Consider the following 93,775-nt stretch of genomic DNA (forward strand, 5'->3'; position numbering starts at 1 on the left):
CCCGGCCTACTCCGGCAACAGCGCGGCGCGGGCCCTCGACGTCACCAGCTACGTCGGGATCCCCGTCTACAACAGCGACCAGACGCTCTTCGGCACGATCTGCGGCATCGACCCGGAGGCCCGACCCGAGTCCTTCACCGAGCTCACCCCGCTGCTGGAACTGCTCGGCCAGCTGCTGAGCGTGGTGCGCAACCTTGACGGCCGCACCGTCTCGCTGGCCCGGCGCCTGGAGCAGACCCTGCTGGAGTCGGAGACCGACCCGCTGACCGGGCTGCGCAACCGGCGCTCCTGGCACCGCGCGCTGTCGACCGAGGAGGCCCGCCACCACCGGCTCGGTGACCACGCGAGCATCGTGATGATCGACCTCGACGGCCTCAAGCAGGTCAACGACGGCCAGGGCCACGCAGCCGGCGACGCCATGCTGCGCCGGGCGGCCGGCGTGGTGCGCGGGTCGTCGCGACAGACCGATGTGGTGGCCAGGCTGGGTGGCGACGAGTTCGCCGTCCTGTGCCCACAGACCACCGCCTCCCAGGTCGCCGTCTACGCCGACCGGATCCGCACCGAGCTGGCTGCTGCCGGCCTCTCGGCGGGGGTCGGCGTCGCCACGCTCGACCGGACGGGCACGATCGCCGAGACCGAGGCCGCTGCCGACGCTGCGATGTACGTCGACAAGCGGCGACGCCGCGCCTGCTAGGCCACCCGCTCGGACTCGCCGACCCGCTGCTCACGGGCCGCCGGCACGACCAGCGCCGCGGGCATCAGGAGCACGGCGACCACGAGCAGGGCCTTGAGCGTGCCGACCTCGTCGCCGACGAAGCCGAGGAGCGGCGGGCCGGCGAGGAACGCCGCGTAGCCGATGGTCGACACGACGCTGACCCGCGACGCCGCCCGGACCGGGTCGTCGGCGGCGGCACTCATGCCGACGGGGAAGCCGAGCGAGGCGCCCACGCCCCAGAGCACGATGCCGACCACGACCAGCGCTGGCTGGTCGGCGAGGACGATCAGCAGGACGCCGGCGCCGGCGAGCACCATGGTGCCCCACAGCACGACCACGCGCCCGAACCTGTCGATCAGGCCGGTGCCGGCAAAGCGGCCCGCGGTCATCGCCAGCACGAAGACGGCGAACCCGGCCACCCCGACGGCGTGCGAGACGTCGTGCCCGTCGACCAGCGCGACGGCGAGCCAGTCGTTGGCCGTGCCCTCGGTCATCGCCAGGGCCAGCACCATCACGCCGATGAGCAGCGTGCGCGGCTCGAGCCACGCACGGGCCGCGGAGGAGGCGGTCTGCTCGTGCCGCTCCGCGACCGGCAGGAAGGACGGCGAGGAGCGCCAGACCAGCACGATGGCGAGCACCACCACGCCCACGAGGTGGACGACGGCGGGCACGTCGAGCTCGATCAGCAGCGCGCCACCCAGGGCGCCGACCACCGTGCCGCCGCTGAAGCCGGCGTGGAAGCGCGGCATGATCGTGCGCCGGAGGCCGCGCTCGACCTCGGCCCCCTCGACGTTCATCGCCACGTCCCACACGCCGATGCCCAGCCCGTAGACGAAGAGACCGGCGACGGTCAGCGGCAGCACGTGGCCCAGCCCGAGAGCGGCGGTGGCCATCCCGAGCGTGGCCGCGACCGTCCCCAGCCGCACGATGCGGACGGTGCCGAGGGCGTTGATGGCGGCGCCGGTGGTCGGCAGCGCCAGCACCGAACCCACCGCGATGGCGAGGAGGACGAGGCCGAGCTGACCGTTGGTGAGGTCGAAGCTGGAGCGCACCTCGGGGATGCGGGAGACCCAGCTGGCGAAGACCAGGCCGTTGAGGAAGAACGTCAGCCCCACGGCGTTGCGGGCGGCGGTCAGGGTCGGCACGGTGCTGCTCCTCGGTGCGGGCGGAACGACTCGAACGGGTGCGGGTGGGCGGCTCGACGGCCCGGCACCACGCCCGGCGGGCTAGCGCCTGTTCCAGTCGGTGCCGGGCGGGCCGGCCTCGAGCCAGGACTGGAAGCCGGTGAGGGACGCCTCGCTCATCGCGATCTCCAGCGGCTCGCCGTCGTAGTGGCACGAGGCCACGACGTGACCGTCGTAGAGCGACAGCTCCTCGGCCCCGGCCGGCGAGCGGCGCCCGGCGTAGTCGAGCAGGTCACGAGCCCACACCCGCTTGGGGCGCGGGGACAGGGAGAAGATGCGGAACCACTCCAGCGACTGCCCGGAGTAGCGCCCGATGCCGAGCAGCCAGCCGCGCCCGGGGTGCTCGGTGCGCACCCGGTAGCTGAGCTCGAAGGTGCCGCCGTGGCGCGCCAGCAGACGGCGCCGGACGATGAGGGCGACGCCGTAGAGCAGGGCGAGGAGCAGGCACAGCCCGACGATGTCGAGCGCCCATTCCCAGACCGGCATCCACACCCCTCGAACGCAGTGAGCGCACGAACCCTGCGGTTCGTGCGCTCACCCTAGCGGTCGGTCCGGAGCCCTCGTCAGGAGGCCCGCTCCACGGCCCGGATCCGGGCCTCGGCGCGTCGTACGGCCTCCTGGGCCGCGTCGTCGTTCTCGCCCGACGCCTTCGCCCGCTCGAGGTCCTGGCGTGCCTTCTCCAGGTCGATCTCGTGGGACATCTCGGCGCGCTCGGCGAGGATCGAGACGCGGTTGTCGGCGACCGAGAGGAACCCGGCGTCGACGGCCGCGATCCAGGTCTCGCCCTCTGCCGTCTGCACGTCCACGACGCCCTCGATGATCGAGGACAGCAGCGGCGCGTGGTTGGGCAGGATGCCGACGTCACCCTCGGTGGTGCGGGCGATGACCATGGTGGCCTGGCCCGACCAGACGAGCCGGTCGGCGGCGACCAGCTCGACCTGGAGGACCTTGTCGGACGACTCCGCCATCAGAGGCTCTTCTGGATCTCGGCCCACTTCTGCTCGACGTCGTCCAGACCGCCGCACATGAAGAAGGCCTGCTCGGCCACGTGGTCGTACTCGCCGTCAGCGATCTTGTTGAACGCCTCGATGGTGTCGGCCACCGGGACGGTCGAACCCTCGATGCCGGTGAACTGCTTGGCGACGTAGGTGTTCTGCGACAGGAAGCGCTGGATGCGGCGGGCCCGGGACACGATGATCTTGTCCTCCTCGGAGAGCTCGTCGACACCGAGGATCGCGATGATGTCCTGCAGCTCCTTGTTGCGCTGGAGGATCTGCTTGATCCGGACGGCGCAGCGGTAGTGGTCCTCACCGATGTACTGCGGGTCGAGGATCCGCGAGGTCGACGTCAGCGGGTCCACGGCCGGGTAGATGCCGAGCGAGGCGATCTCTCGCGACAGCTCGGTGGTCGCGTCGAGGTGCGCGAAGGTCGTGGCCGGAGCCGGGTCGGTGTAGTCGTCGGCGGGGACGTAGATCGCCTGCAGCGAGGTGATCGAGTGACCACGCGTCGAGGTGATGCGCTCCTGGAGCTGACCCATCTCGTCGGCCAGGTTGGGCTGGTAGCCCACCGCGGACGGCATGCGGCCGAGCAGCGTGGAGACCTCGGAACCGGCCTGGGTGAAGCGGAAGATGTTGTCGATGAAGAGCAGCACGTCCTGCTTCTGCACGTCGCGGAAGTACTCCGCCATCGTCAGGGCCGACAGGGCGACACGCAGGCGGGTGCCCGGCGGCTCGTCCATCTGACCGAAGACGAGGGCGGTCTGGCCGAGGACGCCGGCCTCCTCCATCTCGACGATGAGGTCGTTGCCCTCACGGGTGCGCTCACCGACACCGGCGAACACCGACACACCACCGTGGTCCTTGGCGACTCGCGCGATCATCTCCTGGATGAGCACGGTCTTGCCGACGCCGGCACCACCGAACAGGCCGATCTTGCCGCCCTGCACGTAGGGGGTCAGCAGGTCGATGACCTTGATGCCCGTCTCGAACATCTGGGTCTTGGACTCGAGCTGGTCGAAGGCCGGGGCCTTGCGGTGGATGCCCCAGCGCTCGGCGGGCTCGAAGGTCTCGCCCTCGGCGAGGTTGAGCACGTCGCCCGTGGTGTTGAACACCTTGCCGAGCGTCGCGTCGCCCACGGGGACCGTGATCGACGCGCCGGTGTCGGTGACCTGGCCACCGCGGACGAGGCCGTCGGTCGGCTTCATCGAGATCGCGCGGACCATGCCGTCACCGATGTGCTGGGCGACCTCGAGGATGATCGACTTGGTCTCGCCGCTCAGCTGGAAGTCGCAGGTCAGGGCGTTGTAGATGGGGGGCATCGAGTCGGTCGGGAACTCGATGTCCACGACGGGGCCGATGACCCGGGCGATGCGGCCGACAGCGCCGGCCCCGCCCTGGGTGGTCGTCTCTTCAACAGTGGCAGTCATGTTCACTCACTCCCGGCTTGTGCGTCGGCAAGGGCGTTGACGCCACCGACGATCTCGCTGATCTCTTGGGTAATGCCAGCCTGGCGGGCCTGGTTGGCGATGCGCTTGTACTTCTTGATGAGCTCGTCGGCGTTGTCCGTGGCGGACTTCATCGCCTTCTGGCGAGCGGCCAGCTCGGAGGCGGCCGCTTGCAGCAGGGCGAAGAAGATCCGGCTCTGGACGTAGCGCGGGAGCAGGGAGTCGAGCACCTCCGAGGGGGACGGCTCGAACTCGTAGAGCGGCAGCAGGTCAGCCTTGTCGGGCGCCTCGGTGCCCTCGACGACCTCCAGCGGCAGCAGGCGTACGGCCGTCGGCTCCTGGCTCAGCATCGAGCGGAACCGCGTGTAGACCACGTGGACCTCGTCGACCGCGTGGCCCTCGTCGCCGGTCTCGGCGAGGAACGCCTCGATCAGCGTCGCGCCGATCTCGGCAGCCACGTCGTAGGTCGGCTGGTCGGAGAAGCCCGTCCAGGCCTGGACCACCGCGCGCTGGCGGAACTTGAAGTAGGCCTCGCCCTTGCGACCGCTGGTGTAGAGGTCGACGTCCTTGCCCTCGCCCTTGAGCTTCTCGACGAGGCGCTCGGCCTCCTTGATCACGCTCGAGGAGTAGGCGCCGGCCAGACCGCGGTCGGAGGTGATGATGAGGACTGCGGCCTTCTTCGGGTCCTCCGGCTCCAGCGTCAGCGCGTGGTCGACGTTGGAGAACGTCGCCACGGCCGACACCGCGCGGGTGAGCTCGCGGGCGTACGGCGCTGCCGCCTGGGCCCGCTGCTGCGCCTTGATGATGCGGGACGCCGCGATGAGCTCCATGGCACGCGTGATCTTCTTCATCGACTCCGTCGACCTGATCCGCGCGCGGTACTCGCGTACCGAGAGAGCCATCGTCAGCCCCGCTTCTGCTTGACGATCTGCTCCTGCTCGACGTCCTCGTCCTCGAGGGCGACGTGCTCTTCCTTGCCGGCCTTGATGCTCTGGCCGTCGGAGGTCTCGAACTGGTCGAGGAAGGAGTCGTAGGCAGATGCCAGCTGGTCCTCGGTGGAGTCCTCGAACTTCAGGGACTCCCGGATGCCGGCGAGGATGCCCTCGTGGCTGCGGCGCAGGTAGTCGAGGAACTCGTTCTCGAAGCGCAGCACGTCGTCGGTCGGGACCTTGTCGAGGCGACCCGACGTGCCGGTCCACAGCGAGACGGTCATCTCCTCGACCGGGTACGGCGAGTACTGCGGCTGCTTGAGCAGGGCCATCAGGCGCTGACCGCGGTCGAGCTGCTGGCGCGAGGCCGCGTCGAGGTCGGAGGCGAACATCGCGAAGGCCTCCATGGCGCGGAACTGCGCCAGGTCGACCTTGAGCGAGCCGGTGACCGCCTTCATGGCCTTGGTCATCGCCGAGCCACCCACGCGCGAGACCGAGACACCCACGTCGATGGCGGGGCGCTGGTTGGCCGCGAACAGGTCGGACTGGAGGAAGATCTGACCGTCGGTGATCGAGATGACGTTGGTCGGGATGAAGGCCGAGACGTCGTTGGCCTTCGTCTCGATGATCGGCAGACCGGTCATCGAGCCCTTGCCCATGTCGTCGGACAGCTTCGCGCAACGCTCGAGGAGCCGGCTGTGCAGGTAGAACACGTCGCCGGGGTAGGCCTCGCGGCCCGGCGGGCGACGCAGCAGCAGCGACACCGCGCGGTAGGCCTCGGCCTGCTTGGTCAGGTCGTCGAAGACGATCAGGACGTGCTTGCCGTCGTACATCCAGTGCTGGCCGATGGCCGAGCCGGTGTAGGGCGCGAGGTACTTGAAGCCCGCGGAGTCCGACGCCGGCGAGGCGACGATGGTGGTGTACTCCAGCGCGCCCGCCTCCTCGAGGGCGCCACGCACGGAGGCGATGGTCGAGCCCTTCTGGCCGATGGCGACGTAGATGCAGCGCACCTGCTTGTCCGGGTCACCGGACTCCCAGTTGGCCTTCTGGTTGATGATCGTGTCGATCGCGATCGTGGTCTTGCCGGTCGCGCGGTCACCGATGATCAGCTGGCGCTGGCCACGGCCGATCGGCGTGAGGGAGTCGATGGCCTTGATGCCGGTGGCCAGGGGCTCGTGCACGGACTTGCGCACCATCACGCCGGGAGCCTGCAGCTCGAGGGCGCGGCGCTCGTCGGACGCGATCTCGCCGAGGCCGTCGATCGGGGTGCCGAGCGGGTCGACCACGCGGCCGAGGTAGCCCTCGCCCACGGGGACCGAGAGGATCTCGCCCGTGCGACGCACGGTCTGGCCCTCCTCGATCTTGTCGAAGTCACCCAGGACCACGACGCCGACCTCGCGGGTGTCGAGGTTGAGGGCGAGGCCGAGCGTGCCGTCCTCGAACTCGAGCAGCTCGTTGGCCATCACCGACGGCAGGCCGGAGACACGGGCGATGCCGTCCGCGGCCTCGGCCACGGTGCCGACCTCTTCCTTGGTCGCCGACTCGGGCTTGTAGTCCGACACGAAGCGCTGAAGAGCGTCGCGGATCTCGTCCGGACGGATGGACAGCTCCGTCATTTCATCTCACCTGTTCTCTGGTCTGCTCGAAAGTTTGTGGATGTCACTGGTCAGCCGGCGAGCCTGCGCCCGGCCTCGTCGAGGCGGGAGGAGACGGTGCCGTCGATGACGTCGTCGCCGATCTCGACGCGGATGCCACCGATGACCTCCGGGTCGACGATGACGTTGAGGTGCACCTCGCGACCATAGGTGCGCGCAAGGGCGGCGGCCAGCCGGTCACGCTCGGGCTGGCCGAGCGGCTGGGCCACGCGCACGGTCGCGACCCCCTGCCCGCGGACCTCCGCAGCCACCTTCTGGTAGCTGGCAAGGGCCACCGTCACGGTGCGGTGGCTCCCCGACAGCGACTGCCGCACGAGGGCCACGGTCGCGGGGAGGACCTTGTCGCCGAGCAGGCCGCTGATGAGGGCCGACTTGTCGTCGCGGCTGCGAGCCGGGTCGGACAGCGCGTCACGCAGGTCCGGGTTGGCCTGGACGAGCCGACCCACCGCGAAGATCTCGTCCTCGAGGCGGGCGACGTCGCCGCCGGTCGACCGGACGGCCGCCACGACCCCCAGCTCCTCGAGCGCGTCGGGCAGGTCGCGCCCCGCGCTCCAGCGCTGGGAGACCGCGGTGGTCACCACGTCGAGCGCCTCTGTCGAGACCTTGCCGGCCAGCACTCCGCGCAGGAGGTCGGCCTTGGCCGCGCCGGGGATCGACGCGTCGGTCGCGACGCGTCGCAGGCCCGGCTCGGAACGGACCAGGTCGGAGATCCCGAACAGGTCCTGAGCCACCTTGCCCAGGTCGCCGGAGGCCGGAAGGGCCTCGGCGGCTGCGGCGTAGGCGTCCGCGGACGCTCCTCGCATCATCAGTTGACGCTCCCCGAGGTGGTGCCGTTCTGCGTCTCGAGCTCGGAGAGGAAGCGGTCGACCACGCGGCTCTGGCGAGCCTCGTCGTCGAGGCTCTCTCCCACGATGCGACCGGCCAGGCCGGTCGCGAGCGCGCCGACCTCGGCGCGGAGCGAGGTGACCGCCTGCTGGCGCTCCGCCTCGATCTGCGTCTTGCCGTGCTCGACGATGCGGGTGGACTCGGCCTGGGCCTGCTCCCGCATCTCGGCGATGATCCCGGCGCCCTGCTCGCGTGCCTCCTCACGGATGCGCGCGGCCTCGTGCCGGGCGTCGGCGAGCTGCTTCTCGAGCTCGGCGAGCTTGGCGTCGGCCTCGGCCTGCTTGGACTCGGCCGCACTGAGTCCACCCTCGATCGCCTGCGTGCGCTCGGCGAACGTCTTCTCGAAGCTCGGCACGACGAACTTGCGCATGAGCACATAGAGGATCGCGAAGACGATCAGGGCGAGGATGACCTCTGACCAGACCGGCAGAACCGGACTGTGGGTCTCCCCCTCCGCCGCCGCCAGGACGATGTGGTCCATGAGTCGAACTCCTACGGTCTAGAGCTGGGTGCGGTGGTCGTCAGAGAGGCAGGACGAACGCGAGCGCGACGGTGATGATGAAGAGCGCCTCGGCGAGAACGAAGCCAAGGATGGCGATCGACTGCAGACGGCTCTGGGCCTCGGGCTGGCGCGCGACACCGGAGATGAACGCGGCGAAGATCAGGCCGATACCGACACCGGGACCGATGGCGGACAGGCCGAGACCGACCAGGTTGATGGAGCCTTCCACGGCTTTTCCTTTCGTCGGCGACGCGTCTCTCGCGCCGCTGTTTGGCGAAACTTGTGGGGTGGTGCGGATCAGTGCTCGTCGGCGAGGGCCTCGCCGATGTACATCGAGCTCAGGAGGGTGAAGACGTAGGCCTGGAGGAACATGACCAGCATCTCCAGGAAGCTGACGCCGATGCCGAGCCCGAAGGACAGCACGCCGACAGCGCCGTAGAGGATGTTGCCACTCGCGAGGAGGGCGGCACCGCCGGTGGCGAACAGGATCAGCAGCAGGTGGCCGGCGAACATGTTGCCGAACAGACGCAGCGTGAGCGTGAACGGGCGGATGATGATGTTGGAGAAGAACTCCAGCGGCACGAGCAGCAGCAGGATCGGGCCCTTGACGCCGCTGGGCATCGTGGCGTGCTTGAGGTAGCCGAGCGCTCCGTGCTTCCAGATGCCGGCGCCGATGTAGAGGAGCCAGCTCATCAGCGCGAGCGGCACGATGAAGCCGATGCGCGAGAAGCTCGGGAACTGCAGGAACGGGATCACGCCGTAGTAGTTGTTCACCAGGATGAAGGTGAACAGCGTGAAGAGGTAGGGCACGAACTTCATGTAGTGCTCGCTGCCGATGTTGTCGCGAGCCATGTTGTTGCGCACGAAGCCGTAGATCATCTCGCCGGCGAACTGCACGCGTCCCGGCACGAGCGAGGCGTTGCGCGTGGCGGCGTAGAAGAAGCCGAAGATCAGCACGGCCGACAGCGCGAGCAGCAGCATCGGCTTCGTGACGTCACCGAAGATCGGGGGCAGCTCGAAGCTCCCGGGGCCGGGGGCCTGGAATCCCGAACCGCCCTCTGCCGCGACAGGCTGGCTGATGCTCACTCCGACTCCTCGTTGCTCGTCTTGTTGCTCGTCGTGCTGCTCGTGGTGCTGACCTGCGCCTGCTCCGCGGCGGTCTGCCGCCGGAGCTGCACGATCATCATGTACGTGCCAAGTCCGCCGCCCAGCAGGACTCCCGCCGCCACCAGGAAGCGGGTGCCCAGCCACTGGTCCAGGAGCCAACCGACCGCTCCGTAGAACAGCACCCCGGCCACCAGGTAGCTGGGAACGCTGCTGCGTGGCGGCTGGGAGGTCGTGGCACCGGACTCGGCCATGGCGCTGCGGACTTTAGCAGTCGTGGCAGTCATGACTCACCCCCGGGCGGGAGGTCGAAGTAGGGGGCCCGCTCGCGAGCGGTCAGCACGAGGTGGGCGGCCGTCCACACCAGCGTGGCGAGCACCATCCCCGCGGCCAACCAGCCGCGCGCCTGGTCGCTGGAGAAGGCGTCGCCGCGCGTGATCGCGAGGAAGACCAGCAGCACGATCGCGAGCTGGGTCGCGTAGGTGACGAGTGCGACCAACAGGGACGCCGTGGGCATCGCGCTCGCGACGACGTGCAGCGACAGCGTGCCGAAGGACACTACGACGACCACCAGCGCGGCGCCGACCGCGGCTGCTCCGGCCGCCTCCGCGCCGTGCACGACGACGGCGAGGGCCACGAGGAGAGCGCCGGCGAGCGCCGTGAGGGCGGCTGCGCGGACGACGACCCGGACGCCCGGCACGAGGCTGCTGCGGCGGGTGATCGCGCGGCTCTCGGTCGTCATTTCGGCGGCCTGTCTGGTCTCGGCGGTCGGTGCGTGACTGCTCGTGAAAACTATCACAAGGTCGTCGGACCGCCGCAATTCAGGAGCCCGGGACGGCCTCGTCCGTGCGCTCCTCGGCACGCCCCTCGGGGCCGGCGTTCTCGGAGAGCCCGGTGTCCCCCAGCCCCGTCTTGCGCGGGCGGTGGACCTTGGGCAGCACGAAGGTAAGCGCCACGCTCAGCACGATCATCGAGCCGACGCTCCACCACACCAGGGGGTCGTCGAACAGGCTGACCAGGACGGCTCCGGTCGCGATCGTGAAGGCCCACGTCCACATGATCAGCACCGCACGTCGCTGGGAGTGGCCGATCTCGAGGAGGCGGTGGTGCAGGTGCTGCTTGTCGGCGCTCATCGGCGAGCGGCCCGCGCGGGTGCGTCGTACGACGGCCAGCACGAGGTCGACGATCGGCACCATCAGCAGCGAGATCGGCAGCAGCACCGGCAGCACGGTCACGAAGAGGCTGTTGCCCGTCGTCTCCGGCATGCCGACGAACTGACCGGTCAGGGTCAGCGCGCTCGCGGACAGCACCAGCCCGATCAGCATCGAGCCGGAGTCGCCCATGAAGAGACGGGCGGGATGGAAGTTGTGCGGGAGGAAGCCCGCGCACGCCCCCGCCAGGGCCGCGCTCAGCAGGGCGCCGGTCGTGGCGAGCGTCAGGTTGGTCTGCGCGGAGGCGAAGTAGCAGTAGAGGAAGAACGCCGCCGCACCGATGCCCACCACGCCCGCGGCGAGGCCGTCGAGCCCGTCGACGAAGTTGACGGCGTTCATCGTGCCGATCACCACGACCAGGGTCAGCACCGCACCCTGAACGTCGTCGAGGGAGAACTGCGTGCCGTCGGCGGCCGGGAAGTAGTAGAAGCGCACCCCCTGGGTGACCAGCAGGCCGGCGGCGAGGACCTGCCCGCCCAGCTTGGTCAGCGCGTCGAGGTCGAAGATGTCGTCGATCACCCCGACCGCGCACACCAGGGCCCCCGCCAGGAGCACGGCACCGGCGTCGGGGAGGACGAACTCCTCGCTCGTGGACAGGAACGGCAGGTGCCGGGCGACGAGGTAGGCGGCGTAGAGGCCGCCGAGCATGGCCAGGCCGCCGAGGTAGGGGATCGGCTCGGCGTGCACGTCGCGGTCGCGGACGGGGGCGACGGCACCCGTGCGCAGCGCGATCTCCCGCGCGACGACCGTGAGGAGGTAGGTCACCGAGAGGGCGACCAGGAAGACGAGGAGGTACTCCCGCATCCGGCCTAGCCCCGGTCTTCGAGCACGACCCCGTGCTCCTCGATCGCAGCGTTGAGCTGGTCGAGGGACAGCGCGCCCGTCCGCAGCACCCGTCCCTCGGGGACGGTGACGTCGATGATGGTCGAGGCCTCGCCGCCCGGGGACGCCCCGGCGTCGACGATGACCGCGACGGCGTCGCCGAGCATCTCCTCGGCCTGGTCGGCGTCGGTCGCGGCGGGTCGGCCCGTGAGGTTGGCCGAGCTGACGGCCAGCGGCCCCGTGCGCTCGAGGACGGCCAGCGCCACCTCGTCGTCGGGCATCCGCACCGCGACGGTGCCGCGGGTCTCGCCGAGGTCCCACATGAGCGAGCCCTGCTGCCGGCACACGAGCGTGAGCGGACCGGGCCAGAACTCCTCGACGAGGGTGCGCGCCCACGGCGGCACGCTCTCCGCGAGCGCGTCGAGGGTGGTCGCGGCCGAGACGAGCACCGGCGGCGGCATCTCGCGACCGCGACCCTTGGCCTGCAGGAGGCGTCGTACGGCGTCGTGGGAGAACGCGTCGGCGGCGATGCCGTAGACGGTGTCGGTGGGGATGACCACCAGGTCTCCCCGTCGTACGGCGCCGGCCGCGGCGCTCACCGCCGCCTCCCGCTCCTCCTCGGTCGAGGTCGCAAGCCTGTCCACGTCGCTCATCGTGCCAGTCGCGCGGTCAGGTAGCGCGGTCGACCCGCGAGGTCGGGGTGGTCGGCCACGTCGAGCCAGCGGCCCGACGCCGCGAAGACACCCGGAGCGGCCGCGCCCTGGACGTCGGCGTGCTCGGCGCCCACCACTCCCCCGGGTCGCAGCAGCAGGGCGGCGCGACGCTCGAGGACGCGCATCGCGTCGAGCCCGTCGTCGCCGGAGAAGAGCGCGAGGTGGGGGTCGTGGTCGCGCGCCTCGACGGCGACCGACTCCCACGCCTCGAGCGGGATGTAGGGCGGGTTGCACACGACGACGTCCACCGCGCCGGCCAGGTCGTCGAAGGCGGTGGCCATGTCGCCGGGTCGCAGGTCGACGCCGGTGCCGGCGAGGTTGCGCTCGGCCCAGGCGAACGCCTGCTCGTCGAGCTCGACCGCGTGGACGTCCGCGTCCGGGACCTCGTCGGCGACCGCCCGGGCGATCGCCCCCGAGCCCGTGCACAGGTCGACGACCACGGGCGCCCGCTCCCCCTCGACCAGCGCCGCGACGAGCTGCGCCTGCTCGATCGCCCACCCGGCCAGCAGCTCGGTCTCGGGGCGTGGCACGAACACGCCGGGGCCGACGGCGAGCTCGACGTGGCGGAAGGCGGCGGTGCCGACCAGGTGCTGGAGCGGCTCGCGGGCCGCGCGGCGGGCCACCAGGGCGTCGTACCGCTCGCGCTGGCCGGCGTCGACGTCGTCGACCAGCAGCAGCCGGCCGAGCCCGACGTCGAGGACGTGGGCGAGCAGGAGCTCGGCATCACGCTCGGGTGAGGCCACGCCGGCCTCGCGCAGCCGCGCCGCGGCGGAGCGGCGCAGGTCGCGGGCGCCGCTCACCGGGGTGGTCACGACTCGAGGGCCGCGAGCCGGGCGGCCATGTCGGTCTCCACGCACGAGTCGAGCACCGGCTGCAGGTCGCCGTCGAGCACCTGGTCGAGGTTGTAGGACTTGTAGCCGGTGCGGTGGTCGGAGATGCGGTTCTCCGGGTAGTTGTAGGTGCGGATGCGCTCGGAGCGGTCGACCGTGCGCACCTGCGAGCGCCGCGCGTCGCTCGCCTCCGCGTCGGCGGCGTCCTGGGCGGCCTGCAGCAGCCGCGAGCGCAGGATCCGCATCGCGGACTCCTTGTTCTGCAGCTGGCTCTTCTCGTTCTGGCAGCTCGCGACGATGCCGGTGGGCACGTGGGTGATCCGCACGGCCGAGTCGGTGGTGTTGACGCTCTGGCCACCGGGACCGCTGGAGCGGTAGACGTCGATGCGCAGGTCGTTGTCGTCGATGGTCACGTCGATCGGCTCCGCCTCGGGCGACACCAGGACACCCGCCGCCGACGTGTGCACGCGGCCCTGCGACTCGGTGACCGGCACCCGCTGGACGCGGTGCACGCCTCCCTCGAACTTCAGCAGGGCGTACGGCGCCTGGCCGGGCTCGACCGTCCCGCGGGCCTTCACGGCCGCGGTGACCGACTTGTAGCCGCCGAGGTCGGACTCGGTGGCGTCGAGGAGCTCGACGCTCCAGCCTCGCGTCTCGGCGTAGCGGGAGTACATCCGCAGCAGGTCGCCGGCGAAGAGCGCGGACTCCTCGCCGCCCTCCCCCGACTTGATCTCCAGGAGGGCATCCTTGCCGTCGGACGGGTCGCGCGGCACGAGCAGCCGCCGCAGCCGCTCCTCGGCGGTTCCCCGACGTACGGCGAGGTCGTCGGCCTCCTGCGCGAAGGCGGGGTCGTCGGAGGCGAGCTCGCGCGCCGCCTCGATGTCGTCGCCCAGCCGGAGCCACTCCTGCCAGGTCGTCACGACGGCCGTCAGCTCGGCGTAGCGCTGGTTGAGCCGCTTGGCCAGGCGCTGGTCGGCGTGGGTCTCGGGGAGCGCGAGGCGTCGCTCGAGGTCGGCGTGCTCCTCGCGCATGCCGTCGACGGCTTCGAACAACGGTGGCTCCTCGGGATCGGCTGGACAGACGACAAGGCGCCGGCCACCCGCGGTGAGCGGGCGACCGGCGCCTGGCGTGGACTACTTCGTGTCGGCCGTCTCGGCCTGGGCCGGGGCCTTCTTGGCGTAGCGGGCCTCGAAGCGGGCGACGCGGCCGCCGGTGTCGAGGATCTTCTGCTTGCCGGTGTAGAACGGGTGGCACTGCGAGCAGACGTCGGCGTGGATCGAGCCGGAGGTCGCGGTGCTGCGGGTCGTGAACTTCGCGCCGCAGGTGCAGGTCACCTGGGTCTCGACGTACTCGGGGTGGGTGTCCTTCTTCATGATGTCCTCTCGAATTGCTCCGGGTCGCCCGCGTGGATGCGTAGTGACGTGAACCGGAGCCGGCGCACAAGTGTGCCACCGGTGTGAACAACGGCGCCAATCCGTGGATTCCCGCTCGGGAACCCGCGGATCAGCGGGTGCCGACGACCTTCGTCACGGCCTGCGGGGAGTCGGCGGCGGCGAGCTGCTTGCGCAGGTCGCCGACGACCGCGCCCTCGGCCGGGGCGAGCAACTTCTCCTCGTGCCGGGTGCCCGAGGCCGCCACGTCGACCGCGGGCACGATGCCCTTGGCCGCGCGCTCCGCGCTGAGCACCAGCTCGAGGTTGGCGGCGCCCGCGAGCTCCTCGAGGAAGAACTCGTCGGTGGCCGAGCCGGTGCCGACCGCCACGGTCGCCAGGATCGTCAGCGAGCCGCCGTCCTCGACCGTGCGGGCCGCACCGAAGAACTCCTTCGTCGGGTGCACCGCCGAGGCGTCGACCAGGCCCGCCAGCACGCGGCCGTTGGCCGGGGCGGCCAGGTTGTACGCACGACCGAGCCGGGTGAGCGAGTCCAGCAGCACGACCACGTCGTGGCCGAGCTCGACCAGCCGCTTGGCCCGCTCGATGGCAAGCTCGGCGACCAGGGTGTGGTCGGCCGGCTGCCGGTCGAAGGTCGAGGCGACGACCTCGCCCTTGACGGCGCGCTGGTAGTCGGTGACCTCCTCGGGGCGGGTGTCGACCAGGACCACCATGACGTGGCACTCCGGGTTGTTCGACGTGACCGACTGGGCGATCGACTGCAGGAGCGTGGTGGCGCCGGTGCGCGGAGGCGCGAGGACCAGGCCGCGCTGGCCCTTGCCGACCGGGGCGGCGACGTCGACGACCCGCCCGATCAGGTCGGCGTCGGTGGACAGGCGCAGCCGCTGGTGCGGGTGGACCGGCACCGCATCGGCGAAGTGCGGGCGCTCCTTGGCGCCCTCGGCCTCGGTGCCGTTGACGCTGTCGATGCGGACCATCGGGTTGAACTTCTCCCGGCGCTCCCCCTCACGCGGCTGGCGCACCTGGCCGACCACCGCGTCGCCGCGACGGAGGTGGTACTTCCGCACCATCGACAGCGACAGGTAGACGTCCTCCGGGCCGGGCAGGTAGCCCGACGTGCGCACGAACGCGCAGTTGTCGAGCACGTCGAGGATGCCGGCGGCCGGCACCAGCACGTCGTCCTCGAGGATCGTGGTGTCGGGCTCGTTGCGGCTGCCACCCTGACGCGTCGTCGTCCGGTCGCGCCCGCGGCGGCGGCGGTTGCGGCGGCTGCCGCCCTCGCCGTCCTCGTCGTCGTCCGAGAGGTGCTGGTCCTGCCGGTTCTGGTCCTGGCGGTTCTGGTCCTGGCGCTCGCGGTCCTGCCGGTCCTGACGGTCCTGGCGGCCCTGGTCCTGGCGGTCGCGGTCCTGCCGGTCCTGACGGTCCTGGCGGCCCTGGTCCTGGCGGTCGCGGTCCTGACGGCCCTGGTCCCGGTCCTGCTTGCCCTGCTGGTTCTGCTGGTTCTGCTGGTTCTGCTGGTTCTGCTTGGACTGCTTCTGGCCCTGCTTCTGGTCCTGGTCCTTCTGGCCCTGCTGCTTGTCAGACTTCTTCTGGTCCTGCTGCTCGGACCGCTCCGGCTTCGGCTCGGCCTTCGACTCCGCCTTCGGCTCGGCCTTCTGGTCGGGCTTGCCCTCCCCCCGCTCGGCCTGCTGCTCGGCCTGGCGCTGCTTGCGCGTCCGGGTGCGCACGGTCGTCTGCGGGGCCGGCTCGGCCTGGGCCGCCTCGGCCGGGGCCGGCTCGGCCTGGGTCGGCTGGGCCTGGGCGGGCTGGGCCGGGGCGCCGCCCGACTGGTTCGCCCGGATGGCGTCGACGAGCTGGGCCTTCTTCATCGAGCCGGCACCGGCGATGCCGAGGCCTGCGGCCATCGACTTCAGGTCGGCGAGGAGCATGGAGCTGAGGCCACCCGACTTCTTGGCCGGCTTGGTGGCAGCGTTCTCCGCAGCAGCAGAGGGGGTCTCGGTCACGTGGATCCTTCGCACGTCGCGTCGCCTCCCGGACCGGGCGAACGGCCGGCGAGGCGGATGGTGGTCGACCGTCCACGCGGACCTCGCGACATCGCGAGGACGGGGACGGGCTGGTACGCCGAACGGCGCGCCGTCAGGTTAGCAGGGCAGCGGCCCGCTGCTGGTCATCGCCGGGAACGCGCGTCGCGCACGTGCGGCGTCAGAGGACGACGGCGCCCTCGACGTCGAGCGAGAGCTGGTGCGGGGCCCAGCCGTCCGGGCACCGGTCCAGCAGCCTGGAGGTGTCGGCCGAGCCGAAGGCCAGCACGGTCGGTCCGGCACCGGAGACGACTGCGGGCACGCCGTCCGCACGGAGTCGACGTACGAGCGCCAGCGTCTCGGGCATCGCGGGCTCGCGCTGGTCCTGGTGGAGCCAGTCGCGGGTCGCGGCGAGGAGGTGCTCGGGCTGACCGTTGAGGGCCGCCACCAGCAGGGCGGCGCGCCCGGAGTTGGCGGCGGCGTCGGCGTGCGGCACGGCGTCCGGCAGCAGGCCGCGGGCGACGGTCGTCTCCACCCCGGTCGGCGGGACGAACACCACGGCGGTGACCCGCGGGTCGACCCCGGCGCGGACGGCGTACCAGTGCCCGTCCTCGCGGCCGGAGATCACGAAACCGCCGTAGAACGCCGGGGCAACGTTGTCGGGATGGCCCTCGAGGTCGGCGGCGAGGTCGAAGAGCGTCTCGTCGGAGGCGAGCAGCTGACCGCCGGCCACCAGGGCCCGCGCCAGGACCACGCCCGCCACGATCGCGGCGGACGACGAGCCGAGTCCGCGCGCGTGCGGGATGACGTTGCGGCAGCCCAGCCGCAGGCCGGGCGGCTGCTCCCCCATCAGCTCGAAGGCCGCCCGCATCGACCGCACGACCAGGTGCGACTCGTCGCGCGGCACGCCGTCGGCGCCCGCGCCGTCGACCTCGACCACGAGGCCGTCGGGCAGCACCTCCGCCTCGAGCTCGTCGCGCAGCGACAGCGCCAGGCCGAGGGAGTCGAAGCCCGGGCCGAGGTTGGCCGACGTCGCCGGGACGGAGACCCGCACGGGGCCGTCGACGAACTGGGTCATCAGCCGAGGCCGGCTGCGGCGGCCGCCGCGTCGACATCGGCGTCGACGACCGTGTCGACGATGTCGCCGCAGGACTCCAGCGCGGTGGCGGTGTCCTTGAGGCCGTGGCCGGTGACCGTGATCGCCAGCGTGGCGCCGGTGAAGACCTGGCCGGACTCCAGCGCGGCGAGCAGCCCGGCGACACCTGCCGCCGACGCGGGCTCGACGAAGACGCCGTCGTTGCGGGCCAGCTCGAGCTGCGCGGCGAGGATCTGGGCGTCGGAGAGGGCTGCGAAACCGCCCTCGGACTCCTTGGCCGCCTGCTCGGCGAGGTGCCACGAGGCAGGGTTGCCGATCCGGATGGCGGTCGCCTTGGTCTCCGGGTCGGGGAACGGCTCGCCCGTCACCAGGGGCGCGGCACCCTCGGCCTGGAAGCCGAGCATCCGCGGCCGCTTCGTCGCGCGGCCGAGGTCGGCGTACTGCTGGTAGCCGAGCCAGTAGGCGGCGATGTTGCCGGCGTTGCCGACCGGCAGCAGGTGGACGTCGGGCGCGTCACCGAGGAAGTCGACGATCTCGAACGCCGCGGTCTTCTGCCCCTGCAGCCGGACCGGGTTGACCGAGTTGACCAGCTCGACGGGGTAGCCCTTGGACAACCCGATGGCCATCGCCAGGCAGTCGTCGAAGTTGCCGCGCACCATGATGACCTGGGCTCCGTGGACGACGGCCTGGGCCAACTTGCCGGCGGCGATCTTCCCCTCGGGGATGAGCACGAGGGGCTTGAGTCCGGCCTTCGCGGCGTACGCCGCCATCGACGCGGACGTGTTGCCCGTCGAGGCGCACACGACCGCCTCGGCGCCGAGGTGCTTGGCGTGGGAGATCGCGGCGGTCATGCCGCGGTCCTTGAAGGAGCCGGTCGGGTTGTCGCCCTCGACCTTGAGCCAGACGTCTCCCCCGGTGAGCCCGGAGAGCCACTCGGAGTGCACGAGCGGGGTGCCGCCCTCGCGGAGCGTCACGGCGGGCATGCCCTCGGGCAGGTCGAGGAGGTCGCGGTACTCCTCGATCACGCCGTGCCACTGGTGGGTCGCCGCACGGCTGGTCGTGGCACTCATTCGTCGCCTCCCTCGACCCGCATCACCGAGGTGACCTCGCGGACGATGTCCATGTTGCGCAGCTGCTCGACGGTCGCGCTGAGCGCGGCGTCGGGGGCGGCGTGGGAGACGACCACGAGCTGGGCGTCGGCACCGCGGCCCTCCTGGCGGACGGTCTGGATCGACACGTCGTGGTCGGCGAAGGCGTTGGCCACCGCCGCGAGGACGCCGGCGCGGTCGTCCACGTCGATCGCGACGTGGTAGCGGGTGCGGGTCTCCCCCATCGGCAGGACGGCGCGGTCGGCGTAGGCCGACTCGCCGGCGCCGCGGGTCTCGGCGAGGCGGTTGCGGGCGACCGTGACCAGGTCGCCGAGCACGGCGCTCGCCGTGGGCGCGCCACCCGCGCCGGGGCCGTAGAACATCAGCTGGCCGGCGGCCTCGGACTCGACGAAGACCGCGTTGTAGGCCTCGCGGACGCTGGCCAGCGGGTGGGAGCGCGGGATCATCGCCGGGTGGACGCGGGCGGCGACCTGCTCCTGGCCGTCGGGGCCCGGGCGGAGCTCGCAGATCGCGAGCAGCTTGACCACGGAGTCCATGTCGCGGGCGCTGGCGACGTCGGCCGCGGTGACCTCGGAGATGCCCTCGCGGTGGACGTCGGCCGCGGTGACCCGCGAGTGGAAGGCGAGGCTGGCGAGGATGGCGGCCTTGGCCGCGGCGTCGAAGCCCTCGACGTCGGCCGTCGGGTCGGCCTCGGCGTAGCCGAGCTCCTGGGCCTCCTCGAGCGCCTCGGAGAAGCCGGCGCCGGAGGTGTCCATCTTGTCGAGGATGAAGTTGGTGGTGCCGTTGACGATGCCCAGCACGCGGGTGACCCGGTCGCCGGCGAGCGACTCGCGCAGCGGGCGCAGGATCGGGATCGCCCCGGCGACGGCCGCCTCGTAGTAGAGGTCGCGCTCGGCCTTCGCCGCGGCCTCGAACAGGGTCGGGCCGTCCTCGGCGAGCAAGGCCTTGTTGGCCGTGACCACGCTGGCGCCGTTGTCGAGCGCGGACAGGATGAGCGTGCGCGCCGGCTCGATGCCGCCGATCACCTCGACGACGAGGTCGACGTCGTCGCGGGCGACCAGGCCGTGCGCGTCGGTCGTCAGCAGGCCCTCGGGCACGTCGACGTCGCGAGGCGCGTCGAGACGTCGTACGGCGACTCCCACCAGCTCGACGGGCACGCCCACCCGGGCGGCCAGGTCGTCGTGCTGCTCGCTCAGCAGCCGCACCACCTGGGACCCGACCGCGCCGCAGCCGAGCACCGCCACCTTCAAGGTGCGCTTGTCAGTCATGAGTTACCCACATCGGTCGCCAACAGGTCGGCCACAGTCTCTCGTCGCAGCACGGTGAAAGTCTTCCCGTCCCGAACTCCGATCACCGGAGGACGCAGGGCGTGGTTGTAGTTGGACGCCATGGATCTGCAGTAGGCGCCGGTGCCGGGCACCGCGACGAGGTCGCCGGGACGCACGTCACCGGGCAGGAACTCGTCCTTGACGACGATGTCGCCGGCCTCGCAGTGCTTGCCGACCACGCGGGACAGCGCGGGCGGGGCGCCCGAGGGGCGGGAGGCGATCGTCGCGGAGTAGTCGGCGTCGTAGAGGGCGGTGCGGATGTTGTCGCTCATCCCCCCGTCGACGGAGACGTAGGTGCGGCGCGCACCACCGTCCAGGGCGACCTCCTTGACCGTGCCGACCTCGTAGACGGTGCACATCGACGGACCGACGATCGCCCGGCCGGGCTCGATGGACAGGCGCGGGACGGCGATCCCGAGGCCGCGGCACTCGTGCTCGACGATCTTCGAGATCTCCGTCGCCAGCTGCGCGGGGTCGGACGGGTCGTCCTGGGTCGTGTACGCGATGCCGAAGCCGCCGCCGAGGTCCATCTCGGGCAACTCGACGCCCACCTCCTCGACGACACGCGCGTGCAGCGCGAGCACGCGGCGGGCCGCCACCTCGAAGCCGGAGGTGTCGAAGATCTGGCTGCCGATGTGGGAGTGCAGCCCCAGCAGGCGCAGCCCCGGGGCGTCGTGCACCCGGCGTACGGCATCCAGCGCGTCGCCGCTGGCGATCGAGAAGCCGAACTTCTGGTCCTCGTGGGCGGTGGCGATGTACTCGTGCGTGTGGGCCTCGACACCCGCGGTGACCCGCACCATGACGCCGATCGAGCGGCCGAGCTCGGCGGTGATCGCAGTCAGGCGCTCGATCTCGTGGAAGGAGTCCACGATGACCCGGCCCACGCCGAGCTCGACCGCGCGCTCGAGCTCGCCGAGGGTCTTGTTGTTGCCGTGGAAGCCGATGCGCTCCATCGGGAAGCCGGCGCGCTCGGCGACTGCCAGCTCGCCGCCCGAGCAGACGTCGAGCGAGAGCCCGTCCTCCGCGAGCCACCGGGCGACGGTGGTGCAGAGGAAGGCCTTGCCGGCGTAGTAGACCTCGTAGTCGGAGAAGGCGTCGCGGAAGGCGGCGGCCCGGCCGCGGAAGTCGGCCTCGTCGAGGACGTACGCCGGTGAGCCGTGCTCGCGCACCAGCTCGGGCAGCGGTACGCCGCCGACGCTCAGGACTCCGTCGGCCTTGGTCGCGGTCCGCGACCAGAGGAGCGGGACGAGGGCGTCGGGGTCGCTCGGCTCACGCAGCCAGTGCGGACCACGCAGCGCGCCGTCCGCGTGGGCCCAACCGGACGGGTGTGCGGTGGGCACGCCCGATCACATCCTCTCGGGGGCCGAGACGCCGAGCAGGTCGAGGCCGTTGGCGAGGACCACCCGGGTGGCGTCTACCAGCATCAGCCGCGCCCGGTGCAGGTCGGAGGTCTCCTCGTCGCCCCGCGGCAGCACGCGGCAGCTGTCGTAGAACCGGTGGTAAGTGCCGGCCAGCTCCTCGAGGTAGCGCGCCACGCGGTGCGGCTCGCGCAGCTCCGCAGCCGCCTTGACCACCCGGGGGAACTCGGCGAGCGCCCGCAGCAGCTCGCCCTCCTTCTCGTGCGTGAGCAGCTCGGGGTGCGACGCGGCGCTCACGCCGAGGTCGGCTGCGTTGCGCATCAGGCTCGACACGCGTGCGTGGGCGTACTGGACGGTGAAGACCGGGTTGTCGTTGGTGGCACGCGACCACAGGTCGAGGTCGATGTCGATGGGGCTGTCGCTGTGGTAGCGAGCCAGCGCGTAGCGACTGGCGTCGACACCGATCGCGTCGACGAGGTCGTCGATGGTGACGACCGTGCCGGCGCGCTTGGACATCCGCATCGGCTCGCCGTCCCGGAGCAGGTTGACCATCTGCCCGATGAGGATCTCGAGGTTCTTGCCCGGCTCGTCGCCGAAGGCGCTGCACATGGCGTTCATCCGGCCGACGTAACCGTGGTGGTCCGCGCCGAGCATGATGAAGCAGCGGTCGAACCCGCGCTCGCGCTTGTCGAGGTAGTAGCCCAGGTCGCCGGAGATGTAGGCCGGGGTGCCGTTCGACCGGATGATGACGCGGTCCTTGTCGTCGCCGTACTGCTCCGTGCGCAGCCACAACGCGCCGTCGGCCTCGTAGGTGTTGCCCATCTCGGTGAGCCGCTCGATGGCGCGCTCGACGGCTCCGGAGTCGTGCAGCGACTTCTCGTGGAAGTAGACGTCGAAGTCGACGCCGAAGTCGTGCAGCGACTTCTTGATCTCCTCGAACATCATGTCGACGCCGACCTCGCGGAAGACCTCCTGGGCCTGCGCGTCGTCGAGCTCCTTGACGTCCGGACGGCGCTCGACGACCGCCGCGGCGATGTCGTGGATGTACTGGCCGCCGTAGCCGTCCTCGGGCGCGGGCTCGCCCTTGGCGCTGGCCAGCAGCGAGGAGCTGAAGCGATCGATCTGGGCGCCGTGGTCGTTGAAGTAGTACTCGCGGGTGACGTCGGCGCCTGTCTTCTCGAAGATCCGGCCCAGCGCGTCACCCACCGCCGCCCAGCGCACCCCGCCGAGGTGGAGCGGCCCGGTCGGGTTGGCCGAGACGAACTCGAGGTTGATCTTCTCCCCGGCGAACGCGTCGGAGGAGCCGTACGCCTCCCCCGCAGCGACGACATCGGCGGCGACCTGGCCCTGCGCACCGGCCTCGACCGTGACGTTGAGGAAGCCCGGCCCGGCGACCTCCACCTCCGCGACGCCGTCGGCGGCGCGGAGCCGCTCGGCGACGAGGTCGGCGAAGGCGCGCGGGTTGGTCCCCTGCCCACCGATCTGCACACGCTTGGCGAGCTGGAGCGCGACGTTGGTGGCGTAGTCCCCGTGACCCTTCTGCCGGGGTCGCTCCACCGTGACCTGGGTCGGTACGCCGTCGGGCAGCGTGATCGCGCCGTCGGCCACGAGGGCCTGCAGCACGTCGACGATGGTCTCGGAGAGCTGATCGGGATTCACCGGGCAAGCCTATCGGCGCCGCGCAGCAGGGACCGAACCGGTTTCACGCCGTGGCCCACCGACCCGCAGCAGGTCCTGCCCTAGGGTTCGGGGCGTGACGACGCACCCCACCTACGACCAGCTGACCCAGCTCCCGGCCTATGTCGAGCAGCCCGTGCCGATGCCCTTCGAGGACATCAACGGCCACCTCAACGTCCGCCACTACATCGGCATCGCCAGCGAAGGCCTCGACGAGTCGCTCGTCGAGGTGGGCATCCCGCAGATGTGGCCGCTGACCCACGGGCACGCGTGCTTCACCGCCGAGCACCACGTCACCTACCTCAACGAGCTGCGCACCGGTGACACGATGTCGGCCCGGGTGCGCCTGCTGGGCCGCTCCGAGCGGGCCGCCCACGTGCTCATCTACCTGCTCGACGAGACCCACCAGCAGGTGGCGTGCGTGGTCGAGGAGATCTTCCTCCACATCGAGCTCGAGGACCGGCGCACCGCGCCCTGGCCCGAGGACGTCGCCGCCAAGCTCGACGCCCGGATCGCCGAGCACGAGGCCCTGCCCTTCCCGGCCGACACCTCGGGGTCGCTCGCCCTGCGCTGAGGCCGATTCACCACCGCGCCGCGCGACCGGTAGTCTTCACCGCGCACCAGATCCGGAGCGATCCGGGACGGTGCGGGCCTCCGTAGCTCAGGGGATAGAGCACTGGTTTCCGGTACCAGGTGCCGCAGGTTCGAATCCTGCCGGAGGCGCCCTTGTGATGTCGCACGACATCGGCGACGACGGACCTACGACAGACGTAGGTCCGTTGCTCATTTCCCGGCCGTTGTCCCGCCCGCGTCCCCCTCGCTCCCGGGACCAAAGACCCCTGTCACGGCGGAGGCGGAGCCGTAGCGTGGACCAGGTCCTGGATCTCACGCAGGGGGCACGATGAGTGGTGGTTTCGGTATCGACGTCGGGACCGCGAACACGGTGGTGTGCCACCGGACCCGCGGGGTGCTGCTGGACGAGCCGTCGGTGATGGTGGTCCGCACCTCCGAGGCGAGGACGCGGCGCGTCCGGCCCCTGCTGGTCGGACGGGAGGCCCGCGACCTGATGGGGCGCTGCCCGGTCGGGCTCTCCGCCGTGCGGCCGCTCCACGACGGGGTGATCGTCGACCTCGAGGCCGCACGGGCGTTCATGGCCGCACTGATGGGCAAGGTGGCGATTCCCGCGTGGCAGCGCATCGGCGCCCGCGCCGTCATCGGGGTGCCCGCCGGTGCCACCGCCCTCGAACGGCGCGCCCTGCTGGAGGTGGCCGACGAGGCCGGGATGCGGAAGTCCGCACTGATCCCCGAGCCGATCGCGGGGGCGGTCGGCTGCGGGCTCGACCCCCTCGAGCCCCGGGCGCACATGGTCCTCGACATCGGCGGGGGCACCTCGGAGATCACGGCGTTCTGCTACGGCGGCGTCCTGTCGCACCGGTCGTCGCGGATCGCGGGCGACGAGATGACGCTCACGCTCTACCGCTACCTGCGGGCCGAGCACCAGCTGCTCGTCGGCGAGCTCACCGCGGAGGCCCTGAAGTGCGCCGTGGACGCCGAGGAGGGCCTCTCCACGGTGGTGCAGGGCATCGACCTGGCCACCGGCCGGCCGCGCCTGAAGACCATGGAGTCCGCCGAGGTCCTCGAAGCGTTGCAGCCCACGGCCGACGCCATCATCACCGCGCTCGCAGGAGTGCTGGACGACCTGCCGCCGCAGGCGGCCGACGACATCCTCACCGAGGGGGTCGTGGTCTTCGGCGGCTCCAGCCTGCTGCGCGGCTTCGACAAGCTGGTCGAGTCGGCGCTGGGGTTCCCCGTCCGGATGGCCGAGCGGCCGCTCACCTGTGTGGCGGAGGGGGCGGCCCGCTGCCTGGCCGACCCCGACGTGGTCCGTGCCTACGAGGACGCGTTCCTCGAAGCCGGCTGACCACGGAGAGGCCGGCTGATCACGGTCGCCGGGCGGGAGGTCCCGTCCGCAGGATGTCCTCCTCGTGCGCGAAGAAGTACTTCAGCACCGGCAGCACGACGGCCCCGGACGTGCTGACCCCGTGGCCGCCGCCACGCACGAACGACGTCGCCACCACGCGCGGGCGGTCGAGCGGGGCGGCTGCGGTGAACCACGAGTCCGGCGCTCCGTTGGGCGCGGACGGGTCCTGTGCCGAGCCGGTCTTGGCGCCGGCCCGGACCGGCAGGGCCCGCAGGATGCTGGCGGTCCCCGACGTCGCGGCCAGCGCCATGCCCTCGCGGACCGGCCCCAGCCTGTCGGCGTACGGCAGCCGGCGCGGCCGCGGCCACCGGAGCGCCGACCGGTCCCGCCCCTCGCCGTACGCCAAGCCGAGGTGCGGCGTGACCACGGCGCCGGTTGCGATGCCCGCGGTCCACAGGGCGTCCTGCAGCGGCGTCACCGTGAGGTAGCCCTGCCCGATGCCGAGGATCACGGTGGAGCCGGGGAACCACGTCCCGCCGTCGCGGGCGACCGAGGCCGGGGTACCGAGATAGCCGCCGACCTCCCCGGGCAGGTCGATGCCGGTCGGCCGGCCGACGCCCAGGCTCCGCGCCGTGCTGATCATCGGCTCGGGGCCCATCGCCCACGCGAGCTGGTAGAAGTACACGTTGTTGGACCACGAGATCGCGTCGGGCAGGTCCTGCGCGGGCAGGGACATCCAGTTGCCGAAGGCGTGGTCGCCCAGCGTCCAGGAGGCGCCACCCGGCAGCACCCGGTCCGGCGGCACCGTCCCGTCCCTCATGCTGGCCGCAGCGACCACCAGCTTGAACGTCGACCCGGGTGGTGCTGCCACCTGCGTGACGTGGTCGAGCATCGGGCTCCCCGCCCGGCGCGCCTCCCGCGCCAGTGCGGCACCGTCGACGGGCGGGCCGAAGATCCGGTTGTCGTACGCCGGTCGGCTGGCCGTGGCGAGCACCTGCCCGTTGCGGGGATCGAGGAGCACCGCTCCGCCGAGGTCCCCGAGCGGTTGTCCGGGCCTGCTGCGCAGCACGGCCTCGAGGGACCGGGTGAGCTCGCGCTGCAGGCCGAGGTCGACGGTGAGCCGCAAGGCCTGCCCACGACGCGGTGGGGTGTAGGGGCCCATCGCCATGGGCGTGCCGGCCGGCGTCACGTACACGCACTGGCGCCCGTCGGTGCCGCGCAGGACGGGGTCGTAGACCTGCTCGAGGCCGGCGCGGCCCGCGATCGCCCCGAGGGCCAGGTCGGGCCAGCGCTCCATCTCCACGGGGGTGGCGACGCCCGTCCAGCCGAGCACCGGGCCGAGCACGTCCGCGGCGGGGTAGCGCCGACGGGCCTCCGGGACCACGAAGACACCGGGCAGCGCCGCGGCGCGGACGCGTCGACCGGCCGCCACCGGCAGGGACGCGACGGTGAGGTCGCGGCTCGCCCGGTTCCGGTGGAGCTGGCGACGCAGGCCGGTCTCGGGCCGTGCCGTGAGGGCGGCGAGCGTGGGCACGTCGGCGGGCCGCACCAGGGCCGGCACCACGCCCACCCGGTGTCGTCGTACGTCGAGCGCGAGTGGGGTCCCGTGCCGGTCGGTGATCTCCCCGCGTGCCGCGGGCACGCGGGTGCAGCGCAGCATCTGGTCGAGCGCTGCCTCGCGCAGCTGGGAGCCCTGCGCGCTCTGCAGCTGCCAGGCGAACCCCACCATCGCGACCAGGAGGCCCGTTGCTGCGACGGCGGCGGTGCGCAGCAGTCGTGGCCGCGTCGCGTCGGGGCGGCCGCGGAGCCAGAGGCGGTGGGTCTCCCCGTCGGCGCCCAGCGCGAGCACCAGCCCGAGCGCCGCGATGTGCACGGCGGCCGCCGTGCCGCCGTAGCTCAGCAGGGGGAACGGCACCCCGGCGGTCGGGACCAGGCCGAGGTTGCCCGCCACGGAGACCGCGACCTCGACCCCGACGAGCGCGGCGAAACCGGCCGCGGCCAGCCCCGCGGGACGGTTGCGGGTGCGGCGGCTGATGCCGACCACGCGCCAGACGAGGACGGCCGCGGCGAGCACGACCGACGCGCCGGCGAGGATCCCGAACTGCTCGACGAGGCTGGCGAAGGCGAGGTCGGTGTGCCGGTCCGGCAGGTAGAGCCCCACCAGCCGGTGCAGCGGGTGGTCGCCACCACCGGTCAGGCCACCCCAGGCCAGGGCGATGTGCATCTGCCGGATCGCCCACCCGGGCCCGTCTGCGTCCGTCGACCCGCTCAGGAAGACGTTCAGCCGCTCCTGCTGGTAGGGGTGGAGCAGCTGCACGGCGTACGGGAGGGCCAGTGCCGCGACCACGAGGCACGGCACGAGCACCTTGAACGGGACCCGGCCGAGCACCAGCATGGTGCCGGTGACGGCGCTCAGGAGCAGCGCGGTCGAGAGGTCGGGCTGGAGGAGGACCAGGCCGATGGGCAGCGCGGCGACGAGCAGCGCGGTCGTGAGGCGTCGCGGCCACGACCGCTCACTGCCCAGGACCAGGGCCAGCGCCAGGAGCAGGCCCAGCTTGGCGAGCTCGGACGGCTGCATGGACAACGGTCCCAGGGCGATCCACCGCTGGGCACCCCTGACCGACATGCCGCCGACGTCGACCGCCACCAGCAGCAGCACGCTGAGCGCGTAGCACCCCCACCCCAGCCAGCGCAGGCCGGCCGTACGCCACCGGCTCAGGACGACGAACAGCACCACCCCGCCCATGAGGACCGCCAACTGGTGCCGGACGGCCGCTTGGTCACCGAGCGCTGCGAGGTTGGCCAGCCCCAGCACGGCGAGCAGCGCGACGGCGCCGACGGCGAGCGGATCGAGGAGGTGTGCGACGGGGAGCCGCGCCGGCCGGACCGGCCCCGGGCGGGACCGGCGTCCGCCCAGCATTCCCCGTTCGACGCTGAGCATGGCCGGTCAGCAGCGCAGTGACGACTCGGTGGCCGGAACCGGCGGCGACTGGGCGCGAGCGGGTGCCGTCGTCGTGGCGACCAGCGCCACCGAGCGCCCCCGGGGTACCGGGACCGACGAGCTGGCGTAGACGCTGGTCCACCCGGGCTGCGCGGTCACGCTGACCGGGGCCGACCATGTCACGCTGCCGTTGCACGACGTCGCCGTGCCCACCCGCCAGGTCACGGCCTGCGCGGAAGGGGCCGGGCGGAAGCGGGTCGTCACGGTGACGGCGCAGAGCGCGCCCGGGGTGCAGGCACCTGCCCGCCGCAGCTCGACGCCGGTGACGACACCGGCCTGCCGTGGCGCGAGTGTCTCGACACGTGCACGAGGTCGCGACGACGCTCGCTGCGCGGACTCCGGCGTCGCGCCGGCGGACGCCTTCCCCGACGGGCCAGCGGTCGCGGGGCCGCCGCCCGAGCCGGCGCTCGCGTCGTCGGCGCGACGGGTCAGCACGTAACCGCTGCCCGCCACCGCCACGACCAGGAGCAGGACGGCGAGCACCGCCCGGCGGGCCGGTGCGCGGCGACGGCCCAGTGCCGGCCCTCGCGACCGTGGTCGGCGCCGGGAGAACCGCGCGGGCGTGGGTCGCCGCGGACCGGGCGAGTCCGGACCGCGGGGGTCCAGGCCGGGCAGGCCCAGAGCGGGTGACCCCAGACCGGGCTGCACCACACCCGCCCCGGCCGCGACTCGCGGCTGCGCCGTGGTGCTCGCCGCCACGTGGACGTACGCGTCGACGAGGTGGGCCAGCTGCAGACCCAGGCGCTCGGACGCGTCTGCGCCGAGGGTCTCGACCAGCGCCCGTCGAAGCCTGCCGGCCCGCGCGCCCGGTTCGGCTCCGGTCTCGGCGGCCGCCTCCTCGAGCCGGCGCAGCAGCACCAGCTGGCCCGCGGCCGGGTGGGCCGGCAGCCGACGCGCGCTGCGGACGAGCTGTCCGAGCAGCTCGGGGACGGCGGCCCCGGAACGCGGCCCGGCGGGCGTGGCCTCCACACCTCCGGAGGCGGTGATGGCCACCTCCCAACGGTCGTCCCAACCGTCGTCGTGGGGCAGTGCCCCGTCGACCGGGCGCGGCCGGTCAGTGGACTCCAGCAGACGACACGCCACGAAGGTGGCCTCAGCGGGGCTGAGCGTGGCCATGGTCAGCAACCGGTCGAGCGGCACGCGTCCGGCGCCGACGGCCGAGCCCGGTGGCCCGGCGGGGCGCTCCTCCACCACCTCCGACGCAGGTGGACCGGCGTCCGGGGCGCGGGGTGTCGAGACTTCCTGGACCATCGGATCCCCCGTTCTGCACACCGAGACGTGCGGTGCCTGGTGCGACCGCGCGCCGCGTGATGAGTCTCAGTATCGGGAGACGCAGGGGCCCGTCACAGGGTCCTTGGACCTGATCCGGGGTAGGTCCGGCCCGGGGCTTGTCACGGAGCTCTCCGCGGGCGCCCGTCCGCTCCCCCGGTGACGGCCGTCACCAATCCGCTTCCCCGTCGTTGAGCGGGCGAGGGAGCTACCGGGCGGTCACTCGGACGGTCGGGCGTCGCTCCCGCAGACCCTGGGAGGGGACATGCAGAAGACCCAGCGACGCCTCGTCGCCGCCGTCAGCCTCGGCCTGGGCGCCGCGCTCGCGCTGTCCACCGGTGCCGCACCGGCGCAGGCGGGGGCCGGTGCCCGCGTCGCGGAGGCGGACCAGATCACCGGCTTCGGCTACCGCGGCGACGTCTACGGCGTGAAGCTGGTGACCGACAGCGTCGAGGCGCTCGACCTCAAGGACGCCCACGCGCAGCAGCTGTGCACCCGGTCGGCCGGCAAGGTCGTCGAGCAGCAGAGCGCGGTGTCGGTCCCGGACAACCCGCTGATCCGCGTCTCGGCGAGCACCAGCCGCACCGAGACGTACGTCGACGGCGAGACCTACGGCGTCCGTGGCACCAACACCATCGGCGACATCAGCGTCGGCGGCACCGTCGGGCCGCTGACCACGCCCCGCCTGGTGATCAAGGGCCTGCGGACGACCGCCCACGCCTTCCACACGCCGCGGGGCTACGGCCACGACGAGGGGTTCACCTTCGCCAGCATCTCCCTCGAGCTGCTCGAGAACACCGTGGTCGAGCAGCTGCCGCCCGAGCTCCAGCAGCTCCTCGCTCCGCTGGACCAGGTCACCGAGACCGTGTTCACCGGTACGCAGCAGACCGCCCAGCAGGTCTTCCAGGTGCTCAGCGACGTGACCGGGCCGATCGTCATCCCCGGGCTCGGCACCATCGCGCTCGGCTACGAGAACGGTCGGGCCAACAGCCACAACGCCCAGTCCCAGGCCTCTGCCCTGCGGATCGAGGTCACGGCCGGCGAGCGCCGCCAGCTCGTCGAGCTCGGCACCGCGCGCGTCCGGATGGGCGGCCCGGCCCCCGTCGGCGTGTTCCGCTCCGGCGGCACCGCGATGGACTACCAGGCGCTGCAGGGCGCGCTGCGGTTCGGCAACGTCCAGCACAAGGCGCTCCCCTGCCAGGGCACCCGCGGACGGACGCAGACCTACCAGGTCCCCCACGCCACCCAGCTCGTCCCCGTGCCGGTGCAGCTCGACGGCGTGACCTACCAGGTCAACGGCGACCAGTTCCGCGCGAAGGCCGGCAAGAAGGCCGGCAAGAAGCGGGCCAAGGTCGCCAAGGGCTGGTCGCGCACGGCCATCCGCACGGTCACCATCCCCACGGCGCAGCTGGTGATCACTGACGTCAGCTCACGGGCGGCGATGCGCCAGAGGGCCGGCAAGCGGGTCGGCTCCACGGTGTCGACCGGCGTCGGCTCGATCACCGTCGCCGGGCGGCCGCTCGCGGTCCCGGCACCTGGTGAGGTCGTCGAGCTGCCGAACGGCATCGGTGAGATCCAGCGCCAGCTCGTCGACACCGGCTACCGCGGCTCCCAGGTCATCGGGCTGCGGATCAAGCTCTACTCCGACGCCGTCGTGATCGACCTGGCGCGCACCGCGGGACGGATCTACGGCTCCTGACCGTCAGCAGCCGCGCAGCGTGGCGTCCTGCCGGGCCTCGCGCCCCAGGCGCCGCGCCTGCGCCACGTCAGGGAAGACCACGCTGGCGGCACCCACGAACCCGATCCGCCCCCGCACGACGCACGTGGTGATCCTGCGCGGGTCGACCTGGGCGACGGCCTGGGCGATCTCGAAGAGCTCTCCCGGCGAGGCGTTGGTGTCGGTGTGCGCCATCACCGTCATGACGCCGCGCTCGATGAAGCCGGGCACGTCGGCCTGCGCCCGGATGCGGGCGTGGATGCCGCGCAGGGTGCGCTGCTGGTTGGCCGAGCGGTCGAAGTCCCCGCCCGGCAGGTTGTAGCGGATCCGCGAGAACGCCATCGCGTCGTAGCCGCCGAGACGGATGCGGCCGCGGGCGAAGCCCTCCTTCTTGAGGTTGGGGTCGGTGAAGCGGCGCGGGTTGGTGACGGTGATGCCGCCGATGTCGTCGACCATGTCCTCGAAGAACGGGAACCGGGTGACCACCACGTAGTCGGGCTCGATGCCGACCAGGTTGCGCATCGCGCCGGCCATCCCGCGGGGCCCGGCGAAGTAGAGCGCGGAGTTGATCTTCTCCCGCCCGTGGCCGGGGATGGCGACCCACGAGTCACGGGGCACCCCGATCGCGGTGGCCGCGCCGGTGCGGGTGTTGATGCCCACCAGCTGCAGGGCGTCACCCCGCGCCCGGGTCATGACCTGGCCCGGACGGGCGTCCGAGCCCACGCCGAGGATCCAGACGACGTCCTCGCCGCCGGTGGCGACGCCCTGGGCGTGCCGGATCCGCACCAGGCTGACCTCGGTCTGCTGGACCGCCGAGGTGGGTACGACGAACGCGGTGACGGCCAGCACCGCCACGAGGGCGACCGTCCGCGCGAGCCTCATGGTCCGTCCCATCACCGGGCTCCCTTCGCGACGTCGTACCCGAAGACGCGCCAAACGCCTCGCTTGCGGGTGAGGAAGAGCCGTCCCCGCACGGTGGTGGTGCCGGCCCTGCTGCCCGTGGTGTCGAACGTGAGGACGAACTGCGCGGTCACTGCTCGCGCCTGGCGGCCGGCGGCGAGGATGTCGAGGGTGACCGCGCGCTTGCGGGCGGTCACCGAGTCGATGCGCGGACCGGCGACCTGGTTGGTCAGCAGGGCCTTGTCCGCGCGCGCGCGATCCTCGGCGGCGTCGGTGAAGCCGGGGAACGCGGAGGGGAAGCTGCTGCGGGGATAGGAGCCGCCGAGGTAGGCCGCCTCCCACCACCGGTCGACGACGGCCCCGACCTGCGTACGCACGGCCTTGCGGCGCGCGACGGGGAGACGGCCGTGGACGCGGTGGATGCCGACCTTCGTCGACTCCGGGTGAAAGGCCAGGGACGCCCGCGAGTCGGACCGGCTCAGCCGCTCCGGCGCCGCCGACGGCTCGGAGGTGGACTGGCAGGCGGAGGCGAACGGGACGAGCAGGACGAGCGCGAGCCCCACGACGCGGCGAGCGCGGTGGGCGTGGTGGACGCGGCCTGGTGAGGGGCGGGGCATGGAGAGCTCCAGGCGGATCGAGCGGACGACGTGGGGGTGTGGTCGACACCATGCCTCACCAGCCGAACCCGGCCCTGCATTTGCGTGCGTGTGCGACTAGCCTTGTCGTCGACTTGGTCAATCCTCGCGCGATCACATCTGGAAGAGGCGAAACAAGCGTGGCGCAGTCCCCGAACGGGCAGTCCGGCAACCAGTCCTCGGTTGCACCATCATCTGACCTGGGAGCCAACGAGTGGCTCGTGGAGGAGATGAAGGAGCAGTACGACAAGGATCCCGCGAGCGTGGGGCCGGAGTGGGCGTCCTACTTCGGGAACGGCAGCGCCTCCCCCGCCCCGTCCTCCCAGAAGACCCAGACGCAGACCTCGGCGAAGACCTCGGCTCCGGCCACCTCGCAGGCTCCTGCCAAGGCACCCGCGAAGGCGCCGGCGAAGCCCGCCGAGCAGGCCAAGCCCGCGACCGCCACGCCGCGTCCCAAGGCTGCCGCCGACGAGCCGGCCAAGGGCTCCAGCTCCCCGGTCGCCAAGGACCCGAAGCCCGCGGCGCCGACGCCGGCGAGCGACGAGCCGACCTACACCGTGCTGCGCGGCGCGCCCGCGCGCACGGCTGCCAACATGGACGCGTCGCTGTCGGTCCCGACGGCCACCTCGGTGCGCTCGGTCCCGGTCAAGCTGCTGTGGGACAACCGCACGGTCATCAACAACCACCTCGCCCGCGCCCGCGGCGGCAAGGTGTCGTTCACCCACATCATCGGCTACGCCCTCGTGAAGGCGCTGCGCGCGATGCCCGAGATGAACGTCGGCTACGAGCTCCGTGACGGCAAGCCCAACCTGATCACGCCGGCCCACATCAACCTCGGCCTCGCGATCGACATGCAGAAGCCCGACGGCACTCGCCAGCTCCTCGTGCCCAACATCAAGGGCGCCGAGGCGATGGACTTCGCCGCCTTCTGGACCGCCTACGAGGAGATGGTGCGCAAGGCCCGCGACGGCAAGCTCACCGTCGCCGACTTCCAGGGCACCACGATGTCCCTGACCAACCCCGGAGGCATCGGCACCGTCCACTCGGTGCCGCGGCTGATGGCCGGGCAGGGCGCGATCATCGGTGTCGGCGCGATGGAGTACCCGCCGGAGTGGCAGGGCGCCTCCGACGAGGCGATCAACCGCAACGCCATCAGCAAGACGATGACGCTGACCTCGACCTACGACCACCGCGTCATCCAGGGTGCGCAGTCGGGTGAGTTCCTCAAGCGTGTGCACGGCCTGCTGCTCGGCGAGAACGGCTTCTTCGACGAGATCTTCCGCTCGCTGCGGATCCCCTACGAGCCGATCCGCTGGTCCCGCGACGTGGTCGCCACCCACGACGACGACATCGTCAAGCAGGCGCGGATCCTCGAGCTGATCCACGCCTACCGGGTCCGCGGCCACCTCATGGCCGACACCGACCCGCTGGAGTACCGCCAGCGCAGCCACCCCGACCTGGAGATCGAGTCGCACGGCCTCACGCTGTGGGACCTCGACCGCGAGTTCGCGACCGGGTCGTTCGGCGGCGAGGGCCGGCGCTTCATGAAGCTGCGCAACATCCTCGGCATCCTGCGCGACTCCTACTGCCGCACCACCGGCATCGAGTACATGCACATCATGGACCCCGAGCAGCGCAAGTGGATCCAGGAGCGCGTCGAGCAGCCGCACGTGAAGCCGCCCCGGGAGGAGCAGCTCCGGATCCTGCTCAAGCTCAACCAGGCCGAGGCCTTCGAGACGTTCCTGCAGACGAAGTTCGTGGGGCAGAAGCGCTTCAGCCTCGAGGGTGGCGAGACCACCATCCCGCTCGTCGACGAGATCTGCGAGGCCGCCGCCGAGACCGGCCTCGACGAGGTCACCATCGGCATGGCCCACCGCGGCCGGCTCAACATGCTCGCCAACATCGTGGGCAAGAAGTACAGCCAGATCTTCCGCGAGTTCGAGGGCAACATCGACCCGCGTACGGTCCAGGGCTCCGGCGACGTGAAGTACCACCTCGGCGCCGAGGGCGAGTTCCTCGCCGGCTCGGGCGACAAGATCAAGGTGTCCGTCGCCGCCAACCCCTCGCACCTCGAGGCGGTCAACCCGGTGCTCGAGGGCATCGCCCGCGCCAAGCAGGACCTCCTCGACCAGGGCGAGAAGTTCCCGGTCCTGCCGCTGCTGGTGCACGGCGACGCCGCCTTCGCCGGCCAGGGCGTCGTGGCCGAGACGCTCAACCTCTCGCAGCTGCGCGGCTACCGCACCGGCGGCACCGTGCACGTCGTGATCAACAACCAGGTCGGGTTCACCACCGCGCCTGGCTCCTCGCGCTCGTCCCTCTACGCCACCGACGTGGCGCGGATGGTGCAGGCGCCGATCTTCCACGTCAACGGCGACGACCCGGAGGCGTGCATCCGCGTCGCCCGGCTCGCCTTCGACTACCGCCAGGCGTTCAACAAGGACGTCGTCATCGACCTCGTGTGCTACCGCCGCCGCGGTCACAACGAGGGCGACGACCCGTCCTACACCCAGCCGCTGATGTACGACCTCATCGAGCAGAAGCGGTCGGTGCGCAAGCTCTACACCGAGTCGCTCATCGGTCGTGGCGACATCACCATCGACGAGGCCGAGCAGGTCCTCAAGGACTACCAGCAGCAGCTCGAGCGGGTCTTCACCGAGGTGCGCGAGGCGAGCTCGGAGGCGCCCACCGAGTGGAAGACGGTCCCGGACTACCCGGACAAGCCGGCCGGCGAGTTCTCCACGGCCGTCACGCCCGAGGTGCTCAAGCGGATCGCGGACAGCTACGTCACCCCGCCGGAGAACTTCACCGTCCACCCCAAGGTGATGCCGCAGCTGCAGCGCCGCTCCGCCGCGATCACCGACGGTCCGATCGACTGGGGCACCGGTGAGATCCTCGCCTTCGGCTCCCTGCTGATGGACGGCCGCCCGGTGCGCCTGGCCGGCCAGGACTCGCGCCGCGGCACGTTCGTCTCGCGGTTCGCCACGATCATCGACCGGGTCAACGCCGACGAGTGGACGCCGCTGACCAACCTCACCCAGGACCAGGCGAAGTTCCACGTCTACGACTCGCTGCTCTCGGAGTACGCCGCCCTCGGCTTCGAGTACGGCTACTCCGTCGCGCGACCCGAGGCGCTGGTGCTGTGGGAGGCGCAGTTCGGTGACTTCGTCAACGGCGCGCAGACCGTCATCGACGAGTTCATCTCCGCCGGTGAGACGAAGTGGCGCCAGCAGTCGGGCGTCGTCCTGCTGCTCCCCCACGGCTACGAGGGCCAGGGCCCCGACCACTCGTCGGCGCGCATCGAGCGCTTCCTGACGATGTGTGCCGAGGACGCCATGGTCGTCGCGCAGCCCTCGACGCCGGCGTCGTACTTCCACCTGCTCCGTCGCCACTCCCTGGGTGAGGAGCACCGCCCGCTCATCGTCTTCACCCCCAAGTCGATGCTCAAGCGCAAGGAGGCGGCCTCGCAGCCGACCGACTTCGTCGGCGACACCACCTTCCGGGCGTTCATCGGCGACGAGACCGCGGACCGCGACAAGGTGGAGACCCTCATCATGTGCTCGGGCCGGGTGACGTGGGACCTCATGGTCGAGCGGTCCAAGCGCGACAACGGCGACGCGTTCGCCATCGGCCGGATCGAGCGGCTCTACCCGAACCCGGTCGAGGAGATCAGGGCCGAGATCGCCAAGTACCCGAACCTCAAGGCGATCCGCTGGGTGCAGGACGAGCCGCGCAACATGGGCCCGTGGCCGCACTACCAGCTCAACGTGTGGCCGGAGCTCGACCTCACCGTCGAGCCGATCACGCGTCCTGCGTCGGCGTCGCCGTCGGTGGGCACGGTAAAGCGCCACGTCGAGGAGCAGAAGACGCTGCTCGACGCGGCCTTCGAGTCCCCGCGCGCCGCCGGCCACGACTACTGAGCCGGGGCCGGAGGAGCAGCGGTGTACTTCACCGATCGCGGGATCGAGGAGCTCGAGCGGCGCCGGGGTGACGAGGAGGTCACCCTGGCGTGGCTCGCCGAGCAGCTGCAGGCCTTCGTCGACGCGCACCCCGACTTCGAGGTGCCGATCGAGCGGCTGGCCACCTGGCTGGCCCGTCTCGACGACCCCGACGACTAGGCACGAGGGGGTCTGAGGTGCCGCACGACCTGGCCGCGGACCTCGGCTACACGCACGCCTCGGGCAACCCCGTGCACCGCGTGGTCCGCTGGGGCGCCGGCACCCGCGCGGGCGGCTGGGTGTTCTCCCACGTGCTGCGGCACCTCGACGACGTCGTGGGTCGCCTCACGAGGGGGCGCCGCAGCGCCCCGGGCCTGCTCGCCGGCCTCGAGGTCCTCGACGTCACGACGACCGGCCGCCGGTCCGGACAGCGCCGGGCGAGCCACCTGATCGCGACGCCGTACGCCGGCGGACTCGCGCTGCTCGGCACCAACTTCGGCCAGCCCACGACGCCGGCGTGGGCCCTCAACCTCGAGGCCGACCCGCGAGCGACCCTCACCTACCGCGGCGCCTCGCGGGAGGTGGTCGCGCGGCCCGCGACGCCCGCCGAGGCGGACGAGGTCTTCGGGCTCGCTGCCCGGTTCTACCCCGGCTACGCCCGCTACCGGCAGCGCGTGGGGCAGAGCCGGCGGATCCGGGTGTTCGTGCTCGAGCCGGTCTGACCGGTCGTGGGTCAGGTGCCCGGACGCGGGACGACGGGACGGACCGTCACGTCGGGGATGGTGGCGTCGGCGGGAAGGTCGATGACGTGCAGGATCGTGTCGACGACCGTATCCGGGCTGATCCAGCGTGAGGCGTCGTAGGTCCGGCCCTCCTGCTCGTGCACCTTCTCCTGCATCGGGGTCGCGGTGCGGCTGGGGTAGACCGTGCTGACCCGCACGCCGTGCTCGACCTCCTCGGCCCGCAGCGCGTCGGCGAAGGCACGCAGGCCGAACTTCGAGGCGGCGTACGCCGACCACTCGGCGCCGGCACTCAACCCGGCCGAGGAGTTGACGAAGACGACGGTGCCGAGGGCGCTGCGCACGTGGGGCAGGAGCTCGCGCGTCAGCACCGCGGGCGCGGTGAGGTTGACCGTGATCTGCTCCTCCCACTCCGCGAGCCGCAGCCGCTCCACCGGCGCCAGCTCCACGACGCCGGCCACGTGCACGACGGAGTCGATGGGACCGTCGACCTGCCGGCCGATGCCGTTGAGCGTGCCCGGGTCGGCGAGGTCGGCCACGAGGAGCTGCGCGTGCGGGAAGGTCTCGGCCAGCTCGGCCGCGCGCGCGTCGCTGCGGGCGATCAGGACCAGTCGGTCGCCGCGCTCGGTGAGGCGTTGCGCCAGGGCGAGCCCGATGCCCGAGCCGGCTCCGGTGAGGACGTGCGTGCGGCTCATCGGGTGAAGACGATCTTGCCGAAGACGTCGCCCTCCGCCATCGCGGCGAAGCCCTCGCGGGCATGCTCCATCGGGATGGCCCGGTCGACGAGCGGCCGGGCGCCGGTCGCGTCGAGGAACTTCACCAGCAGGTCGAGCTCCTTGCGGGTGCCCATCGTCGAGCCGATGATCGAGAGCTGCTTGAAGAAGACGTGGGTCAGGCCCGCGTCGTCCACACTGGGACCCGAGGTCGTGCCGCTGATGACGATGCGGCCGCCGGGCCGCAGCGAGCGGACCGAGTGGGTCCAGGTGGCGCGGCCGACGGTCTCCATCACCGCGTCGACCTTGACCGGCAGGCGCTCGCCCGACTGGAACACCTCGTGCGCCCCGAGCTCGCGGGCCCGCTGGCGCTTGGCCTCGTCGCGGCTGGTGGCGAGGATCGTCAGGCCCGCCGCGCGGCCGAGCGTGATGAGCGCGGTGGCGACGCCGCCACCGGCACCCTGCACCAGCACCGTCTCGCCCGGCGTGCAGCCGCCCTGCACGAAGAGCATCCGGTAGGCCGTCAGCCAGGCGGTGGGCAGGCAGGCCGCCTCTTCGAAGGAAAGCGAGGCGGGCTTGGGGACCAGGTTGCGACGCGGCACGACCACCTGGTCGGCGAAGGTGCCCTGGTGGCGCTCGGAGAGCAGCGACCGGCCCGGGTCGTCGGCCTCGTCACCGGTCCACCGGGGGTCGCTGATGACGCCGTGGACGACGACCTCGTTGCCGTCCTCGTCGACGCCCGCGGCGTCACAGCCGAGGATCATCGGCAGCGACTCCTCCCGCAGGCCCACGCCTCGCAGCGACCACAGGTCGTGGTGGTTGAGGCTGGCGGCCTTCACCGTCACCGTCGTCCACCCGTCCGGCGCCTCGGGGGCGGGCCGCTCCCCCACCACCAGGCCGCTGAGCGGGTCGTCGGAGGAGAAGGACTCGGCGTAGACGGCGAACATGCTCCGACCCTAGCGATCGGGACGAGTTATCCGGTTGCGGGTCCTGGTGACGACCGATTGGCTGGCTGCGTGAGCATCGACGTACGTCCCTCGGAGGACCCCGCGAAGTACCTGGCCACCGACCAGCTCGTCTGGTTCGGCGAGGTCACCGACGCCGACGCCGAGCACCTGCGGCTCGGGCTGCCGGCGGACCAGCGGTTCGTGGTCGACCTGCCCGACGGGCCCGACGACCTGCACAGCGGGATCTACGGCGTACGCCCGATGGAGATGTCGCTGCCCGGCGGCTCCGTCGTGCCGATCGCCGGCCTCACCTGGGTCGGCGTGCACCCCGACGCGCGGCGCCGCGGCGTCCTCGCCGCGATGATGTCCGACCACCTCGCCCGCACCCGCGACGCCGGGACCGCCCTCTCGGCGCTCCACGCGAGCGAGGCGGCCATCTACGGGCGCTTCGGCTACGGGACCGCGGTCCTCACTCACCAGGTCGCCCTCGGCCGCGGCACCACGTTCACCGCTCCCCACCTCGAGGCCGAGGCCGCCGCGACCACCACTCACCTGCTCGACATGGCCGCCCCCGGCGTGACCGAGCGGATGCGCGCCTGCCAGCTGGCCGCAGCGCCGGACTTCCCCGGCACGATCGTCGGCTCCCCGGACTTCTTCGCCCTCATGGCCCACGAGCCGCCGGAGCAGCTGCGCGACAAGGAGCGGCGCCGCATCCTCTTCGCCCGCCGCGACGGTCAGGACGTCGGGTTCACCGGCCTGCGGCGGGAGCACAAGTGGGAGAACGCGCGCCCGTCGGGCACCGTGGTCGTCGGCACCTTCTGCGGCGACCCCGCCGCGCGGCTCGCCCTCGCGCGCCGCGTCGTCGACCTCGACCTGATGGGCACGACCAAGCTGGAGAACGTCGGTCTCGACGACCCGCTCCTGGGCTGGATCGGCGGCCCGCGGGGCACCGGCAGCCTCCAGACCTGGGACAGCACCTGGGTCCGCCTCGTCGACGTCGAGGCCGCCTGGCCGCTGCGCTCCTACGAGGCCGACTGCGACGTCGTCGTCGAGGTGTCCGACCGCTACGCCCCCTGGAACGCCGGTCGCTGGCGGCTCACGGCCTCCTCCGGTGCCGGCTCGGCCACGCGCACCGACGCCGAGGCCGACCTCGCCCTCGACGTGTCCGTCCTCGGCGCCGGCTACCTCGGCCACCCGATCGGCGGGCTGCTCCGCGCCGGGCTCGTGCAGGAGCACCGCCCGGGGTCGTACGCCGACCTCGCGCGGGCGATGCGCACGACCGTCGCGCCGGAGCCGTCGATCGGGTTCTGAGCGCGTCGGTGTCGCGCGTCGGCCCGCCTCAGAGGCGAACGCGGATGCGAGCCGTCCACGAGGCGGCGTCCGGGTCGTCGACGTCGGTGACGGCGAGGAGGGTCACCAGCCCCGCCTCGGCCTCCAGCACCGTGAGCCCCTCGACCTTGAGCACGCTCCCCTGGTGGCGGGGCAGTCGCACCACCGCGGCGACCAGGTCGCCACGGAGCAGCGCCAGGGCCGTCGCCGTCACGGGGCCGTCGTCGCGGGCGTTCGGGCTGTCCTCCGCCGCTGCGCTGGCGACGAGGTCACCGTTCGGCAGGTGGACGACGTCAGTGATTGCCAGACCGACGCCGTCCGCGGACCCGAGGTCGTAGCGACGAGGACGCGAGACCCTCAGGTCGGCTGCGCCCACCTCGCCACGCGCGCCCGCCACGGCTGCCGCCAGGTCCAGGTCGACGCTTCCTGACGGCAGACCTGCTGACGGCAGTCCGCGGTGGAACCACCGCAGGCTGTCCCCGACGACGCACGCACCCTCGAGGTTCAGCTCGTCGGGCTCGACGTCCAACGTGGCTGCGACCACCGCGTACACCCCGGTCATGTCCGCGACCACGACGTCCGGCTCGCCGTCGTCCCCGAGCCGCACCAGGCACCACCGCATCCGTCGCGAGGACGACCCGGATCCCATCAGGAGCACCGCCTCCACGCCGTCCACCGACACCCGGCACGCCGCCTCGAGGTCCGGCTTGAGGTGCTTGGTGCCGGACTCCTCGTCGAACTCCTCGTGCCCGTCCACGGGCGCGAGGAGGCGGACCCGGGTGACGCCACCGTCCGGGCGGGACCACGCCGCGTAGGTCGCGTCGTCCGAGACCACGAGGTGTCCGTCACCGAAGGCCACGACCGCCGAGGCCGCCCGCACCGGGGTCCCGTCGTCGAAGCGCAGGCGGTCCGTCTCCGCCACCTCGATCTCCATGTCCCGATGCTGCCAGACACGACGCCCGGCCGGCGGGCCGGTCAGCGGCGGGCGACCCCGTCGCGCCGGGCGGCGTCCGCCACCGCGGAGCGCACGGCTCCCGGCACGCGCGGGTCGAAGGGCGACGGGATGACCAGGTCCTCGCTGAGGTCGTCGCCGACGAGCTCGGCGAGGGCGGTCGCAGCGGCGACCTTCATCCCCTCGGTGATGGCGGTGGCGTGGACGTCGAAGGCGCCGCGGAAGATGCCGGGGAACGCGAGCACGTTGTTGATCTGGTTGGGGAAGTCCGAGCGTCCGGTGGCGACGACCCGGGCGTACTTGTGCGCCAGGTCGGGGTGCACCTCGGGGGTCGGGTTGGCCAGGCCGAAGATGATCGCGTCGGCGGCCATCGAGGCCACGATCTCCTCGGGCACCTGTCCGCCCGAGACGCCGATGTAGACGTCGGCACCGGCCATCACGTCGGCCAGCGTGCCGCTGCGCCCGAAGTGGTCGGCCGTGTCGCGCGCGAGCGCGGCCTTCACGGGGGTCAGGTCGGACCGCGCCGAGTTGAGCACGCCCTGCCGGTCGAGGACCGCGATGTCCTTGATGCCGGCCTCGAGCAGGATGCGCGCCACCGCCACCCCGGCGGCACCGGCGCCCTGCACCACCACTCGGACGGTCGCGGCGTCGCGCCCGGTCAGGCGCAGCGCGTTGGTCAACGCGGCCAGCGCGACGACGGCCGTGCCGTGCTGGTCGTCGTGGAAGACCGGGATGTCGAGGCGCTCCTTGAGCCGGGCCTCGATCTCGAAGCACCGTGGCGCCGAGATGTCCTCGAGGTTGATCCCCCCGAAGCTCGGCGCGAGGCGCACGACGGTCTCGATGATCTCCTCGACGTCGGTGGTGTCGAGGCAGATCGGCACGGCGTCGACCCCGCCGAACTGCTTGAACAGCACGGCCTTGCCCTCCATCACCGGCATCGCGGCGGCGGGGCCGATGTCGCCCAGGCCGAGCACGGCGGTGCCGTCGGTGATGACGGCGACCGTGTTGGGCACCCACGTGTAGTACTGGGTCAGCGACGGGTCGGCCGCGATCGCCTCGCACACCCGCGCGACACCGGGGGTGTAGGCGAGGGACAGCTCGTCGGGCCCGGTCAGCGCGGCCGTCGAGTGGATCTCCATCTTGCCGCCGACGTGCAGGTCGAAGACGGGGTCGCCGGCGTGCGGGTGCGAAGCCATGCCCGGGATACTGGCACAGGTCAGGGCCGCGGGAGCCTGCGTCCCATGCGTGGGGAAGGCCACACCCGCAGGCGTACGACGGCCAGCACGTCGGCCTCGGGCACGGGTCCGCGGTGGCGCGAGTCGACGCCCTCGCCGGGGTTGTCGCTCAGCAGCCACCAGCCGGCTGCGCCGGAGCGCGTACGACGTCGTTCGACCGCGCGCTTGACCGCCACCGTGCCGTCGGCGAACCGGGCGACGACGAGGTCGCCGGACCGGGGCGAGGCGCCGTACCGGACGAGGAGCAGGTCGCCCTCGCGCAGCGTCGGGAGCATCGAACGACCCCGGACGGCGGCCGTCCCGAACGGGGGTCCGGAGCGTCCACCCCGAGGGGCGGGACCCCGCTGCCGACGCCTCTCCACGCGGAGTAGTGTCGCAGGAGAGCAATTCCCCGACGTTCGAGAGGTTGCACATGCTTCGCACTTTCTTCGCCCCGACCATCGAGGTCTCGGCCCACTGCGACCTGCCCTGCGGTGTCTACGACCCCGCCCAGGCGCGCATCGAGGCCGAGTCGATCAAGGGCATCATCGCCAAGGTCGCCGACAACGACGACCCCGACTTCCGCACCCGCGCGATCCTCATCAAGGAGCAGCGCTCGGAGCTCGTCAAGCACCACCTCTGGGTGCTGTGGACCGACTACTTCAAGCCCCCGCACTTCGAGAAGTACCCCCAGCTGCACACGCTGGTCAACGAGGCCACCAAGCTGGCCGGTGCCTCCGGCACCAAGGGCGAGCTCGACGCCGGCAAGGCCGACGAGCTGCTTGCCAAGATCGACGAGATCGCGGAGATCTTCTGGGAGACGAAGAAGGCCTGAACGAAGTGAAGGCCTGAGCGCACGCCGCACCGACCTCCGGGTCGGTGCGGCGTTCTGCATGTCCGCCCCCTCCTCGCTGGCTAGGCTCCGCCCAGCAGAGGGAGGGTCGATGATCGAGCAGGTCATGCTGCGTGACGGCACGGACGCATTCGTCGTGCCGCTGGAGCACACCGACCGGGCCGCGCTGATGGCCGAGTTCGAGACGCTCTCCCCCGAGTCGCAGCGCCGCCGGTTCCTCGCCCCGATCAGGCACCTCAGCGACGCCATGCTGGACCACCTCGTCGACGACGTCGACGGCGTCGACCACATCGCCCTCGTGCTGTGTGCGGAGACGAGTCCCGGCGTCTACGACCCCGTCGCACTGGCGCGGATGGTGCGCTACGCCGACGCCACCGACGCGGCCGACCTCGCCGTCACCGTCAAAGACGAGTGGCAGGGCCGCGGCGTCGCCACCACGCTCCTCGAGGTGCTCGTGCGCAGCCGTCCGGTGGGCGTGGACCGCATCGTCACCGAGGTCCTCCAGGACAACCCGGCGTCGCTGCAGATGCTCCGCCGGCTCGGTCCGGTGGAGCTGGAGGACGAGGGCAACGGGGTGTACGGCGTGGTGGTCGAGCTCGCGCCGCTGGCCTCGGTCGACGCTGCCGCGGGTACGCCGTCGCCGGTGCGGGTGGCACGGAGCGGGGGCAGACCGACCCCGCTGCTGCACGCGCCCCACCACCGGAACGAGCTCCGCACGCGCGACCAGGTGTGTCCGTGGTTCCACTGATCGTGACGGCTAGGGTGTGCGGAGCATCGGCCTCGAGGACGGGACATTGACGCAGATGGCAGACAACACGGGGGCATCTCGCGCCGACGTCGAGCTCCGGCTCCCCGCCGAGGGGGCCTTCGCGACGATCGTCCGGACCACGGCGGCGGGCCTCGCCGCCCGGCTCGACTTCACCATCGACGACATCGAGGACCTGCGCATCGCCATCGGCGAGGCGAGCGCGCTCGCCATCCCCGAGGCCGACCCCGGCACCGACCTCGTCGCGGCCTTCTGGATCGGTCCCGGTTCGATGACCGTCGAGCTGCAGGTCGAGGCGATCGACGACCCCCCGCTCGACACCGAGAGCTTCGCCTGGCAGGTGCTCGACACGATGGCGCAGGACGCGTCGGCAGGAGCCGAGAGGGGACGCTTCCGCGTCCGCTTCACGGTGACGTCGGCGGTCGCTGCGGGAATGACAGGTGCCGAGCTCTGACATGAGCCGAGACACGGGGGACACGGGGGACGACACGGCAGCCGAGGCTGCCCGGGACCACGAGGTCGACGACGACGTCGCGACCAGCGGTCTCGACCACGTACGCACGCGCAGCGCCGAGCTGTTCGGCGTGCTGCGCGACGACGGGGCGAGCAGCGCCGCGCGGGCGCTCGCGCGCGACGACCTGGTGCACCTGCACCTGTCGCTGGTGGAGCACTGCGCCCGCCGCTTCCGCAACCGCGGCGAGCCGTTCGAGGACCTCGTGCAGGTCGGCACCATCGGCCTGATCAAGGCCGTCGACCGCTTCGAGACCGACCGCGGCGTGGAGTTCTCGACCTACGCGACGCCGACGGTGATCGGCGAGATCAAGCGCCACTTCCGCGACAAGGGCTGGGCGATCCGGGTGCCGCGCCGCCTGCAGGAGCTGCGGATGCAGATCGGCGGCGCCACCGGCGAGCTGACCCAGAAGCTGGGCCGCTCCCCCACCCCACGCGAGCTGGCCGAGGTCATCGGCTGCACGGTGGAGGAGATCATGGAGGGCATCGAGTCCTCCCACGCCTACGCGACGCTGTCGCTCGACGCCTCGGACGACAGCGACGACGGGCCCCCGGCGATGCTCGCCACGCTCGGGGTCGAGGACGCCAACATCGAGCACGTCGAGGTTCGCGAGTCGATCAAGCCGCTGCTCGACGGCCTCGGCGAGCGCGAGAAGCGGATCCTGCTCCTGCGCTTCTTCAAGAACATGACGCAGTCCCAGATCGCCGAGGAGATCGGCGTCTCCCAGATGCACGTCTCCCGCCTGCTGACGCGCACGCTCGCCCAGCTGCGTACGTCGCTCGAGGCCGACTGACCCGACCGGTCGGCCGGCTACTCCTCGAGCCGGGCGTCCTGCTCCAGCACCTGCGTGGTCGCCGGGTGGAGCAGGCCCGCGATGACCACGAGCCCGCCGATCGCGAGCCCGACCGCCACGAGCGTGGTGGGGGCGTCGCGGAAGTTCCACGCCAGGCCGAGCTGGATCAGCTGGGCCATCACGACCGGGCCCCGGGCCCAGCGTCGTCCCCTCCACAGCGACCAGGCGCACCACGCCAGTCCCGCCGCAGCCACGAGGAAGAACGCCGTGGTGGTGAGCCCCATCGTGAGCCGGATCGAGCGGAGGTTCGCCACCTCGAGGACGGCGAGCACGAGGAGCAGGAGGGCCTCCACAGCGACCAGCGCAGCCGCTACCGCGAGCGGGGGCGGCACGGTAAGGTCTCGGCCACGGGGATCCACCGGAGGCGTAACGGTCACCGGCCAACAGTAGTTGTGACGGACACGACCAGCAGCGGGGGTTGTGTGAACGTTCAAATGTTGTCAGTCTGGTCGCTGCGCTGTCAGGCGCCCGGGCCCGGCTGAACGTCCGCAAACAGCAACCGACGTGATGTGAAAGAGGGATCCCCCACCCCATGGATTGGCGCAGCCGCTCTGCATGCCTCGACGAGGACCCCGAGCTGTTCTTCCCCATCGGCAACACCGGTCCCGCGATCCTCCAGATCGAGGAGGCCAAGCAGGTGTGCCGCCGCTGCGAGGTGCGCGAGCAGTGCCTCGCGTGGGCCCTCGAGGCCGGCCAGGACCACGGTGTGTGGGGTGGCCTCAGCGAGGACGAGCGGCGCGCGCTCAAGCGCCGCAACGCCCGGGCCCGCATCCGCACGGCCTGACCTCAGTCGACCGGCACGTCCGCCTGCACCCGCGTGCCCCGGCTGCCCGGACCGATCTCGAGCACGCCGCCGAGCTCCGACTCCACGAGCGTGCGGACGATCGACAGTCCCAGCTGGGTCGAGGAGTCGAGGTCGAAGTCGTCGGGGAGCCCCCGGCCGTCGTCCTCGACCACGACGTGCAGGCGGCCGACGATGCGTCGCGCGGTGACGACCACCCGGCCCGAGGTCTCGGCGGGGACGCCGGCGTAGCCGTGCTCGACGGCGTTCTGCAGCAGCTCGGTCAGCACCATCGCGAGCGGCGTGGCCGCCTCCGAGGGCAGCTTGCCGAAGGAACCCTCGCGGACGACCCGCACCGGCACCTCGACGCCGCTGACGTCGACGACCATCGATCCCAGCCGGTCGGCGATCTCGTCGAAGTCCACCGTCTCCTCCACCGCGTGGCTGAGCGTCTCGTGCACGATCGCGATCGACCCGACGCGGCGTACGGCCTCCTCGAGCGCCGCCTTGGCGTCCTCGGCGCGCGTCCGACGCGCCTGGAGCCGCAGCAGGGCAGCCACGGTCTGCAGGTTGTTCTTCACCCGGTGGTGGATCTCGCGGATCGTGACGTCCTTGGTCACCAGCTCGCGGTCGCGGCTGCGCAGCTCGGTGACGTCGCGCACCAGGAGCAGCGCGCCGCTGCGCTCGCCCTGCGGCCGGAGCGGGATGCTGCGCACGATGAGGGTGACCTCGTCGGTGCCCACCTCGGTCGCGCGGCCGTCACGCCCGCCCAGCACGGCGCTCAGGGTCTCCTCGTCGGGGCGCCACCGAGCCGGCACCAGCTCCCGGGTGAGGTCGGTGAGGACGAGGCCGGCGAGGTCTCCCTGCAGGCCGAGCCGCCGGTAGGCCGACAGGCCGTTGGGGCTGGCGTACACGACCCGACCGGCAGGATCGAGCCGGACGAAGCCGTCGCCGACGCGCGGTGAGTCGGCGTGGTCGCTGCGCTGACCGCTGAGCGGGAAGTAGCCCCCCGCGATCATCTGCGTGAGGTCGGCCGCGGTCTGGAGGTAGCTGAGCTCGAGACGGCTCGGCGTGCGCACGCCGAGCAGGTTCGTGTTGCGGGCGATCGTCGCGATCACCCGTCCGGCCCGCCGCACGGGGATCACCTCCACCCGCACCGGTACGTCGTCGCGCCACTCCGGGTCGCCCTCGCGCACCAGCCGACCGGTCGTGTAGGCCTCGTCGAGCATCCGGCGGCGCCCGGTCGGGATGAAGGTCCCCAGGACGTCGTCGACCAGCGCCGTCGGGCCGGTCGTGGGGCGCATCTGCCCGCCGGCCCAGTAGCCCCTGCCCTCGCGGTCGGGCAGCCAGAGCACGAGGTCGGCGAAGGACAGGTCGGCGAGGATCTGCCAGTCCGCCATCAGCAGCTGGAGCCAGGCGACGTCGTCCTCGACGAGGTCGGTGTGGGCTCGCACGAGCTCGTGGAGGGACGGCACCCGGTCAGCCTAGGGCCCGTGGCGGACCGGGCTGGGGCTGTGTCCGGGTCGGCTGGCAGGATGGGCGGCATGTCACTCGGGTACTGGGACCAGGTGCAGAGAGCCGGGTTCGAGGTCCCCTCGGACCGCCCGCTCGACGACCTCACCGCCGAGCTCACCACGATGCTCGGCTCGACCGAGCCCGAGGTGCGCGACGGCACTGCGTTCCCGGCCTTCGCGACCTGGATCGAGCGCGGCGTCTACGACGACCTGCTCTCCGGCCTCGGCGACGGGATGGCAGCGGGCCTGTCGGTGGGCATCGGCGAGGTCGGCACCGACACGGTCTTCCGGCGCAGCTTCAGCGCGCTGATCCTGGCGGTCTGCCTCGAGCGGGACAACGCCCAGCACCTGGTGCCGGGACGGAAGGTCATGGAGTGGGGCGACCGGCTGGCGACCTGGTTCCTCGGCGAGCGCGACACCCGGGGGTGGGTGCCCGGCAAGGGGTGGGCCCACGCGGTCGCCCACGGCGCGGACGCGATCGGTGCCCTCGGCGAGTCACCTCACCTGGCCGGGCCGGAGCACGCCCTGCTGCTCGACGTCCTCGCCGAGCGCCTCCTCACCCAGCCGGCCGACGAGCCACTCGTGGCGGGCGAGCCCGACCGGATCGCGGTCGCGGCCATGCAGATCCTGCGCCGCAACACCCTGGGCACCGACGAGCTCGAGCCGTGGGTGCACCGCATCGGCGCCGCCGGCAACCCGTTCGCCGCGCCGGTCGACCACGACCCCTACGCACCGGCCGCCGCCGCACAGGCGTTCCTGCGCGCGCTGTTCGTGCAGCTCTCGCTCGCCCCGGAGCCCCCGAGCGTCCGGTCCGACCTGCTCCTCGTCGTGATCGAGGCGCTCCGGATGACGAACGTTCCCTACCTGCGAGTAGCCACCGACTAACCTCAGGGCATGAGCGAGATCACTGGTCACAGCGGCGAGCTGGCCGTCCACGTCGCGCGCGCCCACGGCGTCGAGACCATGTTCACCCTGTCGGGTGCCCACGTCTTCCCCATGTACGACGGCGCGGTGAGGACGCAGCAGGACGGGCAGGGCCCGCCGGTGCGGCTGCTCGACGTACGCCACGAGCAGACCGCGGCGTTCGCCGCCGAGGCGACCGGCAAGCTCACCCGGGTCCCCGGCCTGGCCGTCCTCACCGCTGGGCCGGGCGTCACCAACGGCATCAGCGCGATCGCGCAGGCCCAGTTCGCGGGCTCGCCGATGGTCGTCGTCGGCGGCCGCGCTCCGCAGAACCGCTGGGGCACGGGCTCGCTGCAGGAGCTCGACCAGCCGCCGATCATCGCACCGGTCGCGAAGTCCGCCAGGACCCTCATGACGGCCGGCGAGGTGGCGGCCGGCATGGACGAGGCCTTCACCCTGGCCCGCTCGAGCCACCGGGGTCCGGTCTTCGTCGACGTGCCGATGGACGAGTTCTTCAACTCGGCCTCGGGCACCGTCGGCTCCGGCGAGGGCACCCGCATCGAGCCCGACGGCGACGCGATCCAGACGATCGCCGATCTCCTCGCCCGCGCCCAGCGGCCCGTGCTGATCCTCGGCACGGACGTCTGGGCCGACCACGCCGAGGCGGCCGCGCTGCGCTTCGTCGAGGACCTCGGCATCCCCACCCTGACCAACGGCATGGGTCGAGGCGTCATCCCGGGCGGGCACCGCTCCCTGGTCACCAAGGCCCGCGGCGCCGCCCTGTCCGGCGCCGACCTGGTGGTCGTCGTCGGCACCCCGCTCGACTTCCGCCTGGGCTACGGCGCCTTCGGCGGTCCCGACAAGAACCCGACGGGCGAGTTCGCCCGCGTCGTCCACATCGCCGACTCCCCCGGCCAGGTCTCCGGCCACGCCGAGCTCGCCGCGTCGGTCGCCGGCGACCTCACCACCGTCCTCGACGGCCTGCAGGCGGCCGTCGAGCGGGGTGACAAGCCGGACTGGAGCGCATGGTCCGACCAGCTCGCCGACCAGGTGAAGGTGGCCGCCGAGCGCGACGCCCAGCTCCTCACCGCCGAGGCCGACCCGATCCACCCCGCCCGGATCTACGGCGAGCTGGTCCCCCGGCTCGCGGACGACTCGGTCGTCATCGGCGACGGTGGTGACTTCGTCTCCTTCGCCGGCAAGTACGTCGAACCGAAGCGCCCCGGTGGCTGGCTCGACCCCGGCCCCTACGGTTGCCTCGGCGCCGGGCTCGGCGCGGCGATCGCGGCCCGCATCGCCCGTCCCTCGGCGCAGGTGACGCTCCTGCTCGGCGACGGCGCCGCCGGCTTCTCGCTGATGGACGTCGACACGCTGGTGCGCCACGACCTGCCCGTCGTGATGGTGATGGGCAACAACTCCGCCTGGGGCCTGGAGAAGGGCCCGATGCAGATGCTCTACGGCTACGACGTCGCCGCCGACCTCGCCCAGCGCACGCCGTACGACGAGGTGGTGAAGGCGCTCGGCGGTGCCGGCGAGACCGTCACCGACCCGAAGCAGATCGGTCCGGCCCTCGACCGGGCCTACGCCGCCGGCGTGCCCTACCTCGTCAACGTGATCACCGACGTGGAGGCGGCCTACCCGCGCAACACGTTCGGCATCTAGCGCCGTGGAGCTGCGCCGGATCCGCCCCGACGAGCACGAGGCCGCCGGCGACGTGTGCGTGGCGGCGTACGACCCGCTGCTCACGGGTGCCGAGGACGACTACCGCGAGCGGCTGCACGACGTCGCGACGCGCGATGCCCAGGCCGAGGTGTGGGTCGCCGTGGTCGAGGAGCGCGTCGTCGGCGTCGTCACCTACTGCCCGCCCGGCTCGCCGTGGCGCGAGATCGGTCGCCAGGACGAGGGCGAGTTCCGGATGCTCGCGGTCGACCCGGCGGCCCAGGGCACCGGTGCCGGGACCGCCCTGGCCCGCCTGTGCGAGGAGCGTGCGCGCGAGGACGGCGCAGCCGGGATGGCGTTGTCGTCGCTCGCGACGATGGCGACCGCCCACCGGGTCTACGTCCGGCTCGGCTACTCCCGCGAGCCCGCGCGCGACTGGTCCCCGGTGCCGGGCGTCGACCTGCTCGCGTTCAGCAAGACGTTCTGACCGGGGCTCAGCAGCGGCGGACGGTCGCGGGGTCCTCGGGGTCGTCGAAGCACACCGTGCCCGTCGGCAGGGCGGCCATCGTGGTGCGGGTTGCCATCTGCCACTGCCAGGTCTGCCACGAGTCGTCCTCGCCGGCCACCGCGGTGACCAGCGCCCCGTTCGCCGTCAGCCACGTCCTCACGCCGCCCTCGTTGCGCATGTCGATCTCCCCGACGGGCTCGAGCGGACGCAGCTGGTCCCCGTCCTGCGCCAGCACCTCGACGTACGACGGGTCGGAGGCGGACGTCACGAAGAGCGAGGCGCCGTCGACCCCCATGGGCTGCACCATGGAGACCCGAGGGTCGGCGACCACCAGCTCGCGGCTGATCGTCCGGCCGTCCTCGCCCTCGACGACGAGCACCGGAGGGTCGCCGTCCTCGATGCGTGCGGAGTAGCGGTAGCCCTGCTCAAACCTGGCCGACTCCCCCGGCCCGAAGGTCTCCTCGGCCACCGGAGTGACGTAGGGCAGCTCGTCCTGCGTCTCGTCACCGCAGGGCTGCGACGCCTCCAGGCCAACGCGCAGGCACCGCGCGTCGTCCGGGCGGAGCACGCCGTCCTCGTCCAGCGTCCACTGCCAGGCATCGACGACCATCGTCTCCGGCCGCACCAACGTCATGTTGCCCTCGGCGTAGGCGTTCACCGACCGGCTCGACCAGAGCGCGCCGTCCTCGAACCAGTAGTTGTGCACGTGCACCATCCGGTAGTGCTCGGTCGTGCTGCCCGGCACCGGCACCTGGCCTCGGACCAGGAGCTCGGGCCGGTCGGCGACCAGCTGGACGAGCAGCCCGTCTCGCAGGTCGACGACGAGCGGGTGTCCGCCGCCGCCGACCGCCTCCGCGTCGTCGTAGTAGAGCACCAGCTCCTGGTCGCCGTCGCCGTCGGCGTCGATCGGGTCGAGGACGTTGGTCGCGACCGTCGTCCCGACCTCGACGAGGCCGTACGCCTCCTCGCCGGTGCTGGTGAGCGTCGTCTCCAGGCGGAAGCGGCCGTCGAGCTCCTCGGTCGGCTCGCCGCGGAACGTGACCTCCTCCTTCTCCCCGTCACCGTCGAGGTCCAGCCGCGGCGCACGGTCGAGCTCGTTGGGCTCCCAGTCGCGTCCGACGTCCGGCGGCAGGGTCAGCTGCGGGTCGTCGGGCCTCGGCGCGACGTCGTCGGAGCGCGGTTCGCGGGCCAGGCCCTGGAACACGGCGCCCAGGACGAGCAGGACCACGGCAGCCGTCGCCAGCAGCACCCACGGCGACTGCCAGCGCGGGCGTGCCTCGACCACTGGGGTGAGCGGGGACAGGTGGTAGGGCTGCACCTGGTCGGCGCGCGCGGACAGCGCAGCGCGCAGGCGGTCCTCCATCTCACTCATCGCTCCTCCTTCCCCGAGCCCGCAGCCGACGTCATGACCTTCTCCAGCGCGACCAGCGCACGGCTGGCCGTCGACTTGACCGTCCCCTGGCTGATCGAGAGCGTCTGCGCGATCTCGGCCTCGGACAGGTTCGACCAGTAGCGCAGCACCAGGACCTCGCGCTGCCGGGGGGCGAGCTGCTGCAACGCCACGATGACCTCCCGGTGCTCCTCCGCCAGCACCGCGCTGTCCTCGGGCGAAGGAGGCGACAGGTCGTGGGGCGGTGAGTATGCCCGGGCCGTACGACGCCTGCGCAACGCCGAACGAGCCGTGTTGACCACCGACACGCGCAGGTAGGCCAACGCCTTCGACGGGTCCTTCACCGCGTCCGGCCGACGCGCCAGGGCCGCGAAGGCGTCCTGCACCACGTCCTCCGCCGAGGCGAAGTCGTCGACCAGCAGCACCGCGAGCCGCACCAGTGACAACCGGTGGGCAGCGTAGAGCTCGGTGATGTCCACCGACGGCTCCATCTCGATCCCCACCCCCGTGGCCCTCCCGCTCATGTCTGGTAGACGTGTGCCAGTCCCTCAGGTTGCCCCACCGACCCCCCGAATCCCGGAAGGCCTGCCCATGCCGCAGCTCGAGCCCGCCACGCTGACGTACGCCGTCACCGACGACGACACCGCCGCAGCCGTCGGCAGCGGGTCGCTCCCCGTCCTCGGTACGCCGCGCCTCCTCGCCTGGCTCGAGGCCGCCACCTGCGCCTGCCTCGAGCCCGTGCTGCCGGACGGGTCGACCAGCGTCGGCACGCGGATGCAGGTCGAGCACCTCGCAGCGAGCCCGGTCGGCGCCGAGGTCGAGGTGAGCGCGTCGAGCGCCTACGAGGACGGCCGTCTGCACCGCTTCACGGTCAGCGCGCGCGACACCACGAGCGGCAAGGTGCTCGCGGCCGGCGAGATCACCCGGGTCGTGGTGGACGCCGAGCGGTTCCTGTCCCGGCTGACCTGAGGCACCCGGAGCCACGAGGCAGCCGCGGAGGGTCACGGGTACTTGCTCGGCGGGCCGTGGCCCAGACCGCCGCCTCACGCTCGCGCCAGGAGTCAGCGAGTCACGTCGTCCTCTCGACCCTGCGCGTGTGACAGCAGGCCGAAGTCGAGAAGCACGGCGACCGCGACACCGTTCGCGTCGAACCCCACCCATGCCGGGTGCTGCTCCTTGCCACACAAGAACGCCGCCGCCAACGTCCGCCCATCGGTCTCCATCGAGACGATCGACTCTTCAAGCGCCCGATTGAAGATTCCCTGCATGTACAGGTCGTCCTCGAAGAGCGGCTGGAGGACGGCCGCGTCGGTGATCTCGTAGAACGCTCCGAGCGAGGAGTCGGAGTCGAGCTGGAACTGGCCATCGTCGGCGAGCGGCTGCCACGCGACCACTTCGGCGACCGCGCCGACGGTGGCGGCCACCGGTAACGCCTCGGCGGCGCCGGTCTCGACGCGGGTGCGCGTGATGACGATGACCGCCGTCGGGTAGTCATTCGCACCCATGCCGATTGCGGGGGCTGCAGGCGCGTCCTCTGGAAACCAGGGGTCCGCGATGGCGAGTGCTCCCCATTTCATGGACAGCGTGGGCCCGGCCTTCGAAGTCAGGGTCACGGTCTCCCCCTGGTAGCGGCGGTTCGTCGGGAAGACGTACCTGGCGCCGAGCTCCACGAGGTCTTGCGGCTCCACGATGATGCCGCCGCGCACGCCCGGCTGTTCGAGGCTCTCCTTCAACCGCTCCATCACCACGGCCCGCTCAGCACGCGGCAAGGCAAGGACCTCTTCGACGACCTCGTAGATCTTCCGGCGCACCCGTCGAACGCTAGCGGCGAGTGAAGGTGCTTACTCAGATATGCGTCTATCCGCAGCTTGTCGGTGTCTGACCCGGGTCACGCGAAGCGGCGAGGTGCCAACGGGGACTACGTGTAGCGATTCGCAAGCGGGCACGTCGCCGGTCGAAGTAGCGTCCCGTCATGACGCGCTACGAGTACGACGAGGAAGCCAGCCAGCGTTGGCACATGGACGTCGGTCACGAGATCGACGAGCGCCCCACGCCGGTGGCGCGTTGGGTCGACGCGATGCGTCGACTGAATTCGATCGACGATCCCCTGGCCCGACGGATCCTGACGCTCCACCGAGACTGCGGATCCGGTAGTGGATCCTGCGACAGCGGCTCCGAGGATGAGCCAATTGCTCGCCGAATCGGCTGGGGTTGCGAGACCAAGTCTGCGATCGCTCACCACTTCGGAGTCGACTACCCGGTTGCCCCGATCGCGTCCGACTAAGCACGTCAATCCGCCGCTGTCAGCGCCGAGGCGCGGTTCGGAGATTGAGGCTGGTTGCCAAGAGCTTCAGCGTTGAATCAGTATGAGGAACTGTTTGGGGTGCCGACGGTGAAAGGAGCCTCATCATCGTGACCAAACGCCTCGTCACTGGCTACGTACTGCTTGGATGCTCCATCGCGATGTTGCTTCAGGCGCCAGCGCATGCCACGTCGAAGCACGCCGGCTCACCTGACGACGTTCGGTCGGGCCGCCAGGTGGACGTTGCCCAGGCAACCGTCACGGTTGACGACTTCGTGTACAGAAGCGACAACTGCTACTCCGTTCCCGGCGCCATCGACGTCTCGAGCTCCTTGCCGATCGCGAGTTGGGAAGCAAGCATCGAAGTCACTGGTCCGCGCGGCGAGTGGGCCGACTCGGACTGGGTGTCATCGAATCTCGCCCACGAGGAGTTTGACCCACTTTTCGCCTGCTTCTACCTCAACGAATTCGGAAGGCACACCGTCCGCGCGGACGTCGAATTTTTCGACCCCGACTACAACGTTGTCGCAAACGTTGTCGCCACGGATACATTCGCGGTGCAGGCAGGGAGCAACTTGAAGAAAACCCGCGTTGATCGCCTTGGCGCCACCGCATGGGAGATCCGCGGCCGGGTACGCGCGACCGGCGGCATAACGCCGGACCGCAATCACAAGATTCGTCTTCAGCGGTTCAAGCAGGGTCGGTGGATGACAACTCGATCAGTCCTAGACGGTAAGGGTGGGCTTGTCGTCCTGCGCTACAGCGGCGCCCGAGCCGGGCGCTTCCGGCTCCATTGGTCTGGAGTGACCGACGTTGTGCAAGGCGATGTCAGTTCGACGTTCCGTCTTCCTTAGCCGACGTAAACGACCGAGGACCCGCCCAGCGTGCGGGCTCAATGATTGCCGTTGCAGAGGCCGTCGCCTCGACACGTGTACAGGCAGCCACTGAGCGGGTTACGTCGCCGACGTCGGCCAGGACACGGGCAGCGACAACGGGTCCGACACCGCGCAGGTCCATCAGGCGTGAACCGCGGGCAAGCACGATGGCCGTCAACTCGGCGGTGGACTTCTTGATCTCGGCCTCGACCGCGACCATCTCCGTCAGCTCCTCGGCAGCGATCCGACGGCGGGTCTTTCCGGCGATGTCACGCGGTCGGACGGACGCGAGCATTGCCCTGGCCTGACCGGTGGTGAGATCGCGTTTCGCCTGTCCTGGCAGGAGTTCTGCGAGCAGAGCGTGCAGTCGGTCAACGGTCTGGACCCGCCGTCGGGTCAATGCCTCGCGGCGGTCGGTGAGCATCCGCAACGCTTCAAGCTCGCCGTCGAGCTGCAGCACCCGCAGGTTCTTCGTGCGCACGGCAACAGCAGCGACCGCATGGGCGTCGTGCGCGTCGGTCTTGCGGTTGTGACCGGTGTCGAAGAGCCGGACCCGAGCAGCTGTTCGTGCTGGTCGACGACCTCGATCGTGGCCGACAGCTTGTGGGGATCGACCCCGATGATCACCGCGCTGTGTCTGGTTCATGTGCTGGTCCCGCCCGTGCTCGATCCGGTTAGGTCGCGAGGTGGGCATTGCTACTAGGAGCTGGGCAGTCCCTTCTTGAGCCACGCCTCGTCACGGTGACCGGCGGGCTGCAGACCGATAGTGAGCCACACAGATCGCGTTGGAGGGCAGCCGCATGGAGGACTTCCCCGCCGATCACCTGAACCGAGTCTGGCCAGACGTCGGTCCTAACAGAATCGTCCAGTAGCCGCTTGTGAAGCGCGCCCAAGTTCAAATTCCTCCACACCTTGGTCCATCCAGTGGCGCATCGAACATGTGTTCGATAGAATGAATCATGACCATCTCCCTCCCGCACCAGGCGCCGCAGGCGGCCGATGAGGTGTCGGTGAGGGAGCTGCTGGAGCTGGCTGCCGGGGCGCTCCGGTCGCGCCGCCTGGCGGAGGTGGAGGAGATCCGGCTCGCGATCCAGTGGGCCGTGACTCAGGGAGATCCGCGCGATGATCGCGATCCCATGGTGACGCCCGGCGGTGACGGCACTCCCCCGGTCCGCGACCACGCCATCCCCGAGCTGGCCATGGCGCGCGAGACGCACCCGGCGACGACGCGGGCGCTGATCGCCGACGGCCTCGACCTCGTGCACAGGCTGCCTCGGACGTGGGCGGTGGTCGAGGCGGGCGACTGCGAGCCGTGGGTGGCGCGCAAGGTGGCCGTCATCTCTCGCGCACTGCTGGATGACCAGGTGACTAAGGTCGACCGCGCCGTCGCGAAGGCGATCGGCGGCCACGCCCCCTCGACAGTCCTCGAGATCGCCCGGGCCAAAGTCATCGAGGCCGACCCCGAGACCCACCGCGCCGAACGCGAACGGTCACGCCACGAGCGCTACGTCCGCCTCTCCCGCACCGACGAGTTCGGCTACCGCCACATCATCGCCCGCGTCACCGCCGGCGACGCCGCCTGGCTCGACGCCATGGTCGACCGCGTCGCCGACATCCTCGCCGAGACGATGGGCCACGACCACAACCACGACGAGCTCCGCTCCCTCGCCATGGGCTGGCTCGCCCGACCCGTCGACCTCCTCAAGCTCCTCCTCGAGCACACCAACGACGATGCGGGCACGGACTCCGGTGCGCCCGGGGAGCCCGGTGAGTCCGGTGAGCCCGAGCAGCCCGCGTGGGCACCCGACCACATGGCCGACACCGTGGACCGGCTCTGTTCACTCCCCGCCCGCAAGCTGGCCAGGCTCCGCGGCCGCGGACGCCTCTTCGTCCACCTCACCGACGACGCCCTCCACACCGGGCGGGGAGTCGCCCGGGTCGAAGGCGTCGGCCCCATCGACGTACGACAGCTCCACGAGGTCCTCGGCGACGCCGACGTCACCCTCACCCCGGTCCTGGACCTCGCGCAGCGTCGTCGCGTCGACGCCTACGAGCACCCCGAGGTGGTCAAGGACCACGTCTGGGTCCAGACGGGCGGCGACCACTTCCCCTTCACCCCACGCACCGCCACCCGCGACGGCGTCGACTTCGACCACGCCGTCCCCTACGACGACACCGGCCCACCCGGCCAGACCGGCCCCCACAACTCCGGCCCCCTACGCCGACGCCACCACCGCACCAAGACCCACGGCGGGTTCACCACCCGCGTCGTCGGCCCCGGCCGCCACCTCTGGCGCACACCCCACGGCCAGGCGTTCCTCGTCGACCACACCGGCACGACCAGGCTGACCGAGCAACAGGGCAGAGCGATGGCCGAGGCGATCGTGGACGGCGTCGAGCTCTACTTCGCCTAGGTCTTGCGAGCGCGGCCCCGTCTCGGGGTCAGGGTCAGAGCTCGCGGAGCACCCGGGCCGGCGAGCCGACGGCGACGACCCCGGCCGGCAGGTCGCGGGTGACGACCGATCCGGCGCCCACGACCGTGTCCGCCCCGATGGTGACGCCCGGGCAGACGATGACGCCGCCGCCGAGCCAGACGTTGTCGCCGATCGTGATGGGCTCGGCCGCCTCCCACTTGTCGCGCCGCGGCTGCGGCTCGAGCGGGTGGGTGGCGGTCAGGAGCTGGACGTTCGGGCCGATCTGCACGTCGTCGCCGATCGTGATCGCGGCGACGTCGAGGAAGGTCACCCCCCAGTTGACGAAGGTGCGCGCCCCGATCGTGGTCTGGTAGCCGTAGTCGCAGTGCAGCGGCGGCCGGACCTCGCTGTGCTCGCCGAGTCCGCCGAGCAGCTCCTCGAGCAGCGCGCGGCGTCCGGCGGCGTCGTTGGGGTCCATCGTGTTGATCCGGTGGGCCAGGCCCTGGGCGCGCTGAGACTCCTCGGCCAGGACCGGGTCGTCCGCGATGTAGGGCTCCCCCGCCAGCATCCGCTCGCGCATGGTCTTCTCGCTCATCGGCTCAACGTACAAGCCCCGAGACATGCAAAAGTCCCCGCCGCGGCGGGGACTTCTACGAGATGACGGCGCGGGTGCGCGTCAGGCGTTGGGGCGCTTCCCGTGGTTCGCGCCCTTCTTCTTGCGAGCGCGGCGCTTGCGTCCGGTCTTGCCCATGGTGGTCCTCCTGGAATCGGTGCTCGGAGCAGTGTCTCAAATCCGCCCGGAGGCGGCCAATCGGGTCGAGCTCGACGTTCAGGCATTGCCCTCGGTGATCTGGACCCGCACCTCGCGCAGCTGCAGGCGGACGCGGTCGCGGAGCGACTCCGGGGCGGACTCCGAGCAGGAGCGGGCGACGAGCTGCTTCACGGCCTTCTGCAGGTCGTGGCGCTCGAGGCAGGGCCCGCACTCGCGCAGGTGCATCTCGACGACGGCGCAGTCGGCCTGGTCGAGCTCGTTGTCGATGAAGTAGACGATGCGCTCGATGTAGTCGACGCAGTCGTCGTTGCCGCTCTCCATGTCGTGCTCGTGGCTGCTCACGACTCGCTCCCCTCTCCCTGACCGGGCACGGTGGACGCCGGAAGCAGGTCGTTGGTCCGCACGTAGTCCGCCAGCATGTCGCGCAGCTGCCGCCGACCGCGGTGCAGCCGCGACATCACGGTGCCGATCGGGGTGTCCATGATCTCGGCGATCTCCTTGTAGGGGAACCCCTCGACGTCGGCGAGGTAGACCGCCAGACGGAACTCCTCGGGCAGGCGCTGCAGCGCGTCCTTCACCTCCGAGTCGGGCAGGTGCTCGAGCGCCTCCATCTCCGCCGACCGGAGGCCGGTCGAGGAGTGCGACTCCGCCCGGGCGAGCTGCCAGTCCTCGACGTCCTCCGACATCGACTGCTGCGGCTGCCGCTGCTTCTTGCGGTAGGAGTTGATGTAGGTGTTGGTGAGGATGCGGTAGAGCCAGGCCTTGAGGTTGGTGCCGGGCTTGAACTGGTGGAAGGCGCTGTAGGCCTTGGCGAACGTCTCCTGCACGAGGTCCTCGGCGTCGGCCGGGTTGCGGGTCATCCGCATCGCCGCGCCGTAGAGCTGGTCGAGGTAGGGCAGTGCGTCACGCTCGAAGCGCGCGGAGCGCTGGTCGGAGGTCTCGTCCTCGACGGCGACCTCTGCAGGTGGGGACATCTCGTCCCGGAGCGATTCAGTCATCGCCTCCCACAGTACCGCCGTGGGTCGATCGAGGGTCAGTGCAGTCACACTGACCTGAACACCTCACGCCCGTCGGGGATTCCCGACGACCTCACGCACGAGCCACTCGAGGGTCGACTCGACCACGATCCCCATCGCCTCGTCCTGGGTCACCTCGCCCCGGGCGGGCACCTTGAGCGCGTGGTCGCCACCGGGGATCACCACCAGGTCGAGCCCGTCGAGGTCGCCGGGGAACTCCTCGGGCCGCCCCATCGGGTCGCGCTCCCCCTGCACCACGAGTGTCGGCAGCCCGACGGCCTCCAGCTCGCCCAGCCGGGTCGGCTCGGTCCTCCCGGGCGCGTGGAGCGGGAAGGACAGGGCCAGGCAGCCCGAGGCGCCGAGCGCGCGCGCGGTGCGGGCCGCGGAGCGGGCGCCGGCCGACCGACCGCCCACGACGAGGGGCGTACGCACGCGCATCACGTCGGCGGCACACCTGAGCGCCGTGTCGAGGGTCGGCGGGGCGGTCGCGATCTTGCGGCCCGCCACCCGCCACGGCTGCTCGAACAGGACGACCGAGACGCCCTGGGCGGGCAGCGCGTCAGCCAGGGCCCACAGGTCGCGGGCGTCCACGCCGCCACCGGCACCGTGGCTGAGCAGCAGGGTCGCGATCGGGCTCGTCGCGCGCCGCGTGTGCAGGCGGCCCTCGCCGTGGGGTGTGTCCACCGAGCGGACGGACGCCTTCTTCACTCGACCTCCTCCAGGGGCAGCGGCTCCACGAGCTCGGGTCCGTTGTTGCGCACGTTGCTCACCAGTCTCGGCACGGGATAGGCCTCCAGCCGGCCGGGAGCGGCGGGCACGAGGAGGGAGGTGTCACCGGGCGTGGTCGGGTCGAGCCACTCGTGCCAGCGCTCGCGCTCGACCATCAGCGGCATCCGGTCGTGGATGTGGCCGAGGGAGTCCTCGGCCTCGGTCGTGAGCACCGTGCAGGTCCAGCGGAAGCGGTCGGGGTCGTCCTCGGACCTCGTCGGGTCACGCCAGATCTCGTAGAGCCCGGCCATCGCGAGCACCCCGCCGTCCTTGGGGCGGATGAAGAACGGCTGCTTGACCGGCTTGCCCTTCGCGTCGGTGCGCGCGGTGGGGTACCACTCGAAGTAGCCGTCGGCGGGCAGGAGCGCCCGCCGGGCGGCGAAGGCCTTGCGGTAGGCCGGCTTCTCCGCGACGGTCTCCATCCGGGCGTTGATCATCCGGTTGCCGATCGAGGGGTCCTTGGCCCACGACGGGACCAGCCCCCACGTGAGGACGCGGAGCTGGCGCTGGGCCGGCTCTGTCCTGTCCTGGCCGGACTCCCGCGACGGCGGTCGCTCGACGACGGCGTAGACCTCCTTGGTCGGCGCGACGTTGTAGTCGGCTGCCAGGGGCGCGGCGATCCGGGTCTCGACGACCTCGAACTCCTCCACGAGGTCGTCCGAGCTCCGGGACGAGGCGTAGCGGCCGCACATACCGCCACCCTAGGGGAGTCGGCCGACAGCGTCGCTCAGCCGCGGGCCAGCTCGTCGAGCAGCATGCCGGCGACCACGTCGGTGCCCGGGAGCCCCTCGATCCACACCCGCACCGGAGCGTCCGGCTCCGCGCCGTCGAGGAGCGTGCGCAGCACCCGGACCCGCCGCCCGAGGTGGCCGTCTCGCCGGGTCAGGATCGCGACGCGGTGGAGCCCGAGCCGGGCCACCGTCTCGTCCCGGGCGAACGCCGTGCGCGCGAGCTCGCCCGAGCGCGCCAGGCGCATGGCCCGGGTGAAGTGGTCGTCGGGCTCGTCGGACGGGTCGTCGCCGGACGGCATCTCGAACACGACCAGTGCGAAGCCCCCGATGCCGGCGTCGGTCCCGCCGCCGAGCCGGTAGAGCTCGGAGAGCCGGCTGCGCAGGTGCGCCTGGCTGGACAGCCCGGTGAGGGGGTCCTCGCAGGAGAGCTGGTTGAGGTAGCCCAGCGTCGTCTCGCTCCACGCGGTGAGCAGCGCGGTGACGACGTCGTACGACGGATCGGCGCCGGTGAGGCAGCGCCAGGTGTCGCGCAGCCCGGCGAGCGTCTCCTCCACCGATGCCCCGTCGCGGGCCAGCTCCTGACCCGCGACGGCGCAGACACCGATGACGTCCGATCCTGAGGTGAGCGCTTCGCCGACAGCCTCGAACCGGTGCGGCAACCCCGACCGCTCGACGGTGGGCTCCGGCTCGCTCACCCCAGGATCGGCGACCGTGAGGCGACGCCCACGCACAGCGAAGATCCTCACGGCACACCCCCTCCCGGGTTCCCTCAGTCATGCCCCAGCCATGCCTTGGGGCATGCTCTGGTGATGTGACGGGGCTCATGGCCGCCCATGACGCGGACTCGGGCGAAAATCCCGTTTCTTCACTTTCCCGGCCGCTCGGCCCCCGGCCGGGGATACAGTCGGAAGGCCCGGCGACCGCCGGGTGGTGTCCCCGGAAGCGTCCAACCATGAGCGTGCAGTCATGAGCGTGGCCATCAGCGTCGAGGCGCCCAGCGACGCTGAGCTGATCTCTGCCGTCCGCGGTGGCGACGTCGACGCCTACGGCCTCCTCTTCGAGCGCCACGTCGACGCGGCCCGCCGGCTCGCCCGCCAGCTCGTCCCCGCGGGCGACGCCGAGGACCTCGTGTCCGAGGCCTTCGTGAAGGTGCTCGGCGTGCTGCAGCGCGGCGGCGGGCCCGACCTCGCCTTCCGTGCCTACCTGCTGACCGCCGTACGCCGGCTCCAGGTCGACCGGTTCCGGGCCGGGTCCCGGCTGCACACCACCGACGACATGGAGGCCTTCGACCCGGGCGTGCCGTTCCGCGACACGGCCGTCGAGGGCTTCGAGAGCGCTGCGGCCGCCCGTGCCTTCGCCAGCCTCCCCGAGCGCTGGCAGCTCGTCCTGTGGCACACCGAGGTGGAGGGCGACAAGCCCGCCGACATCGCGCCGATGCTCGGGATGAGCGCCAACTCGGTCTCCGCGCTCGCCTACCGCGCCCGCGAGGGACTGCGCCAGGCGTTCCTCACCCAGCACGCGGCGGAGCTCGACGAGGACGCCTGTCGGTGGACCCACGCGCAGCTCGGCGCCTACGTCCGCGGCGCCTCGTCGCGCCGCGACGCCACCAAGGTGGAGGAGCACCTCGACGAGTGCCGCCCGTGCATGGCGATCTACCTCGAGCTGACCGAGGTCAACTCCAACCTCGGTGGCCTGCTCGCCCCGTTGCTCCTGGGCGGCGCCGCGACCGCCTACCTCGGCACGACCGTGCTCTCAGCCGCGGCCCCGGTGGGCGTCGGGGCGCTCCTCGGACGCGTCCGCGACCTCGTGACGGGCAACGCCGGCGTCGCTGCCGTCGCCGGCGTCGCAGTGAGCACCGTCGTCGTCGCCGGTGGGATCGCCCTGGGCATGCGTGGCTCCGACGCACCCACACCGGCACCGACGCGTGCTGCGACGTCGGAGGGCGCCGCCGGCTTCGACGGCTCGTCGGCCAGCCCGGACGGCGCCTCCGCCACGACCGGAGACCGGTCGCCGGGGAGCCCGCGACTGCGCTCCACCCCGCCCGCCCTCGTCCTGCCGCCCGGCGACGTGGACGTCACCCCGGGCTCCGTGCCCGGCTCGGACACGCCCCCGGGGTCCGACCCCGCCCAGGACACCGACCCGACGCAGGACACCGTCGACCCCACCCAGGCGCCGACGTCGAGCCAGACCCCGAGCCAGGGTCCGACGTCCGACCCGACCAGCAACCCCACCAGCAACCCCACCAACAACCCCACGTCCGACCCGACCAACAACCCGACCACCAACCCCACGTCGAACCCGACGCAGGACCCGACCCAGGACCCGACCCAGGACCCGACCCAGGACCCCACGCAGGACCCAACGCAGGACCCCACGCAGGACCCGACGCAGGACCCCACCCAGCCGACCCCCGAGCCGCCGGCCGCCGACGCCTCGGTCAGCGGGAGCGTGGGCGGGGCCCGGCCGACGTACGCCGTCGTGGTGCGGGTCGCCGGTCTCGGCGGGGCGACCGGGCAGCTGCGGATCGAGGCCGCCGGGGCGGAGGTGGTGCGCACCGCCGACGGCCGGTGCACCGCGACCAAGACCGTGGCGCTGTGCCAGGTCTCCGGCGACACCTCCGTCGCCGTCGAGGTGGTGGCGCCCCGGGGCGGCAGCGTGACCGCCACCCTGGCACCGTCCGGAAGCGACGCCGACGCCGGCAACAACACCTGGCGCGCGACCCTCGGCTGATCCGGCCGCCGAGCCCGACCACCCACCCCTCTGGCACCCCTGCGGACGGAGCGCCGTCCCCGCACATCGTGTAGACAAGGGCGCATGACGATCACCCGGTTGCTCGCGCGTCCCATGCTGGCCACGATCTTCGTCGCCGGCGGCATCAACGCCCTCCGCAACACCGAGGGCCACGCCGTGAAGGCGAAGAAGGTGACCGACAAGGTGCTCCCGGCCGCCCAGAAGGCGGCGCCCCAGGTGCCGATCCCGACCGACCCGGCCACCCTGGTCCGGATCAACGCCGGCGCCCAGATCCTCGCCGCCGCCGCGCTGGCCACCGGTCGTGCGCCACGGCTCAGCGCGAGCGTGCTGGCGGCCTCCCTCGTGCCGACCACGCTCGCCGGGCACGCCTTCTGGAACGAGACCGACCCGCAGGCCAAGAACGCGCAGCGCCTGCAGTTCTACAAGAACACCTCCGTCCTCGGCGGCCTCCTCCTCGCCGCGGTCGACACCGAGGGCAAGCCCGGACTGGCCTGGCGGGCCCGTCGCGCCGCCGCCGACGTGCGCCGCGAGACCAGGCACGTCGCCAAGCAGGCGCGCCGCGAGGCCAAACTGGCCAAGGCCCAGCTGACCTGACCTCGATAGGGTGCGCGGGTGAGTGACCTCTGGCCGGCCCCGCGCCCCACCGAACCCCTCGACCGGGTCGTCTCCCTCCCCGGCAGCAAGTCGCTCACCAACCGGGCGCTCGTCCTGGCCGCGATCGCCGACGGCCCCAGCGTCGTACGTCGTCCGCTGCGCTCGCGCGACACGCTGCTCATGGCCGCCGCGCTCACCTCGCTCGGCACCGGCATCGAGGACACCGGCGGCCCGGGGGCCGGCGACTGGCGGGTGACCCCTGCCGCCTGGGACCGCGACGCCGACGTCGACTGCGGACTCGCCGGCACGGTGATGCGCTTCGTGCCGCCCGTCGTCGGGCTGGCCGCCGGCACCGTGCGCTTCGACGGCGACCCCCACATGCGGCTGCGTCCCGTCGGCCAGATGCTCACGGCGCTGGGCGCCCTCGGCGTGCAGGTCGACGACGGGGGTCGGGGCGCTCTGCCGTTCGCGGTGCACGGGACGGGCTCCGTGCCCGGCGGCACCGTCACCATCGACGCGAGCGCGTCGTCACAGTTCGTCTCGGCGCTGCTGCTCGCGGGTGCCCGCTACGACCGCGGCGTCGACGTGCGCCACGTCGGCAAGCCGGTGCCCTCGCTCCCCCACATCGAGATGACCGTGCAGATGCTCCGGCAGCACGACGTCGAGGTGGACGACACCGACGCCAACCGCTGGGCGGTCGCCCCGGGCCCGGTGCGGGCGGTCGACCACGACATCGAGCCCGACCTCTCCAACGCGGCGCCCTTCCTCGCCCTCGCCGCCGCCACCGGCGGCCGGGTCACCGTCACCGGCTGGCCCGCCACCACCACGCAACCCGGTGACGAGCTCCGCGAGATCCTGACGCTGATGGGCTGCGAGGTCACGCTGGCCGACGGCGACCTCACCGTGGTCGGCCCCCCGCGCCTGACCGGGGTCGACCTCGACCTCCACGACGTGGGTGAGCTGACTCCGGCCGTCGCCGCCCTGTGCGCCCTGGCCGACTCGCCCTCGCACCTGCGTGGGGTCGCCCACATCCGCGGCCACGAGACCGACCGGATCACCGCCCTGGCCACCGAGCTCGCGCGACTGGGGTCCGACGTCACCGAGCGGGAGGACGGGCTCACCATCCGGCCCTCGACGCTGCACGGCGGCACGTTCCACACCTACGCCGACCACCGCATGGCCCACGCCGGCGTGATCCTCGGGCTGGCCGTGGACGACGTGCTCGTGGAGGACGTCGCGACGACGTCGAAGACGTTCCCCGACTTCGCCGGCGCGTGGAGCCGCGCGGTGCACGGCGGTCAGCCGTGACCGGGCGCTACTCCGAGCACGACCACGAGCACTACGAGCGGCCGCGCCGCCGCACCCGCCCGCGCACCAAGGACCGGCCGTCCTACGACGACGCCGTCGACGCCCGCGTCGTCACCGTCGACCGTGGCCGGTTCACCCTGCTGCTCGACGGTCACCGCGTGATGGCGATGAAGTCGCGGCCCCTCGGCCGCAAGGGCGTGGTGGTCGGTGACCACGTGCGGGTCGTCGGCGACACGAGCGGTGACGACGGGTCGCTGGCCCGGATCGTCGAGGTGGTCCCCCGCACCACCACGCTGCGCCGCACGGCCGACGACGACGACCCGGTCGAGCGGGTCATCGTCTCCAACGCCGACCAGCTCGTCGTCGTCACCGCGCTCGCCGACCCGGAGCCACGCCCGCGCCTGATCGACCGCGCCCTCGTGGCGGCGTACGACGCCGGGATGTCGCCGCTGCTGTGCCTCACCAAGGCCGACCTGGCCGACCCCGAGACGCTGCTCTCGACCTACCGCTCGCTCGGCGTGCCCTGGGTCGTGACCCAGCTCAAGGGCGAGGGTGCGGGCGACCTCACCGAGCTCCGCGACCGGCTGCGCGGACGCACCAGCGTCCTCGTCGGCCACAGCGGCGTGGGCAAGTCCACCCTGGTCAACGCGCTCATCCCCGACGCGCACCGCGAGGTGGGCATCGTCAACGCGGTGACCGGCCGCGGCAGGCACACCTCCACCAGCGCCTACCTGCTCGAGCTGCCCGGCGAGGACGGACGAGGCGAGGGCTGGATCATCGACACCCCCGGCATCCGGTCCTTCGGGCTCGCGCACGTGCAGCCGGAGAACCTCATCGAGGCGTTCCCCGACCTCGACGAGATGACGGAGACGTGCCCGCGCGGGTGCACCCACGGCGGCGAGGAGCCCGAGTGCGGGCTCGACGAGGCGGTCGAGGCCGGCGAGGCCGACCCGGACCGGGTCGAGTCCTTCCGCCGGCTGCTGGCAGCCCGGGAGGCGTCCAGCGACTGGTAGTGCGGGTCAGCCCCAGACGGCCTTGGCGCCCGAGTCCCCGGCCAGGTAGACCGTCACGAGCAGCGCGACCGCGCCGACCGCCAGCAGCACCGCGACCGGGACGCCGAAGCGCGTCTCCCGCGCGCCCCTGCCGGACGCCAGCGCCGAGACCCCGCCCAGTGCCCACGCTGCGAGCGCGGACACCGCGGCGTAGCCCAGCGCCACGTTGCGGAGCATCTCCCCCGCCTCCTCGTGGTCCTCCACGATCGGGGCGAGCTCGGGGCGTGCTGCCAGCAGGTCCTCACCGGCTGCGACGGCGACGAGAGCGGTGACGGCGGTGACCACGGCGAGCACGACGAGGGGCCACCGCAGCAGCCAGCGCCACCGCGGGACGGCCGCGTAGACCAGGCCGGTCAGCGCTGCGAGCGGCCCGAGGACGACGACTGCGTGCACGACGAGGGGGTGCAGCGGCACACCGTTGAGCTCCATGCGTGCAATGTAGGGCGCGATGCTGGGAATAGCCTGTGGACATGCCCATCACCGGCTCGGCCCGATCCGACGACCACACCGACGACCTGAGGCTGGCCCACGTCCTGGCCGACGACGCGGACTCGCTGACCCAGGCCCGCTTCAAGGCGCTCGACCTGCACGTCATGAGCAAGCCCGACCTCACGCCGGTGACCGACGCCGACAAGGCCGTCGAGGAGGGCATCCGCCGGACGCTGTCGCGGGTCCGCTCCCGCGACGCGGTCGTCGGTGAGGAGCAGGGCACGACCGGGCACAGCCAGCGCCGGTGGATCGTGGACCCGATCGACGGCACCAAGAACTACGTGCGCGGCGTGCCGGTCTGGGCGACCCTCATCGCGCTCGCCATCGACGACGAGGTGGTGCTCGGCGTGGTGTCAGCGCCGCAGCTGCAGCGCCGGTGGTGGGCCTCGACGGGCAACGGCGCGTGGACGGGCCGCTCCCTGCTGAAGGCCACCAGGTGCGAGGTGTCCGACGTACGACGTCTCGAGGACGCGTCGCTGAGCTATTCGTCGCTGTCCGGGTGGGACGAGCGCGACCGCCTCGACGACTTCGTGTCGCTGTCACGTCGCTGCTGGCGCACCCGCGCGTACGGCGATTTCTGGTCCTACATGCTGCTCGCCGAGGGCGCGGTCGACCTCGCCGCCGAGCCCGAGCTCGAGCTCTACGACATGGCGGCCCTCGATGTCATCGTCCGCGAGGCCGGCGGCCGGTTCACCTCCCTCGACGGCACCGACGGGCCCTGGGGCGGCAACGCGCTGGCCTCCAACGGCCACCTGCACGACGCCGCCCTGTCCTTCCTGGGCGCCACGCACGACGACGGCACCGACCCCGACGTGCCGCGGCGCGGGCCCGGATCGGTCAGCAGCCTGCGCGCGCGGCAGGCGCCGCCGGTGCTGGACTGAGACCGCTCACCGAGGCGAGCCGTTCGGGCCTGTCCCTCGCAGTCCGGCTTGGCTACGGTGGCTCTCACCAGTTCTGCGGGACGAGAGGGCGGACACCATGAAGATCCAGGACGTCATCAGGGGCAAGGCCAGCCAGGCGGTCGTGACCATCGACCCGGGGGCCACGGTGCGCGAGCTGGTCGCGCTCCTGGCCGAGCACAACGTCGGCGCGCTGGTGGTGAGCGAGGACGGCGAGCGGGTCGCCGGGATCGTCAGCGAGCGCGACGTCGTACGCCGCCTGCACGAGGACACCGCGGTCCTCGACAGCCCCGTCAGCTCGATCATGACCGTCGACGTGCGCACGTGCGCCGGCGACGACGGCCTCACCGACCTCATGCACACGATGACCGAGCACCGCATCCGGCACGTCCCGGTGGTGGCCGACGGACGACTGACCGGCATCATCTCCATCGGTGACGTGGTCAAGAACCGCATCGGCGAGCTCGAGTTCGAGCGCGACCAGCTCGACCACTACGTGCACCAGACCTGACCGGCAACAACCTGCAACCAGCAGCAACTGATCGGAGAACCACGTGAGCGAGAAGCCTGACGTCGACCCCCACATGGGCGACGTGCCCGCCGACCTCGAGGTCACCGACCTCGTCGAGGGAGACGGTGCCGAGGCCACGTCCGGCTCCACCGTCTCGGTCCACTACGTCGGCGTGGCCCACTCCTCGGGCGAGGAGTTCGACGCGTCCTACAACCGGGGCACGCCGCTGCAGTTCCGCCTCGGCATCGGCCAGGTCATCTCCGGCTGGGACACCGGCGTGCAGGGCATGAAGGTCGGCGGCCGTCGCCGGCTCGTCATCCCGCCCCACCTCGGCTACGGCGACCGTGGCGCGGGCGGTGTCATCAAGCCGGGCGAGACGCTGATCTTCGTGGTGGACCTGCTCGAGGTCCGCTGACCCCTGCTGACGATCACTGCGCCTGGGCGTCGTGGACCAGGATCGCGACCTGCACCCGGTTCTCGACGCCCAGCTTGGTGAACAGCCTCCCGACGTGCGTCTTCACCGTCGGGACGCCCATGTAGAGCTCGGCCGCGATGTCGGCGTTGCTCAGCCCGCGCGCGACCGCGTCGGCCACGTCGCGCTCGCGCTCGGTGAGGACGTCGAGGGCCGCGCGTGCCGACCGCGCCCGGTCCTGCCCGCCGGCGTCGCTGTCCGCGCGGGTGACGGCGGCGATCAGCTGGGCCGTGACGCTGGGTGACAGCATCGGCTGTCCGGCCGCCACCGTGCGGATCGCCTCGACGAGGCGGGCCGGCGGGGTGTCCTTCAGCAGGAAGCCCGCCGCACCGATGCGCAGCGCGCGCAGCACCATGTCGTCGGTGTCGAAGGTCGTCAGCACGATCACCTTGAGGCCGGGGTCGGCGGCCAGCAGCTCCTCCGTCGCGCTGAGCCCGTCGCGCACCGGCATCCGGATGTCCATGAGCACCACGTCGGCGTCGGACGCCGGCACCACGCGCAGGGCCTCCTCGCCGTCGGCGGCCTCGGCGACGACCCTCAGCCCGGAGTCACCGCCGAGCATCATCCGCAGCGCGGCGCGCACCATCGGGTCGTCGTCGACGACGGCGAGCCGGACCGTGCCCCCGTCGCTCGCACCCGTCACGTGGTCCACGGTATCCACGCCCGTACGGCGTAGCCGCCTCCCGGGTCGGTGCCGTGACTGATCCGGCCACCCGCCAGGGCCGCGCGCTCGGCCAGGCCCAGCAGGCCCAGGCCCGACGCCGGGAGGGACGGCGGTGCTGCCGGACCGACCGGGGCCGCGTTGCGCACCCCGATGACGAGTCCGTCGTCGGGCGACCCGGCCACGTCCACCGTCACCGCGGTGCCGGGCGCGTGCTTGCGCACGTTGGTGAGGGCCTCCTGCACGATCCGGTACGCCGTCCGGCCGGTGCCGGCGGGCACGTCGTCCTCGACGCGGTTGGACAGGCGTACGCGCATTCCGCCGGCCTGCTCCTCCGCCACCAGCGACGCCACGTCGTCGAGGCCGGGCTGGGGCCGCTCGGGGACGGCGCCGGTCGGCTGCGCCGGGTCCCGGAGCACGCCGAGCACCGCCCGCAGGTCGGAGAGGGCCCGGTGCGCGTTGTCCTCGATCGACTTCGCGGCACTCCCCCGCTCCTCCTCGCTCAGGTCGGTGCGGTAGCCGAGGGCGCCGGCGTGCATCGCCACCAGCGAGATGCGGTGGGCCAGCACGTCGTGCATCTCGCGGGCGATGCGCGTGCGTTCGGCCGCCTGCGCCTGGGCCACGCGGGCGCGCTGCTCGCGCTCGGCGGTCAGGGCGCGCTCGCGATAGGAGTCGACCAGGTCACGCTGGGATCCCATCGCGTAGCCGGTGGCGACCAGGATGCCCACGACCAGGCAGCCGAAGGCCGTGGACGCCCACAGGGGCAGGGCGTCCTCGGTGATGCCCACGCGCTCCTGCACGATCCCGGCGAGCACGTTGAGCGGCGCCACGACGGCCAGCAGCCGCCAGCGTCGGTGGGAGGCGACCGAGCCGATGATCCACGAGCCCGGGCCGGCGCTCGACGCAGAGACGAACGAGAACGCCCCCAGCAGGCCAGCGACGAGCGCGGGCCGGCGGTGCCGCCAGCGGATCAGCACGAACGACAGCAGGCCGAGCAGCGGGTCGCCCACCAGGAACCACATCACGACCGGCTCCGGCGGGCGCTCGGCGGCGCTCACCAGCGGGATGCCCCAGACGGTGAGGCTGATCAGGGCAGCCAGTCCGTAGCGCCAGGTCGCCGCGAGCCGGCCCGTCCCCCCCATGGCACCGACCCTAGGCGCACCGTCGACACGGCCGCGTCCGACCAAGGTGTCGTCCCGGGGCGGACGCCGATACCGAGGTCGGACCCCGCCGACCCCTCCGCCCGATGTCCCGGCACCGGCAGCGCGACGAGGCTGGAGCCATGATCACAGTCGAGAACCTCACCAAGCGCTACGGCGGGTTCACCGCCGTCGACGACATCTCCTTCGAGGTCCGCCCCGGCAGCGTCGTCGGCTTCCTCGGGCCCAACGGCGCCGGCAAGTCCACCGCGATGCGGATGATGACCGGCCTCACGCCGCCCACGTCCGGCCGCGCCACCATCCTCGGCCAGCCCTACCGCGACCTCCACAACCCCGGCCGCCAGGTCGGCGTGATGCTCGACGCCTCCGCGCAGCACCCCGGCCGCACCGGCCGCGAGGTGCTGCGCGTCGCCGCCGTCTCGATCGGCGTCACCAAGGCGCGCGTCGAGGAGGCGCTCGCGCTCGTCGGCCTGACCGACGAGGAGGCCGGACGCCGGGTCCGCAACTACTCCCTCGGCATGCGCCAGCGCCTCGGCATCGCCGCCGCGCTGCTCGGCGAGCCGCAGGTCCTCGTCCTCGACGAGCCCGCCAACGGCCTCGACCCGCAGGGCATCCACTGGATGCGCGGGCTGCTGCGGCGCTTCGCCGACGGCGGCGGCACCGTGCTGCTGTCGAGCCACCTGCTCCACGAGGTGCAGATCGTCGCCGACGACCTCGTGATGATCGGCCGCGGCCGGATCGTGGCGATGGGCTCCAAGGAGGAGCTCCTCAGCCGCGGCGGCACCGCGGTGTCCTCCACCGACGACGGGCGCCTCGCGCAGCTGCTGCAGGCCGCCGACGTACCCGTCACCCGGACCGGCTCCGGACTGGTCGTCGAGGCCGAGCCGCGCGTGGTCGGCGAGATCGCCGCCCGCGAGTCCGTCGTCCTCCTCGAGCTGCGCTCCGGCGGCTCGGAGGGCCTGGAGGAGATGTTCCTCGGCCTCACGGCCGCCACCTCTCGTGAAGGAGACGCAGCATGAGCTCGACCACCACCCCCAGCACCGCACCCGCCGTCGGCGGCACCACCGGCTCCGCCGGCACGCCCACCGCCCTCCCCGGTCGTCCGGGAGTGCCCTTCGCGCGCACCCTGCAGGCCGAGGTGCGCAAGATGGTGGACACCCGAGCCGGACGCTGGATGGTCATCGTGATGGCCGCGCTGACCGTCCTCATCCTGGCCGCGTTCGTCCTCTGGGGCCCCGCGGAGGACGCGTCGTTCGGCAACCTGCTGCAGGTCTCGACGTTGCCGCTGGCGATGCTGCTGCCCGTCATCGGCATCATGGCCGCCACGGCCGAGTGGACCCAGCGCACCGGGCTCGTCACCTTCACGCTCGAGCCGCGCCGCGGTCGGGTCGTGCTCGCCAAGGCGCTGGGCGCCCTGGCGCTCGGCCTCGTCGTGATGGCCGTCGCCTTCGCCGCCGCCGCGCTCGCCAACCTGGCCGGCAACGGCGCGTGGGACCTCGAGGTCGCTGCTGGTGCCGGGCTCGTCCTGGCGCTGCTGATCTACGTCCTGCAGGGCGTCGCGTTCGGCCTGCTGTTCCTCAACACGCCGGTCGCGATCGTCACCGTGCTGGTCCTGCCGACCGCCTGGACGATCGTCACGCAGGTCTTCAGCTCGCTCTCCGACGTCGGGCAGTGGCTCGACCTCGACTCCGTCACGCGTCCGCTGTTCGACGGCGAGATGGCGGGCCAGGACTGGGCCCAGCTCGGCACCGGCGTCGGCGTCTGGGTGCTGCTGCCCTTGGCGATCGGCACGTGGCGGGTGCTCACACGTGAGGTGAAGTAACCGGGGGGTCTTCACCTCATCCGGTCGCCCCACTCACCAGGGGACGTCGATCTCGATCTCCCCGGTGGCGACCCGGGCCGCCAGCCCGCCCAGCGTGACCACGTCACCAGGTGCGAGCTGGCGGCCTCGCCGCGTCTCGACCTCTCCGTTGACCTGCACCGCCCCGTCGGCGATGACGGGCTTGGCCTCCGCGCCGCTCTCGACGAGGTTGGCGAGCTTGAGGAACTGGCCCAGCCGGATGGACTCGTCGCGGATGGGGACGTCGACGGGCTCGCTGGTGGGTGACATGTCTCTAGGGTAGGTGTCCGTGAGCATCAGAAGCCTCCTCCTCGCCGCGGCGACGCTCTGCCTGGTGGCGCCCCTGCTGGCCGCCACCACGCCCACCGGTCCGGCGTACGCACGTCCGGCCGCGGCGGCCGTCAAGTCCGGCTGCCAGGCCCAGGCCGGGTTCGAGGCGTGCTTCACCTCCCCGCTCGCCGTCCCGCGCGACCCGACGGTGCTCGACCGGGCGAGCCACCTCTTCGACACCGCCGGCCCCGGCGACACGATCCGGGTCGCGATGTTCCGCTGGGACATCAAGGAGCCCACCGACGCCCTCCTCGCCGCCCAGCGCCGCGGCGCCACGGTGTTCCTCGTCGGCGATGACGACCTGCGCCTCAACCGGCACGGGCGCCGCCTCATCTCGACCCTCGAGGAGCAGGACCCCGCACGACGCAACGTGACGATCTGCCAGGGCGCCTGCCTGCCGTGGCGCGCGCCCGGTCCCTACCCGGACAGCCAGGACGTGCAGCACCTGAAGTTCTACGCCACCGAGATCGGCGGCGTGCAGTCGTTCATGACGTCCTCGGCCAACCTCGAGGACCGCCAGTACCGCCAGTACAACTCGTACATCAAGATCGACGACCCCGGGCTCTACGCCTTCGGCGTGGCCTACTTCTCCCGCCTGGAGGCCGAGAGCCTGAGGGTCGACGGCGAGCGCTGGGACGACCGGCGCAAGGTCTGGAAGAGCGGCTCGTTGACCGCGGCCGTCTATCCCAACCGCAGCGACCTGCTGCTCTCCACGCTCAAGGACATCTCCTGCACGCGCGGCGCCCGGGACGTCTCGGCGATGTTCGCGGTCATCCAGCGCGCCGACGTGCGCGCCCAGCTGGCCCGGCTCTCCGAGCGCGGCTGCCGGGTGCGGATCGTCACCTCGCGCGACACGGTCGAGAACTGGGTGCAGCGGTCGCTGCCCAGCGGCGACATCCCGGACCGTCAGGTCCGCACCGTCCTCACCCACGACAAGATGCTGGTGGTGCACGCGAAGTTCCGCGGCAAGGTGACCGACCTCGTCCTCACCGGCACGTCCAACACGACGTGCGGCGGCCTGCTCTACAACGACGAGGTCATGCTCCGCGTGGTGGGCAACCGCTGGCTGCACGACCAGTACCGCGCGCACTTCGACGACGCGTACGCCCGCGCGCACCAGAGCCGGTCGCGGATCATGCCCGTGATGAAGCCCTGCCGGCGCTGACCCGCCGGGCGGTCAGTGCACCAGCAGGCTGAAGGCGTGGATGAGCACGCCGACCAGGCCGCCGACGATCGTGCCGTTGATCCGGATGAACTGCAGGTCACGGCCGACGTGCAGCTCGATGCGACGCGCGGCCTCCTTGCCGTCCCAGCGCTCGATGGTGTGGGTGATCACGGTGGTGACCTCGGCGCCGTAGCGCTCGACCGCGAAGACGGTGAGGTCGGCGGCGACCCGGTCGAGGCGCTCGCGCAGGGCGGCGTCGTCGCGCAGCCGCTCGGCGAAGGTGCTGAGCTCGACCAGGAGGCGGTGCCGGACGGCACCCTCCGGGTCGCGGATCGAGCTGAGGAGCGCGGAGCGCATCGCCTTCCACAGCGAGATCGCGGTGGTCACGACCTGCGGGTGCTCGAGCAGCCGCTCCTTGAGCGCCTCGGTGCGGCGGACCGTCTCCTCGTCGTTGAGCAGGTCGTGGGCGAGCTGGCCCAGCATCGAGTCGAGCGCCTCGCGGGCGCGGTGGTGCGGGTCGTCGCGGATGTCCTCGAGCCACGCCAGGGCCTGCACGTGCAGCCGTGAGGTGACCGCGTCGTTGAGCTTGGGCGGCGCCCACCACGGCGCCCGCTCCTCGAGCACCCGGGTGAAGGTCTCCGGGTTGTCGCGCACCCAGCTGTGCAGCTCGTCGACGGCGAGGTCGACCAGCCCGTGGTGCAGGTCGTCGCGCAGCACCTCCATCAGCGTCGTGCCCAGCAGCGGCGAGATCGGCTCCTCGCGGAAGCGCGGCACCAGGGCGTGGCTGACCAGGTCGGCGATGTGGTCGTCGCGGACCTTGCCGAGCGCGATCACGGCCACCTCGGCCGCCTCGTCGACCACCCGGCGGGCATGGGCCGGCTCCTCCAGCCACGCGCCCACCCGCGCCGAGATCGTCGCCGCCGCCACGCGCTCGCGGATGATGTCCTCCTGGAGGAAGTTCTCCCCGACGAACTCCTCGAGCCCCTTGCCGAGCTCGTCCTTGCGCTTCGGCACGAGCGCGGTGTGCGGGATGGGCAGCCCGAGCGGGTGCTTGAAGAGCGCCGTCACGGCGAACCAGTCCGCGATCGCACCGACCATCGACGCCTCGGCGCCCGCGTTGACGAAGCCCCAGAAGCCGTCGCGGCCCAGCGTGGCGGCGTACACGCAGGCCGCGAGCAGCAGCAGTCCCACGGCGACCGTGCGCATCCGGCGCAGGCCGCGGCGACGGGCCTCGTCGGCGCCCGGGTCGGGCGTGATGAGGGAGATCGGGGGCGGGCTCGGTGGCGGGCTCGTCGAGGAGCGCTGAGGCGAGGTGGCGGAGGTGGCGGCCATGGCAGCATCCTCCCCCACCACCCGTGACGACCCGCGTGCCAGAATGCCGCGCATGCCTCGCACCGTGATCACCTTCGGCACGTTCGACGTCTTCCACGTCGGGCACCTGCGCGTCCTCGAGCGCGCCGCCGAGCTGGGTGACCGGCTCGTCGTCGGCGTCTCCGCCGACGCCCTCAACGAGCGCAAGAAGGGCCGCGCCCCCATCTTCAGCCAGCGCGAGCGGCTCGCGATCGTCGGCGCGCTCAAGGTCGTCGACGCCGTCTTCGTCGAGGAGAGCCTCGAGCAGAAGCGCGACTACGTCCTCGAGCACGGCGCCGACGTGCTCGTGATGGGCGACGACTGGGCCGGCAAGTTCGACGAGCTCGGCGACGTCTGCGACGTCGTCTACCTGGCCCGCACCCCGGCGATCTCCACCACCGCGATCATCGAGCACATCGCCGATCTGTGATCGTGGCCCGGCAGGGTCGCCGGGTTAGGGTCGTGCGGACATGACCTACACGAGGGGAACCATGCGCAGACTCGTCACCACCGCCGTGGCCATCGCACTGGTGGGCGGGGCGCTCGGCGCCCCGGCCGTCGCCGCCGCCAACGACCGCCCGGGCGCGCCCGGCTCCTTCCCGGGAGCGGCCGGGGTCCTCGACCCCGCCGACCTGCTCGAGCTCACGCCCGAGCCGGCGCTGCCGCTGCTCGAGGAGCAGGCCGAGCCGACGGCCACCGAGAGCCTGACGACGGCGCGCCGCGTCCTCGCCGGCGACGCCCTGCCGAGCGACCCGTCCGCGACGCTGGTGCTGCGCGACCTGTGGATGAAGCGGTCCCAGCTCCGCGGGGCCGAGCGGCGCCAGGCCGATGCCCTCCTCGCCCGCCCCACCGACGGCGTGACCGACGAGCAGGGGTTCGGCTACACCGTGGCCGAGGCGCCGCCGGTGTGCAACACGCGCCTGTGCGTGCACTACGTGCCGACCGGCACCGACGCCCCGCCGTCGCCGGACTGGCCGGCGACCAACCTCGCGGTCATGGACTCGGTGTGGACGACGATGGTCGACGCCATGGGCTACCGCGCGCCGGTGCGCGACGGCGCCCGCGGCGGCAGCCCGCTCTTCGACGTCTACCTCAAGGACCTCGGCGGCGACCTCTACGGCTTCTGCGCCGGTGAGGACAAGGCCAAGAAGCGCACCGCCTCCGGCTACTGCGTGCTCGACAACGACTTCGCAGCCGCGCAGTTCCCCAACGGCACCCCCAACGACAACCTCGTCGTGACCGCGGGGCACGAGTTCTTCCACGCCGTCCAGTACGCCTACGACTACGCCGAGGACCCGTGGATGATGGAGTCCACGGCCACCTGGATGGAGGAGCGGATCGCGACCACGGTCAACGACAACCGCCAGTACCTCCCGGTCAGCCAGATCTACGCCCCCAACATCCCGCTCGACGCCTTCAGCCGCACCAACGGCTTCCAGTACGGCAACTGGGTCTTCTGGGAGTACCTCACCTCGCGCTACGGCAACGGCCTGGTGCTGAAGACGTGGAAGCAGGCCGGCACCCTCAAGAAGGACGGCGGCAGGAGCAGCCTCCCCGCGCTGCAGAAGGTGCTCAAGCGCAAGGGTGGCTTCCACAAGAACTACGCCCAGTTCGCCGCCGGCAACCTCACCCCGGCCGCCAACTTCCCGGAGGGTGCGGAGTACCCCGGTCCCAAGGTCCGCGGCGCCAAGCTGCTGAGCAAGCGCAAGCGCGCCAAGCGCTTCGGCACGAAGGTCAACCACCTGGCCTCCGCCTCCTACGTCTACGGCCCCGGCAAGGGCCTCGGCGGCAAGAAGTGGAAGCTCAAGGTGATGGTCAAGGGCCCCGTCAAGCGCACCTCGCCGGCCGCGGTGGTGGTCGTCCACCGCCTCGACGGCAAGCGCAAGGTCAAGATGGTCAAGCTCAACCGCCGCGGCGACGGACACGTCAAGGTGCCCTTCAGCGGCCGCAAGGTCGGCGCCGTCTCGGTGACGCTGGTCAACGGCTCGACCCGCTACAAGTGCGGCCGCGACACGCTGCTCGCGTGCGGCGGCACGCCGCTCGACGACCGGATGCGGTTCGCCGTCAAGGGTCGCGTCGTCAAGCGGTGACGATCAGGAGCTGATCCGCAGCAGGGCGTGGAGCGCGGCGACGCACTCCGCGACCAGCTGTGACAACGTGACCGGGCGTTCACCGGGCGGTACTGCCGCCCAGGTGAGCGCCCGGTCCTCCGTGTACGCCCACCACGCGCGTACGACGTCGCGCCGGGCCTCCGGCACGTCGAGCGCCACCATCACGCGCTCCGTGCTGCCGTCGCGGACCGAGTCCATCACCTCGCTGACCCTCGGGTCGGCGACACCGTGGCCGTGGACGAGCGCGAGGTAGAAGCCGCGACGGCGCTCGATCTGCTCGATCATCAGCCGCGTGGTCATCTCGACCTGCTCCTCCCCCGGCGCGTCCTCGTCGGGCGCGGTGGTGCGCAGGATGCGCCGACCGGCCGCGGCGATGCAGGCGAGGTAGAAGTCGGTCTTGGTCGGGAAGTAGTGGAACAGCAGCCCGCGGGAGATGCCGGCCTCCGTGGCGATGTCGTCCATCGACAGGTCCTGGATCGGCGTCTCGACGATCTTGGCGAGACCGATGGCGACGAGCTGGCGTCGGCGCTCGTCCGCGCTCAGCCGGCGACGTACGCCCTCGGTGGGAGCGGTCGCGGCGGCGTCGGACATGCTGTTGAGCATTGCTCAACAGTGTGCGAAGGTCAACGTCATGGACTTCTCCCTCTCCCCGCGCGCCGCCGACCTCCGCGACCGCGTGCGCGCGTTCGTGGCCGACGAGATCGAGCCGATCGAGGCCGAGGCGCACCAGCGGATCACCCGCCTGCGCGAGTCCGGCGGCGACAGCTGGACGCCCCACCCCGTGATCGGCGAGCTGCAGGCGAAGGCGCGGGCGCAGGGCCTGTGGAACCTCTTCCTCCCCGCCGCGCACGCCGGGCGCTACGCCGCCGACTTCGGCACCGACGGCGGCGAGGGCCTCAGCAACGTCGACTACGCCCCGGTGGCCGAGGCGATGGGCCGCTCGTTCCTGGCGCCCCTGGTCTTCAACTCCAACGCCCCCGACACCGGCAACATGGAGGTGCTGCTGAAGTACGGCACCGACGAGCAGCGCGAGCAGTGGCTCGAACCGCTGCTCCGGGGCGAGATCCGCAGCGCCTTCTGCATGACCGAGCCGGCCGTCGCGTCCTCCGACGCGACCAACATGGCCGCCACGGCGGAGGTCGACGGCGACGAGATCGTGATCAACGGCCGCAAGTGGTGGTCGACCGGCGTCGGCAACCCCGACTGCAAGATCTTCGTCTTCATGGGCCTCTCCGACCCCGACGCCGACCGGCACTCGCGCCACACGATGGTGCTCGTGCCGCGCGACGCCGAGGGCCTGCGGGTCGAGCGGATGCTGACCACGATGGGCTACTACGACGAGCCGCTGGGCCACGGCGAGGTGTCCTTCGACAACGTACGGGTGCCGGCTGCCAACGTCCTGCTCGGCCCGGGGCGCGCGTTCGAGATCGCCCAGGGCCGCCTCGGTCCCGGCCGGGTCCACCACTGCATGCGGGCGATCGGGCTCGCCGAGCGCGCCCTCGAGCTGGCGTGCGCCCGCGCGGTGTCGCGCACCGCCTTCGGCAAGCCGATCGCCAACCTCGGCGGCAACCGCGAGCGCATCGCCGACGCGCGCATCGCGATCAACCGCTCCCGGCTGCTGGTCATGCACGCCGCGTGGCTGCTCGACCAGGGAATGAGCCGGGAGGCCTACTCCGCGGTGAGCGAGATCAAGGTGGAGGTGCCCACCATGGCCCTCGACGTGATCGACATGGCGATCCAGCTCCACGGTGGCGCCGGCATGTCCGACGACTTCCCCCTGGCCGCCGCCTGGGTGGGGGCGCGGACGCTGCGCCTGGCCGACGGCCCGGACGAGGTGCACCGCAACGTCATCGCCAAGATCGAGCTCGGGAAGCACACCGCATGAGGCGCGTCCTGGTCACCGGTGCTGCCTCCGGCCTCGGCGCGGCGCTGGTCGCGGCGTTCCGCGCACGCGGCGACGAGGTGCTCGCCACCGACCGCGTCGCCACCTCCTCCGTCGAGGGCGGCATCGACCTCGTCCTCGACATCACCTCCGACGACGACTGGGCCGCGGCCGTCGACGCCGTGCGCGATCGCTGGGGCGGCCTCGACGTGCTGGTCAACAACGCCGGCGTCGCCGGCGGTGGACGGGTGGACCGCTGCACGCTCGAGGAGTGGCAGTGGATCACCGAGATCAACCTCTTCGGCCTGGTCCGCGGCACCCAGGCGTTCGTCCCGATTCTCAAGGAGCAGGGCTCCGGGCACCTGGTCAACGTCGCCTCGCTCGCCGGCCTCGTCCACCCGGGCGGCATGGGCTCCTACAACGCCACGAAGGCCGCGGTGGTGGCGTTCACCGAGACGTGCGGCCACGAGCTGGCGTCGTACGGCATCCGGGCGAGCGTGGTCTGCCCCTCCTACTTCCGCACCAACCTGATGGACTCCATGCAGGGCAGCGACGAGGTCGTCGGGCGCGTGGTCGGCGGGCTGGTGGAGCGCTCGCAGGTCAGCGCCGCGGACATCGCCGCCGCCGTGCTGGCCGGCATCGACGCCGGTGAGGACGTCATCGTCCCCGACGAGGCGGCGCGACAGGCCTACTTCCTCAAGTGGGCCGACCGGCCGGCCTACGACGCGGTGATGCGCGACCAGGCGGCCAAGCTGCAGGCAGCGGACCCGGGAGCTGCCTCGTGACCGCCGTGCCGGGCGCACGGGAGGTGCGCGAGGAGGACGCCTTCGACGTCACGCGGGTGGCCGTCTGGCTCCGGGCCCACGCCTCCACCCCCGAGGGGCTCGACGGCGAGCCGGAGGTCCGGCAGTTCACCGGCGGCGCGTCCAACCTCACCTACCTGCTGCGCTACCCCTCGGGCCGCGACCTCATCGTGCGGCGCGCCCCGGCGGGCACCAAGGCCAGGGGCGCGCACGACATGCGCCGCGAGCACACCATCCAGTCGGCGCTCGCGCCGGTCTTCGACCACGTGGCGACGATGGTCGCGTTCTGCGACGACCCCGACGTCATCGGCGGCGACTTCTACGCGATGGACCGCATCCCCGGCGTGATCCCGCGCAGCGAGTGGCCCGCTGACGTGCCGCTCTCCCCCGAGCAGGCGCGCGAGCTGTGCCTCCACGCCGTCGACGTGCTCGCCGAGCTGCACGGCATCGACCCCGAGGCGGCCGGGCTGGCCGACCTCGGCAAGGGCGCGGGCTACGTCCACCGCCAGGTCGAGGGCTGGTCGACGCGCTACCGCAACGCCCGCACCGACGACGTACCCGACCTCGAGGCGGTGATGGCCTGGCTCGACGCCCACCAGCCCGACGACGTGGCGACCTGCGTGATCCACAACGACTTCAAGCTCGACAACCTCGTGCTCGACAGCGACGACGTGACGCGCGTCGTGGGCGTGCTCGACTGGGAGATGGCCACCCTGGGCGACCCGCTGATGGACCTCGCCGGGTCGATGGCCTACTGGGTGCAGGCCGACGACACCGAGGAGTTCCAGATGATGCGGCGGGTGCCCACACACCTGCCCGGGATGCTGACCCGCGACGAGTTCGTGGCCGCGTACGCCGAGCGCACCGGCCGGTCGGTGACGCTCGAGCAGTGGCGCTTCTACGAGGTGTTCGGGCTCTTCCGGATGGCGGTGATCGCCCAGCAGATCTACTACCGCTACTTCCACGGGCAGACGACCAACGAGATGTACGCCCTCTTCGGACCGGCTGTTCAGATCATCGGCCGCCGGCTCGACGGGCTCATCGCGTGAGCCGCATCCTGCTGGTGCGGCACGGCCAGGCCTCGTTCGGCGCCGCGGACTACGACGACCTCTCCCCGACCGGCCACGAGCAGTCGCGGGTGCTCGGCGCGGCCCTGGCCGCCCGCGGGGTGGTGCCCGACCTCGTCGTGGCGGGCGAGATGAAGCGCCATGCCCAGACCGCCGCCGGCGTGCTCGACGGCGCGCGGTGGTCGGCGTCCGTCGACGTCGACCCCGGCTGGAACGAGTTCGACCACCTGCAGGTGCTGGCCGTCCACGACCAGCCGACCACGGTGGAGGGCGAGTCGGAGAAGGCCGCGTTCCAGCGGTGGTTCGAGGAGGCGACGCAGCGCTGGACGTCGGGACGGCACGACGAGTCCTACGACGAGTCCTTCGCCGCCTTCACCGCCCGCGTCGGGGTCGCCCTGACCCGGCTCGCCGACGCGCTCCCCCGCAGCGGCACGGCCGTCGTGCTCACCAGCGGCGGACCCGTGGCGTGGGCGGCTGCGTCGTTGCTCGCCGACACCGACCCTGCACGCACCGACCTGTGGCTGCGGCTCAACCCGGTCTCGATCAACACCGGGACCTCGACCCTCGTGTGCGGCTCGCGCGGCACGACGCTCGTCACCTTCAACGCCGCCGACCACCTGTCCCCCGAGCTCATCACCTACCGCTAGCCCCACCCCAGGAGACTCCCCATGCCGACGACCCTCATCACCGGCGCCAGCAGCGGCCTCGGCGCCGAGATGGCCCGCCAGCTCGCCGCCCGCGGTCACGACCTGGCGCTGTGCGCACGTCGTACGGACCGCCTCGTCGAGCTCGCCACCGAGATCACCACCGCCCACCCCGACCGCCGCGTCGTGGTGAAGGCGCTCGACGTCACCGACCACGACGCCGTCTTCCGCGTCTTCGAGGAGTTCCGCGACGAGCTCGGCGGCCTCGACCGCGTCGTCGTCAACGCCGGCCTCGGCAAGGGCCAGCCGCTCGGCACCGGCCGCTTCGACGCCAACCGCGAGACCGCGGAGACGAACTTCATCGGCGCGCTCGCGCAGACCGAGGCCGCCGCCGCGATCTTCCGCGCGCAGGACGCGGGGCACCTCGTGATGGTCTCCTCCTTCTCCGCGCTGCGCGGGATGCCGAAGAACATCACGACGTACGCCGCCACCAAGGCCGCAGTCGCCCACCTCGCCGAGGGCTTCCGCGCCGACGTGCACGGCACGCCGATCAAGGTCACCGTGCTCTACCCGGGCTACATCGTCTCCGAGATGTCCGGCACCTCGGCGAGGACGCCGCTCATGGCCTCGACCGAGAAGGGCGTGCACGCCATGGTCGAGGCGATGGAGAAGGAGAAGAAGTCCGCCCTCGTGCCGGCGTGGCCGTGGGTGTCGCTGGGGTTCGTCATCAAGCGCGTGCCGGCGGGGTTGCTGCGCCGGATGAGCTGACCCTCGTCAGGACCCTCGAGCGTCGACGACCTCGCCGTTGCGCGGCAGGTGGCCGTCGAAGGTGATGGCCACCGCGGACGCCCGCGAGGGGTCCGGACCATCCATGGCCTGGAGGTGGACGTGGGGCTCGGTGCTGTTGCCGGAGTTGCCGCACCGCCCGAGCTCCTCCCCCACCTGCAGCCTCTGTCCGGGCCGCACACCGATGCTGCCGCGCAGCAGGTGGCAGACCGCGACCACGGTGCCGTCGCCGGTCTCGATCATCACGTGGTTGCCCGCCAGCGCCGCCCAGCCCGCTGCCAGCCGCCGGCGCTGGGTGAGGGCGTACCGGACCGACGGCAGCCCCCGGTACGCGCCGTGGTCGGGCTCCTCGTCGTGGACGGCGACGACCGCGCCCTCCACGGGTGCGAGGACGGGGCGCCCGAAGCCCGGGAACCGCTCGGGCGGCTCGGGACGCAGGAGCGAGCCGAGCGTGATCGGCGCCGTGCGCCCCGCCTCGTCCACCGGGACGAAGTCGATCGCGTACGCCGTGGCCAGCAGCGTCGTGCCGTGGCTGGGCACGCGACTGCCCGGACTGTTCTGCGTCAGCCAGCGGCCCTCGAACGGGTACGCCAGGTCCACCGTCGGCTGCACCGGACCGCCTCCTCTCCGCGCCATGACCACACCCTGCTGCTTCTCACGCGCCCGCGCCACCGCCTCCGCCACCGCGGCTGAGCGACACTGACGAGGTGACCTCCCCTGACCTCGCGCGCCGCCTGCACGACGCCGGGCTCGCCTGGTCGCCGAGCAACGGCGACCTGTTCTGGCTGCCCGAACGCGACCTCGACGAGGCGGTCTTCCTCGTCAGCGACATGGTGGTCGAGGTGCGTGACGTGGCCTCGGGCCGCGTCCTGGCCTTCAACGGCACGACCGAGTGGGCCCTCGACGGCGTGGAGGAGCACGAGGCGGTGTGGCTGCCACGCCTCGACCAGCTGCTCGAGGTGCTCGGCGGGCACTTCCTCAGCCTCACCGCGCGCTCGGGCGGACACGTCGTACGCGTGCAGGTGGGGCAGCGCGAGGAGGAGCACGTCGACGTCGGGCCCGCCGACGCGGCCGCGCGCGCCGTGCTCAGCCTCCTGCAGGGCGGTCAGCAGGGGTGACGGGGTCGCGCCGACGGTGGAGGAACGGATGTCGCGTGCGGCATCATCGACATGTGGTCGTTCTCGTGCCGCGACAGATCCGGATGACCGGGATGACAGGCAGCGTGCCCTACTACGGCGGCCGCTTCACCCCGGCGCAGGCGTACGCCGCCTCGCACCCGTCGCCGCGGCGGGCCCCGCCACCCGTCCCACCACCGGCCGAGCAGCCGCCGGCGCGGCCCGCGCAGGACCCGGTGGAGGCCCTGCAGCACCTGCTCGACACCGGCGTGCTCACACAGGATGAGTTCGACGAGCTGCGGGAGCGGGTCGAACGGTGAGCGGGCCGGTCCAGGTCCTGGTGATCGGGTTCGAGGCGCCGTCGTTCTCGGGCGAGGTGCTGGCCGAGCTCACCCGGCTTCGCGAGCGTGGCGTCGTACGGCTGGTCGACGTCCTGCTCGTCGAGCGCGGCGACGACGGCACCTTCGAGATCCTCGATCCGCCGCCCGGCAGCGACCCCGACCTCGGGAACATCGCGGCACAGGTCCTCGGCGGAGGCGGTGAGGCCGACGGCGACGTGCCGGCGGGCGAGACCTGGTCGCTGGCGGACGCCGTGCCGCCGGGTGGGGTCGCCGCCGTCGCGCTCCTCGAGCACCTCTGGGCCGAACCGCTCCTGGCTGCGATCGGGCGCGCCGGAGGCCGTCCGCTCGGTGAGCTGTGGCTCCCAGCAGGTGAGCCGCCCGGGTGACAGGATGCCGGGGTGCGTGCCGTGGTCATCGATGCAGTCCGGGGCCGTCCTGCGGTCCGCGAGGTCCCCGACCCGACGTGCCCCGACGGCGGCGTGGTCGTGCAGGTGATGGCCACCGGGATGTGTCGGAGCGACTGGCACGCGTGGGCGGGGCATGACGACATCGCGTTCCCGCACGTGCCGGGTCACGAGCTGGCCGGCGTGGTGGTGGAGGTCGGCGCCGGGGTCGGCCGGTGGACCGTCGGCGACCGGGTGACCGTGCCGTTCGTCTGCGGGTGCGGTCGCTGCGAGTGGTGCCGGTCCGGGAACGCCCAGGTGTGCCCCGACCAGCAGCAGCCGGGTTTCACCCACTGGGGATCGTTCGCCGAGCACGTCGCCCTGCACGCCGCGGACGCCAACCTGATCGCCCTCCCGGAGTCACTCGACTTCGCGACCGCCGCCAGCCTCGGGTGCCGATTCGCGACGGCGTACCGCGCCCTCGTCGCACGCGCGCGCGTCACCGAGGGCGAGTGGGTGACCGTCCTCGGCGCCGGCGGCGCGGGACTCAGCGCGGTGATGATCGCCCGCGCCCTGGGCTGCCAGGTCGTCGCGGTGGACCGCAACCCCGACGCACTCGCCCTGGCCGCCGACCTCGGTGCGGACCACGTGCTGCTCGCCGACGGCGCGGACGTCCCGGCCGCGGTCACCGACCTCACCGGAGGCGGCAGCCACGTCGCCGTGGACGCCGTGGGCAGCGAGCAGACCTGCGCCGACGCGATCCTCAGCCTCCGGCGCCGCGGTCGCCACGTGCAGATCGGGCTGCTGCCGCCGGTCGACGGTCACCCGCGCGTGCCGATGGACCGCGTGATCGGGTGGGAGCTCGACGTGCTGGGCAGCCACGGGATGGCCGCGGCCGACTACCCCGACATGCTCGACCTCGTCGCACAGGGCCGGCTCCGGCCCGACCGGCTGGTCCGGCGCACCATCGGGCTCGCCGAGGCTGCGGACCTCCTCCCGACCTTCGACCGGGCGACCGGTGCCGGGATCACGCTGATCGACCCCCGTCGCTGACCTCGACACTCCACCAGACCCGTCGCGCGCAGCTACGATGGCGGACGGAGGAGGCGGCGATGGTCGATCCGTGGAGCGACATCCTCGGGGACTGTCGGGCGTTCGCCGCGCAGCAGCGCGACCGGCTGCTCACCCGCGGCATCGACATCGGCCCGTACCCGCTCAGCCACCTCGCGTTCCGCGTGCCCGAGTGGGACCAGTACGTCCACGTGCGCACCCTGCTCGAGCGCCACGCGCTCGCCAACCGGGAGAACGTCTGGAACGGGCGCCCGATCTCCCTGATCGTCCCTGCCGAGCCGCTCGAGGTGCTCGACGGCAAGCTCGTGCCGCTCATCGAGCTCATCCCTCCGGTGCACCAGCGCGTCTACCGGATGGGGTTGGAGCACCTCGGCGTCGTGGTCGGCGACGCGTTCGACTCGTTCGTCGCGACCCACAAGCCCGTCCTCACCGGACAGCAGTTCCAGGGCCCGGACAGCACGCCGGACCCCGTCTACGTCCTGTTCGAGGACTTCACGCACGCGAAGTTCTACCGGCTCTCGTTGCGGGCCTCCGTCGAGCCCCACTCCGGCCCCTTCGACGACGGCTTCCACCACGTCGACGGCTGGTCGCCCCAACGGGTCGTGACCGCGACCGGGCCCAATCCCCTGCCGCGGTGACAGGGACCTCCGCTTCCCGCGTCGTCCCGGCGGCCGGTTGACGCTCACCCCTGGGCGAACCGGTCGAGCTCCTTGCGCCACATCCGGGCGATGACGCCGTTCATCGTGTGGTGCAGCACGAACAGCGCGACCTTGTCCCGCCGGCGTACGGGATGGGTGCCCCACTCGACGTGGAGCCGGCTGCCGCCCGCTCCGTGCGGGGCGATGCGGATGAAGCCCTCGCCGGGGTCGCCGTGGTTGGTCTCGAGCTCGGTCCACCGGATCAGGCGGGGGTCGGACCAGTCGTAGCGGACGACGACCCAGTACGGCGATCGCGGCGACCCTTCCTTCGCCACGGCCCAGGTGTCGCCCTGCTCCCTGACCTCGTAGACCTTCGGGTCCAGCGTCTTCTTCCAGATCTCGAGCCTGCGGTCGGTGAAGTCGGTCATCGCCTCGAGCACCTGCTCGGGGGACGCCAGCGTGACGAGGTCGAAGTTCATCGCACCCGCGCGCGCTCCATGAGTTCAGGCTAAGGACGCTGATCCGTGGTGCGCAACCACTCCTGCGTGACGGCGGGGCACGGTCACCCGATCACTGGGCGGGAGCCGAGACGCATCACGAGCGACAACCTGGGAACGGGATGACAGCCATCCACGACCGAGGGGACGAGCCCATGACCAGCCCGGACGACCAGACAGCCAAGCCCGCATCCGAGGAGAGGCGAGCGACGCCGAACTCGTCCGGTCCGGAGGGAGCGGCAGGCGGCATGGGGTCCAGCAGCGAACGCGTCGGCCCCACCGGAAGGGGCCAGGTAGGGACCGACGGTCTTCGGGACACGAGCCGCCTCGAGACCCCGGAGGAGGCACCTCCGGAGCAGAGCTCCGGCGGTGAGGAGCCGCGGCCGGACGGCGTCGACCCCAAGGCGGGGTACCCCCGGTTGGACCCGCGGCACGAGGACAAGCCCTACCAACCCTGACTCGACACGTCCGGCTCGACGGGAGTGCTCCTGCCGCTAGCGTGGCCGCGTGCTCCCGCTCCCGACGTCGCGACTTCGCTTCCGGGAGATGACGGAGGCCGACCTGTCGGACATCGCCACCCTGGACATCGGCGGCTCGCGCGGCCCGGAGAGGTGGATCGCCTGGAACCGGCGCAACTACGACCAGCACGGGTTCGGGTTGTGGGTCGTCGAGACCCACGCGGGGCGCTTCGTCGGTGACTGCGGTCTCACCATGCAGGAGGTGGAGGGCGAGTGGTTCGTCGAAGCGGGTTGGCACGTTCGTCACGACCTGCGACGTCAGGGCTACGCAACGGAGGCAGCTCTCGCGGTGCGGGAAGCCGCCCGGGCGGCCGGGATCGAGCACCTGATCGCGATCATCCGCCCGGACAACCTGCCGTCGCAGCGGGTGGCGACGAAGATCGGGCTCGTTCGTGGACGCGAGGTCCACAAGCTCGGTGGACCGGCCCTGGTCTTCGGGGCCGACCTGCAGGCCTGACCGGGCCGAGCGATCGGCACCTCTAACCGCCGCCGTCTCCGCCGTCACCGCCGTTGGCCTGCCCGCCGGTCCTGGTGGCCTTCACGGGCCCGCGTCGAGCGTTCTCGATGACCAGGGCGACGAGCAGCACGACGAGAACGACGACGAGGTACGTCATCTCGCTCGCCTCTGCGGTGGTGCGCCGCCGGGTGTCGCGTTGACTGTCATGAGTCCCCCAGATGTCGAGTGATTCGATTCTGCCACCGCTGCGGCCTTCAGCAACACCACCGGATCGCCGAGCCCAGTCAGGAGGTGGCGTCCTCTGACGGTCGAGGCTCGGGCAGATCGGGCAGCACCAGGTTGAAGCGGCGTCGCTGGGCACTGATGACCACGTCCTCGGACTCGGCCGCGCCCGTGCGCGGGTCGAGGGCGGTCAGCACGTACCGGCCCAGCGGCGGCAGTCCGATCTCGTAGTGCCCCTGCTCGTCGGTCCGGGTCGCGCCCGCGGACTCACCGGACGAGTCGGTCAGCACGACGAGCGCGTCGTCGATGGGCCATCCGTCGCGCGAGATGACCCCGGCGACCGTGAGTCGCTGGTCGAGGTGCAGCACGGGTACGGCGTCGGCCGAGAGATGGCGGAGCTCGGACCGCGCCGCCCAGCCCTCCGCGGAACAGACGACGAGGTACTCCCCCGCCCCGGGCAGCACGACCGACCAGCGACCGTCGTTGTCGGCGCGAGCCCAGTCCGCCTGGCGTCCCGTGCGGTCGAGCATCGAGACCACCGCCAGTCGCGCCGGCTTGCCGTCGCCACGCTGCACCCGACCTCGTACGACGACCTCCGCACCGACGTCCGCCCGGCGCACCGAGTCGCCCCGCACGGCGGTCGGAGGACCCCCGGGCAGGACGGGAGCGCCGGCGAGGACGGGCGCGATCCGTGCCGGGATCATGAACCCGACGGCGGCCGCGAGGAACGCAGCCCCCGCGGCGAGCCAGTTCATGGCGTGCAACGCGGCCTCGGAGGGGTACGGGCTCCCGGCGACGGTGCCGGCGGCGAGGACCGCCGCAACGGTCGCTGAGCAGGTGGAGGTTCCGATGGAGCGGACCACGGTGTTGAGCCCGTTGGCGGCTGCCGTCTCGCTGATCGGCACCGACTGCATGATGAGCACCGGCATGGCCGCGAAGCTCACCGCGATGCCGACCGACACGATGCAGACGGCCACCACGAGCTGGGCGAGGGTGGCGTCGAGCAGGACGCGCACGACGTAGCCGAAACCCGTGATGACGAGCCCCGCCACCAGCGTGATCCGAGCGCCGAAGCGCCGCGTGATCGACGCCGACACCGGCGCCATGAGGACCATCAGCACGCCGCCGGGCAGCATCGCCAGTCCGGCCTCGGTGACGTCCAGGCCGAACCCGACGCCGGTCTCGACCGGGATCTGGAGCTGCTGGGTCGCGACCAGCAGGTTGGCGAACATCGCGAACCCGGCGAGGAGGGAGGCGATGTTGGTGAGGAGCACCGGCCGCCGCGTCGACGTACGCAGGTCGACCAGTGGCTCGCCCGTCCGCAGCTCCCACGGTGCCCAGAGCGCGAAGAGGAGGAAGGAGAGCGTGAACGACAGCAGGGTCCACTGCGACGTCCACCCCCACGTGCCTCCCTTCGAGATGCCCAGGAGGAGTGACGTCAGCGCCAGGGACATCAGGATCGCGCCGGGCCAGTCGAAGCGACCGGGCGTCCTCACTCCGGACTCTGGGACCACGGCCAGGACGAGGACCAGCATCACGGCAGCCATGACGACGCTCCCCCAGAACACGGCCTGCCACCCGAAGGCGTCGTAGATGACGCCCGACAGCGGGAGCCCCACCGCTCCCCCGATGCCGAGCGTCGCGCTCATCAGCGCGACCGCTCCACCGATCCGTTCCGGCGGGAGCTCGTCGCGCATCATCGAGATGCCGATCGGGATCAGCGCGGGTGCGAAGCCCTGCAGGGCCCGTGCGGCGATCAGCCCGGCCAGCGAGTCGCTCACGGCGCCGAGGAGAGAGCCGGCGAGCAGCACGACCAGCGAGACCACGACCATCCGGCGCTTGCCGTGCATGTCAGCCAGGCGGGACAGGATGGGCGTCGCCACCGCGCTCGTCAGCAGCGTGACGGTGACCAGCCACGAGGCGTTGTCCGAGGTCGTGCCCAGCAGCTCCGGGAAGTCGGGCAGCAGCGGCACGACCAAGGTCTGCATGAGCGACACCGACGTGCCGCACAGGGCCAGGACCAGCACGATCAGGCCCGAGCGACTCGACCTCTCGCGCTCCAGCTGGTCCTTCGAGGCAGCCACGGTCACCGACAAGACCGCGCTCCATCGCTCATGGATCCGACCCTAGTCCCGTTCCTCGGCCCACCGAGGCGGTGGGCCACGGGCCCTCACAGCAAGCGGCAAAGGTTCGGCGACGACGTCCCACTTTTCCCGGACCGTTCGGGACTCCGGTCCCGTGTGCGGTGCGCGCGAGGCGCTCATCCTGAAGGGCATCGGACGCGGCCAAGGAGACGAGGACATGGACACACGACGAGACACGGATCTGCCGTCGAGCAACACGCTGCTGCACGCCATGGCTCCGCGTTCGTGGAGGTGGACGCCCAGAGGGAGCATGGCGCCTCGCCTGGCCCTCGCCGGCCTCGCGCTGGTCGCGCCACTTCTTCCCGCCGTCCCGGCAGGTGCCGTCGCGGGGACGTGCGAGGGCAGGCCTGCGACGCACCTCGGCACGCCGGGGGACGACGTACTGACGGGGACCGACGGCGACGACGTGATGGTCGGGCTGGGGGGCCACGACACGCTCTGGGGGTTGCTCGGCAACGACGTCATCTGCGGTGACGAGGGATCGGACACCCTCATCGGGCGCGCCGGCGACGACCGCATCCTGGGCGGGCTCGACAGCGATGCCGGCGGCGACATCATCTGGCCGGGAGTGGGCAACGACTTCATCGACGGCGGTCTCGATCCCCTGACGCGCGACGACTTCTCCGTCCCCGCGGACACCGTGCTCTACTCGGACCTCCTCGCCGCCGGCTTCCCGGGCGGGATCAGGGCCGACCTCACCCCGGTCGGCGGGCTGGGCTTCGTGGCAGAGCCGTCAGGCACCGACCAGATCGTCGTGACCGAGGCCCAGAGCATCGCGGGCACACGCACGGCGGACGTCCTGATCGGATCGCCGTACCTCGACGTGCTGGTGGGTCGCGGCGGCGCCGACCAGATCGACGGCGCCGGCGGCCCCGACACCCTCCTCTCGGACTTCACGGACGCGGTCGCCGACCCGGCCACCGACGGCCCCGACGACATCGACGGAGGCCCCGGCACCGACTGGATCGCCCTGGGGCAGGCGGGAGGTACGGCGCGCGGCGGGGAGGACATGGACCACCTCGAGGCCCACCCGGCGACCGGCCCGGCCGTCCTCCGCGGCCAGGACGGGGACGACCAGCTCTGGACCCAGTCCGTGGAGGACGTCGACGTCGACGGCGGTCGAGGCCATGACGACATCGACGTCCGGCTCACCCCCGCCTCCCGTGGCGTGTCGGTGGACGGGGGCAGCGCCAGGGACCTCGTGACCTTCGACGTGCGCAAGGCGGGCTTCGGCAAGGGCTCGACGATCACCGTGGACCTGGGCCGCGGAGTCCTCCGGACCAAGGCACGCGCCGGTCGGGTGCGTGGCCTCGAGGTGCTCTGGATCAAGGGCGAGGACGCACGCTGGCGGATCCGCGGCACGCACCGCAACGAGGACGTGATCATGCAGGGAGGACGCAGCCTGGAGGCCTGGATGCGCGGCGGGCGCGACTCCGTCGTCGCCACGCGGGGACGTGACGTCCTGGACCTCGGTCAGGGACGCGGCGACTTCGCGAACGGCCGCATGGGACGGGACACCTGCCTCGGCGCCGAGCGGGTCAGGAGCTGCGAGGTCCAGCGCTCCGGCCGGTCCGATCGAACCGCGCGTCAGGCACGTACGACGCAACGGGATGCGGTCGAGCGACTCGAACGCGGCGCGCACGTCGTGGCCCGGATGCCCATCGAGGTCTCTGCGCTCCACCGGTGACGGTGACCCCTGCTCGCGTATCGGCCGATCGGCCAGACATTCCCGTACCAGAGGCCAGGAAGACCCTGCCGCCGGGCCGATGGCACCGGGCCGCCCCTCGTCCATCGTGGCATCAACCACCCGACGAGAAGGACGACGAGACCATGAGCATCACGACCAGGACCACGTACGACACCACGGCCAAGCCGGCCCTCCACGATCCCCGCACGCCGGTCAGGGCGAAGCTCGCCGCAGCCTGGGCCAGCTTCATGTTCTTCTACATCTACGTCGACTACCTGCACCTCTACAAGCCGGGTGCCATCGACGACATCCTGGCCGGCGTCGTCTTCGAGTTCGACATCAGCCAGACCTTCGCCGTCAGCTCGCTCGCGCTGGTGGGCATCCCGAGCCTGATGATCCTGCTCTCCATGGCACTGCCCGCCCGTGTGAGTCGCACGCTCAACCTCGTCGTGGCCGCGCTCTACCTCCCCGTCTCGGCGTTCAACGTGCTCGGCGAGTCCTGGGTCTACTTCTACGGCCTCGGCGTGGTGGTCGAGCTGATCGTCCTGGCCTACGTCCTCCGCACCTCGTGGACCTGGCCTCGTACGGCGTCGTGAGCGGCGTGCCGGTACACCTCACAGCCCTCCGGCGTCAGGACACCTGCCGCGCGGTCGCGCGCGACTGCTCGCGAAGGCTCTGGCCCGGAGGAGCCCAGTGCCAAGCCCACGTCAGTGAGTCACCGTCCCAGCCTGCGTGGATCTCCATCGCAAAGCCAGCGGCGTCACCTACGAAGTGTCCGGCAGCCACTCTCCGGAAAGCGACAACATCCGAGAACTCGCTCGTTGCCACGTGCAAACCCGATGCCGACACGATGGTGTGCTCCACATGCTGCAGGCCAGCCACGCCGATGGCTTCGTAGTCGAGGCTCATCGCGTGCTTGGTCAGCCTTCGCACCTCGATGCGGCACTGACAGTCGCCGCTCTCCTCTCCGGTCACCATCCCGCGGTACAGCCCTGGAGGTAGCGCCATCACGTCGACCATGGCGCGATTGCACCACGACGGCGACGTACGCGTCATGAACGAACGGCGCAGGTGCCCGCCCGTGTGCCTGGCTCCCGTCCATGTGCCATCAGCGGCAGTCCGGATGTTCGCGTCACCTGGGGAGCGGCCTCCCAAACCAAGGCAGGCATGGGCCGAGACCGCTGACAGTGACGTGCTCACCGGTCCCCGAGGTACGCCACTCCTCGACCGTCAGCCGCATGTGAGCGAGTTCGACCAGACCCCGCTCTGAGCGGTTCAGACTGACGCCGTTGTCGCGATACCCAACATGCCGCGACACCCCGAGTGAAGCACCGTTGTCAGTACGGGCCGAGGTCACCGCAGCACGGGCTTCCAGATGGTCGAAAGCGAGCGCCAAGACCGCTGTGCGCATCGCGATGCCGACACCGCGCCCCCGTGCCGACCGGACCAGCCATGACCCGGAGTCGACCGTGCGGAGACTCAGAAAGTCGTCAGCCTCCAGCGATTGCACACCTACGAGGGTGCCGTCGTGCTCGACGGCGAAGTCGAGGCGCCACGACGACGGCGACCACGTTCCGACGGACCGCCAGTAACCCTGATAGACGAGACGCCGCCGATGCTGAACCAGGTCTTCGCCGGGGAAAGCCTCGGACGAGGGGTCGTGTTCGTAGTCCGACGGCTGCATCGTCGCCAGCCGGGGAAGGTCTCTCTCCTGTACCGGGCGAAGGCTGACGTTGCCGCAGCGAAGCCGAAGGCCGAACAGAGGCCAGTGCTCAACCAAGGAGACGTCGGAAGGCTCGGACACCGGAGCAGTGTCACACGCAACAGCGACAGGTCGACGACATCGCGCCCGCATGGGTAGACCCCGGGGAGGGACATCCGGACATCGACATTATGCACAGGGTCGGGGCGGTCGCTCATGATGCTTCGCCTTCCGTGAGGCCGGTGAGGAGCTGGTTGAAGAGGT

The 93,775-nt window shown here is 71.9% G+C and carries 101 protein-coding genes and 1 tRNA gene (1 of these 102 only partly in view); 46 read left to right on the top strand and 56 right to left on the bottom strand.

Going from position 1 to position 93,775, the window contains the following annotated elements; all coding sequences use genetic code 11:
* Positions 1–694, top strand: partial view of a GGDEF domain-containing protein gene (locus Q1B24_RS10885; protein ID WP_299927753.1) — the 3' portion only. Its footprint begins 281 nt before the window's first position; the window shows 694 of its 975 coding nt (coding positions 282–975); its start codon lies off the left edge, out of view; it ends in the stop codon at positions 692–694.
* Here Q1B24_RS10885 and Q1B24_RS10890 read toward each other — a convergent pair.
* The 23 genes from Q1B24_RS10890 to argS all read right to left on the bottom strand — a co-directional run bounded on the left by Q1B24_RS10890 (position 691) and on the right by argS (position 22,954).
* A complete protein-coding gene (locus tag Q1B24_RS10890) occupies positions 691–1,860 on the bottom strand; it encodes an MFS transporter (protein ID WP_299927755.1) in 1,170 nt (389 codons plus the stop codon). The genes Q1B24_RS10885 and Q1B24_RS10890 overlap by 4 nt on opposite strands.
* 81 nt (positions 1,861–1,941) lie before the next feature.
* Positions 1,942–2,385: a DUF2550 domain-containing protein gene (locus Q1B24_RS10895; protein ID WP_299927757.1), complete on the bottom strand. Its 444-nt coding sequence runs from the start codon at positions 2,383–2,385 to the stop codon at positions 1,942–1,944.
* Between the two features lie 77 nt (positions 2,386–2,462).
* A complete protein-coding gene (locus Q1B24_RS10900) occupies positions 2,463–2,867 on the bottom strand; it encodes a F0F1 ATP synthase subunit epsilon (RefSeq protein ID WP_299927761.1) in 405 nt (134 codons plus the stop codon).
* On the bottom strand, positions 2,867–4,324 hold the full coding sequence (gene atpD, locus Q1B24_RS10905) for a F0F1 ATP synthase subunit beta (protein WP_299927764.1): 1,458 nt from the start codon (positions 4,322–4,324) through the stop codon (positions 2,867–2,869). Before atpD ends, Q1B24_RS10900 begins: the two co-directional genes overlap by 1 nt.
* 2 nt (positions 4,325–4,326) lie before the next feature.
* Positions 4,327–5,244: a F0F1 ATP synthase subunit gamma gene (locus Q1B24_RS10910; RefSeq protein ID WP_299927767.1), complete on the bottom strand. Its 918-nt coding sequence runs from the start codon at positions 5,242–5,244 to the stop codon at positions 4,327–4,329.
* A 2-nt stretch (positions 5,245–5,246) separates the two neighbouring features.
* Positions 5,247–6,887, bottom strand: a complete 1,641-nt coding sequence (atpA, locus tag Q1B24_RS10915) for a F0F1 ATP synthase subunit alpha (protein WP_299927770.1) — start codon at positions 6,885–6,887, stop codon at positions 5,247–5,249.
* A gap of 50 nt (positions 6,888–6,937) precedes the next feature.
* A complete protein-coding gene (locus tag Q1B24_RS10920; RefSeq protein WP_299927773.1) occupies positions 6,938–7,732 on the bottom strand; it encodes a F0F1 ATP synthase subunit delta in 795 nt (264 codons plus the stop codon).
* Positions 7,732–8,292: a F0F1 ATP synthase subunit B gene (locus Q1B24_RS10925; RefSeq protein WP_299927776.1), complete on the bottom strand. Its 561-nt coding sequence runs from the start codon at positions 8,290–8,292 to the stop codon at positions 7,732–7,734. The genes Q1B24_RS10920 and Q1B24_RS10925 overlap by 1 nt, the downstream gene beginning before the upstream one ends.
* Positions 8,293–8,332: 40 nt before the next feature.
* Positions 8,333–8,542 (bottom strand): ATP synthase F0 subunit C, encoded by a 210-nt coding sequence (gene atpE / locus Q1B24_RS10930; RefSeq protein WP_030482691.1) that lies wholly within the window; start codon positions 8,540–8,542, stop codon positions 8,333–8,335.
* Positions 8,543–8,610: 68 nt separating this feature from the next.
* Entirely contained in the window at positions 8,611–9,399 is a 789-nt protein-coding gene (gene atpB, locus Q1B24_RS10935) for a F0F1 ATP synthase subunit A (protein WP_299927780.1), read from the bottom strand.
* Positions 9,396–9,704 (bottom strand): AtpZ/AtpI family protein, encoded by a 309-nt coding sequence (locus Q1B24_RS10940; RefSeq protein ID WP_299927783.1) that lies wholly within the window; start codon positions 9,702–9,704, stop codon positions 9,396–9,398. The genes atpB and Q1B24_RS10940 overlap by 4 nt, the downstream gene beginning before the upstream one ends.
* The gene (locus Q1B24_RS10945; RefSeq protein ID WP_299927786.1) at positions 9,701–10,159 is read right to left on the bottom strand and encodes a hypothetical protein; all 459 of its coding nucleotides are present in this window, start codon (positions 10,157–10,159) and stop codon (positions 9,701–9,703) included. The genes Q1B24_RS10940 and Q1B24_RS10945 overlap by 4 nt, the downstream gene beginning before the upstream one ends.
* 79 nt (positions 10,160–10,238) lie before the next feature.
* Positions 10,239–11,432: an MraY family glycosyltransferase gene (locus Q1B24_RS10950; RefSeq protein ID WP_299927789.1), complete on the bottom strand. Its 1,194-nt coding sequence runs from the start codon at positions 11,430–11,432 to the stop codon at positions 10,239–10,241.
* 5 nt (positions 11,433–11,437) lie between these two features.
* Positions 11,438–12,103, bottom strand: coding sequence for an L-threonylcarbamoyladenylate synthase (locus Q1B24_RS10955; RefSeq protein WP_299927791.1), 666 nt, complete (start codon positions 12,101–12,103; stop codon positions 11,438–11,440).
* Entirely contained in the window at positions 12,100–12,975 is an 876-nt protein-coding gene (prmC, locus tag Q1B24_RS10960; RefSeq protein ID WP_299927794.1) for a peptide chain release factor N(5)-glutamine methyltransferase, read from the bottom strand. The genes Q1B24_RS10955 and prmC overlap by 4 nt, the downstream gene beginning before the upstream one ends.
* On the bottom strand, positions 12,972–14,045 hold the full coding sequence (gene prfA, locus Q1B24_RS10965; RefSeq protein WP_299927797.1) for a peptide chain release factor 1: 1,074 nt from the start codon (positions 14,043–14,045) through the stop codon (positions 12,972–12,974). Before prfA ends, prmC begins: the two co-directional genes overlap by 4 nt.
* 81 nt (positions 14,046–14,126) lie before the next feature.
* Positions 14,127–14,366: a 50S ribosomal protein L31 gene (rpmE, locus tag Q1B24_RS10970; protein WP_299927800.1), complete on the bottom strand. Its 240-nt coding sequence runs from the start codon at positions 14,364–14,366 to the stop codon at positions 14,127–14,129.
* 130 nt (positions 14,367–14,496) lie between these two features.
* The gene (gene rho, locus Q1B24_RS10975; RefSeq protein WP_299927803.1) at positions 14,497–16,386 is read right to left on the bottom strand and encodes a transcription termination factor Rho; all 1,890 of its coding nucleotides are present in this window, start codon (positions 16,384–16,386) and stop codon (positions 14,497–14,499) included.
* A 199-nt stretch (positions 16,387–16,585) separates the two neighbouring features.
* Complete coding sequence (gene thrB, locus Q1B24_RS10980) at positions 16,586–17,482, bottom strand: homoserine kinase (protein WP_299927806.1); 897 nt, start codon at positions 17,480–17,482, stop codon at positions 16,586–16,588.
* A complete protein-coding gene (thrC, locus tag Q1B24_RS10985) occupies positions 17,482–18,570 on the bottom strand; it encodes a threonine synthase (protein WP_299927809.1) in 1,089 nt (362 codons plus the stop codon). The genes thrB and thrC overlap by 1 nt, the downstream gene beginning before the upstream one ends.
* Positions 18,567–19,877, bottom strand: a complete 1,311-nt coding sequence (locus Q1B24_RS10990) for a homoserine dehydrogenase (RefSeq protein WP_299927812.1) — start codon at positions 19,875–19,877, stop codon at positions 18,567–18,569. Before Q1B24_RS10990 ends, thrC begins: the two co-directional genes overlap by 4 nt.
* A complete protein-coding gene (gene lysA, locus Q1B24_RS10995) occupies positions 19,874–21,277 on the bottom strand; it encodes a diaminopimelate decarboxylase (RefSeq protein WP_299927815.1) in 1,404 nt (467 codons plus the stop codon). Before lysA ends, Q1B24_RS10990 begins: the two co-directional genes overlap by 4 nt.
* A 6-nt stretch (positions 21,278–21,283) precedes the next feature.
* Positions 21,284–22,954 (bottom strand): arginine--tRNA ligase, encoded by a 1,671-nt coding sequence (gene argS, locus Q1B24_RS11000; RefSeq protein ID WP_299927818.1) that lies wholly within the window; start codon positions 22,952–22,954, stop codon positions 21,284–21,286.
* Between the two features lie 94 nt (positions 22,955–23,048).
* Between argS and Q1B24_RS11005 the strand changes: the two genes are divergently transcribed.
* The 3 genes from Q1B24_RS11005 (at position 23,049) to Q1B24_RS11015 (ending at position 24,893) form a co-directional block, all read left to right on the top strand.
* The gene (locus tag Q1B24_RS11005) at positions 23,049–23,546 is read left to right on the top strand and encodes a thioesterase family protein (RefSeq protein WP_299927821.1); all 498 of its coding nucleotides are present in this window, start codon (positions 23,049–23,051) and stop codon (positions 23,544–23,546) included.
* Between the two features lie 76 nt (positions 23,547–23,622).
* A tRNA-Arg gene (locus Q1B24_RS11010) sits at positions 23,623–23,695 on the top strand.
* A gap of 178 nt (positions 23,696–23,873) precedes the next feature.
* Positions 23,874–24,893 carry a rod shape-determining protein gene (locus tag Q1B24_RS11015; protein ID WP_299927824.1) on the top strand — a complete coding sequence of 340 codons (1,020 nt, stop codon included), beginning with the start codon at positions 23,874–23,876 and terminating at the stop codon, positions 24,891–24,893.
* A gap of 19 nt (positions 24,894–24,912) precedes the next feature.
* Here the strand turns inward: Q1B24_RS11015 and Q1B24_RS11020 are convergent, their stop codons facing one another.
* Complete coding sequence (locus Q1B24_RS11020) at positions 24,913–27,834, bottom strand: FtsW/RodA/SpoVE family cell cycle protein (protein WP_299927827.1); 2,922 nt, start codon at positions 27,832–27,834, stop codon at positions 24,913–24,915.
* A 6-nt stretch (positions 27,835–27,840) separates the two neighbouring features.
* Positions 27,841–29,145 (bottom strand): hypothetical protein, encoded by a 1,305-nt coding sequence (locus tag Q1B24_RS11025; protein WP_299927830.1) that lies wholly within the window; start codon positions 29,143–29,145, stop codon positions 27,841–27,843.
* Positions 29,146–29,428: 283 nt separating this feature from the next.
* On the opposite strand from Q1B24_RS11025, the gene Q1B24_RS11030 reads away from it, so the two are divergent.
* A complete protein-coding gene (locus tag Q1B24_RS11030) occupies positions 29,429–30,862 on the top strand; it encodes a hypothetical protein (protein ID WP_299927835.1) in 1,434 nt (477 codons plus the stop codon).
* Positions 30,863–30,865: 3 nt separating this feature from the next.
* Here Q1B24_RS11030 and Q1B24_RS11035 read toward each other — a convergent pair whose 3' ends face one another.
* Both Q1B24_RS11035 and Q1B24_RS11040 read right to left on the bottom strand, forming a co-directional pair.
* Positions 30,866–31,762 carry an LCP family protein gene (locus tag Q1B24_RS11035; protein WP_299927838.1) on the bottom strand — a complete coding sequence of 299 codons (897 nt, stop codon included), beginning with the start codon at positions 31,760–31,762 and terminating at the stop codon, positions 30,866–30,868.
* An 11-nt stretch (positions 31,763–31,773) separates the two neighbouring features.
* Entirely contained in the window at positions 31,774–32,397 is a 624-nt protein-coding gene (locus Q1B24_RS11040) for a hypothetical protein (protein ID WP_299927841.1), read from the bottom strand.
* 158 nt (positions 32,398–32,555) lie between these two features.
* On the opposite strand from Q1B24_RS11040, the gene Q1B24_RS11045 reads away from it, so the two are divergent.
* From Q1B24_RS11045 to Q1B24_RS11055, 3 genes are read left to right on the top strand one after another with little or no spacing between them, the layout of a single operon-like run.
* Positions 32,556–36,332, top strand: coding sequence for a multifunctional oxoglutarate decarboxylase/oxoglutarate dehydrogenase thiamine pyrophosphate-binding subunit/dihydrolipoyllysine-residue succinyltransferase subunit (locus tag Q1B24_RS11045; protein WP_299927844.1), 3,777 nt, complete (start codon positions 32,556–32,558; stop codon positions 36,330–36,332).
* Positions 36,333–36,353: 21 nt separating this feature from the next.
* Positions 36,354–36,530, top strand: a complete 177-nt coding sequence (locus Q1B24_RS11050; protein WP_299927847.1) for a DUF6104 family protein — start codon at positions 36,354–36,356, stop codon at positions 36,528–36,530.
* A gap of 17 nt (positions 36,531–36,547) precedes the next feature.
* Entirely contained in the window at positions 36,548–37,072 is a 525-nt protein-coding gene (locus Q1B24_RS11055) for a nitroreductase family deazaflavin-dependent oxidoreductase (protein ID WP_299927850.1), read from the top strand.
* An 11-nt stretch (positions 37,073–37,083) separates the two neighbouring features.
* Here Q1B24_RS11055 and Q1B24_RS11060 read toward each other — a convergent pair whose 3' ends face one another.
* Positions 37,084–37,785 (bottom strand): SDR family oxidoreductase, encoded by a 702-nt coding sequence (locus tag Q1B24_RS11060; RefSeq protein WP_299927852.1) that lies wholly within the window; start codon positions 37,783–37,785, stop codon positions 37,084–37,086.
* Complete coding sequence (locus Q1B24_RS11065) at positions 37,782–38,750, bottom strand: zinc-binding dehydrogenase (RefSeq protein ID WP_299927855.1); 969 nt, start codon at positions 38,748–38,750, stop codon at positions 37,782–37,784. Before Q1B24_RS11065 ends, Q1B24_RS11060 begins: the two co-directional genes overlap by 4 nt.
* Before the next feature lie 69 nt (positions 38,751–38,819).
* Between Q1B24_RS11065 and Q1B24_RS11070 the strand changes: the two genes are divergently transcribed.
* The gene (locus tag Q1B24_RS11070; RefSeq protein WP_299927858.1) at positions 38,820–40,061 is read left to right on the top strand and encodes a GNAT family N-acetyltransferase; all 1,242 of its coding nucleotides are present in this window, start codon (positions 38,820–38,822) and stop codon (positions 40,059–40,061) included.
* 28 nt (positions 40,062–40,089) lie between these two features.
* On the opposite strand, the gene Q1B24_RS11075 is transcribed toward Q1B24_RS11070, so the two are convergent.
* From Q1B24_RS11075 to Q1B24_RS11085, 3 genes are read right to left on the bottom strand one after another with little or no spacing between them, the layout of a single operon-like run.
* Entirely contained in the window at positions 40,090–41,013 is a 924-nt protein-coding gene (locus Q1B24_RS11075; RefSeq protein ID WP_299927861.1) for a hypothetical protein, read from the bottom strand.
* Between the two features lie 41 nt (positions 41,014–41,054).
* The gene (locus Q1B24_RS11080; protein WP_299927864.1) at positions 41,055–42,227 is read right to left on the bottom strand and encodes an NADP-dependent malic enzyme; all 1,173 of its coding nucleotides are present in this window, start codon (positions 42,225–42,227) and stop codon (positions 41,055–41,057) included.
* A gap of 20 nt (positions 42,228–42,247) precedes the next feature.
* Entirely contained in the window at positions 42,248–42,628 is a 381-nt protein-coding gene (locus Q1B24_RS11085) for a S24/S26 family peptidase (protein WP_299927867.1), read from the bottom strand.
* Positions 42,629–42,678: 50 nt separating this feature from the next.
* Here Q1B24_RS11085 and sodN point away from each other — a divergent pair, with 50 nt between their 5' ends.
* From sodN to Q1B24_RS11105, 4 genes are all read left to right on the top strand, one after another.
* Positions 42,679–43,080: a superoxide dismutase, Ni gene (sodN, locus tag Q1B24_RS11090; RefSeq protein WP_299927870.1), complete on the top strand. Its 402-nt coding sequence runs from the start codon at positions 42,679–42,681 to the stop codon at positions 43,078–43,080.
* A gap of 109 nt (positions 43,081–43,189) precedes the next feature.
* A complete protein-coding gene (locus Q1B24_RS11095; RefSeq protein ID WP_299927873.1) occupies positions 43,190–43,846 on the top strand; it encodes a GNAT family N-acetyltransferase in 657 nt (218 codons plus the stop codon).
* A 55-nt stretch (positions 43,847–43,901) separates the two neighbouring features.
* Complete coding sequence (locus Q1B24_RS11100) at positions 43,902–44,318, top strand: anti-sigma factor (RefSeq protein ID WP_299927876.1); 417 nt, start codon at positions 43,902–43,904, stop codon at positions 44,316–44,318.
* Position 44,319: 1 nt separating this feature from the next.
* Positions 44,320–45,168, top strand: coding sequence for an RNA polymerase sigma factor SigF (locus tag Q1B24_RS11105; RefSeq protein ID WP_299927879.1), 849 nt, complete (start codon positions 44,320–44,322; stop codon positions 45,166–45,168).
* Positions 45,169–45,185: 17 nt separating this feature from the next.
* Here Q1B24_RS11105 and Q1B24_RS11110 read toward each other — a convergent pair whose 3' ends face one another.
* Positions 45,186–45,521, bottom strand: a complete 336-nt coding sequence (locus Q1B24_RS11110) for a hypothetical protein (RefSeq protein WP_299927882.1) — start codon at positions 45,519–45,521, stop codon at positions 45,186–45,188.
* A 239-nt stretch (positions 45,522–45,760) separates the two neighbouring features.
* Between Q1B24_RS11110 and Q1B24_RS11115 the strand changes: the two genes are divergently transcribed.
* On the top strand, positions 45,761–46,012 hold the full coding sequence (locus tag Q1B24_RS11115; protein WP_056601527.1) for a WhiB family transcriptional regulator: 252 nt from the start codon (positions 45,761–45,763) through the stop codon (positions 46,010–46,012).
* A 2-nt stretch (positions 46,013–46,014) separates the two neighbouring features.
* Here the strand turns inward: Q1B24_RS11115 and Q1B24_RS11120 are convergent, their stop codons facing one another.
* Positions 46,015–47,484, bottom strand: a complete 1,470-nt coding sequence (locus Q1B24_RS11120) for a sensor histidine kinase (RefSeq protein WP_299927895.1) — start codon at positions 47,482–47,484, stop codon at positions 46,015–46,017.
* 69 nt (positions 47,485–47,553) lie between these two features.
* Between Q1B24_RS11120 and Q1B24_RS11125 the strand changes: the two genes are divergently transcribed.
* The 3 genes from Q1B24_RS11125 to Q1B24_RS11135 are packed head-to-tail and all read left to right on the top strand — an operon-like array spanning position 47,554 to position 50,572.
* A complete protein-coding gene (locus tag Q1B24_RS11125) occupies positions 47,554–48,408 on the top strand; it encodes a DUF2785 domain-containing protein (protein WP_299927898.1) in 855 nt (284 codons plus the stop codon).
* A 9-nt stretch (positions 48,409–48,417) separates the two neighbouring features.
* The gene (locus Q1B24_RS11130) at positions 48,418–50,088 is read left to right on the top strand and encodes an acetolactate synthase (RefSeq protein ID WP_299927901.1); all 1,671 of its coding nucleotides are present in this window, start codon (positions 48,418–48,420) and stop codon (positions 50,086–50,088) included.
* A gap of 4 nt (positions 50,089–50,092) precedes the next feature.
* Entirely contained in the window at positions 50,093–50,572 is a 480-nt protein-coding gene (locus Q1B24_RS11135; protein WP_299927904.1) for a GNAT family N-acetyltransferase, read from the top strand.
* Positions 50,573–50,579: 7 nt separating this feature from the next.
* On the opposite strand, the gene Q1B24_RS11140 is transcribed toward Q1B24_RS11135, so the two are convergent.
* Positions 50,580–51,965: a hypothetical protein gene (locus Q1B24_RS11140; RefSeq protein WP_299927907.1), complete on the bottom strand. Its 1,386-nt coding sequence runs from the start codon at positions 51,963–51,965 to the stop codon at positions 50,580–50,582.
* Positions 51,962–52,486, bottom strand: coding sequence for a SigE family RNA polymerase sigma factor (locus Q1B24_RS11145; RefSeq protein ID WP_299927910.1), 525 nt, complete (start codon positions 52,484–52,486; stop codon positions 51,962–51,964). Before Q1B24_RS11145 ends, Q1B24_RS11140 begins: the two co-directional genes overlap by 4 nt.
* An 88-nt stretch (positions 52,487–52,574) precedes the next feature.
* Between Q1B24_RS11145 and Q1B24_RS11150 the strand changes: the two genes are divergently transcribed.
* The gene (locus Q1B24_RS11150) at positions 52,575–52,952 is read left to right on the top strand and encodes a thioesterase (RefSeq protein ID WP_299927913.1); all 378 of its coding nucleotides are present in this window, start codon (positions 52,575–52,577) and stop codon (positions 52,950–52,952) included.
* Between the two features lie 92 nt (positions 52,953–53,044).
* Here the strand turns inward: Q1B24_RS11150 and Q1B24_RS11155 are convergent, their stop codons facing one another.
* On the bottom strand, positions 53,045–53,794 hold the full coding sequence (locus tag Q1B24_RS11155) for a hypothetical protein (RefSeq protein ID WP_299927917.1): 750 nt from the start codon (positions 53,792–53,794) through the stop codon (positions 53,045–53,047).
* A 161-nt stretch (positions 53,795–53,955) separates the two neighbouring features.
* On the opposite strand from Q1B24_RS11155, the gene Q1B24_RS11160 reads away from it, so the two are divergent.
* On the top strand, positions 53,956–54,267 hold the full coding sequence (locus Q1B24_RS11160) for a hypothetical protein (protein ID WP_299927920.1): 312 nt from the start codon (positions 53,956–53,958) through the stop codon (positions 54,265–54,267).
* Between the two features lie 128 nt (positions 54,268–54,395).
* A complete protein-coding gene (locus Q1B24_RS11165) occupies positions 54,396–55,139 on the top strand; it encodes a hypothetical protein (RefSeq protein ID WP_299927923.1) in 744 nt (247 codons plus the stop codon).
* On the opposite strand, the gene Q1B24_RS11170 is transcribed toward Q1B24_RS11165, so the two are convergent.
* Positions 55,114–55,806, bottom strand: a complete 693-nt coding sequence (locus Q1B24_RS11170; protein ID WP_299927926.1) for a transposase — start codon at positions 55,804–55,806, stop codon at positions 55,114–55,116. The genes Q1B24_RS11165 and Q1B24_RS11170 overlap by 26 nt on opposite strands.
* A 313-nt stretch (positions 55,807–56,119) precedes the next feature.
* On the opposite strand from Q1B24_RS11170, the gene Q1B24_RS11175 reads away from it, so the two are divergent.
* Positions 56,120–57,574 (top strand): hypothetical protein, encoded by a 1,455-nt coding sequence (locus Q1B24_RS11175; protein ID WP_299927929.1) that lies wholly within the window; start codon positions 56,120–56,122, stop codon positions 57,572–57,574.
* A gap of 34 nt (positions 57,575–57,608) precedes the next feature.
* On the opposite strand, the gene Q1B24_RS11180 is transcribed toward Q1B24_RS11175, so the two are convergent.
* The 6 genes from Q1B24_RS11180 to Q1B24_RS11205 form a co-directional block, all read right to left on the bottom strand.
* Entirely contained in the window at positions 57,609–58,169 is a 561-nt protein-coding gene (locus tag Q1B24_RS11180; protein WP_299927932.1) for a sugar O-acetyltransferase, read from the bottom strand.
* 234 nt (positions 58,170–58,403) lie between these two features.
* The gene (gene rsrA, locus Q1B24_RS11185; protein ID WP_299927935.1) at positions 58,404–58,688 is read right to left on the bottom strand and encodes a mycothiol system anti-sigma-R factor; all 285 of its coding nucleotides are present in this window, start codon (positions 58,686–58,688) and stop codon (positions 58,404–58,406) included.
* Entirely contained in the window at positions 58,685–59,344 is a 660-nt protein-coding gene (locus tag Q1B24_RS11190; RefSeq protein WP_299927938.1) for a sigma-70 family RNA polymerase sigma factor, read from the bottom strand. Before Q1B24_RS11190 ends, rsrA begins: the two co-directional genes overlap by 4 nt.
* A gap of 63 nt (positions 59,345–59,407) precedes the next feature.
* Positions 59,408–60,070 (bottom strand): alpha/beta family hydrolase, encoded by a 663-nt coding sequence (locus Q1B24_RS11195; protein ID WP_299927941.1) that lies wholly within the window; start codon positions 60,068–60,070, stop codon positions 59,408–59,410.
* Positions 60,067–60,822, bottom strand: coding sequence for an SOS response-associated peptidase (locus Q1B24_RS11200; protein ID WP_299927944.1), 756 nt, complete (start codon positions 60,820–60,822; stop codon positions 60,067–60,069). The genes Q1B24_RS11195 and Q1B24_RS11200 overlap by 4 nt, the downstream gene beginning before the upstream one ends.
* A 35-nt stretch (positions 60,823–60,857) precedes the next feature.
* Positions 60,858–61,607 (bottom strand): hypothetical protein, encoded by a 750-nt coding sequence (locus tag Q1B24_RS11205; protein ID WP_299927947.1) that lies wholly within the window; start codon positions 61,605–61,607, stop codon positions 60,858–60,860.
* Between the two features lie 220 nt (positions 61,608–61,827).
* Here Q1B24_RS11205 and Q1B24_RS11210 point away from each other — a divergent pair, with 220 nt between their 5' ends.
* From Q1B24_RS11210 to rsgA, 4 genes are all read left to right on the top strand, one after another.
* Positions 61,828–63,591, top strand: a complete 1,764-nt coding sequence (locus Q1B24_RS11210; RefSeq protein ID WP_299927951.1) for a sigma-70 family RNA polymerase sigma factor — start codon at positions 61,828–61,830, stop codon at positions 63,589–63,591.
* An 84-nt stretch (positions 63,592–63,675) separates the two neighbouring features.
* Positions 63,676–64,206, top strand: a complete 531-nt coding sequence (locus Q1B24_RS11215; RefSeq protein WP_299927954.1) for a DoxX family membrane protein — start codon at positions 63,676–63,678, stop codon at positions 64,204–64,206.
* Positions 64,207–64,224: 18 nt separating this feature from the next.
* A complete protein-coding gene (aroA, locus tag Q1B24_RS11220) occupies positions 64,225–65,514 on the top strand; it encodes a 3-phosphoshikimate 1-carboxyvinyltransferase (RefSeq protein WP_299927957.1) in 1,290 nt (429 codons plus the stop codon).
* Positions 65,511–66,527, top strand: coding sequence for a ribosome small subunit-dependent GTPase A (gene rsgA / locus Q1B24_RS11225; protein ID WP_299927960.1), 1,017 nt, complete (start codon positions 65,511–65,513; stop codon positions 66,525–66,527). Before aroA ends, rsgA begins: the two co-directional genes overlap by 4 nt.
* Before the next feature lie 6 nt (positions 66,528–66,533).
* Here rsgA and Q1B24_RS11230 read toward each other — a convergent pair whose 3' ends face one another.
* The gene (locus Q1B24_RS11230) at positions 66,534–66,995 is read right to left on the bottom strand and encodes a DUF2231 domain-containing protein (protein WP_299927963.1); all 462 of its coding nucleotides are present in this window, start codon (positions 66,993–66,995) and stop codon (positions 66,534–66,536) included.
* Between the two features lie 41 nt (positions 66,996–67,036).
* Between Q1B24_RS11230 and Q1B24_RS11235 the strand changes: the two genes are divergently transcribed.
* The 3 genes from Q1B24_RS11235 to Q1B24_RS11245 all read left to right on the top strand — a co-directional run bounded on the left by Q1B24_RS11235 (position 67,037) and on the right by Q1B24_RS11245 (position 68,880).
* Positions 67,037–67,936: an inositol monophosphatase family protein gene (locus Q1B24_RS11235; protein WP_299927966.1), complete on the top strand. Its 900-nt coding sequence runs from the start codon at positions 67,037–67,039 to the stop codon at positions 67,934–67,936.
* A 97-nt stretch (positions 67,937–68,033) separates the two neighbouring features.
* Positions 68,034–68,465, top strand: coding sequence for a CBS domain-containing protein (locus Q1B24_RS11240; RefSeq protein ID WP_299927969.1), 432 nt, complete (start codon positions 68,034–68,036; stop codon positions 68,463–68,465).
* Positions 68,466–68,538: 73 nt separating this feature from the next.
* A complete protein-coding gene (locus Q1B24_RS11245) occupies positions 68,539–68,880 on the top strand; it encodes an FKBP-type peptidyl-prolyl cis-trans isomerase (RefSeq protein ID WP_268110693.1) in 342 nt (113 codons plus the stop codon).
* 13 nt (positions 68,881–68,893) lie between these two features.
* Here the strand turns inward: Q1B24_RS11245 and Q1B24_RS11250 are convergent, their stop codons facing one another.
* Together Q1B24_RS11250 and Q1B24_RS11255 are read right to left on the bottom strand one after the other, a co-directional pair.
* Positions 68,894–69,580 carry a response regulator transcription factor gene (locus Q1B24_RS11250; RefSeq protein ID WP_299927972.1) on the bottom strand — a complete coding sequence of 229 codons (687 nt, stop codon included), beginning with the start codon at positions 69,578–69,580 and terminating at the stop codon, positions 68,894–68,896.
* Entirely contained in the window at positions 69,577–70,740 is a 1,164-nt protein-coding gene (locus Q1B24_RS11255) for a histidine kinase (RefSeq protein ID WP_299927975.1), read from the bottom strand. The genes Q1B24_RS11250 and Q1B24_RS11255 overlap by 4 nt, the downstream gene beginning before the upstream one ends.
* A 140-nt stretch (positions 70,741–70,880) precedes the next feature.
* On the opposite strand from Q1B24_RS11255, the gene Q1B24_RS11260 reads away from it, so the two are divergent.
* Entirely contained in the window at positions 70,881–71,777 is an 897-nt protein-coding gene (locus Q1B24_RS11260; RefSeq protein ID WP_299927978.1) for an ABC transporter ATP-binding protein, read from the top strand.
* Positions 71,774–72,580 carry a hypothetical protein gene (locus Q1B24_RS11265; protein WP_299927981.1) on the top strand — a complete coding sequence of 269 codons (807 nt, stop codon included), beginning with the start codon at positions 71,774–71,776 and terminating at the stop codon, positions 72,578–72,580. The genes Q1B24_RS11260 and Q1B24_RS11265 overlap by 4 nt, the downstream gene beginning before the upstream one ends.
* A gap of 33 nt (positions 72,581–72,613) precedes the next feature.
* On the opposite strand, the gene Q1B24_RS11270 is transcribed toward Q1B24_RS11265, so the two are convergent.
* On the bottom strand, positions 72,614–72,868 hold the full coding sequence (locus tag Q1B24_RS11270) for an RNA-binding S4 domain-containing protein (RefSeq protein WP_299927984.1): 255 nt from the start codon (positions 72,866–72,868) through the stop codon (positions 72,614–72,616).
* A gap of 19 nt (positions 72,869–72,887) precedes the next feature.
* On the opposite strand from Q1B24_RS11270, the gene Q1B24_RS11275 reads away from it, so the two are divergent.
* On the top strand, positions 72,888–74,093 hold the full coding sequence (locus tag Q1B24_RS11275) for a phospholipase D-like domain-containing protein (protein WP_299927988.1): 1,206 nt from the start codon (positions 72,888–72,890) through the stop codon (positions 74,091–74,093).
* Positions 74,094–74,105: 12 nt separating this feature from the next.
* On the opposite strand, the gene Q1B24_RS11280 is transcribed toward Q1B24_RS11275, so the two are convergent.
* Positions 74,106–75,425 carry a DUF445 domain-containing protein gene (locus Q1B24_RS11280; RefSeq protein WP_299927991.1) on the bottom strand — a complete coding sequence of 440 codons (1,320 nt, stop codon included), beginning with the start codon at positions 75,423–75,425 and terminating at the stop codon, positions 74,106–74,108.
* 52 nt (positions 75,426–75,477) lie between these two features.
* Here Q1B24_RS11280 and Q1B24_RS11285 point away from each other — a divergent pair, with 52 nt between their 5' ends.
* Together Q1B24_RS11285 and Q1B24_RS11290 are read left to right on the top strand one after the other, a co-directional pair.
* On the top strand, positions 75,478–75,873 hold the full coding sequence (locus tag Q1B24_RS11285; RefSeq protein ID WP_299927993.1) for an adenylyltransferase/cytidyltransferase family protein: 396 nt from the start codon (positions 75,478–75,480) through the stop codon (positions 75,871–75,873).
* Positions 75,874–75,934: 61 nt separating this feature from the next.
* Positions 75,935–77,533, top strand: coding sequence for an MXAN_6640 family putative metalloprotease (locus tag Q1B24_RS11290; protein ID WP_299927996.1), 1,599 nt, complete (start codon positions 75,935–75,937; stop codon positions 77,531–77,533).
* A gap of 3 nt (positions 77,534–77,536) precedes the next feature.
* Here Q1B24_RS11290 and Q1B24_RS11295 read toward each other — a convergent pair whose 3' ends face one another.
* The gene (locus tag Q1B24_RS11295) at positions 77,537–78,157 is read right to left on the bottom strand and encodes a TetR/AcrR family transcriptional regulator (protein ID WP_299927999.1); all 621 of its coding nucleotides are present in this window, start codon (positions 78,155–78,157) and stop codon (positions 77,537–77,539) included.
* Positions 78,158–78,185: 28 nt separating this feature from the next.
* Here Q1B24_RS11295 and Q1B24_RS11300 point away from each other — a divergent pair, with 28 nt between their 5' ends.
* The 5 genes from Q1B24_RS11300 to Q1B24_RS11320 are packed head-to-tail and all read left to right on the top strand — an operon-like array spanning position 78,186 to position 82,718.
* Positions 78,186–79,439 (top strand): acyl-CoA dehydrogenase family protein, encoded by a 1,254-nt coding sequence (locus Q1B24_RS11300; RefSeq protein ID WP_299928002.1) that lies wholly within the window; start codon positions 78,186–78,188, stop codon positions 79,437–79,439.
* Positions 79,436–80,221, top strand: coding sequence for an SDR family NAD(P)-dependent oxidoreductase (locus Q1B24_RS11305; protein ID WP_299928005.1), 786 nt, complete (start codon positions 79,436–79,438; stop codon positions 80,219–80,221). Before Q1B24_RS11300 ends, Q1B24_RS11305 begins: the two co-directional genes overlap by 4 nt.
* Positions 80,218–81,288, top strand: a complete 1,071-nt coding sequence (locus Q1B24_RS11310; RefSeq protein ID WP_299928008.1) for a phosphotransferase family protein — start codon at positions 80,218–80,220, stop codon at positions 81,286–81,288. The genes Q1B24_RS11305 and Q1B24_RS11310 overlap by 4 nt, the downstream gene beginning before the upstream one ends.
* Positions 81,285–81,953, top strand: coding sequence for a histidine phosphatase family protein (locus Q1B24_RS11315; protein ID WP_299928010.1), 669 nt, complete (start codon positions 81,285–81,287; stop codon positions 81,951–81,953). Before Q1B24_RS11310 ends, Q1B24_RS11315 begins: the two co-directional genes overlap by 4 nt.
* A 21-nt stretch (positions 81,954–81,974) precedes the next feature.
* Positions 81,975–82,718, top strand: coding sequence for an SDR family oxidoreductase (locus Q1B24_RS11320; protein ID WP_299928013.1), 744 nt, complete (start codon positions 81,975–81,977; stop codon positions 82,716–82,718).
* Between the two features lie 6 nt (positions 82,719–82,724).
* On the opposite strand, the gene Q1B24_RS11325 is transcribed toward Q1B24_RS11320, so the two are convergent.
* Positions 82,725–83,372, bottom strand: a complete 648-nt coding sequence (locus Q1B24_RS11325; RefSeq protein WP_299928016.1) for a M23 family metallopeptidase — start codon at positions 83,370–83,372, stop codon at positions 82,725–82,727.
* A 71-nt stretch (positions 83,373–83,443) separates the two neighbouring features.
* Here Q1B24_RS11325 and Q1B24_RS11330 point away from each other — a divergent pair, with 71 nt between their 5' ends.
* The 5 genes from Q1B24_RS11330 to Q1B24_RS11350 are packed head-to-tail and all read left to right on the top strand — an operon-like array spanning position 83,444 to position 86,284.
* The gene (locus Q1B24_RS11330) at positions 83,444–83,854 is read left to right on the top strand and encodes a pilus assembly protein CpaE (RefSeq protein ID WP_299928019.1); all 411 of its coding nucleotides are present in this window, start codon (positions 83,444–83,446) and stop codon (positions 83,852–83,854) included.
* Between the two features lie 53 nt (positions 83,855–83,907).
* Positions 83,908–84,171, top strand: a complete 264-nt coding sequence (locus Q1B24_RS11335; protein WP_299928022.1) for a hypothetical protein — start codon at positions 83,908–83,910, stop codon at positions 84,169–84,171.
* A complete protein-coding gene (locus Q1B24_RS11340) occupies positions 84,168–84,578 on the top strand; it encodes a DUF6325 family protein (RefSeq protein ID WP_299928025.1) in 411 nt (136 codons plus the stop codon). The genes Q1B24_RS11335 and Q1B24_RS11340 overlap by 4 nt, the downstream gene beginning before the upstream one ends.
* Before the next feature lie 12 nt (positions 84,579–84,590).
* The gene (locus tag Q1B24_RS11345; RefSeq protein ID WP_299928028.1) at positions 84,591–85,628 is read left to right on the top strand and encodes a zinc-binding dehydrogenase; all 1,038 of its coding nucleotides are present in this window, start codon (positions 84,591–84,593) and stop codon (positions 85,626–85,628) included.
* A 59-nt stretch (positions 85,629–85,687) separates the two neighbouring features.
* A complete protein-coding gene (locus Q1B24_RS11350) occupies positions 85,688–86,284 on the top strand; it encodes a VOC family protein (protein WP_299928031.1) in 597 nt (198 codons plus the stop codon).
* A gap of 44 nt (positions 86,285–86,328) precedes the next feature.
* On the opposite strand, the gene Q1B24_RS11355 is transcribed toward Q1B24_RS11350, so the two are convergent.
* Positions 86,329–86,763 (bottom strand): SRPBCC family protein, encoded by a 435-nt coding sequence (locus Q1B24_RS11355; protein WP_299928034.1) that lies wholly within the window; start codon positions 86,761–86,763, stop codon positions 86,329–86,331.
* Between the two features lie 525 nt (positions 86,764–87,288).
* Here Q1B24_RS11355 and Q1B24_RS11360 point away from each other — a divergent pair.
* Positions 87,289–87,756: a GNAT family N-acetyltransferase gene (locus Q1B24_RS11360; protein ID WP_299928037.1), complete on the top strand. Its 468-nt coding sequence runs from the start codon at positions 87,289–87,291 to the stop codon at positions 87,754–87,756.
* Positions 87,757–87,778: 22 nt separating this feature from the next.
* On the opposite strand, the gene Q1B24_RS11365 is transcribed toward Q1B24_RS11360, so the two are convergent.
* Complete coding sequence (locus Q1B24_RS11365; protein WP_299928040.1) at positions 87,779–87,913, bottom strand: hypothetical protein; 135 nt, start codon at positions 87,911–87,913, stop codon at positions 87,779–87,781.
* Between the two features lie 127 nt (positions 87,914–88,040).
* The gene (locus Q1B24_RS11370) at positions 88,041–90,062 is read right to left on the bottom strand and encodes an MFS transporter (RefSeq protein ID WP_299928043.1); all 2,022 of its coding nucleotides are present in this window, start codon (positions 90,060–90,062) and stop codon (positions 88,041–88,043) included.
* A gap of 310 nt (positions 90,063–90,372) precedes the next feature.
* Between Q1B24_RS11370 and Q1B24_RS11375 the strand changes: the two genes are divergently transcribed.
* Together Q1B24_RS11375 and Q1B24_RS11380 are read left to right on the top strand one after the other, a co-directional pair.
* Positions 90,373–91,809, top strand: coding sequence for a calcium-binding protein (locus Q1B24_RS11375; RefSeq protein WP_299928046.1), 1,437 nt, complete (start codon positions 90,373–90,375; stop codon positions 91,807–91,809).
* Positions 91,810–91,952: 143 nt separating this feature from the next.
* Positions 91,953–92,405 carry a DUF6326 family protein gene (locus Q1B24_RS11380; protein ID WP_299928049.1) on the top strand — a complete coding sequence of 151 codons (453 nt, stop codon included), beginning with the start codon at positions 91,953–91,955 and terminating at the stop codon, positions 92,403–92,405.
* A 34-nt stretch (positions 92,406–92,439) separates the two neighbouring features.
* On the opposite strand, the gene Q1B24_RS11385 is transcribed toward Q1B24_RS11380, so the two are convergent.
* Together Q1B24_RS11385 and Q1B24_RS11390 are read right to left on the bottom strand one after the other, a co-directional pair.
* The gene (locus Q1B24_RS11385; protein WP_299928052.1) at positions 92,440–92,829 is read right to left on the bottom strand and encodes a hypothetical protein; all 390 of its coding nucleotides are present in this window, start codon (positions 92,827–92,829) and stop codon (positions 92,440–92,442) included.
* Between the two features lie 112 nt (positions 92,830–92,941).
* Positions 92,942–93,613 carry a GNAT family protein gene (locus Q1B24_RS11390; RefSeq protein WP_299928055.1) on the bottom strand — a complete coding sequence of 224 codons (672 nt, stop codon included), beginning with the start codon at positions 93,611–93,613 and terminating at the stop codon, positions 92,942–92,944.
* Positions 93,614–93,775 lie beyond the last annotated feature (162 nt).

Origin of the sequence: uncultured Nocardioides sp. (assembly GCF_947488025.1) — a bacterium.
GTDB lineage: Bacteria > Actinomycetota > Actinomycetes > Propionibacteriales > Nocardioidaceae > Nocardioides.

Coding starts and splice junctions, on each gene's coding strand:
- Q1B24_RS10895 (WP_299927757.1), bottom strand. CDS start 2,385: ATGCCGGTCTGGGAATGGGCGCTCGACATCGTCGGGCTGTGCCTGCTC.
- Q1B24_RS10900 (WP_299927761.1), bottom strand. CDS start 2,867: ATGGCGGAGTCGTCCGACAAGGTCCTCCAGGTCGAGCTGGTCGCCGCC.
- atpD (WP_299927764.1), bottom strand. CDS start 4,324: ATGACTGCCACTGTTGAAGAGACGACCACCCAGGGCGGGGCCGGCGCT.
- Q1B24_RS10910 (WP_299927767.1), bottom strand. CDS start 5,244: ATGGCTCTCTCGGTACGCGAGTACCGCGCGCGGATCAGGTCGACGGAG.
- atpA (WP_299927770.1), bottom strand. CDS start 6,887: ATGACGGAGCTGTCCATCCGTCCGGACGAGATCCGCGACGCTCTTCAG.
- Q1B24_RS10920 (WP_299927773.1), bottom strand. CDS start 7,732: ATGATGCGAGGAGCGTCCGCGGACGCCTACGCCGCAGCCGCCGAGGCC.
- Q1B24_RS10925 (WP_299927776.1), bottom strand. CDS start 8,292: ATGGACCACATCGTCCTGGCGGCGGCGGAGGGGGAGACCCACAGTCCG.
- Q1B24_RS10940 (WP_299927783.1), bottom strand. CDS start 9,704: ATGACTGCCACGACTGCTAAAGTCCGCAGCGCCATGGCCGAGTCCGGT.
- Q1B24_RS10945 (WP_299927786.1), bottom strand. CDS start 10,159: ATGACGACCGAGAGCCGCGCGATCACCCGCCGCAGCAGCCTCGTGCCG.
- Q1B24_RS10950 (WP_299927789.1), bottom strand. CDS start 11,432: ATGCGGGAGTACCTCCTCGTCTTCCTGGTCGCCCTCTCGGTGACCTAC.
- Q1B24_RS10955 (WP_299927791.1), bottom strand. CDS start 12,103: ATGAGCGACGTGGACAGGCTTGCGACCTCGACCGAGGAGGAGCGGGAG.
- rpmE (WP_299927800.1), bottom strand. CDS start 14,366: ATGAAGAAGGACACCCACCCCGAGTACGTCGAGACCCAGGTGACCTGC.
- thrB (WP_299927806.1), bottom strand. CDS start 17,482: ATGACCCAGTTCGTCGACGGCCCCGTGCGGGTCTCCGTCCCGGCGACG.
- thrC (WP_299927809.1), bottom strand. CDS start 18,570: ATGAGTGCCACGACCAGCCGTGCGGCGACCCACCAGTGGCACGGCGTG.
- Q1B24_RS10990 (WP_299927812.1), bottom strand. CDS start 19,877: ATGACTGACAAGCGCACCTTGAAGGTGGCGGTGCTCGGCTGCGGCGCG.
- Q1B24_RS11015 (WP_299927824.1), top strand. CDS start 23,874: ATGAGTGGTGGTTTCGGTATCGACGTCGGGACCGCGAACACGGTGGTG.
- Q1B24_RS11020 (WP_299927827.1), bottom strand. CDS start 27,834: ATGCTCAGCGTCGAACGGGGAATGCTGGGCGGACGCCGGTCCCGCCCG.
- Q1B24_RS11025 (WP_299927830.1), bottom strand. CDS start 29,145: ATGGTCCAGGAAGTCTCGACACCCCGCGCCCCGGACGCCGGTCCACCT.
- Q1B24_RS11030 (WP_299927835.1), top strand. CDS start 29,429: ATGCAGAAGACCCAGCGACGCCTCGTCGCCGCCGTCAGCCTCGGCCTG.
- Q1B24_RS11035 (WP_299927838.1), bottom strand. CDS start 31,762: ATGAGGCTCGCGCGGACGGTCGCCCTCGTGGCGGTGCTGGCCGTCACC.
- Q1B24_RS11040 (WP_299927841.1), bottom strand. CDS start 32,397: ATGCCCCGCCCCTCACCAGGCCGCGTCCACCACGCCCACCGCGCTCGC.
- Q1B24_RS11060 (WP_299927852.1), bottom strand. CDS start 37,785: ATGAGCCGCACGCACGTCCTCACCGGAGCCGGCTCGGGCATCGGGCTC.
- Q1B24_RS11065 (WP_299927855.1), bottom strand. CDS start 38,750: ATGTTCGCCGTCTACGCCGAGTCCTTCTCCTCCGACGACCCGCTCAGC.
- Q1B24_RS11075 (WP_299927861.1), bottom strand. CDS start 41,013: ATGGAGATCGAGGTGGCGGAGACGGACCGCCTGCGCTTCGACGACGGG.
- Q1B24_RS11080 (WP_299927864.1), bottom strand. CDS start 42,227: ATGGCTTCGCACCCGCACGCCGGCGACCCCGTCTTCGACCTGCACGTC.
- sodN (WP_299927870.1), top strand. CDS start 42,679: ATGCTTCGCACTTTCTTCGCCCCGACCATCGAGGTCTCGGCCCACTGC.
- Q1B24_RS11095 (WP_299927873.1), top strand. CDS start 43,190: ATGATCGAGCAGGTCATGCTGCGTGACGGCACGGACGCATTCGTCGTG.
- Q1B24_RS11100 (WP_299927876.1), top strand. CDS start 43,902: ATGGCAGACAACACGGGGGCATCTCGCGCCGACGTCGAGCTCCGGCTC.
- Q1B24_RS11105 (WP_299927879.1), top strand. CDS start 44,320: ATGAGCCGAGACACGGGGGACACGGGGGACGACACGGCAGCCGAGGCT.
- Q1B24_RS11115 (WP_056601527.1), top strand. CDS start 45,761: ATGGATTGGCGCAGCCGCTCTGCATGCCTCGACGAGGACCCCGAGCTG.
- Q1B24_RS11125 (WP_299927898.1), top strand. CDS start 47,554: ATGTCACTCGGGTACTGGGACCAGGTGCAGAGAGCCGGGTTCGAGGTC.
- Q1B24_RS11130 (WP_299927901.1), top strand. CDS start 48,418: ATGAGCGAGATCACTGGTCACAGCGGCGAGCTGGCCGTCCACGTCGCG.
- Q1B24_RS11140 (WP_299927907.1), bottom strand. CDS start 51,965: ATGAGTGAGATGGAGGACCGCCTGCGCGCTGCGCTGTCCGCGCGCGCC.
- Q1B24_RS11150 (WP_299927913.1), top strand. CDS start 52,575: ATGCCGCAGCTCGAGCCCGCCACGCTGACGTACGCCGTCACCGACGAC.
- Q1B24_RS11160 (WP_299927920.1), top strand. CDS start 53,956: ATGACGCGCTACGAGTACGACGAGGAAGCCAGCCAGCGTTGGCACATG.
- Q1B24_RS11170 (WP_299927926.1), bottom strand. CDS start 55,806: ATGAACCAGACACAGCGCGGTGATCATCGGGGTCGATCCCCACAAGCT.
- Q1B24_RS11175 (WP_299927929.1), top strand. CDS start 56,120: ATGACCATCTCCCTCCCGCACCAGGCGCCGCAGGCGGCCGATGAGGTG.
- Q1B24_RS11180 (WP_299927932.1), bottom strand. CDS start 58,169: ATGAGCGAGAAGACCATGCGCGAGCGGATGCTGGCGGGGGAGCCCTAC.
- Q1B24_RS11190 (WP_299927938.1), bottom strand. CDS start 59,344: ATGACTGAATCGCTCCGGGACGAGATGTCCCCACCTGCAGAGGTCGCC.
- Q1B24_RS11200 (WP_299927944.1), bottom strand. CDS start 60,822: ATGTGCGGCCGCTACGCCTCGTCCCGGAGCTCGGACGACCTCGTGGAG.
- Q1B24_RS11210 (WP_299927951.1), top strand. CDS start 61,828: ATGAGCGTGGCCATCAGCGTCGAGGCGCCCAGCGACGCTGAGCTGATC.
- Q1B24_RS11215 (WP_299927954.1), top strand. CDS start 63,676: ATGACGATCACCCGGTTGCTCGCGCGTCCCATGCTGGCCACGATCTTC.
- Q1B24_RS11230 (WP_299927963.1), bottom strand. CDS start 66,995: ATGGAGCTCAACGGTGTGCCGCTGCACCCCCTCGTCGTGCACGCAGTC.
- Q1B24_RS11235 (WP_299927966.1), top strand. CDS start 67,037: ATGCCCATCACCGGCTCGGCCCGATCCGACGACCACACCGACGACCTG.
- Q1B24_RS11240 (WP_299927969.1), top strand. CDS start 68,034: ATGAAGATCCAGGACGTCATCAGGGGCAAGGCCAGCCAGGCGGTCGTG.
- Q1B24_RS11245 (WP_268110693.1), top strand. CDS start 68,539: ATGGGCGACGTGCCCGCCGACCTCGAGGTCACCGACCTCGTCGAGGGA.
- Q1B24_RS11255 (WP_299927975.1), bottom strand. CDS start 70,740: ATGGGGGGGACGGGCCGGCTCGCGGCGACCTGGCGCTACGGACTGGCT.
- Q1B24_RS11260 (WP_299927978.1), top strand. CDS start 70,881: ATGATCACAGTCGAGAACCTCACCAAGCGCTACGGCGGGTTCACCGCC.
- Q1B24_RS11265 (WP_299927981.1), top strand. CDS start 71,774: ATGAGCTCGACCACCACCCCCAGCACCGCACCCGCCGTCGGCGGCACC.
- Q1B24_RS11270 (WP_299927984.1), bottom strand. CDS start 72,868: ATGTCACCCACCAGCGAGCCCGTCGACGTCCCCATCCGCGACGAGTCC.
- Q1B24_RS11280 (WP_299927991.1), bottom strand. CDS start 75,425: ATGGCCGCCACCTCCGCCACCTCGCCTCAGCGCTCCTCGACGAGCCCG.
- Q1B24_RS11285 (WP_299927993.1), top strand. CDS start 75,478: ATGCCTCGCACCGTGATCACCTTCGGCACGTTCGACGTCTTCCACGTC.
- Q1B24_RS11290 (WP_299927996.1), top strand. CDS start 75,935: ATGCGCAGACTCGTCACCACCGCCGTGGCCATCGCACTGGTGGGCGGG.
- Q1B24_RS11295 (WP_299927999.1), bottom strand. CDS start 78,157: ATGCTCAACAGCATGTCCGACGCCGCCGCGACCGCTCCCACCGAGGGC.
- Q1B24_RS11300 (WP_299928002.1), top strand. CDS start 78,186: ATGGACTTCTCCCTCTCCCCGCGCGCCGCCGACCTCCGCGACCGCGTG.
- Q1B24_RS11305 (WP_299928005.1), top strand. CDS start 79,436: ATGAGGCGCGTCCTGGTCACCGGTGCTGCCTCCGGCCTCGGCGCGGCG.
- Q1B24_RS11320 (WP_299928013.1), top strand. CDS start 81,975: ATGCCGACGACCCTCATCACCGGCGCCAGCAGCGGCCTCGGCGCCGAG.
- Q1B24_RS11325 (WP_299928016.1), bottom strand. CDS start 83,372: ATGGCGCGGAGAGGAGGCGGTCCGGTGCAGCCGACGGTGGACCTGGCG.
- Q1B24_RS11350 (WP_299928031.1), top strand. CDS start 85,688: ATGGTCGATCCGTGGAGCGACATCCTCGGGGACTGTCGGGCGTTCGCC.
- Q1B24_RS11355 (WP_299928034.1), bottom strand. CDS start 86,763: ATGAACTTCGACCTCGTCACGCTGGCGTCCCCCGAGCAGGTGCTCGAG.
- Q1B24_RS11365 (WP_299928040.1), bottom strand. CDS start 87,913: ATGACGTACCTCGTCGTCGTTCTCGTCGTGCTGCTCGTCGCCCTGGTC.
- Q1B24_RS11375 (WP_299928046.1), top strand. CDS start 90,373: ATGGCGCCTCGCCTGGCCCTCGCCGGCCTCGCGCTGGTCGCGCCACTT.
- Q1B24_RS11380 (WP_299928049.1), top strand. CDS start 91,953: ATGAGCATCACGACCAGGACCACGTACGACACCACGGCCAAGCCGGCC.
- Q1B24_RS11385 (WP_299928052.1), bottom strand. CDS start 92,829: ATGGTCGACGTGATGGCGCTACCTCCAGGGCTGTACCGCGGGATGGTG.